The sequence below is a fragment of the Leptotrichia sp. SK-5 genome, from assembly GCF_055387215.1.
This window is the reverse complement of sequence record NZ_AP028931.1, coordinates 173,015-288,357: the sequence shown is the minus strand read 5'-3', so window position 1 is coordinate 288,357 and position 115,343 is coordinate 173,015. Positions and strand designations below refer to the sequence as shown.

105 protein-coding genes, 8 tRNA genes, 6 rRNA genes and 1 other RNA gene (2 of these 120 running past the window's edge) are annotated in these 115,343 nt (G+C 31.5%); 15 read left to right on the top strand and 105 right to left on the bottom strand.

What is annotated here, in order from left to right; genetic code table 11:
- The 5 genes from ACZ5B9_RS01435 to msrB all read right to left on the bottom strand — a co-directional run.
- Positions 1–1,057, bottom strand: partial view of a cache domain-containing sensor histidine kinase gene (locus tag ACZ5B9_RS01435; protein ID WP_464423056.1) — the 5' portion only. 614 nt of this gene lie to the left of the window's left edge; only the first 1,057 of its 1,671 coding nucleotides appear in the window; the start codon lies at positions 1,055–1,057; the stop codon falls past the left edge of the window.
- The gene (locus tag ACZ5B9_RS01430) at positions 1,054–1,836 is read right to left on the bottom strand and encodes a response regulator transcription factor (RefSeq protein ID WP_464423055.1); all 783 of its coding nucleotides are present in this window, start codon (positions 1,834–1,836) and stop codon (positions 1,054–1,056) included. The genes ACZ5B9_RS01435 and ACZ5B9_RS01430 overlap by 4 nt, the downstream gene beginning before the upstream one ends.
- Positions 1,837–2,307 (bottom strand): redoxin family protein, encoded by a 471-nt coding sequence (locus tag ACZ5B9_RS01425; RefSeq protein WP_464423054.1) that lies wholly within the window; start codon positions 2,305–2,307, stop codon positions 1,837–1,839.
- 126 nt (positions 2,308–2,433) lie between these two features.
- Positions 2,434–3,072: a cytochrome c biogenesis protein CcdA gene (locus tag ACZ5B9_RS01420; RefSeq protein ID WP_021746273.1), complete on the bottom strand. Its 639-nt coding sequence runs from the start codon at positions 3,070–3,072 to the stop codon at positions 2,434–2,436.
- Positions 3,073–3,096: 24 nt separating this feature from the next.
- Complete coding sequence (gene msrB / locus ACZ5B9_RS01415) at positions 3,097–4,176, bottom strand: peptide-methionine (R)-S-oxide reductase MsrB (protein ID WP_464423053.1); 1,080 nt, start codon at positions 4,174–4,176, stop codon at positions 3,097–3,099.
- Between the two features lie 322 nt (positions 4,177–4,498).
- On the opposite strand from msrB, the gene ACZ5B9_RS01410 reads away from it, so the two are divergent.
- Positions 4,499–5,248 (top strand): vWA domain-containing protein, encoded by a 750-nt coding sequence (locus ACZ5B9_RS01410; protein WP_021769270.1) that lies wholly within the window; start codon positions 4,499–4,501, stop codon positions 5,246–5,248.
- A gap of 403 nt (positions 5,249–5,651) precedes the next feature.
- Here the strand turns inward: ACZ5B9_RS01410 and ACZ5B9_RS01405 are convergent, their stop codons facing one another.
- Positions 5,652–7,319 carry a tetratricopeptide repeat protein gene (locus ACZ5B9_RS01405; protein WP_464423052.1) on the bottom strand — a complete coding sequence of 556 codons (1,668 nt, stop codon included), beginning with the start codon at positions 7,317–7,319 and terminating at the stop codon, positions 5,652–5,654.
- A gap of 337 nt (positions 7,320–7,656) precedes the next feature.
- On the opposite strand from ACZ5B9_RS01405, the gene ACZ5B9_RS01400 reads away from it, so the two are divergent.
- Positions 7,657–10,596: an autotransporter domain-containing protein gene (locus ACZ5B9_RS01400; protein WP_464423051.1), complete on the top strand. Its 2,940-nt coding sequence runs from the start codon at positions 7,657–7,659 to the stop codon at positions 10,594–10,596.
- Positions 10,597–10,900: 304 nt separating this feature from the next.
- On the opposite strand, the gene ACZ5B9_RS01395 is transcribed toward ACZ5B9_RS01400, so the two are convergent.
- From ACZ5B9_RS01395 to nagB, 5 genes are all read right to left on the bottom strand, one after another.
- The gene (locus ACZ5B9_RS01395) at positions 10,901–13,954 is read right to left on the bottom strand and encodes an alpha-amylase family glycosyl hydrolase (RefSeq protein ID WP_464423050.1); all 3,054 of its coding nucleotides are present in this window, start codon (positions 13,952–13,954) and stop codon (positions 10,901–10,903) included.
- Positions 13,955–13,983: 29 nt separating this feature from the next.
- On the bottom strand, positions 13,984–15,357 hold the full coding sequence (locus tag ACZ5B9_RS01390; protein ID WP_464423049.1) for an aminopeptidase: 1,374 nt from the start codon (positions 15,355–15,357) through the stop codon (positions 13,984–13,986).
- Between the two features lie 116 nt (positions 15,358–15,473).
- A complete protein-coding gene (locus tag ACZ5B9_RS01385) occupies positions 15,474–16,832 on the bottom strand; it encodes a glucose-6-phosphate isomerase (protein ID WP_464423048.1) in 1,359 nt (452 codons plus the stop codon).
- 447 nt (positions 16,833–17,279) lie between these two features.
- Positions 17,280–18,431, bottom strand: coding sequence for an N-acetylglucosamine-6-phosphate deacetylase (gene nagA / locus ACZ5B9_RS01380; RefSeq protein ID WP_464423047.1), 1,152 nt, complete (start codon positions 18,429–18,431; stop codon positions 17,280–17,282).
- 15 nt (positions 18,432–18,446) lie between these two features.
- On the bottom strand, positions 18,447–19,280 hold the full coding sequence (gene nagB / locus ACZ5B9_RS01375) for a glucosamine-6-phosphate deaminase (protein WP_464423046.1): 834 nt from the start codon (positions 19,278–19,280) through the stop codon (positions 18,447–18,449).
- A 215-nt stretch (positions 19,281–19,495) separates the two neighbouring features.
- Here nagB and ACZ5B9_RS01370 point away from each other — a divergent pair, with 215 nt between their 5' ends.
- Complete coding sequence (locus ACZ5B9_RS01370) at positions 19,496–20,701, top strand: dTDP-glucose 4,6-dehydratase (protein ID WP_464423045.1); 1,206 nt, start codon at positions 19,496–19,498, stop codon at positions 20,699–20,701.
- 30 nt (positions 20,702–20,731) lie between these two features.
- Entirely contained in the window at positions 20,732–21,304 is a 573-nt protein-coding gene (gene rfbC / locus ACZ5B9_RS01365; RefSeq protein WP_464423044.1) for a dTDP-4-dehydrorhamnose 3,5-epimerase, read from the top strand.
- 117 nt (positions 21,305–21,421) lie between these two features.
- Here rfbC and ACZ5B9_RS01360 read toward each other — a convergent pair whose 3' ends face one another.
- From ACZ5B9_RS01360 to ACZ5B9_RS01310, 11 genes are all read right to left on the bottom strand, one after another.
- Complete coding sequence (locus ACZ5B9_RS01360) at positions 21,422–21,583, bottom strand: hypothetical protein (protein ID WP_464423043.1); 162 nt, start codon at positions 21,581–21,583, stop codon at positions 21,422–21,424.
- A gap of 219 nt (positions 21,584–21,802) precedes the next feature.
- Positions 21,803–22,825 carry a glycoside hydrolase family 16 protein gene (locus tag ACZ5B9_RS01355; RefSeq protein WP_464423042.1) on the bottom strand — a complete coding sequence of 341 codons (1,023 nt, stop codon included), beginning with the start codon at positions 22,823–22,825 and terminating at the stop codon, positions 21,803–21,805.
- Between the two features lie 701 nt (positions 22,826–23,526).
- A tRNA-Asn gene (locus ACZ5B9_RS01350) sits at positions 23,527–23,603 on the bottom strand.
- A gap of 15 nt (positions 23,604–23,618) precedes the next feature.
- Positions 23,619–23,731, bottom strand: a 5S ribosomal RNA gene (gene rrf / locus ACZ5B9_RS01345).
- A 61-nt stretch (positions 23,732–23,792) separates the two neighbouring features.
- Positions 23,793–26,698: ribosomal RNA gene (locus ACZ5B9_RS01340) — 23S ribosomal RNA — on the bottom strand.
- A 75-nt stretch (positions 26,699–26,773) separates the two neighbouring features.
- Positions 26,774–26,849 (bottom strand) — tRNA-Ala (locus ACZ5B9_RS01335).
- An 11-nt stretch (positions 26,850–26,860) separates the two neighbouring features.
- Positions 26,861–26,937, bottom strand: a tRNA-Ile gene (locus ACZ5B9_RS01330).
- A gap of 42 nt (positions 26,938–26,979) precedes the next feature.
- A 16S ribosomal RNA gene (locus ACZ5B9_RS01325) occupies positions 26,980–28,491 on the bottom strand.
- Together the 16S, 23S and 5S rRNA genes with 3 tRNA genes alongside form the textbook arrangement of a ribosomal RNA operon.
- A 645-nt stretch (positions 28,492–29,136) precedes the next feature.
- A tRNA-Met gene (locus ACZ5B9_RS01320) sits at positions 29,137–29,213 on the bottom strand.
- 3 nt (positions 29,214–29,216) lie between these two features.
- A tRNA-Met gene (locus tag ACZ5B9_RS01315) sits at positions 29,217–29,293 on the bottom strand.
- Between the two features lie 25 nt (positions 29,294–29,318).
- Positions 29,319–29,406 (bottom strand) — tRNA-Leu (locus tag ACZ5B9_RS01310).
- A gap of 284 nt (positions 29,407–29,690) precedes the next feature.
- On the opposite strand from ACZ5B9_RS01310, the gene ACZ5B9_RS01305 reads away from it, so the two are divergent.
- The 5 genes from ACZ5B9_RS01305 (at position 29,691) to ACZ5B9_RS01285 (ending at position 34,766) form a co-directional block, all read left to right on the top strand.
- Complete coding sequence (locus ACZ5B9_RS01305; RefSeq protein ID WP_464423041.1) at positions 29,691–30,587, top strand: peptidyl-prolyl cis-trans isomerase; 897 nt, start codon at positions 29,691–29,693, stop codon at positions 30,585–30,587.
- Positions 30,588–30,758: 171 nt separating this feature from the next.
- Positions 30,759–32,264, top strand: a complete 1,506-nt coding sequence (locus ACZ5B9_RS01300; RefSeq protein WP_464423040.1) for a hypothetical protein — start codon at positions 30,759–30,761, stop codon at positions 32,262–32,264.
- Positions 32,265–32,370: 106 nt separating this feature from the next.
- Positions 32,371–33,120, top strand: coding sequence for a phosphonate ABC transporter ATP-binding protein (gene phnC, locus ACZ5B9_RS01295; protein ID WP_464423039.1), 750 nt, complete (start codon positions 32,371–32,373; stop codon positions 33,118–33,120).
- A 12-nt stretch (positions 33,121–33,132) separates the two neighbouring features.
- Positions 33,133–33,927, top strand: coding sequence for a PhnE/PtxC family ABC transporter permease (locus ACZ5B9_RS01290; RefSeq protein ID WP_006806068.1), 795 nt, complete (start codon positions 33,133–33,135; stop codon positions 33,925–33,927).
- A 32-nt stretch (positions 33,928–33,959) separates the two neighbouring features.
- The gene (locus ACZ5B9_RS01285) at positions 33,960–34,766 is read left to right on the top strand and encodes a PhnE/PtxC family ABC transporter permease (RefSeq protein WP_464423038.1); all 807 of its coding nucleotides are present in this window, start codon (positions 33,960–33,962) and stop codon (positions 34,764–34,766) included.
- 73 nt (positions 34,767–34,839) lie between these two features.
- Here ACZ5B9_RS01285 and ACZ5B9_RS01280 read toward each other — a convergent pair whose 3' ends face one another.
- From ACZ5B9_RS01280 to ACZ5B9_RS01140, 29 genes are all read right to left on the bottom strand, one after another.
- Entirely contained in the window at positions 34,840–35,556 is a 717-nt protein-coding gene (locus tag ACZ5B9_RS01280) for an outer membrane beta-barrel protein (RefSeq protein ID WP_464423037.1), read from the bottom strand.
- Positions 35,557–35,880: 324 nt separating this feature from the next.
- A complete protein-coding gene (gene secY / locus ACZ5B9_RS01275; RefSeq protein ID WP_464423036.1) occupies positions 35,881–37,188 on the bottom strand; it encodes a preprotein translocase subunit SecY in 1,308 nt (435 codons plus the stop codon).
- Between the two features lie 46 nt (positions 37,189–37,234).
- Entirely contained in the window at positions 37,235–37,849 is a 615-nt protein-coding gene (gene rplO, locus ACZ5B9_RS01270; RefSeq protein ID WP_021768820.1) for a 50S ribosomal protein L15, read from the bottom strand.
- Positions 37,850–37,854: 5 nt separating this feature from the next.
- Positions 37,855–38,034, bottom strand: a complete 180-nt coding sequence (gene rpmD, locus ACZ5B9_RS01265) for a 50S ribosomal protein L30 (protein ID WP_006806072.1) — start codon at positions 38,032–38,034, stop codon at positions 37,855–37,857.
- Positions 38,035–38,055: 21 nt separating this feature from the next.
- Positions 38,056–38,565, bottom strand: coding sequence for a 30S ribosomal protein S5 (rpsE, locus tag ACZ5B9_RS01260; protein ID WP_021744161.1), 510 nt, complete (start codon positions 38,563–38,565; stop codon positions 38,056–38,058).
- Positions 38,566–38,583: 18 nt separating this feature from the next.
- Positions 38,584–38,946: a 50S ribosomal protein L18 gene (rplR, locus tag ACZ5B9_RS01255; RefSeq protein WP_026745847.1), complete on the bottom strand. Its 363-nt coding sequence runs from the start codon at positions 38,944–38,946 to the stop codon at positions 38,584–38,586.
- 13 nt (positions 38,947–38,959) lie between these two features.
- On the bottom strand, positions 38,960–39,493 hold the full coding sequence (rplF, locus tag ACZ5B9_RS01250; protein WP_464423034.1) for a 50S ribosomal protein L6: 534 nt from the start codon (positions 39,491–39,493) through the stop codon (positions 38,960–38,962).
- A 32-nt stretch (positions 39,494–39,525) separates the two neighbouring features.
- Positions 39,526–39,921: a 30S ribosomal protein S8 gene (rpsH, locus tag ACZ5B9_RS01245; RefSeq protein WP_026748133.1), complete on the bottom strand. Its 396-nt coding sequence runs from the start codon at positions 39,919–39,921 to the stop codon at positions 39,526–39,528.
- Positions 39,922–39,942: 21 nt separating this feature from the next.
- Positions 39,943–40,230 carry a 30S ribosomal protein S14 gene (rpsN, locus tag ACZ5B9_RS01240; protein WP_006806077.1) on the bottom strand — a complete coding sequence of 96 codons (288 nt, stop codon included), beginning with the start codon at positions 40,228–40,230 and terminating at the stop codon, positions 39,943–39,945.
- A gap of 30 nt (positions 40,231–40,260) precedes the next feature.
- Entirely contained in the window at positions 40,261–40,815 is a 555-nt protein-coding gene (rplE, locus tag ACZ5B9_RS01235) for a 50S ribosomal protein L5 (protein ID WP_006806078.1), read from the bottom strand.
- A 25-nt stretch (positions 40,816–40,840) separates the two neighbouring features.
- Entirely contained in the window at positions 40,841–41,224 is a 384-nt protein-coding gene (gene rplX, locus ACZ5B9_RS01230; protein WP_369713011.1) for a 50S ribosomal protein L24, read from the bottom strand.
- Positions 41,225–41,239: 15 nt separating this feature from the next.
- A complete protein-coding gene (gene rplN / locus ACZ5B9_RS01225; protein WP_021744156.1) occupies positions 41,240–41,608 on the bottom strand; it encodes a 50S ribosomal protein L14 in 369 nt (122 codons plus the stop codon).
- Between the two features lie 95 nt (positions 41,609–41,703).
- Positions 41,704–41,907 (bottom strand): 30S ribosomal protein S17, encoded by a 204-nt coding sequence (gene rpsQ, locus ACZ5B9_RS01220; protein WP_051311990.1) that lies wholly within the window; start codon positions 41,905–41,907, stop codon positions 41,704–41,706.
- Between the two features lie 68 nt (positions 41,908–41,975).
- Entirely contained in the window at positions 41,976–42,167 is a 192-nt protein-coding gene (rpmC, locus tag ACZ5B9_RS01215; RefSeq protein WP_006806082.1) for a 50S ribosomal protein L29, read from the bottom strand.
- Positions 42,167–42,592: a 50S ribosomal protein L16 gene (rplP, locus tag ACZ5B9_RS01210; protein ID WP_018451265.1), complete on the bottom strand. Its 426-nt coding sequence runs from the start codon at positions 42,590–42,592 to the stop codon at positions 42,167–42,169. The genes rpmC and rplP overlap by 1 nt, the downstream gene beginning before the upstream one ends.
- A gap of 1 nt (position 42,593) precedes the next feature.
- Positions 42,594–43,250 carry a 30S ribosomal protein S3 gene (gene rpsC / locus ACZ5B9_RS01205; protein ID WP_006806084.1) on the bottom strand — a complete coding sequence of 219 codons (657 nt, stop codon included), beginning with the start codon at positions 43,248–43,250 and terminating at the stop codon, positions 42,594–42,596.
- Positions 43,251–43,275: 25 nt separating this feature from the next.
- Positions 43,276–43,614 (bottom strand): 50S ribosomal protein L22, encoded by a 339-nt coding sequence (rplV, locus tag ACZ5B9_RS01200; protein ID WP_006806085.1) that lies wholly within the window; start codon positions 43,612–43,614, stop codon positions 43,276–43,278.
- Positions 43,615–43,660: 46 nt separating this feature from the next.
- A complete protein-coding gene (gene rpsS / locus ACZ5B9_RS01195; protein WP_006806086.1) occupies positions 43,661–43,933 on the bottom strand; it encodes a 30S ribosomal protein S19 in 273 nt (90 codons plus the stop codon).
- A 225-nt stretch (positions 43,934–44,158) separates the two neighbouring features.
- Entirely contained in the window at positions 44,159–44,986 is an 828-nt protein-coding gene (gene rplB / locus ACZ5B9_RS01190) for a 50S ribosomal protein L2 (RefSeq protein ID WP_021768816.1), read from the bottom strand.
- Positions 44,987–45,195: 209 nt separating this feature from the next.
- Entirely contained in the window at positions 45,196–45,480 is a 285-nt protein-coding gene (rplW, locus tag ACZ5B9_RS01185; RefSeq protein WP_006806088.1) for a 50S ribosomal protein L23, read from the bottom strand.
- Positions 45,480–46,124: a 50S ribosomal protein L4 gene (gene rplD, locus ACZ5B9_RS01180; protein WP_464423033.1), complete on the bottom strand. Its 645-nt coding sequence runs from the start codon at positions 46,122–46,124 to the stop codon at positions 45,480–45,482. Before rplD ends, rplW begins: the two co-directional genes overlap by 1 nt.
- A gap of 21 nt (positions 46,125–46,145) precedes the next feature.
- Positions 46,146–46,772 carry a 50S ribosomal protein L3 gene (gene rplC, locus ACZ5B9_RS01175; protein WP_018451257.1) on the bottom strand — a complete coding sequence of 209 codons (627 nt, stop codon included), beginning with the start codon at positions 46,770–46,772 and terminating at the stop codon, positions 46,146–46,148.
- A gap of 67 nt (positions 46,773–46,839) precedes the next feature.
- A complete protein-coding gene (rpsJ, locus tag ACZ5B9_RS01170) occupies positions 46,840–47,145 on the bottom strand; it encodes a 30S ribosomal protein S10 (protein ID WP_012806349.1) in 306 nt (101 codons plus the stop codon).
- Between the two features lie 193 nt (positions 47,146–47,338).
- Positions 47,339–48,523, bottom strand: coding sequence for an elongation factor Tu (gene tuf / locus ACZ5B9_RS01165; RefSeq protein WP_464423032.1), 1,185 nt, complete (start codon positions 48,521–48,523; stop codon positions 47,339–47,341).
- 74 nt (positions 48,524–48,597) lie between these two features.
- A complete protein-coding gene (gene fusA / locus ACZ5B9_RS01160; RefSeq protein WP_314293482.1) occupies positions 48,598–50,682 on the bottom strand; it encodes an elongation factor G in 2,085 nt (694 codons plus the stop codon).
- 157 nt (positions 50,683–50,839) lie between these two features.
- Positions 50,840–51,310 (bottom strand): 30S ribosomal protein S7, encoded by a 471-nt coding sequence (rpsG, locus tag ACZ5B9_RS01155; protein WP_314293480.1) that lies wholly within the window; start codon positions 51,308–51,310, stop codon positions 50,840–50,842.
- A gap of 32 nt (positions 51,311–51,342) precedes the next feature.
- On the bottom strand, positions 51,343–51,711 hold the full coding sequence (gene rpsL, locus ACZ5B9_RS01150) for a 30S ribosomal protein S12 (protein WP_006806098.1): 369 nt from the start codon (positions 51,709–51,711) through the stop codon (positions 51,343–51,345).
- A gap of 352 nt (positions 51,712–52,063) precedes the next feature.
- The gene (locus ACZ5B9_RS01145) at positions 52,064–53,527 is read right to left on the bottom strand and encodes an ATP-binding protein (protein ID WP_464423031.1); all 1,464 of its coding nucleotides are present in this window, start codon (positions 53,525–53,527) and stop codon (positions 52,064–52,066) included.
- Between the two features lie 123 nt (positions 53,528–53,650).
- Positions 53,651–54,364, bottom strand: a complete 714-nt coding sequence (locus ACZ5B9_RS01140; RefSeq protein ID WP_464423030.1) for an N-acetylmuramoyl-L-alanine amidase family protein — start codon at positions 54,362–54,364, stop codon at positions 53,651–53,653.
- Positions 54,365–54,623: 259 nt separating this feature from the next.
- Here ACZ5B9_RS01140 and ACZ5B9_RS01135 point away from each other — a divergent pair, with 259 nt between their 5' ends.
- Both ACZ5B9_RS01135 and ACZ5B9_RS01130 read left to right on the top strand, forming a co-directional pair.
- Positions 54,624–56,099, top strand: coding sequence for a carbon starvation CstA family protein (locus ACZ5B9_RS01135; RefSeq protein WP_464423029.1), 1,476 nt, complete (start codon positions 54,624–54,626; stop codon positions 56,097–56,099).
- A 146-nt stretch (positions 56,100–56,245) separates the two neighbouring features.
- On the top strand, positions 56,246–56,797 hold the full coding sequence (locus tag ACZ5B9_RS01130) for a phosphatase PAP2 family protein (RefSeq protein WP_464423028.1): 552 nt from the start codon (positions 56,246–56,248) through the stop codon (positions 56,795–56,797).
- Here the strand turns inward: ACZ5B9_RS01130 and ACZ5B9_RS01125 are convergent.
- The 23 genes from ACZ5B9_RS01125 to ACZ5B9_RS01015 form a co-directional block, all read right to left on the bottom strand.
- Positions 56,766–58,235, bottom strand: a complete 1,470-nt coding sequence (locus ACZ5B9_RS01125; protein WP_464423027.1) for a tetratricopeptide repeat protein — start codon at positions 58,233–58,235, stop codon at positions 56,766–56,768. The genes ACZ5B9_RS01130 and ACZ5B9_RS01125 overlap by 32 nt on opposite strands.
- A gap of 62 nt (positions 58,236–58,297) precedes the next feature.
- Positions 58,298–58,921, bottom strand: coding sequence for a protein adenylyltransferase Fic (fic, locus tag ACZ5B9_RS01120; protein WP_464423026.1), 624 nt, complete (start codon positions 58,919–58,921; stop codon positions 58,298–58,300).
- A gap of 29 nt (positions 58,922–58,950) precedes the next feature.
- On the bottom strand, positions 58,951–59,853 hold the full coding sequence (locus ACZ5B9_RS01115) for a regulator (RefSeq protein WP_464423025.1): 903 nt from the start codon (positions 59,851–59,853) through the stop codon (positions 58,951–58,953).
- A gap of 85 nt (positions 59,854–59,938) precedes the next feature.
- The gene (locus ACZ5B9_RS01110; protein WP_464423024.1) at positions 59,939–61,870 is read right to left on the bottom strand and encodes an ABC-F family ATP-binding cassette domain-containing protein; all 1,932 of its coding nucleotides are present in this window, start codon (positions 61,868–61,870) and stop codon (positions 59,939–59,941) included.
- Positions 61,871–62,459: 589 nt separating this feature from the next.
- Positions 62,460–63,425, bottom strand: coding sequence for a transposase (locus ACZ5B9_RS01105; RefSeq protein ID WP_464423023.1), 966 nt, complete (start codon positions 63,423–63,425; stop codon positions 62,460–62,462).
- Between the two features lie 54 nt (positions 63,426–63,479).
- Positions 63,480–64,889, bottom strand: a complete 1,410-nt coding sequence (locus tag ACZ5B9_RS01100) for an MFS transporter (RefSeq protein WP_464423022.1) — start codon at positions 64,887–64,889, stop codon at positions 63,480–63,482.
- A 79-nt stretch (positions 64,890–64,968) separates the two neighbouring features.
- Positions 64,969–65,328 (bottom strand): fluoride efflux transporter CrcB, encoded by a 360-nt coding sequence (gene crcB / locus ACZ5B9_RS01095; RefSeq protein WP_464423021.1) that lies wholly within the window; start codon positions 65,326–65,328, stop codon positions 64,969–64,971.
- A 120-nt stretch (positions 65,329–65,448) separates the two neighbouring features.
- Positions 65,449–66,027, bottom strand: coding sequence for a DUF937 domain-containing protein (locus ACZ5B9_RS01090; RefSeq protein ID WP_464423020.1), 579 nt, complete (start codon positions 66,025–66,027; stop codon positions 65,449–65,451).
- A 30-nt stretch (positions 66,028–66,057) separates the two neighbouring features.
- Positions 66,058–66,714 carry a lipoprotein gene (locus ACZ5B9_RS01085; protein WP_464423019.1) on the bottom strand — a complete coding sequence of 219 codons (657 nt, stop codon included), beginning with the start codon at positions 66,712–66,714 and terminating at the stop codon, positions 66,058–66,060.
- 226 nt (positions 66,715–66,940) lie between these two features.
- Positions 66,941–67,180: a 30S ribosomal protein S18 gene (rpsR, locus tag ACZ5B9_RS01080; RefSeq protein WP_006806119.1), complete on the bottom strand. Its 240-nt coding sequence runs from the start codon at positions 67,178–67,180 to the stop codon at positions 66,941–66,943.
- Positions 67,181–67,237: 57 nt separating this feature from the next.
- Entirely contained in the window at positions 67,238–67,657 is a 420-nt protein-coding gene (locus ACZ5B9_RS01075; protein ID WP_464423017.1) for a single-stranded DNA-binding protein, read from the bottom strand.
- A gap of 103 nt (positions 67,658–67,760) precedes the next feature.
- Positions 67,761–68,045, bottom strand: coding sequence for a 30S ribosomal protein S6 (gene rpsF / locus ACZ5B9_RS01070; protein WP_036071314.1), 285 nt, complete (start codon positions 68,043–68,045; stop codon positions 67,761–67,763).
- Between the two features lie 222 nt (positions 68,046–68,267).
- On the bottom strand, positions 68,268–69,389 hold the full coding sequence (ftsZ, locus tag ACZ5B9_RS01065) for a cell division protein FtsZ (RefSeq protein ID WP_464423015.1): 1,122 nt from the start codon (positions 69,387–69,389) through the stop codon (positions 68,268–68,270).
- A 60-nt stretch (positions 69,390–69,449) separates the two neighbouring features.
- On the bottom strand, positions 69,450–70,118 hold the full coding sequence (locus tag ACZ5B9_RS01060; RefSeq protein ID WP_464423014.1) for a cell division protein FtsQ/DivIB: 669 nt from the start codon (positions 70,116–70,118) through the stop codon (positions 69,450–69,452).
- Positions 70,119–70,222: 104 nt separating this feature from the next.
- A complete protein-coding gene (gene murB, locus ACZ5B9_RS01055; RefSeq protein WP_464423013.1) occupies positions 70,223–71,077 on the bottom strand; it encodes a UDP-N-acetylmuramate dehydrogenase in 855 nt (284 codons plus the stop codon).
- A 37-nt stretch (positions 71,078–71,114) separates the two neighbouring features.
- Positions 71,115–72,470 carry a UDP-N-acetylmuramate--L-alanine ligase gene (gene murC / locus ACZ5B9_RS01050; protein ID WP_464423012.1) on the bottom strand — a complete coding sequence of 452 codons (1,356 nt, stop codon included), beginning with the start codon at positions 72,468–72,470 and terminating at the stop codon, positions 71,115–71,117.
- A gap of 33 nt (positions 72,471–72,503) precedes the next feature.
- The gene (murG, locus tag ACZ5B9_RS01045) at positions 72,504–73,553 is read right to left on the bottom strand and encodes an undecaprenyldiphospho-muramoylpentapeptide beta-N-acetylglucosaminyltransferase (RefSeq protein ID WP_464423010.1); all 1,050 of its coding nucleotides are present in this window, start codon (positions 73,551–73,553) and stop codon (positions 72,504–72,506) included.
- 43 nt (positions 73,554–73,596) lie between these two features.
- On the bottom strand, positions 73,597–74,721 hold the full coding sequence (locus tag ACZ5B9_RS01040) for an FtsW/RodA/SpoVE family cell cycle protein (protein ID WP_464423009.1): 1,125 nt from the start codon (positions 74,719–74,721) through the stop codon (positions 73,597–73,599).
- Between the two features lie 40 nt (positions 74,722–74,761).
- A complete protein-coding gene (gene murD, locus ACZ5B9_RS01035; protein ID WP_464423008.1) occupies positions 74,762–76,141 on the bottom strand; it encodes a UDP-N-acetylmuramoyl-L-alanine--D-glutamate ligase in 1,380 nt (459 codons plus the stop codon).
- 182 nt (positions 76,142–76,323) lie between these two features.
- Complete coding sequence (gene mraY, locus ACZ5B9_RS01030) at positions 76,324–77,412, bottom strand: phospho-N-acetylmuramoyl-pentapeptide-transferase (RefSeq protein WP_464423007.1); 1,089 nt, start codon at positions 77,410–77,412, stop codon at positions 76,324–76,326.
- 92 nt (positions 77,413–77,504) lie between these two features.
- Positions 77,505–78,899, bottom strand: coding sequence for a UDP-N-acetylmuramoyl-tripeptide--D-alanyl-D-alanine ligase (locus ACZ5B9_RS01025; protein WP_464423006.1), 1,395 nt, complete (start codon positions 78,897–78,899; stop codon positions 77,505–77,507).
- Between the two features lie 189 nt (positions 78,900–79,088).
- Positions 79,089–80,009 carry a DDE-type integrase/transposase/recombinase gene (locus ACZ5B9_RS01020; protein ID WP_464422627.1) on the bottom strand — a complete coding sequence of 307 codons (921 nt, stop codon included), beginning with the start codon at positions 80,007–80,009 and terminating at the stop codon, positions 79,089–79,091.
- A gap of 261 nt (positions 80,010–80,270) precedes the next feature.
- Positions 80,271–81,692, bottom strand: a complete 1,422-nt coding sequence (locus ACZ5B9_RS01015) for a glycoside hydrolase family 1 protein (protein ID WP_464423005.1) — start codon at positions 81,690–81,692, stop codon at positions 80,271–80,273.
- A 420-nt stretch (positions 81,693–82,112) separates the two neighbouring features.
- On the opposite strand from ACZ5B9_RS01015, the gene ACZ5B9_RS01010 reads away from it, so the two are divergent.
- From ACZ5B9_RS01010 to ACZ5B9_RS01000, 3 genes are all read left to right on the top strand, one after another.
- On the top strand, positions 82,113–83,585 hold the full coding sequence (locus ACZ5B9_RS01010) for a hypothetical protein (protein ID WP_464423004.1): 1,473 nt from the start codon (positions 82,113–82,115) through the stop codon (positions 83,583–83,585).
- 103 nt (positions 83,586–83,688) lie between these two features.
- Complete coding sequence (locus ACZ5B9_RS01005) at positions 83,689–84,165, top strand: phage head-tail adapter protein (RefSeq protein WP_464423003.1); 477 nt, start codon at positions 83,689–83,691, stop codon at positions 84,163–84,165.
- Positions 84,166–84,254: 89 nt separating this feature from the next.
- Positions 84,255–84,806 carry an ankyrin repeat domain-containing protein gene (locus tag ACZ5B9_RS01000; protein WP_464423002.1) on the top strand — a complete coding sequence of 184 codons (552 nt, stop codon included), beginning with the start codon at positions 84,255–84,257 and terminating at the stop codon, positions 84,804–84,806.
- A 691-nt stretch (positions 84,807–85,497) separates the two neighbouring features.
- Here ACZ5B9_RS01000 and ACZ5B9_RS00995 read toward each other — a convergent pair.
- From ACZ5B9_RS00995 to ACZ5B9_RS00905, 19 genes are all read right to left on the bottom strand, one after another.
- A complete protein-coding gene (locus ACZ5B9_RS00995; RefSeq protein WP_464423001.1) occupies positions 85,498–85,929 on the bottom strand; it encodes a DUF6314 family protein in 432 nt (143 codons plus the stop codon).
- A 297-nt stretch (positions 85,930–86,226) separates the two neighbouring features.
- Positions 86,227–86,303, bottom strand: a tRNA-Asn gene (locus ACZ5B9_RS00990).
- A gap of 15 nt (positions 86,304–86,318) precedes the next feature.
- Positions 86,319–86,431, bottom strand: a 5S ribosomal RNA gene (gene rrf / locus ACZ5B9_RS00985).
- A gap of 61 nt (positions 86,432–86,492) precedes the next feature.
- Positions 86,493–89,398, bottom strand: a 23S ribosomal RNA gene (locus tag ACZ5B9_RS00980).
- Positions 89,399–89,513: 115 nt separating this feature from the next.
- Positions 89,514–91,025: ribosomal RNA gene (locus tag ACZ5B9_RS00975) — 16S ribosomal RNA — on the bottom strand.
- Positions 91,026–91,242: 217 nt separating this feature from the next.
- Positions 91,243–91,965, bottom strand: a complete 723-nt coding sequence (rsmG, locus tag ACZ5B9_RS00970) for a 16S rRNA (guanine(527)-N(7))-methyltransferase RsmG (protein WP_464423000.1) — start codon at positions 91,963–91,965, stop codon at positions 91,243–91,245.
- Positions 91,966–92,030: 65 nt separating this feature from the next.
- Complete coding sequence (gene mnmG / locus ACZ5B9_RS00965; RefSeq protein ID WP_464422999.1) at positions 92,031–93,953, bottom strand: tRNA uridine-5-carboxymethylaminomethyl(34) synthesis enzyme MnmG; 1,923 nt, start codon at positions 93,951–93,953, stop codon at positions 92,031–92,033.
- Between the two features lie 200 nt (positions 93,954–94,153).
- Positions 94,154–94,492: a transfer-messenger RNA gene (gene ssrA / locus ACZ5B9_RS00960) on the bottom strand.
- 71 nt (positions 94,493–94,563) lie between these two features.
- A complete protein-coding gene (locus ACZ5B9_RS00955) occupies positions 94,564–95,079 on the bottom strand; it encodes a COG2426 family protein (protein WP_071124248.1) in 516 nt (171 codons plus the stop codon).
- A gap of 168 nt (positions 95,080–95,247) precedes the next feature.
- Entirely contained in the window at positions 95,248–95,970 is a 723-nt protein-coding gene (locus ACZ5B9_RS00950; protein WP_464422998.1) for a class I SAM-dependent methyltransferase, read from the bottom strand.
- Between the two features lie 149 nt (positions 95,971–96,119).
- Positions 96,120–96,794, bottom strand: coding sequence for a cupin domain-containing protein (locus ACZ5B9_RS00945; RefSeq protein ID WP_464422997.1), 675 nt, complete (start codon positions 96,792–96,794; stop codon positions 96,120–96,122).
- Between the two features lie 240 nt (positions 96,795–97,034).
- Positions 97,035–98,048 (bottom strand): type I glyceraldehyde-3-phosphate dehydrogenase, encoded by a 1,014-nt coding sequence (gene gap, locus ACZ5B9_RS00940; protein WP_464422996.1) that lies wholly within the window; start codon positions 98,046–98,048, stop codon positions 97,035–97,037.
- Between the two features lie 214 nt (positions 98,049–98,262).
- Positions 98,263–98,337 (bottom strand) — tRNA-Gln (locus ACZ5B9_RS00935).
- A gap of 228 nt (positions 98,338–98,565) precedes the next feature.
- Positions 98,566–99,261, bottom strand: coding sequence for a hypothetical protein (locus ACZ5B9_RS00930; protein ID WP_021768534.1), 696 nt, complete (start codon positions 99,259–99,261; stop codon positions 98,566–98,568).
- Between the two features lie 44 nt (positions 99,262–99,305).
- Positions 99,306–99,995 carry a hypothetical protein gene (locus ACZ5B9_RS00925; protein WP_464422995.1) on the bottom strand — a complete coding sequence of 230 codons (690 nt, stop codon included), beginning with the start codon at positions 99,993–99,995 and terminating at the stop codon, positions 99,306–99,308.
- 242 nt (positions 99,996–100,237) lie between these two features.
- Entirely contained in the window at positions 100,238–101,266 is a 1,029-nt protein-coding gene (locus ACZ5B9_RS00920) for a hypothetical protein (protein ID WP_464422994.1), read from the bottom strand.
- Positions 101,267–101,327: 61 nt separating this feature from the next.
- Entirely contained in the window at positions 101,328–101,801 is a 474-nt protein-coding gene (locus ACZ5B9_RS00915; protein WP_464422993.1) for a hypothetical protein, read from the bottom strand.
- A gap of 110 nt (positions 101,802–101,911) precedes the next feature.
- Positions 101,912–102,673, bottom strand: a complete 762-nt coding sequence (cobM, locus tag ACZ5B9_RS00910; RefSeq protein WP_464422992.1) for a precorrin-4 C(11)-methyltransferase — start codon at positions 102,671–102,673, stop codon at positions 101,912–101,914.
- Positions 102,674–102,724: 51 nt separating this feature from the next.
- Entirely contained in the window at positions 102,725–103,375 is a 651-nt protein-coding gene (locus tag ACZ5B9_RS00905; protein ID WP_464422991.1) for a hypothetical protein, read from the bottom strand.
- Between the two features lie 236 nt (positions 103,376–103,611).
- On the opposite strand from ACZ5B9_RS00905, the gene ACZ5B9_RS00900 reads away from it, so the two are divergent.
- Positions 103,612–104,025 carry a pyridoxamine 5'-phosphate oxidase family protein gene (locus tag ACZ5B9_RS00900; protein WP_464422990.1) on the top strand — a complete coding sequence of 138 codons (414 nt, stop codon included), beginning with the start codon at positions 103,612–103,614 and terminating at the stop codon, positions 104,023–104,025.
- A 20-nt stretch (positions 104,026–104,045) separates the two neighbouring features.
- On the opposite strand, the gene ACZ5B9_RS00895 is transcribed toward ACZ5B9_RS00900, so the two are convergent.
- From ACZ5B9_RS00895 to ACZ5B9_RS00840, 12 genes are all read right to left on the bottom strand, one after another.
- Positions 104,046–104,375 (bottom strand): winged helix-turn-helix transcriptional regulator, encoded by a 330-nt coding sequence (locus ACZ5B9_RS00895; RefSeq protein ID WP_464422989.1) that lies wholly within the window; start codon positions 104,373–104,375, stop codon positions 104,046–104,048.
- Complete coding sequence (locus tag ACZ5B9_RS00890) at positions 104,368–104,529, bottom strand: hypothetical protein (protein ID WP_464422988.1); 162 nt, start codon at positions 104,527–104,529, stop codon at positions 104,368–104,370. The genes ACZ5B9_RS00895 and ACZ5B9_RS00890 overlap by 8 nt, the downstream gene beginning before the upstream one ends.
- Positions 104,526–104,912, bottom strand: coding sequence for a DUF1016 N-terminal domain-containing protein (locus ACZ5B9_RS00885; protein ID WP_464422987.1), 387 nt, complete (start codon positions 104,910–104,912; stop codon positions 104,526–104,528). The genes ACZ5B9_RS00890 and ACZ5B9_RS00885 overlap by 4 nt, the downstream gene beginning before the upstream one ends.
- A 60-nt stretch (positions 104,913–104,972) precedes the next feature.
- Complete coding sequence (locus tag ACZ5B9_RS00880; RefSeq protein WP_297996042.1) at positions 104,973–105,656, bottom strand: hypothetical protein; 684 nt, start codon at positions 105,654–105,656, stop codon at positions 104,973–104,975.
- A 46-nt stretch (positions 105,657–105,702) separates the two neighbouring features.
- Positions 105,703–106,611: a hypothetical protein gene (locus ACZ5B9_RS00875; RefSeq protein ID WP_464422986.1), complete on the bottom strand. Its 909-nt coding sequence runs from the start codon at positions 106,609–106,611 to the stop codon at positions 105,703–105,705.
- On the bottom strand, positions 106,587–107,303 hold the full coding sequence (gene cobI / locus ACZ5B9_RS00870) for a precorrin-2 C(20)-methyltransferase (RefSeq protein ID WP_464422985.1): 717 nt from the start codon (positions 107,301–107,303) through the stop codon (positions 106,587–106,589). The genes ACZ5B9_RS00875 and cobI overlap by 25 nt, the downstream gene beginning before the upstream one ends.
- Positions 107,304–107,328: 25 nt before the next feature.
- Complete coding sequence (locus tag ACZ5B9_RS00865) at positions 107,329–109,620, bottom strand: DUF262 domain-containing protein (protein WP_464422984.1); 2,292 nt, start codon at positions 109,618–109,620, stop codon at positions 107,329–107,331.
- Between the two features lie 31 nt (positions 109,621–109,651).
- Positions 109,652–110,896, bottom strand: a complete 1,245-nt coding sequence (locus tag ACZ5B9_RS00860; RefSeq protein ID WP_464422983.1) for an ATP-binding protein — start codon at positions 110,894–110,896, stop codon at positions 109,652–109,654.
- 389 nt (positions 110,897–111,285) lie between these two features.
- A complete protein-coding gene (gene cbiD, locus ACZ5B9_RS00855; protein ID WP_464422982.1) occupies positions 111,286–112,410 on the bottom strand; it encodes a cobalt-precorrin-5B (C(1))-methyltransferase CbiD in 1,125 nt (374 codons plus the stop codon).
- Positions 112,411–112,441: 31 nt separating this feature from the next.
- The gene (locus tag ACZ5B9_RS00850; RefSeq protein ID WP_012806221.1) at positions 112,442–113,086 is read right to left on the bottom strand and encodes a precorrin-8X methylmutase; all 645 of its coding nucleotides are present in this window, start codon (positions 113,084–113,086) and stop codon (positions 112,442–112,444) included.
- A gap of 258 nt (positions 113,087–113,344) precedes the next feature.
- Entirely contained in the window at positions 113,345–114,688 is a 1,344-nt protein-coding gene (locus ACZ5B9_RS00845) for a cobyrinate a,c-diamide synthase (protein ID WP_021768518.1), read from the bottom strand.
- A protein-coding gene (locus ACZ5B9_RS00840) for an energy-coupling factor ABC transporter ATP-binding protein (protein ID WP_464422981.1) crosses the window boundary here: on the bottom strand, positions 114,685–115,343 show its 3' portion. It continues 148 nt past the right edge of the window; only the last 659 of its 807 coding nucleotides appear in the window; the start codon falls outside the window, past its right edge — the gene reads right to left on this strand; it ends in the stop codon at positions 114,685–114,687. The genes ACZ5B9_RS00845 and ACZ5B9_RS00840 overlap by 4 nt, the downstream gene beginning before the upstream one ends.

Sequence of the window (115,343 nt, the reverse complement as noted above, 5' to 3'; positions counted from 1 at the left end):
ATTTTATCTTTTCAACCATTACATTAAAATGTTCTACAAGGTTCTGAACTTCATAACCCGTTTTTTCACTTAAATGAAATTCCCGTAGATTATTTTCAAAGTTTTGCATATGATTTTCCAGTTTTATTAAAGGCCTTAGAATCTTTGTTATTACGATAAATGTAATAATGGAAGAAAAAGCTAATGAAACTAGGAAAATGATAATAACTATGTGGGAAAAATTTTTCTTTAAGGTAACTAAGTCATTTGTGTTTGCAAGGCTTCTTAAATTCCAGTTTGTATTTTCAATCTGTGTTTCGTATAAATATGTATCTTTATTTTTATTTTTTTCTGAAAATTTTGCAAGACACTTTTTATCAGCAAAGCATTTCACATCTTTGTAGTAAATAATATTGTTGTTTTTATCTATTATAATATTGTCGATTTGTTTTCCAAAAGAAATAGAATTTAAATATCTTTCAAGAATTTCATATTTAATGTCAAAAACAATAACACCAAGATTTTCTCCCTTTGAATTTTTTATGTCACGGCTGATTGAAAGAAACCAGAGAGCTGAGTTCATAGAGGAGGTGGAATTTTTTCTGCTGGGATTAAAAACGGGCATATCTGAATTGTTTATAGCATCGACATACCATTTTTCCTTCATCATATTTTCTGATATTTTCATATCATTATTTTTGTCACTAGATACAATGTTACCATTTTTTCCGATTACAGTAATATTTTTAATTCCTTTATTACTATCAAGAATCGAATAAATCATTTTTTCAATGCTCTTTTTTGAATCTTCATTTCCTGATATTAAAAAATTTCTAACATCGGCATCAACAGATAAGAGATTAATCATATTTTTCAATTTATCCGCATAAAGAGTAATATAACGGGATGTATTTATAACACTTTCGTTAGTATACTCAATTTCCTTGTTCATTATGATGTATTTTGAAGTATAGTAAAAAATACTGCTTAAAAAAAGTACAAATAGAAGATTTCCAATAATATAATAAAAAAACAGCTGAAGCAGCATCGAATTTTTCATAGTTCTTTTTAATTTCATAGTTTCTCCAGCACGCTTTTCTTAAATTCTTTCGGTGTCATTCCAAAAGTTTTTTTAAATTTTGAATTGAAATAATTAAAGTTTTCCATTCCTACAAGCTCTCCAATTTGATAATTTTTCAGATCTGTTGTCAAAAGCAGCAATTTTGCCTTTTCCATCCGTATATTATTCAAATAGTCCTGAAAAGGAATACCAAACAAATTTTTAAAAAGTGAACTCAAATATCCAGAAGACAAATTCATTTCGTCCGCTAAAGAATTTAAGTTAAAGGAAATATCACTGTATTTTTCTTCAATTTTTTTTGTTAAAATATCTTTATACTTGCTATGGGAAATATTTTTATCAGATTTCTCAGCTTGGCTAATTTTGTTAATAATTTTTCTTGCTTCGTTATATTTTTTATCTTCTTCCAGCTTATAGATAAGTTTTGAAATTATCTCATTTATATCTGTCTTTGAAACAGGTTTTAAAATATAGTCTTCAACTCCGATTTTTAAAGCCTTTTGAGCATATTCAAAATAGTCGTATCCAGAAATAATGGCTATCTTAACATCACTTTTCAGATATTTCATTTCCTCGGCAAGAGTCAGCCCATTTTTAAAGGGAATATTTATATCCAGCAAGACAAGGTCAGGCAAGACTTCTGAAAAAGTCTTAAAGGCAGAATTACCATCTTCTGCCTCATAAACATCACTTATCTTATATTTTTCAAAATCAATAAAGGTTTTAATACCTCTTCTTATAATCGGTTCATCATCAATTATTAAAATACTATACACTTATTTAACAGCTCCTTTGATTTGTGCAGCAGTCAGATGTCCCGGCAAAGTTTTAACAATATTCAAGTTCCCATCCAGTATAATGTTTGAAGGATATCCTAAAACTTTTGCCCTTTTTAGAACTTCCCCCTTTTCATCCAGCAAAACAGTAGTATTTTTGTAATTAAGTCCTTTATACCACTGAATAAATTTGGCTGTAGGTTTTTCTCCTTTTTGTCCTGGAGAAGCAATTGTTATAACTGTAAAATTCTTACTTTTATCTGCACTTAAAGAATTAATTTCGCTTAATCCTGAAAGACAGATAGGACACCATGAAGCCCACATTTTAATATATATTTTCTTACCTTTGTACTTGTTAAGGGAAACAGGTTTATTATTAATGTCCTTTAACTGAACTCCTTGTAGTGTATTTCCAAATGAAATCGCTCCAAAACTTAATAAAGTTGCAATTACTGCAATTAATTTTTTCATAAAAATTACTTCCTTTCTGTATTATAGCAAATTTAAAATATTTTTTGTAATTATTTTTTTAAGTTATTTTGATTACTGATTGTTTTATAAAATTTAAAAAATTATAATTTTTAAAAACTAAAATTACTAAAACTTATTCATTATTAGCAAAATTCCCATAAATATAATTAGAAATCCTCCAAAGATTTTAAAATAGTTTGTGTATTGATTTAAAGCTCGTACTTTTTTTAGTAATTCCTGAGAGAAAAAGGAAAACAGAACGAATGGAGTGGCAAGCCCTAAGACGTATATAAACATCATTAACCCTCCATAGACTGCAGATCCTTTTTCTCCTGCAAGAGTAAGCACTGAGGCAAGAATAGGGCCTACACATGGAGTCCATCCTAGACTAAATGTCAGTCCTAGCAAAAAAGCCTGTAATGAAGAATTTTTCCCAATTAAATTTAAATTTACAGATTTATTTTTTTCTAAAAAGTTAAATTTTAAGATACCTGTCTGGTGTAGTCCCAGTATTATTACAATTATTCCTGCCAAAACTTTTACAGTATCATTAAAGAAAATTCCCGTAAGAAAACTAAAACTAAAGCCTATGCTTACAAAAGTAAGCGAAAGTCCTAAAATAAATAAAAAAGTATTAAGTACAGTTTTTTTTCCTTTGCTTAAAATTCCCAAATATACAGGAACAATGGGAAGAATACATGGAGATAGAAAACTTGCTACCCCTCCTAAAAATACGCTTCCTACCAGTAATGGCTGATTAAACATAAATTATCTCCTATCCTGTTCATTTTATTGAACTAATTTTATTAAATATCCGTAATGCTCTTTTTCCATATCTTTTAATGGGATAAATTTAATTGAAGCACTGTTTATGCAATAACGAAGCCCGCCTTTGTCTTTAGGTCCATCATCAAAAACGTGTCCCAAGTGAGCCTTTCCACTTCGGCTAAGCACTTCTGTCCTTACCATATTAAAACTTGTATCATTTGCATAAGTTACAACATCTTTTGAAATAGGTTTTGTAAAACTTGGCCAGCCACAGCCAGAATCATATTTATCCTTTGAGGAAAATAATGGCTCTCCTGTCGTTATGTCCACATAAATTCCAGCTTCATGATTGTCCCAGTACTCATTTGAAAAAGAATGTTCAGTATTTTTTTTCTGTGTAACGCTGTATTGCAATGGAGTAAGCCGTTTTTTCAATTCTTCGTCACTCGGTTTTGGATAATCTTTTGGATCAATGATAACTTCATCTGCTTTAGTAATATCAATGTGGCAATATCCGTTAGGATTTTTTCTTAAATAGTCCTGATGGTATTCTTCTGCGAGAATATAATTTTTCAAAGGCTGAACTTCAACTTGAATTTTATCTGTATATTTTTTCTGCTCTTCTTCAATTTCCTGTAAAATAATTTCTTTATCTTTGGGGTTAGTATAATAAATTCCTGTCCTGTATTGTCTGCCTCTATCATTTCCCTGCTGATTAATGCTAGTAGGATCTACAACTTGAAAATAATATTTAAGCAGCTTGCTCAAAGAAATTTTGTTTGCGTCATATTTTACGTGAACTGTTTCTGCGTGATCCGTTGACGCGACAATATTGTAACTCGTTTTTTCAGTTTTACCGTTCGCATAGCCAACTGTAGCATCCTTTACCCCGTCGATTCTTTCCATATATGCCTCAAGTCCCCAGAAACAGCCACCAGCAAGATAGATTTCCCTGATGTTTTCGTTTCCTGTCTGAATCATATTTTCTTTTTTCGGTTTATTTTCACTTTTGTTCTTTCGATTTTTATTTTTATTTGATAATACTACTGAAAATAAAGCTAAAGATAGTATTAAAAATAATAGTAGACTTCTAGATTTCATAAAACCGCCTCCTGATTTATATTTAAATATTTTTGTATCTACAACAATAGTATAGTACAAAAATTTATAAAAAAAAAGGAAATATAGTAATATTTTTCTATAATTTTATCATATCTACAAAAATTTGATTATTTTCTTATAGTTTGAGAAAAAATTTGATACATCTCTATTATCTTTTTTTACCTTTTTTGTTAACTAAATCTTATTTTCTTAAATCTTTTTATTTTATATTGTAATAATATTTTATTGACTTTTTTGTTTAATTGGATATACTTTAATTGGAAACATTAATTTTATTAAAAAGATAAGGATGTGATTTTTTATGAAAAAAGTTTTTTACTTATATGTTTTTCTTTTATTAAGTTTAATTATTTTTCCAGCTTCAAAAACTAAAAAACCTCTTATTAAAAAAAATAAAAATTCAAACAAAATGGAACTGGTATTTATTTTAGATAGAAGCGGTTCAATGAGTGGACTGGAGTCTGATACTATCGGAGGTTTTAATTCTGTTCTGGAAAAACAAAGAAAAGACAAAAATCAAAATGGACAAATAAACGTAACAACTGCTTTATTTGACAACGAATATGAATTGCTGCACAACAAAATCCCAATACAAATGATAAAACCTTTGACTGAAAAAGAATACTTTGTAAGAGGTACTACAGCTCTTTTAGATGCAATTGGAAAAACTATTTCCCAAGTAAAATCTGAACAAAACAAATTGGATGCCAAGGAAAAATCTGGTAAAGTTCTATTTGTAATAATTACTGACGGAATGGAAAATGCAAGTAAAGAGTACACAGTAAATTCAGTAAAAAAACTAATTAGTGAACAAAAAGAAAAAGAAAATTGGGAATTCCTGTTTTTAGGAGCAAACATAGATGCAATAAAAACAGCTGGAAGTTTTGGAATAGACGAATCAAGAGCTGCCCAATATAAATCTGACAGTATTGGAACTCAACTAAACTATGATTCAATAAACAACGCAGTAAAAGAGTTTAGATCCAACAGTAAACTTAATGAAAACTGGAAAAAAGAAATAGAAAATGATGTGAAAAAAAGAGGAAAATAACATATACAAATATTCTTCTTAAAATTTGTATAAGTTAATCAAAAAATATTCTTTAAAAAATTAAAACAAAATACTACAACAAATTTGAACAAAAACAATCAACACAAGATTATTTTAACACATAAAAAAGATCCCATTCTTAGTTGAGTAGGATCTTTTTATTATAATATACTCAAATCCATTTAAAATTGAACTACTAAAAATTATATAAATTTAGGATTTAAGTAAAATAGTCATAGATTCCAAGTTCAATTTTAAAAATATATAAGTATTATCAAAAAATGCCAGATTATTTATACAAATTCAACTATATTCTAGGTAATAGTATTATTTATGAGTCATTAAAAATTTTTTACTAATTTTGAGAAATACATCAAGTAATTACAATATTTTTTATAAAAAATTATGACTTCATAATTTCTTCTGCATAATTTTGTATTTTATAATTTAGGTTCAATATTCCTTTTTCATTCAGTATCTTTCTAGCCCATTTCTTAACTTCTACTTCGTCATTCTTTTCATAATAGTAATACATTGCTTTAAACATTGAAATACTATCTTTCTGTTCAGCAGCTTTTTTAAACCATTCTAATCCTTCTTCCTTTTGATTATTTTCAGTTAGTATTTCACCGTAAAATTCCTGACATTCTAAATTTCCTTTTTCTGCACACATCTTTAATAATTTTTCTGCTTCTTTCTTGTTACCTTTATTATTTTCTAATATTGCAAGTGAATACGTAGCATGCGAAGAACCTTCAGCATGGCCTTTTCTGTATATTTCCATTGCCTTGTCTTCCTTGTTATAATATAGATAATACAAATCTCCTAAGTCATTGTATGCTCTTTTATTATATTTTATTGCTTCGTTGTATAATTTTTCTGCTTCTTTATATTTTCCCTCATCTTTCAAATAACCTGCTTCTAATAAAAGTTTTACATATTTCCTGTCATTTTCATTTCCCGTAGCATACAATACCATATCTCTTTCATTAACTGAAAGATTTCCTATCTGAGGCATGTCAAAAAGTTTTTCCTTCCATTTTTGCATTTCCGTTTCCTTATTTGTTTCAAAATACAACAAAATTAACTGATATATTGAACTTTTATCATCCTTCTCGGCTCCTTTAAGAATCAGTTTTTCTGCTTCATCCCACTTTTTTTCTTTTTTGTATAAAAAAGCCATCGAAAGCTGTGAAAAAATATCTTGTTTTTCAATTCCTTTTGCATACCATTCCTTCGCTTTATCTATGTTCCCTTTTTCTTCCTCAGCTCTTCCGAGCATACCAGCTGCTGAATAAGCACCTTTTTCATAGGCTTCCTTTAATTTCTCTATTCCTTTTTCCTTATCTCCGCTATCGTAATACATCGTACCTATAACCGCATAAATCTCTTTATTATATTCAGCAGCTTTTTGGTAATACTCCTCAGCTTTTTCATAATCTCCATTATTTTCGTATTCTTCAGCTTTTTCCATCCACTCTCCATATAAACTTGTTATGCTTTGACTAGCTATTTCCTGATTTGATGTATAAGATTTCCTATTTGCATTATCTATACTGTTACAAAAACGAAAAAGTGCAACAATAATTCCAAACACTACCCACCATGGAGATTTTTTTCTTTTGGGTTTTATCATCCAATCATTTACTTCTATTTTTTTTGATTGATTATATTGATTCTTCTTAATTTGATATTTTAACTTCTCCTTAGTTAAATTCGTATTGTTCACATTTTTCAAATTATTACTCGGATTATTTATCGTGTCATTTTGATTATAAAGATTATTTTCATCTTCATGATTAAAGTCATTCTTTTCGTATTTTTTATCATCATTCAATTTATCTTCAACATCTAAGTTATCGTATTGCTGTTCCTCATAGTTAGAATCCTTCACTTGATATCTCGTTTCATCATTTTTTCTATCAAAAAGTTCTTTCTCTTTCCTCTTTTGACTTTCCCACGAAAAATCATCAAACTCATCCTTTTCTTTTCTGTTTTTGAAAAAAATTACTATAGTAGCAATTATAACTGCCAGCATCATAATCCATGCAAACAAAAGTACACCTGACATTTTATTTTCCTCCTTTATATAATTATTTTTTTAATCATACTAAAAATCAAACTATTAAAAAATTATATTTATTTAGATAGTCATATATTTTATGTTTTATTTTAAGCAACTTTAATATAATTATACCTTAAAAAAACACAAAAATCGAATAATTTAAAAAAATAACTAGAACTAAATATAGTGTACTGATGAAAAATTTTTATTTTTTTAAAAAAATAACTTGATATTATTAAATATATGTTGTATAATTATAACAGAAATATAATTACTGTTAAAATATGCGAAAATTAAAAATATATAATAATTAGAACATGAAAATAAAAAGGAGAGATGAAAAATGAAAAAATTTGTATTTATTTTAGTTTCCTTGTTTGCACTTGTATCTTGTGGTGGCGGAGGCGGATCAGGTGGTGGAAGTTCTACGAATAATCCAACTCCTTCAACAACGCCATCCTATGACAACAGCAGCAGCAATAATAATAGTAGCAATAGAAATAATAACACTGGAAATAATGGTGGAACCAGTAATAACAGTTCTTCAGCTGTCGTTGGCTATAAAACTTATAATGGAGAAGTTATAGATGCTGAAAATTCCTACACTTATAACAAGCCTTATGTGAGAAATTTGACAAATGTAGATGGAGGAGAAGACTATAAGTTTGGATATGACGGAAATATTGAATGGCATGGAAATTTTTTCTATAATAGACACAATCCACAGAAAAATTCAGAAACTTATTATACTGGATACGGAGTAAAAGTTGGGGTTATTGATAGCGGTTTTAATGGGAACTACTACAATGATTTGTACAATGAAGTCAAAAATATAACACGGATTTACAGCCAAAGAGACCCACAAGATGAAGATCATGCTTATATGGTAACAAGTCTTATCGCTGGAAAAGAAGGTATTGCACGAGATGCCAATATGTATGTAATTGACGGGACACATCCATATTCAAGTGGATCAGTTAAAGATACTGTTGATTTATACGAAGCTCTTTATTCAAGAGGAGTAAGAATATTTAATCAATCTTTTGGATATACAATTGAAACTTATTCTAATAAATCCTATAATTTTTACAAAGATCAGCTCAATGATGGTGTAGAGGATTTTTATAAAAAGGCAGTACATAACGGAGCATTATTTGTATTTTCTGCTGGAAATAAAGAATATAGAACTTCTGGAGTTCTTGCAACACTTCCATACTGGGTTCCTGAACTAGAGGAGGGCTGGATTAATGTAAATGGTCTTACTTCTAAAAGCAGTAGTAAAAAAGGAGATTTAAGCTGGGATAATTTAAAACCCTTAGCAGGAGCAGGAGCAGCAAAAAACTGGACTGTAACTACAATTGCAGATTATCTTATAGAAGTGGATGGAGATAGAAGAGTTCATACCGGAACATCTTTTGCAGCACCACGTGTAACTGCAACAGCAGCCTTAATAAAAGAAAAGTATCCATTTATGACAGGAGATTTATTAAGACAAACGATTCTTTCAACTGCGACTGATATTGGAGATGAAGGAGTAGACGATGTTTATGGATGGGGACTTTTGAATATTGATAAAGCTTTGAAAGGACCTGCATTATTTGACAAGAGGCTTGCACTTGGTGATGATGTTTACATTACTCTTGACGGAAGTAATAAGACTTATCAATTTGACAATGATATTTCAGGAGATGCAGGACTTGTTCTTCGTGGCTCAGGAACACTGGTATTAAATGGAACTTCAACTTATACAGGTGAAACTAACGTAGGAAATAACGTTTATCTAAAAATGAAAAAAGTAATTTCTCCAAGTAAACTTTCTATTGGAAAATCTGCTATAGTGGAAGTATCTGATTCAAATATAAATAATATCCAAAATGATGGTACTTTCATAAATAATGGAAATTCTGCAGCAAACACAGTTATAATGTCGACTGACTCTCAAATGTATTCTGATATTAATGCTAACTTAAAGGTTGAAAATGCCGAAGTAAACGGTACAGTAACAATTACAAATAATAACGGAGAATATTTGACAAAAAATGGTAAAAATATTGATATAATTACTGGAAATGTTAAAGGAAATGCACAAATTAAGAGTGATAACGGACTGATGACTATCAATAAAACCGAAACTGGAAATTTATCAGCAAATGCTTCCAGAACTGATACAGTCGAATATGCCAAAACCTTAAATGCTGATACAGAACAACTAAATACCGCAACACAAATTGAAACAGCACTAGAAAATGTAGATGCAAATTATGAAGCTGGAAAAACTGAAGCTGGAAAACTTGGAGCAAAATTGCAATCTTTAAATTCCAACACTCTTGACAGTATGTCTGGACAAATTTATGCTTCTGCACAGGCTTTGACTTTTGAACAAAGTGAAACAGTTAATAAAAATTTATCAAATAGAATGACAATGTTAAGTAAAAGTTTAGAAAATGACAATACTTTTGGATTATGGACTGCTGGAATTTATTCAAAAGGAAAAATTGAAAAAGATGGTTTTGCAAAAGGTAAGACAAATGTAAAAGGCGGACAAGTTGGATTTGATATAAAAATAAATCAAAATGCAATTTTAGGTGTAGCTGCCGATTACAGTAAAGGAACAGTCAAATTTAACAGATATAACGGAATCTCAAAAGCTGATATGACAGGATTTTCTATTTATGGTAGACAAAATCTTGGAAATGGTTATTTATCAGGACGTGCAGGTATAGGATTTGTTGACAGTAAAGTTGAGCGTGATATAATCGTGAACAACAACTATATTGAACATTCAAAAGTGAATCACAGAGACAAAATATTTGCAGGTTATTTTGAAACAGGGTATGACATAAAAAACAAATCAGGTAATTTCGCAGTTACTCCATACGTTGCACTAGGTGTAGACCGTGTAACACGTGGTAAATTTTCTGAAGAAAATACAAACTTTGGAATGACTGCTAATAAAAAAACTTATAACATGCCATACACAACAGCAGGAATAAAAGCAGTTAAAACTGTTGGAAATACAGATATAACAGGGTATTTAGGATATACTCATGGATTAAATAAAAAAGACTTGACTTTTGATGCTTCATACAATTTTGCGCCAGATGCCAAATTTGAAGTAAAAGGTATAAATTATTCAAGAAATAAATTAACAGCAGGAATTGGAATAAACACAAAAGTTACTGAAAATATGAGCTGGTATACAAATTATGACTACAAACATTCAACTGATAATTCAAAAGGTAACAACAGCATAGTTACAACTGGAATTAGAATTGAATTTTAAAATAAAAAATTTATTTTTAAAGTATTGATTTTTCAAAAAAAGTTTGTTATAATTACACTGTTAATATTATTATTAATCTTTTCATATATCACAACCGAAGAAAAAATTGGTCATAAAAGGCAGTCCATATACCTCTTTCTCGTGGACTGTTTTTTATTTACTATTTTTCAAGTCATAGATTGTAAAATATATTGCGACAAACTAAAAAATTATTCAATTAAAATAATTTTATACAAAATAAAGAGCTAAATTTATTAGCTCCTTAATTTTTTATATATTTTTAATACATTATTTTACAAGGTTATTACTCATAATCTCCATCTATTCTAACTTTTCGCAAAACCATTCCTTCTTTAGCTTTTATATTTAGTTTAATCTTTCCGTTAGAACTTGTTCTGAATGTTCTTCCTTCTGTTACCAGATCTATAAATCTTTCATCTTGATAATGCGTTTCAAATTCCAAATTTTCCCAATCATTAAAAGAATTATTTATAACAACTATTATGGAATTATCTTCAATCACTCTTTCATAAACAATTAAATCTTTTTCATTATCTGCCATAATTTCTCTAAATTTACCATAGACAAACGTTTTATTTTCTAGTCTTATTCTGATTAATTTTTTATACCATTCAAATAAATCACTGTCAACTTTTTGCTGATAAACTTCATTTTGGTTAATGTGTGATGGATTTTTTTCATCATCGTACAAATATTCCTTCCATAACATCGGTTTTCGGCAATATGGATCGGTTGCTCCCCACATTCCTACTTCATCACCGTAAAATAACATTGGTGCTCCAATGTATGTCATTTGGAATACTGAGATTAATTTTAATATGTCTTTTGGTTTAATTTGGCTGTTTCGCCAGTCTATTGTTGTGTTTGGATGATAATTTGAAGCTAAATCCGGGCGAATTCCGTTATAACCTTTTTCCAGCTGTTTTCCTTCCTCCAGATTTCTTCCAAGCACATCATTTACAATTCTTGAATAAAGCCTGTCGGTATCATGCGAACCGTTTAAGTTCTGGCTTGCCTGCAATGCCTGATATGGATACCAAGTTCTTTTTTCCCTAAGCTCGTTGAAAAAGTCCTGTGCCTTCAATTTATATCTTACGCCACCTTCACGGCTTTGATTAATAAAAAAGCCAATAACTGTTTTTAACCATTCATAGTTCATCACAGTGTCAAATTTATTTCCACCGTTAATATCGCCTGCCGCATTTCCCCAAAGTTCAGCAGTTATGTATGAATCTTTCTTGCTGCCCTTTACGACCTCACGCCATTCATTCCAAAAATTCTGATTTTCAAGACAGTTTGGAACATCAAGACGCCATCCATCAATTCCATCATCTTCCATCCAGTTTTCACTTTCTTTTCCGTCAGGCCCATACATCCATTTTCTTGTAATATTAAAAATATATTCCTTATATTCCTGATTAAACGAGTTAAATTCAGGTAATGTATCAAATCCTCCCCAAGCATTGTAAATAGTTCTTTTTCTATTTGCAATAAGAGTTTCGTATGCCTGTTCCTCACTCATTTCATCCGTTATTGGAACGTGCTGTCCAAAATCTGTAAATTTGTACCAGTCCTTATATTTAGAATTTTCCCCATCAGCAAGAACCATATTGAATGTCCAATGTTCACTGATGCTATGATTGAAAACCCCGTCAAATATCACACGGATACCATTTTTATGAAATTCCTTTATCAAATCAACCATTATCAAGTCTGATTCTGTCCAGATCCATGTTGATGGATCTTCTGTTTCCCCATAGCCATTTTTCCCACGGTTTTTACCATTCAGATTTACTTCCAGAAGTTTTAGCTCACTGCTTGTTGAAGCTTTGTTGCCAAGTACATCCACATACGACTTATTTCCATATTTATTTTTTTTATTAATTTCCACGCCATAAGTTTTTCCACTTGTCTTTATTGTCCCAAAGTCTGGCGAAATATGTCTAAAGTCGTTTGCTCCGTATTTATGATTTTGGTATGAGAAAAATACTGGATTTAGCCACACTGCATTAATTCCCAATTCCTTCATGTACGGTATTTTTTCTTTTATTCCTTGTAAATCTCCACCATACATTCTGGCATATTTTAAGCTGTAGTCAATTTCACGCTCTCCCAGTTTTTCCCAAATTACCTGTTCCCTAAAATCAGCAGTCCAACGATTTCTATCAAACTGACTTATCACATTATTGCTTTTTTCCCATTTATAATCTTCGATAAAGTTCTGCTCATGAAGTCTGTTAGGCTTAAAAGCTTCAGGTCCAAATTCATTAAAAATAGGATCGTTATAGTGGTTTCCATTATAAAATCTGTCTGGAAAAATATTATACCAGATTGCCTCTTTTGCCCAGTTTGGTATATCAAATAGCTGTATATCCTTAGAAGTTGTGTTTACAATTAATCTTTTTGGCTTGCTGTAACTTAATGTTTTTCCATTAAAATAAGCTCTTGAACCGTTATCTTCAAGAATAAAATAATACAGAAGCTTTTTGGCTTCTTTACCAAAATTTATTATTCTTTCAAAATAATCAAATCCGTTTGTCTTATCTTGATACCTTTCCAGCTCATAAATCATTTCATAATTATCTTCTTCATGTAAAACAACACTAATATAGGCACGTTCTACATCATTCATCTGAGTTCTTATTTTAAATTCGTATTCATTATCTGAAAGTTTGTTAAAATATTGCAAGCTGTCATAATTATGTACGATAGCCTTCAAATTTGTATTTTTGTCAATGGCTTCATATACAAATTTTCCAGTTCCCAAATCTCCTTGTGGAAACAATGCTCCATTTTCTCCAATTATCAATTTTTTATTTTCATTTTCAGGATACCATTTCCCGTCAATCAGATATTTATATTCATAAACTCCCTCAGGTGAAGCCAATATTACTTCATAATTTGTTCCTTCAAAGTGATGAATAGGCTCAGTATCAGGCTTCCAGTTATTAAAGTTCCCTGCAATTTCAACTTTATCAGCCTTTTCCAATCCAAAATCAGCAATATCCAAGTTCATTCTGTAAAATTTCATTTTTGTGAATGAAATCGTCTTTTTAGAAGGATAATACTCTACATAAATATCTATTCCTTTTTGAAATCCTGTTATTGACTTTGGTGGCAAGTCTTCATCCACCACAGCCTCAAATCTTTTTGCAAATGGAGCTGTGTGATTATAAGTTACGCCACTTATAACATCTGTTTCCTCATTTTTTATTTCAAAAAAATAGCTTCCTGATTCGATATTTCCCCATTTATATATAAAATTTTCCCAATTTTGTTTCAAGTTCTCTTCTTTATAAAATTTATTATCCTTATAAATTATAATTTTATAACCCATTTTTATCTCCTAATTTATCTGCTCTTTCCTTAATCTAATTCAAAAAACACTTTATATGCTCTGTATGTTTCGTACAAATCTGCTTTTGATGAGATTTCAAATAAAGAGTGCATTGATAAAAGCGCAGGCCCTGCGTCTACCGTTCTGATTCCATAGTAAGCCAAGAACTTAGCAACAGTTCCTCCACCACCTTCATCTACTTTTCCAAAGCCACCCGACTGATATTTAATCTCATTTTTGTCAAATATTTGTCTTATTTCCTGAATAAATTCTGCATCGGCATCGTTTGCCATAACTTTTCCACGGCTTCCTGTATATTTTGCAAATGCCAGTCCATAAGATAATCTTGCCGCGTTTTCCACATCATGAACTGACTTAAATACAGGATTTAACGCAGCCGTAACATCTGAGGACAAGGCTTTTGAGTTCCACAAAGTTTCCCTCAATATCTGGTCATTATAATTTTTTTCTGTAAGTGAAAGCATTTTCCCAACAACATATTCAGGCAATGTTGACTTCAAGCTGGTAGAACCTTCACTTCCAATTTCTTCTTTATCTGTCAAATAAATCATAACAGTTTTCTCAGTTTCCTTAACATCAAGCAAGGCTCTTAGCGAAGTATATGCACAAATTCTGTCATCTTGACCATATCCTCCAATCATACTCTTATCAAGCCCCACATCCCGCAATTTTCCAGCAGGCACAACTTCCAGCTCTGCTGTAAAGAAATCATCTTCTTCTATTCCGTAATCTTTTTTCAATTTATCAAGTACAAACTGCTTTATTTTTTTATTTACATTCTCATCATTTAAAGGCATATTCCCAAATAATAATTTTAGTTCTTCACCTTTAATAACATCTCTTGCTTTTCTCTCATCCTGCACATTATAAGACAAATGTGGTAATATATCAGGCATACTGAATACAGGTTCATCATCTTTTTCTCCAATAGAAAGTGTCACTTTTTCTCCGTTTTTTAAGAAAACAACACCATGCAATGCAAGCGGAGCTGCAGCCCATTGATATTTTTTAATTCCACCATAATAATGCGTGTTTAATAGTGCGAATTCTTCTTCTTCCATTATCGGATTTGGCTTTAAATCCAGTCTTGGAGAATCTACGTGGGAAACAATCATATTAATTCCGCTTTTTATATCATTTCCGACAATTACTGCAATGATATTTTTATTTCTGTTGTTAAAATAAATTTTATCCCCTTTTTTCAATTCACTTTTTTCATTAATATTGACAAAACCATTTTTTTCAAGTTCCTTTTCTGTCAAATCCACAAATTCTCTCTCTGTTTTGGCAGAATCCAAATATTTTTTATAATCTTCAGCAAAGTCAAAAATCACTTTTTTTTGTTCATCTGTATAATTTTTCCACAAATTTTCCTTTGTCATTTTCTACATCCTTTCCAAAGTTCACAAAATACACAACAAAAGATGGCTACTTGAAAAAAATATCCCAAATCAGCCACCTTCTTTCCTAGTAAAATTAATTTTCCAGTTTACCTAAATTATTTAACTTCGTTCAATTTTTTTTCCAATTCTTTTCCAGCTTCTTCGTATCCAGGTTTTCCTAACAATGCGAACATATTTTTCTTGTATGCTTCCACTCCTGGTTGATCAAATGGATTTACACCTAAAAGGTATCCGCTTACTCCACATGCTTTTTCAAAGAAATAGAATGTATACCCTAAATGATAAGGAGTAGCTTCAGGAATGTTTACGCCTAAATTAGGTACATTTCCGTCAATATGTGCCAAAATTACTCCATCAGTTGCTTTTTTATTTACATAATCCAATGTTTTCCCAGCAATAAAGTTTAGTCCATCAAGGTTATCCTTGTCGCTTTCAATTATAAATTCCACTTCAGGTTTTCCAATAGAAACTACTGTTTCAAAGAATAATCTTTTTCCTTCTTGAATGTATTGTCCTAATGAATGCAAGTCTGCCGAAAAATCTGCTGAAGTTGGATACAATCCTTTTCCATCTTTCCCTTCAGATTCTCCAAACAATTGTTTCCACCATTCTGCCAAATAATGAACTCTTGGCTCATAATTTACCATTAATTCCAAGTCTTTTCCTTTTCTATGCAAGATATTTCTCACAGCTGCATATTGTAAAGCCTGATTTTCATCCATATTTTTGTTTGCAAAATCATTCATCGCATCTTTTGCTCCAGCCATCAATTCATCAATATTAATTCCAGCCGCAGCAATTGGTAAAAGTCCTACTGCAGTCAATACAGAAAATCTTCCTCCAACATTGTCAGGTACAACAAAAGTCTCATATCCTTCAGCTGTAGCAAGTGTTTTTAATGCCCCTTTTTCCTTATCTGTTGTAGCATATATTCTTTTTGCAGCTTCTTCTTTTCCATATTTTTCTTCTAGCATTTTTTTGAAGACTCTAAATGCAATCGCAGGTTCAGTCGTAGTTCCAGATTTTGAAATTACATTTACTGAAAAATCCCTATCTCCAACAACTTCTATTAAATGTTGCAAATAAACACCGCTCATATTTGTTCCTGCAAAATAAATTTCAGGAGTTTTTCTTTTATCTTTTGGCAAGTTATTGTAAAAGCTGTGTGATAAAAACTCTATTGCAGCTTTCGCCCCTAAATAAGATCCCCCAATTCCGATTACTATTAAAACTTCTGAATCATTTTTAATCTTTTCAGCAGCCTTTTTTATTCTGGCAAACTCATCCTTGTCGTAATTTTCAGGTAAGTCAACCCATCCTAAAAAATCATTTCCTGCTCCACTTTTTGAAGTCAATACTTCATTTGCTAATTCTACATACGGTTTAATCTGTCTTAATTCATTTTCGTTAAAAAAATTTTTTGCAAATTGATAATTAAAATTCAATTTTTCCATTTTTTTCTCCTTAATATAAATATTTTATTTTTCAGATTTTCTTAAAATCAAAAAATCCCTGTTATTTCACACATAGTAATCCAACTTTAAAATTAAATAATAATATAAATACTCTAAAAGACAAACTTCTAAAAATTATAGTCAATAATTATATCCCATTTTAAAGTAATTTTTTATTAAACTATTTTTTCAACTAAAGTATAACAAAAAAAGCACTTTTTTTCAAATTTTTCTAACATATTTTTAGATTTTTAAAAATTTTTTCTAAAAATTTTAAATTTTATCACATATTGTCCAAGTTTCTCAAAATAAAATTAATTTTAATTACATACATTCAGCCTTTTAGCTTGAGTTTTAAAACAGTTTTACTGTTATTCCCTTATACTGAATTAATCAAGATTAAACAAATTTAACATTCTAACAAAATATCATAATTTCAAATTTAACTTATTCGTATTTTGTTAAATTTCCCTTACTTACAGTCCCCTTAATATTAAACTTGTCATCAAAATATGTCAAATCTGCAACATACCCTTCCTTTATAAATCCATATTTTTCATCCACAGCTACAGCCTCTGCTGGATAAGAAGTTGCCATTCTAAGTGCTTCCTCAAGTGAAACATGCACCTTTTCCACAAGATTTTTCACTCCATCAATCATAACTAGGGCAGAACCTCCCAAAGTACCTTCCGGCGAAACACATTTACCATCCTTATACAAAACTCTATTTCCTTCAAACATAAATTCCGTCATATTATCAGTTCCAGCAGGACTAACAGCATCTGTCACAAGATAAAGCCGATCCTTCAATATTTTTTTAGCAATCTCCACAGAAGCAAAATCCATGTGAAGTCCATCAACTATTATCCCACAGTTTGTAGTGTCATTATTGAATAAAAATCCTACAACTCCTGGCTCTCTTGAATCCAATGCTCTCATGGCATTATACAAATGCGTAGCACAGTTAAAATAGTCTTTCTTTTCCATACATTCCTTATACGTTGCATTCGTATGTCCCACAGCAATATTAATCCCTGCTTTTTTCAATTTTTCAAGATGTTCAACTTTAGCCTTTTCAGGTGCAATTGTTATTATTTTTGTAGCTTCAGGTCCTGCATTCGCTATTTTTTCTACCATTTCATCAGATAAAACTCTTATGTATTCAGGACGATGAATTCCTTTTTTCTCAACACTTATATAAGGTCCTTCTATATGAAGCCCTAAAACTCCAATTTCCTCCTTATCTTTTATTTCCTTCATAAGATTCAGAGCTTTTTCTATTTTCTCATCTGGAGAAGTTATAAGCGTTGGCAAAAACGAAGTACATCCGTATCTCTTATTAGTTTCATTCATTATCTCAAGTGTCTTTTGCGAAATATCATCATTAAACAGTACTCCTCCACATCCATTAAGCTGTAAATCAATAAATCCTGGCGACAAAACCATTCCTTTGGCATCAACTACTTCCTGATTTTCTAATTCTTTTTCATCAATCAATGAAAAATTCGTTACTTTCTTTATAAATTTCCCTTCCAAAACAACGGCATCTTCCTCAATAAATTTTTCCCCATCAAATATCTTTGCATTCTTTATAATCATCTCAATAATTCCTCTCTATTTTGCTAATTCTATTAAATATTTTTTATATTCTTCCAAATCCAAATTTTTTGCCTCAATTTCCTTGAAATATCTATATGTCTTGACTTTTATATCTGAAGCCGCCATTTCATCAATTACCAGTACAGCCCTTCTATGCAGCTGCAAAGCCGAAATTGTCCAAAGATGATTTACTCCACCTTCTACTCCATGATAAACTGCACGAGCTTTTTTATAGCCATTTGCAAGAATCATAACTTCCTTTGACTCCATTAGTGTTCCTACACCTATTGTCAAAGCCAGTTTTGGCACTTTTTCAATGTCATTGTCAAAAAATCTAGAATTTGCCAAGATTGTATCATAAGTCAACTCTTTATCACGTGTATGTGAAGAAAGTGAGGATCCCGGCTCGTTAAAGGCTATATGTCCATCTTCTCCAACTCCACCTAAAAATAACTGTATTCCACCTGCTGCCTTTATTTTGTTCTCATAATCTTCGCATTCTTTTTCCAAATCTTCGGCACATCCATTCAGAATATTTATATTTTCTTTTTTTATATCAATATATTTAAAAAAGTTCTCATTCATAAAATAATGATAACTTTGTGGATCTTCTGGCTTTAATCCCACATATTCATCCATATTAAAAGTTACAATATTTTCAAACGACAATATTTTTTCGTTATATAAATTTATTAATTCCTTATAAGTTGCAAGCGGTGTAGAACCAGTAGGAAGTCCCAGTACAAAAGGTCTTTCCTTTGTAGGCTTAAATTTCAATATTTTTTTAGCTATTTGATATGCACTCCATTTTGCAACTTCATCAGCATTTTTAAGAATAATTACACGCATTTAATTCACTTCCTTTAACAATTTTAAAAAATTTAAATTTTCATTAAAATAATCTTTACTATTATTATATAACCTTTTTTCATTATGTCAAGCATATTTTTACTTTTTATAAAATCTTAGGAATTTCTATTGGAAAAAATTGAAAAAAATTGTATAATTTGGTTAGGATGATAAATAAAAAAACTATAATTATAGTGAATTAATTAGGAGAAAATATGAAAACATACTTAGTAACAGGTGCAGCTGGCTTTATCGGTTCCAACTATTTAAAATATATTTTAAATAAATACAAAAATAATGAAATTAAGGTAATTGTCGTAGACGTGCTAACTTATGCTGGAAATTTAGGTACAATTGCTGAAGAAATTAAAGATGAAAGAGTAAAATTTGAAAAAGTTGATATTCGTGACCAAAAGGAAATTGCGAGAATTTTTTCTGAAAATGAAATTGATTTTGTTGTAAACTTTGCAGCTGAATCACACGTTGACCGTTCTATTGAAAATCCGCAAATATTTTTAGAAGCAAACATTCTTGGTACACAAAATCTTTTGGAAAATGCTAAAAAAGCATGGACTGTTTCAAAAGATGAAAATGGATATCCAGTTTACAGAGAAGGTGTAAAATATTTACAAGTTTCCACAGATGAAGTTTATGGAAGTCTTTCAAAAGATTATGACACAGCGATTGACTTGATAATTGACGATGAAGAAGTGAAAAAAGTTGTAAAAAACAGAATAAATTTAAAAACTTACGGAAAAAATTTCTTCACAGAAAAAACTTCACTTGATCCAAGAAGCCCATATTCAGCTTCCAAAGCGAGTGCCGACCACATCGTAATTGCCTACGGTGAAACTTACAAAATGCCAATAAATATTACAAGATGTTCAAATAACTACGGACCTTACCATTTCCCAGAAAAATTAATACCACTTATGATTAAAAACGTACTGGAAGGTAAAAAGTTGCCAGTTTACGGAAAAGGGGACAATGTAAGGGATTGGCTTTACGTAGAAGATCACTGTAAAGGAATCGACTTAGTTTTAAGAAATGCCAATATTTACGAAATTTACAATATTGGTGGTTTTAACGAAGAACAAAATATTAATATTGTAAAACTGGTTATCGATATTTTAAAAGAAGAAATTGAAAATAATGACGAATATAAAAAAGTTCTAAAAACTGACTTGCAAAATATAAATTATGATTTGATTACTTATGTTCAAGATAGACTTGGACACGATATGAGATATGCTATTGACCCTTCGAAAATTGCAAGGGATTTAGGATGGTATCCAGAAACAGATTTTGAAACAGGTATCAGAAAGACTGTAAAATGGTACTTGGAACATCAGGACTGGGTAAATGAAGTAGTTTCAGGAGATTATCAAAAATATTACGAAGAAATGTACGGAAATAAATAATCAAATTTATACAAAAAAAGGAGCAAATCAATGAACAATTTTACAATAAAAGAAACCCCAATAAAAGATTTAGTAATAATCGAGCCAAAAGTTTTTGGAGATGAAAGAGGATTTTTCATGGAAACTTACAACCAAAAATCCTTTCAGGAATTAGGACTTACAATGAACTTCGTTCAAGACAACCACTCAAAATCCAAAAAAGGCGTTTTACGTGGACTTCACTTCCAGACAAAGCACACTCAAGGAAAATTAATCCATGTTATAAAAGGAAGTGTCTATGATGTAGCAGTTGATTTAAGAAAGGATAGCACAACTTTTGGAAAATGGTACTCAGTAAAACTATCTGTCAAAAACAAATTGATGCTCTACGTTCCAGAGGGCTTTGCACACGGCTTTTTGACACTCGAAGATGAAACAGAGTTTGTTTACAAATGTACTGATTTATACGCCCCAGAATACGACAGCGGACTTTTGTGGAACGACAAAACTCTAAATATCGACTGGAAATTTGAAGAATTTGGAATAAATCCCAATGAACTGACAATTTCCAAAAAAGACAAAGTTCAACAAAAATTTGATAAAAATAAAAATTATTTTGAATAATAAAAAAAATAATCTAAAATTAGCTATTTCTTATTGAGATAGCTTTTTTTACAAAAAAAAGACAGAAAAACTTCTTTTCAAAAGCCTTCCTGCCTAAATCACTTCTATTCTCCTACTTTAATAGTACACTCGCTCTGTTCTTGTACAGCTATACCCCCAAGGAGTTGGATAAGTACAATCTTTCAGAGCTTTTTTCCAGAATTGTCGATCAAAAAGTTCACAACCAGCAACACTCAATCCTAACAAAACCACTACCAGAATTCTAATTAAATTTTTCATAATACCTATTCTCCTTAAGATACCTTCTATTTTCTAGTATTATACCACACAATTATTTTAATTCAATTTCAAACACCTGTTTTTTTTTTTTTTTGATTAGAATTATATTATAAACCTAATTTTTTTAACCCAAAATAGTAAAATTAAATATTTCTAGTAATCCTTCATAAAATATTCATAACTTTTGTTTGATTTTAAAACCCTTTTACCACTCTAATTTTATTTTTTCTGATACACTCTTACATAATCAACTTTCATTTCTGTCGGGAAATCCACATCCCCATCTTCTCCAGTTTTCTTGCTCAAAGCTACATTAATCATAATATAATAAGGCTGTTTAAATGGATTTTGCAACCCTTTCTTGTCCAATTCCTTATAAGAGAATCTTTTATACACTTTGTTATTAAATAGCCATTTTATTTCCTTTTCGTCCCATTCCACTGCATAAGTGTTAAAATTAGTCAATTTTTCCCTAGGCCATTTACTTAGTTTATAATCATCTCCATCAAATGTCTCATAAGTATTATCACTTTTTAATACATGAAGCGTCCCTGTGGCACGATCCATTTCATCTCCATAAGTTTCTACTATGTCAATCTCCCCTACTGCTGGTTTTCCATCCATAAAAGAATACCCTTCAGGCCATAACCAAAATGCAGGCCAAGTCCCAATTCCTTTAGGCATAGCAGCTCTCATTTCAATTTTTCCATATTGTACATTGTAAAGGTTTCTTGTATGAATAGCTCCTGAACTATATAAAATCTTTCTATCTACACCATCTATTTTTACTTTTTTATCTGTTTCTTTCTTCAATGTTATAATCATGTTCCCATTTTCAATTTTAACATTATCTCTTAAATAAAAATGTTTCGCATCAAATCCATACTGATTAACCAAATTTCCATTTTCATCCAAATAATTTCCTGCATGCCAAGGATTTCCATTTTCCCAATAAGTCCATTTTGTAGTATCTAGCTGATTTCCATTAAACTCATCATTCCAAACCATTTTCCAGTTTTTCCCTGCTACTTTTGAAATAAATTTATTTAATTTACTTCTTTTGAAACTCTTTACTTCAACTTCAGCTTTACCCACTATTTCATTTTCAATCTTTTGTCGCACATCACTCGCCTTAACCTCTACGTTCTGAAAATTCTCTATTTTCTGATTCTCCGCTGCAGCAAAAATCATGTTCCCTGCCAACATAAACAAAATTACCCTTAAAAAAATCTTTTTTTTCATACTTTTCTTATTCTCCTTTTTTATTATTTTGATACTCACTTATAAAAGTCCAACATTTCTAATTTTTAGAGTTTTACTTTCTGTTATTTTTTCTAGTATTTTTATAATAAAAGCTCAATAGGATAACTAAAATCACTCTATTCATTAAGTTTCCTTTTACAATCACCTTATGTTTAAATCAAACTAAAAATGAAACAAAATTAAAGTTTAATAATCTAAATCGTTACTTTTTTAGTTTAACTCTAAACTAATTTTACCATATACTCAATTATTTTATACTAATTTTTGCATAAAATCAACTAAATTTTTTTTATTCAAAAAAATTTTAACCTATTTATATTGCGTCGTCAAATCAAACAAACACTAAGTTTAATTAATAAATTTATTAAAAACTCTTTTATTTAAAAATTAATGCTTAATATTTACAAACTAATTACATATAATCCTTACTTTTGAGGTTAACTAACATAAAAACTTTTAACTCAGATTATTAAAATATTAGTAAATTTAAGAAAGTTTCAAAATATTTTTACAAATAAAAAAGACAAGCACCTTTTTAAAGAAAGTTTTCTTGTCTAGTTAACAATATTCTTGCAATAATTTGCTATCTTGATATTTAGAACAGTCTCTTCATTAACATACTGTAGAATGCTTTATGTCTTTTTTGCTTTAAACTCTTATGAAATTCTGCAAAAAAAAAATGGCGTCCCCGGTTGGACTCGAACCAACGGCCCTCTGATTAACAGTCAGATGCTCTAACCGGCTGAGCTACGGAGACACACAAAAGAAAAAAGTTTGGCAACTGCCTATTTTCCCGGGACGAATCCAAGTATCGTAGGCGTAAACAGACTTAACTGCCGGGTTCGAAATGTAACCGGGTGTATCCCTGCTGCTAGCATCACCAAACTTTAAAAACTAAATTGTCAAGTTAAGACAATGAGAAATAAATAGTAGCAGTAAAAGATTAACTAAAAAGCAGATGTAATATTAGTACCAGTCAGCTGAATGCATTGCTGCACTTGCACCTCTGGCCTATCAACCATGTGTTCTCCATGGATACTGCGAATACTCATCTCAAAGTCGGCTTCTCGCTTAGATGCTTTCAGCGATTATCCGTTCCAGACGTGACTACCCAGCCATGCCACTGGCGTGACAACTGGTACATCAGAGGTCTGTCCAACCCGGTCCTCTCGTACTAAGGTCAGATCTTTTCAGTATTCAGGCGCCTGCAGTGGATAGGGACCGAACTGTCTCACGACGTTCTGAACCCAGCTCGCGTGCCTCTTTAATGGGCGAACAGCCCAACCCTTGGGACCTTCTCCAGCCCCAGGATGAGACGAGCCGACATCGAGGTGCCAAACACTTCCGTCGATATGGACTCTTGGGAAGTATCAGCCTGTTATCCCCGGGGTAGCTTTTATCCGTTGAGCGACGGTCCTTCCATACGGAACCGCCGGATCACTAACTCCTACTTTCGTACCTGCTCGACCCGTCAGTCTTGCAGTCAAGCTCCCTTATGCGTTTGCACTCTTAGGCTGATTTCCATCCAGCCTGAGGGAACCTTTGAACGCCTCCGTTACTCTTTGGGAGGCGACCGCCCCAGTCAAACTGCCCATCTAGCACTGTCTCCGTTACCAGATTAGAATTTCAACGGCATATGGTTGGTATTCCAACGGCGACTCTGTTAAAACTGACGCCTTAACTTCACAGTCTCCCAACTATCCTATACACACACAGCCAAAACCCAATGCCAGACTGCAGTAAAGCTCCACGGGGTCTTTCCGTCCTACTGCAGGTAGCCGGTATCTTCACCGGCATTACAACTTCACCAGGTCTCCAGCCAAGACAGCTCCCAAATCATTTCACCATTCGTGCAGGTCGGAACTTACCCGACAAGGAATTTCGCTACCTTAGGACCGTTATAGTTACGGCCGCCGTTCACCGGGGCTTCAATTCGAATCTCTCAATCCTCCTCTTAACCTTCCGGCACTGGGCAGGTGTCAGCCCATATACGTCGCCTTTCAGCTTAGCATAGACCTGTGTTTTTGGTAAACAGTTGCTTGGGACTCTTCACTGCGGCCTGTTTCCCCTTGAGGTGTTTCTCCTCTCAAGTATATCAGGCACCCCTTCTCCCGAAGTTACGGGGCTATTTTGCAGAGTTCCTTAGCTAGAGTTATCCTGTCGGCCTTAAGTTTCTCACTCTGTCCACCTGTGTCGGTTTACAGTACGGGCACTATTTCTCATCGATAGAAGTTTTTCCCGGCAGTGTAGGATCTGTGACTTATGCTGATGCACTTCCCCATCAGGTCTCACATTTAGACACGCGGATTTTCCTGCGTGTCCATGCTACGCCCTTAGAAAGACTATTCCGTCAGTCTTCTCACATACCTTCCTGCGTCACTCCGTCTCTCAAGCGATAATAGTGGTACAGGAATATTAACCTGTTTTCCATTCGCCATCACAATTTTGCTTATGCTTAGGTCCCGACTTCCCCAGGGCGGACAAACCTTCCCCTGGAAACCTTGGACTTCCGGCCGGCGGGATTCTCGCCCGCCTTCTCGCTACTCATTCCTGCATTCTCACTTCTGATACCTCCAGAACGGCCTTACGGCATTCCTTCAACGGCCTACAGAACGCTCTCCTACCAGGCGTGCAAACACGCCTCCGCAGCTTCGGTTTATGTCTTAGCCCCGTTACATCTTCGGCGCAGATACTCTCGACCAGTGAGCTATTACGCACTCTTTTAAGGTATGGCTGCTTCTAAGCCAACCTCCTGGTTGTCTGTGAATATCCACCTCCTTTCCCACTTAGACATAATTAGGGACCTTAGCTGGCGGTCTGGGCTGTTCCCCTCTCGTCCGCGGACCTTGTCATCCGCGGACTCACTCCTGACTATTAATATATGGTATTCGAAGTTTGCTTGATTTCGGTAAGCAGTACGCCCCCTAGACCATACAGAGCTCTACCCCCACATATCTTAACGTCAAGGCTGCACCTAAATGCATTTCGGAGAGAACGAGCTATCTCCTAGTTCGATTGGCTTTTCACCCCTAGACCTGCCTCATCTCCCAACTTTTCAACGGCGGTGAGTTCGACCCTCCACTGAGTCTTACCTCAGCTTCAGCCTGGACAGGCCTAGATCACTAGGTTTCGCGTCTATGACTAGCGACTTGACGCCCTGTTAAGACTCGGTTTCCCTTCGGCTCCGCTTTATTAACCTTGCCACTAATCATAACTCGCAGGATGATTAACCAAAATCCACGCAGTCACACATAAAGTGCTCCTACCGTTTGTAAGCACACGGTTTCAAATTCTATTTCACTCCCTTGCTCAGGGTTCTTTTCACCTTTCCCTCACGGTACTCTTCACTATCGGTCAACAGCAGTATTTAGCCTTGCGTGATATGGTCCACGCTGATTCACGCCAGATTCCTCGTGCCTGACGCTACTCGGGTGCTTCCAGTCACTATATGTATTTTATGTTCTACAGGACTATCACCTTCTTTGGTCCAGCTTCCCAGCTGATTCTACTTACATACATACAGTTTAAACATTATGACAATCCGTTAATGGAAGTCCCACAACCCCGTGCCAGCAACGCTGTCCGCTTGGCACTGGCACGGTTTAGGCTTTTCCCCGTTCGCTCGCCGCTACTTAGGGAATCGTTTTTACTTTCTTTTCCTCCCGCTACTTAGATGTTTCAGTTCACGGGCTTACCGTTTTCACGCATGTCCTCCAGACATGCAGGTTTTCCCATTCGGAAATCCGGGGATTAACGATTATGTGCATCTTCTCCCGGCTTATCGCAGCTTATCACGTCCTTCATCGGCTGTTGTTGCCTAGGCATCCTCCGTGTGCCCTTATTAGCTTTTTATCCAGAATAACTTTTACTCTAGTTTCATTGTAATCTTTTACCTACTATTCATTTCCCATTGTCCTAAATATTAATTGGTGGAGATAAGCGGGTTCGAACCGCTGACCTCTGCCTTGCAAGGGCAGCGCTCTCCCAACTGAGCTATATCCCCAAGACATAATATGGTGGGCATGGCTGGACTCGAACCAGCGACCCCTGCGTTATCAGCACAGTGCTCTAACCACCTGAGCTACACGCCCATAAGATATACGAAGAAGCAGTGTAATGAATTAACTCCTTAGAAAGGAGGTGATCCATCCGCACCTTCCGGTACGGATACCTTGTTACGACTTCACCCCAATCACTATCCACACCTTAGATGCCTTCCTCCTTACGGTTAGACCGGTAGCTTCAGGTGCAGACAACTCTCGTGGTGTGACGGGCGGTGTGTACAAGACCCGAGAACGTATTCACCGCAGCATTGCTGATCTGCGATTACTAGCGATTCCAGCTTCATGAAGTCGAGTTGCAGACTTCAATCCGAACTTGGACCGGCTTTAAAGATTCGCTTGGCGTTGCCGCTTTGCAGCTCTCTGTACCGGCCATTGTAGCACGTGTGTAGCCCAGATCATAAGGGGCATGATGACTTGACGTCATCCCCACCTTCCTCCTGCTCTTCGCAGGCAGTCTCGCCAGAGTCCCCAACTTAATGATGGCAACTAACGATAGGGGTTGCGCTCGTTGCGGAACTTAACCCAACATCTCACGACACGAGCTGTCGACAGCCATGCACCACCTGTCTCTACGTTCCCGAAGGCACTGCCTGTTCTCACAGGCATTCGTAGGATGTCAAGATCTGGTAAGGTTCCTCGCGTTGCGTCGAATTAAACCACATGCTCCACCGCTTGTGCGGGTCCCCGTCAATTCCTTTGAGTTTCAGCCTTGCGGCCGTACTCCCCAGGCGGATTACTTATCGCATTTGCTTCGGCACGGACACTCTTCATGCCCACACCCAGTAATCATCGTTTACGGCTGGGACTACCAGGGTATCTAATCCTGTTCGCTCCCCCAGCTTTCGCACTTCAGCGTCAGTTGCCGTCCAGTGAACTATCTTCATCATCGGCATTCCTGCACATATCTACGAATTTCACCTCTACTCGTGCAGTTCCGTCCACCTCTCCAGCACTCTAGCCAAACAGTTTCCAGGGCAGGCTTGCGGTTGAGCCGCAAGTTTTCACCCCAGACTTGTCTGGCCGCCTAGATGCCCTTTATGCCCAATAATTCCGGATAACGCTTGCGACATACGTATTACCGCGGCTGCTGGCACGTATTTAGCCGTCGCTTCTTCTGCAGGTACCGTCACTTTCTTCTTCCCTGCTGAAAGCACTTTACAATCCGAAAACCTTCTTCGTGCACACAGAATTGCTGGATCAGGGTTGCCCCCATTGTCCAATATTCCCCACTGCTGCCTCCCGTAGGAGTAAGGGCCGTATCTCAGTCCCCTTGTGGCCGTTCACCCTCTCAGGCCGGCTACCTATCATCGCCTTGGTGGGCCGTTACCCCGCCAACAAGCTAATAGGACGCAAAGCTCTCCCGCAGCATCTCTTTTCATTGCCAGGCACATGCGTGCCGGCAACTGTATCAGGTGTTGTCAGTCGTTTCCGTCTGTTATCCCTGTCTGCAGGGCAAGTTCTTTACGCGTTACTCACCCGTCCGCCTTGGCTAGCCTGCGCAAGCACAGATTCGCCAAAGACTTGCATGTGTTAAGCATTCTGTCAGCGTTCATCCTGAGCCAGGATCAAACTCTTCATTCAATATATTTTACATATATTTAAATTTCACCTTTGTCTTGACGAGAATCTTGTTTTTACAAACAAGAGCTCTTGACTATTATTTATCTTTTACACATTATTGCTTCTTCTATTCTTATCTTAATTGTCCTGCGACACGATTTCGTATCGACAGGATATATATTATCATAACTGAATTTATTTGTCAACTACTTTTTTTCAAAAAATTTGTGTTTTTTGTATAGGTGTATTGTATAATCAAGTACAATACTAAAATATATCATAAAATTACATACTAAATTTCTCTCTATTTAAAGTAAAGAAATTTCTTAACTACAAAACTTAGTTGATAGATAACTACACAAAAAATTAGAAAAAAGTGTCTAATATTTAATAATGATTTTTTTTATAACTTTAGTTAAGTTTTGTTGTACTCAGAAATCAATGAGTTTTATTTAATATCAAAATTTGAAGATAGGATGAAATGTAAGTTTATTTTTCTACTGGTAATATATTTTCTCAATATAATTTAATAGACTCATTTTAATTTATCAATTTTTCCCTTTAAAACTTAACTAAGAATATGAATCCTTGTTAATTTAATATGTATATTTTTCTTTATAAAAAAAAATACCTACAACAATTGCAAGTATAACTTGATTAATATAATGGTGCCTAGAAGAAGATTCGAACTTCCGACCCTACGGGTATGAACCGTATGCTCTAGCCAACTGAGCTATCTAGGCATTTGGTGGCGGGAGCTGGATTTGAACCAACGACCTTCGGGTTATGAGCCCGACGAGCTACCATGCTGCTCTATCCCGCGACAATTAATGTAGTTTATTATTAAGTGGTGCCTCGGGCCGGACTTGAACCGGCACGGGATAAATTCCCACAGGATTTTAAGTCCTGTGCGTCTACCGATTTCGCCACCAAGGCTTAACTTACTTAAAAAGTAAACTTACAGATAGTATTATATAGTATTTTTTTGCATTTGTCAACAATTTTTTTAACAGAATATAATAAAAAGTATTCTAAGATAATACATATGTGACAAGAGTATACAAAAAATAAAGGTTTTTTAGTTTTATCTTTTTTAATTTTGTTTGTTTGCACCTAAATTTTTACTCTGTCAAATAAATTAAAAGTTTGAAATGTTTGTAATGTTATGATATACTAAAAACATAAATTAAATCTAAAAATTAGTTTGGAGGACAACTATAATGAAAAATAAAATTAAAGTAGGCATTTTGACCTTATTATGTATATTTGCAATTGCTTGTGGAAATAATAGCGGACAAAGTGGGAAAGTTTTGTTTGAATCATCAGATAAAAAAATAAAGGTATATGAAAATGAAGTTAATAATGAACTGGAAAAGGGATTATTTTCTAATGGTCTAACTGCAAAAGATCTTAGTCCTGAACAAATTGCACAGATGAAGCAGTCTATTATAAAAAATATTGCTATAAATAGAGCAATTGCTTTGAAAGGAAAAGAGCAAAAACTTAATAATGATAAAAAATATACTGAAAGCCAAAATATTTTACAAGAGCAGTTATTAGCTAATCTAGCTATATTTAATGAACTTAATGAAAAAGCAAAAGTTAGTGATGAAGATGCAAAAAATATTTATGATGCAAATGCAGCTAATTTTACACGTCAGGAAGATACTGTGAGATTACAGCTCATTGTATTTAACACTTCTGATTCTGCAAAGGCAAATCAAGTATTAAAAGAAGCTGTTGCAAACCCTGCCAATTTTACTGCCTTTGCACAAAAATATAATGCAAGTATTCAAGGGGTCACTGAAAATGGTGAAACTCAAGAAATTCCATTGAGTCAATTGGAAAGCCGTTTTGGTCCTTTAAATGAAGCTATTAAAAATGTATCTGCTGGACAAATTGTAAATAACGTAGTTACTGTTGGAAATGATTTATACATTGTAAAAGTTTTAGAAAAAAATACCAAAGGATTGATTCCTTTTGAAAAAGTTAAGGAAGCTATAAAAAGTCAATTAAAAACTCAAAAAAGACAAGCTGAACAACAAAAATTTGTAAAATCTATAACTGACGAATATAAATTGTCAAATATTGATGAAGCAATAAAAAATATTAAATAACTTATTTGTATTTAAAATTAAACAAAAATTATATTTTAAAGTTTAAAATTCAATTTTGAATTATTTTGGATAAGTTTCAGAAAGGAGCTGTTTTAAATAGATATAAAATTTATAGCATCTATTTTTAACAGCTTATTTTAAAATAATAAATTCTTAAAAGGAGGTTATTTTGTGAAAATATTAAAATGGCTATTAAGCCTTGTTTTAATAGCTTTGTTCGTACTACTTTGTAGTGTAATGTTTTCCAGTAACATTGTTTCGTATATGACAAAAACTAAACATTCAGAATTTGAGAATGTAAAATTTTCTATAAAAAATAATGAGATGGTTTTTGATAATTTTGTTGTTAATGGAAAAAATTTGGGAAAAGGACGAGCTAATGTTGGAGTTGTCGGAACTGGGCTGTTTAAGCTTGTTCCAAAATTGACACTATCTAACTTAAAGCTGGAAGATGTGAATCTGGAGGGTATTTATAACGAAAAAAGTTCTCAGATTGATACTTTTACCGATAAAATAAATTCTCTTACTACTCAGGAAAAAGCTGATAAATCAACAGCTGACTTTATTAAAGAAACAACAACTAAAGTTACAACTTTGACAACTAATACTGATAATTTTATTAATAGTAAATTACGTGAAAATATTGAAAAAGTTAATGTGTTAAAACAGGATTATGTGGGACTTACAGATTTAAAAAGTAAAGCTCAAAAAATTATGGAACTAAATAATGAAATAAAACCTTTGGCAAAATCTATTAATATTGAAAAGGAAAATATTGAAAAAACTATAACTGAAATTGAATTGGAGCGAGATATTGCTCTTACAAATGTTTCTGACAACTTGACTAAACTAGAAAAAGAAATTTCATTAAATGATTTTAACAACATTAATTCCAACAATAGCGTTCAAAATATGAATCTATACATATTTTTGGATAAAGGAAAAGATTTAGAAACTTCATTAAACAATGCCTTAAAAGCAACTGCTCTTATAAAAGAAATAAAAGATTTAAATGTAAGAATAGCTGATATTGATATCAATGATAGAAAAATTGTTGCTAAAGGTCTAAATGGAGATAATACACAAATTAGTGGAGAAGTTGTGATGGAAAATGCAAAGGCATTTATAAAAGGACAAAATAATGGTTATGAAATTACGTATAACAAAGATAATTTTACTTCAAAAACAATGTTTTTTGCTAACAAAATCAGTACAATTATTGAATACTCAAAAAATGATTTACTCGAAGGAAAAATTATAAAATTAGCTTCAGAGCTTGTTCTTGAAAATAACAATTTTAAAAACTTGAATCACACTGTGCTAACTGACGAGGAAAAAACTTTATTGACTCAAAAAATTGAAAACTTGAGAAATAATAATTACCAACAAATTATGGCAAAATATGAAGAAGATAATAAAAATATTGAAACACTAATTGACAATGTGTATGTACAAAAAAACAAACTTGACAAACTTCAAAGAGATTTATTATCGCTAGGAACTATTATTACATTTGAACAGCCAACAACTAATACAGCTACAGAAAATACTAACCAAACCAATAAATCTTCGATTAATATTTTAAATAATTCAAGTAATAATAATGATATTACCAGCAATATTAAAAATACAAATGAAAATCAGAATCCAAATAAAATTAACATTGGAAATAGATAAATTTTTAGAAATTATAATAGGCATACTACAACTGATATGCCTTATTTTTTAAACTTTTATTTGTATAGTAAAACTACTTTAATAATCTTATAGAAAGGAAATATTTATGTTATTAAGTATAAAAAATGTTGAAAAAAAATATAACAATGGGACAAATGCCTTGAAAAATATTTCATTTGACGTAGAAAAAGGGGAATTTATCTCGATTATTGGTCCTTCAGGCTCAGGGAAATCAACATTACTTAGAAGTATAAACAAAATGATTGATATTTCACAAGGTTCAATTTTATTTGAAGATAAAAACATTGAGAACTTGAAAAAAACGGAAATAGAAATTGTAAGACGAGAAATTGGAATGATTTTTCAAAGTTATAATCTTGTGGAAAGGCTTACTGTTATTGAAAATGTTCTTCATGGAAGGCTTGGATATAAATCGGTAATTGCCGGAATATTAGGTATTTATTCAGAAGAGGAAAAAAAGGAGGCTTTTAACTTTCTGGAAAAAGTAAATATGACTAAGTACGCCTATCGAAAATGTAACGAATTATCCGGAGGTCAGAAACAACGTGTAGGGATTGCAAGGGCAATTATGCAAAAACCAAAATTATTACTTTGTGATGAGCCAATCGCATCTCTTGATCCCAAAACTGCTGAAAATATAATGGACTATTTAAAAAAAATTGTTTCCGAGCTAAAAATTACGTGCATTGTGAATCTTCATCAAGTTGATATTGCCAAAAAATATTCTGACAGGATTATTGCCTTAAATAAAGGTGAGAAAATTTTTGACGATAAAACAGAACGGCTTACAGATGATATGATCGAATTTATTTATAAAGATGAAGAAAATACTTAATAAGGAGGTTTTATGAAATTAAATGAAAAAGATGTTTTTAAGCAAAGATTTTACTCTAAAATTATATTTATATCAGCAATTATTCTAATTTATACAATATCCTCCATTATTGCAGGCTTCCAAAATGGGATGGCATTTTCCTCAATTCCAGCTGGAATCTTTTGGCTTTTACAAAAATTTATCCCTACACAAAATGCTTTGCAGTATTTTCCAGAAATTATGGATTCCGTAATAAAAACAGTTTTACTTGCCATAACTTCCACAACGATTTCCGCAACTTTTGCACTATTTCTTGCAATAATCGGATCTAATTCAACTGGAATAAATATTTTTACAAAAATTATAACAAAGATAATCGCTTCTTTTTTTAGAAATATTCCAATTGTAGCATGGGCGTTAATACTTGTATTTTCCTTTAAGCAAAGTCAATTTACAGGATTTCTTGCACTATTTCTGATAACATTTGGATATTTAACACGTGCCTTTTCCGAAACAATTGACGAGGTGGCAAGTGATGTAATTGAAGCACTAAAATCAGTAGGAGCTTCCTATTTTCAGATAATATTCTGCGGAGTTATCCCAAGCGTTTCCTCACAGCTCCTGTCTTGGCTTCTGTTCTTTATTGAAACTGGCGTGCGGGAATCTACACTGGTTGGTATTTTAACAGGGACTGGAATAGGATTCACATTTAACCTGTATTACAAAAGTTTTAGGTATGATGCCGCTGGACTCGTAATTTTAACAGTTACGGTTATTGTAATCGGAATAGAAATTCTGTCTAACAAACTTAGAAAAGAAATGATGTAAAACAAATTAACAGAAGGAAGGTGAATTTTCTTTTGGAAAAAATAAAGATAAGAAAACTTACAAAATCAAAAATTTATTTATATGCAACTTTATTCCTATTGTCAACTATTACAATTTATACATTGATTACAATGGATTTTGGCAATGTAAATATCGCTGAAGCTGCTGACCATTTTTTTAAAGATTTGAAAACGATGTTCTTTTCTCCAAAATTATCAGATAGATACACCTATAGCCAAGTTTTTCAAAGCCTTATGGTAACAATTGCTCTAGCAGCTTTAACAACAATTATAGGTTCTTTTATAGCTCTATTTCTATCTTTCTTTGCAGCGCAAAATTTATCAAGCAAATATGTTTCTAAAATTATAAAATTAGGCATAACATTTTTCCGTGCTATTCCAACAATATTATGGGTTATGGTATTTTCAGTCGTTGCAAATGTTGGTGTAGAAGCGGCAATTATAGGAATGACTTTTCACAGCGTTGCCTACCTTGTAAAAGCCTATTCTGAAAGCATAGAAGAAATTGACAACGGAATTATCGAAGCTCTTAGAGCAACAGGCGCTTCATTCTGGAAAGTTATTTTTCAGGCTGTATTGCCAAGTACAAGCACTTCTCTTCTATCATGGACATTCATCCGTTTTGAAATCAATTTTACAAATGCTGTTCTTGTTGGAGCCGCTGCAGGTGCAGGCGGAATTGGATACGATATGTTTATGTCGGGAAGCATGTATTTTGATATACGAGAAATTGGGATATTTGTATATCTGATATTTGGTGTTGCAATTATATTGGAACTTATTTCATATTTATTAAGAAAAAAATATTTGAAAAATTAAATTCATAATTAAGAATAGTAAATAAAAAATCTCTAAAATAGAAATTGTTCTAAATTAGAGATCTTTTTATTTATTAGAATCCGAAACTGTATCCAAAGCTTAATGTAACAAATTTGTTATTAACTTTCGTATTCCATTTATCATATTCATATGTTGTACCTCTAACACCATTAACATTTGTGTGGTAAACTGAACTCATATATGTATTTTCAACTTTACTTCTAATTACATTATAGGACAAATCAACAAAGAAATTTTTGTATTTTAATCCTGTACCAAGTCCATAATACAACCCATTTTTAAATTTATAACTTTCATCTATCCTTCCACCTGAATCAGGGTATTCTGTAGTATTCTGAGCATATTTTGATTCTAGCTTTCCTGAATTTATTGAATATCCTAAATTAGCTTTTACATAAGGAACTATATCTTCTGAAGGTGTAGCAAAATTATATCTTGCAGTTGCATAAATTGGAAGAGCATTGAATTTTTTACTTGTTATATTTAATTCTGAGCCATCTTCATCAAGAATTGGTTCACCTACTGCATTTTTCTTAAAGCTGTTTGCCTTATAAAATATACCTCCTCCAACTTCAAATCCTGTTCCTAGATTTCTTCTATATTCTGCACCAAGTTCAAAACCTCTTTTTAACAAATCAAAACTTACATCTTCATCCTTGATTTTTGCTTTTGAACTGAAATCAAATCCTGCTCTAACATCAACTGTATTTCCTTCAGCAAAAGAAGCTAATACTGTAATCATAAAAATCGATAAAATTAATTTTTTCATAATAATCCTCCTATTATTTTTTTATTTACTTCATTAGTATACCATATATAAATTAAAATTTCAAGAATATTTTTATATACAAATTTATTGTGGGTTTTTTGATAATTATTAACTATTTTAAAATATAATTTCAACTAATAGACAGAACTTTTATTTATTTAACTATAGATAACTATATATAGAGAGAGAGTTAGTCTGTTCTATGATAATTTTGTTACAAATTTGATTATCAAAAATAAATATTTACTGTAATAAATAATTCTTTAAAAAAATAAAAAAGTACACAATTAAGTGTACTTCAAAAATATTTTATTTATACTATTTTTAACGATTTCTTTTGTTTATAAAACCTTTCATTTGCTTAACTGCCAAGTAAGAATCTATTTGTAATAGTAATTCTACTGCAGTTCCAACTAAGATTAGTAAACTTGTTCCTCCTAGCATAACTGGAAGTTTTAAGATATACCCAAACCATATATTTGGCATAATTCCCAATAATGATAAAAATATCGCACTTCCAAATGTTACTCTTGTTGCAACTTTTTCCAAATAATCAGCAGTTTCTTTTCCAGCTCTTACTGTTGGAATTGTTCCACCACTTTGCTTTAAATCATCTGCTACTTTATCTGGATCAAAAGCAATAGTAAGTGTGTAGAAAAATGAAAATACCGTAATTAATATTGCAAATAATAATAAATATAAAACTCCTTTTGGCTCAAACTGAGCTGCTAAAAAGTTTTTTAAATCTCCAGTTTTCATCATTGAAACTAAAAACGGTGGGGCTGCCATTAATACTGATGCAAAGATTATTGGCATTACTCCAGACATATTTATTTTTAATGGTAAATACGTTCTTTTTCCAACTGTACTTTGTCCCCCGCCAAATCCAAGACTACCTTTTCCTGCATATTGAATAGGTATTCTTCTTTCAGCAAGCTGTACAATTACCATTAGTGCAATAAATACCACAAATGCTACAATTGACAATCCTAATAGAACTTTTCCCATTCCGCTAGGTAATCCAGTAAACATAGCACTAATAACAGACGGAAGTCCTGCAACAATATTTAAGAAAATCAACATTGATGTACCATTTCCAATACCTCTTATTGAAATTCTTTCAGAAATCCACATTAAGAATGAAGTTCCACCTGTAATTAGAACTACTGTACTAAGTATGAATTTTGGACCTGGTTCCAATACTAATCCTTGATTTTGCATTAAAACTGCAATTCCAAATGATTGAATTATTGCCAGTACAATTGTTACATATCTTGACCATTGAGTTATTTTATCTCTTTCTTTTCCACCTTCTTTTTGCATTTCATCTATTTTAGGGAAAATAACTCCTAATAATTGAAATACGATGGAAGCATTAATATATGGGACAATTCCCAACGCAAAAATTGAAGCTCTTTCAACAGCTCCACCCGAAAATAAATTTAAAAATTGAGCAATTGCATTTCCCTGCTGGAAATTTTTAAAAGCCTCTGTATTAATTCCCGGAACTGCTATATGAATTCCAACTCTTGCAACCATTATCATAAGTAATGTAAATGTTACTCTTTTTTCTAGTTCGGGTATATTAAAAATAGCTTTTACCCTGCTTGTTACTGCTTCAGCTAGAGTCAATTCTATCACTCCTTTAGTGTATGAAGAAAAAGCAAGATATTAAATCTTACTTATTCCCATCTTCTTTTTTATTATTTCCTGCTTTAGCTGAATATGATTTTACTTCTAATAATTCTACATTTCCTCCAGCTTTTTCAATTAATTCTTTAGCTGTTTTAGAAACTTTGTGTGCTTTTACAGTTAGTTTTTTATTAACTTCTGCATTCCCTATGATTTTTAACAAGCTTGTAAAATCTTTTTCTTTTACATATGATTCAATATTTACATTTAAATATTCTCTTACAGCTCTTCTACCTTTTGTATTTCTTAAAGCTTCATCCGAATATTTTGTTATAAATTTAGGGTTTTTAACTATTCCATTTTCAACTAATGTTTGTAAACTAACTACATCTCCATCATTAAATCTTTCAACAATGTCAGCCAATGTAATTACTATTATATCTTTTTTAAATGGTGCATTAGAAAATCCTCTTTTAGGAATTCTTCTAATAATAGGCATTTGTCCACCCTCAAATATAGGTGATACATATGAACCTGATCTTTGTTTTTGTCCATTGTGACCTTTACCAGCAGTTTTTCCCCAACCAGTTCCGTGTCCTCTCCCTACTCTTCTTCTTTCTCTTTTCGATCCAGCAGCAGGTCTTAATTCATTAAGATTCATCTATTCTAAACCTCCTCTACTTTAAGTAAATAAGAAACTAATTTAATTTTTCCTTCTATATCAGCAGTTTTGTTATGAACTGCGCTTTGACTGATTTTTCTTAATCCAAGTGATTTTACAGTCGCAACATGATTAGGTTTTCTTCCATTAATTCCTTTTACAAGCGTTACTTTTACTTTAGACATTAATTTTACCTCCTAACCTTATTATCCTAAAATTTCTTCAACTGATTTTCCTCTAAGTCTTGCTACATCTTCAAGAGAACGCAATTGTTTTAATCCTTCTAAAGTTGCTCTCGCAACATTATCTTTAGTTTTTGAACCTCTAATTTTTGTAAGTACATCTTTTACACCTGCTAGCTCTAATAATTCCCTAGTTGCTGAACCAGCGATAACTCCTGTCCCTTTTGAAGCTGGTTTCAATAATACAGAAGTTGCATTATATTTACCAATTTGCTCATGTGGTAATGTTCCACCTTTTAATGAAACATTTACTAAGTTTTTCTTAGCATTTGCGATGGCTTTTCTGATTGCATCAGGTACACCGTTAGCTTTTCCTAAACCGATACCTACTTTTCCTTTTTCATCTCCAACAGCTGCTAATACTGAGAACGAAATTCTTCTTCCTCCTTTAACAGTTTTAGAAACTCTGCTTATTCTTAAAAGTCTTTCTTTATATTCACTTTCTCTTTCTCTGTTATCTCTATCTCTAGCCAAAATAAATCCTCCTTATCTTTAGAATTTTAATCCTGCTTCTCTCGCAGCATCTGCCACAGCTTTAACTCTTCCTGTGTAAACGTATCCTCCTCTGTCGAATACAACAGCAGTAATCCCTTTATCTAATGCTTTTTTAGCAATTCTTTCTCCTATTTGTTTAGCTGCTTCGATATTTGAACCTTTTTCAATTTTTGCACCTTTTTCAATAGTTGATGCAGAAACTAAAGTATTTCCTGTTGTATCATCAATTACTTGAACGAAGATATTTTGTAAACTTCTATACACAGCAAGTCTAGGTCTTTCAGCAGTTCCAACGATTTTTTTTCTAATACTTCTATGTTTTTTTTGTCTTAATTTATTTCTATCAAGTTTTTTTACCATTAAAATCTACCTCCTATCCTTTCTTACCTTCTTTTCTTCTAATTACTTCATCAGCGTATTTAACACCTTTTCCTTTATATGGTTCAGGTGGACGTTTAGCTCTGATGTTTGCAGCAACTTGTCCAACTAATTGTTTGTCAATTCCTTCAACAGAAATTTTAGTATTTCCTTCAACTTTGAAAGTAATTCCTTCTACTGCTTCAACTTCAACTGGATGTGAATATCCTAAAGATAATGTTAATCCTTTTCCACTAGCTTGTACTCTATATCCTACTCCGACTAATTCTAATCCTCTAGTAAATCCTTCACTTACTCCAACAATCATATTGTTTAAGTTTGCTCTTGTAGTTCCATGAAGAGCTCTTATATTTGGTAAATCATTTGGTCTTTCAAATGTAATTTCATTACCATCAATATTTACTTTAATTTCACTGCTTAATTCTCTTACTAATTGCCCTTTTGGCCCTTTTACAGTAAAAGTATTTCCTTCCTGCTTGATTTCAACGCCTGCAGGTATAGTTATAGGTTTTTTACCTATTCTTGACATTGTTTATCCTCCTAATTTATAAAATGCGTAAATTACCACACGTAGCAAAGAACTTCTCCACCAACGTTATGCTTTCTGCATTCCTTGTCTGTAATAACACCTTGTGGTGTTGAGACAATGGCAATTCCTAATCCACCTAACACTTTAGGTAAACTTTCTACAGATGTGTAAACTCTTCTTCCAGGTTTTGATATTCTTTTTAATCCTTTAATTACAGCTTCTCCATCTACAGTTTTTAAAGAAACAACTATATTTTTTATAGCTCCTTCTTCTTTAATTTCGTAACCGTTTATATATCCTTCATTTTTTAATATATTTGCTATACTTTCTTTAATTCTTGAAAATGGTATTGCAACTTGTGCATGTTTAGCCATGTTTCCGTTTCTGATTCTAGTAAGCATATCAGCAATAGGATCTGTTAAATACATTAATTCTTCCTCCTCTCAAAATTACCAACTTGATTTTTTTACTCCAGGGATAACTCCCTCTCCTGCTAATTGTCTGAACATAACTCTTGAAATACCAAATTCTCTCATATATCCTCTTGGTCTTCCGTTAATTTGACATCTATTTCTAACTCTTGTAGGCGAAGCATTTCTTGGTAATTTAGATAATTCTAAAATTGCTTCTCTATCACCTTTTTTAGCTCTTGCTTTTAATTCAGCTCTTTTAGCCGCATATTTATCAACTGTTTTTTCTCTTTTTAAGTTTCTTTCAACCATTGCTTTTTTAGCCATTGATTAAATTACACCTCCTTCAAAATAATACTATTTTGCAAACGGCATTCCGAATGCTTTTAATAAAGCTCTTCCCTGCTCATCATTTTGTGCTGTAGATACAATCGTGATTCCTAATCCAAAGATTTTATCCACTTTATCAATTTCAATTTCAGGGAATACGATTTGTTCTCTTAATCCTAATGTATAGTTTCCTCTTCCATCAAATCCTTTAGGTGACACACCTTCAAAATCTCTTACCCTTGGTAATGTGATACTGATTAATCTGTCTAGGAATTCATACATTTTTTCTTTTCTTAATGTAACTTTTGCTCCGATTTTTTGTCCTTCTCTTAATTTAAATCCAGCTTCTGATTTTCTAGCAGCTCTTGCTACAGGCTGTTGTCCTGTAATTTGTGCTAATTCAGCAATAGCCGTATCTATTAATTTAGGATTGCTTACTGCTTCTCCAATCCCCATATTCACTACTATTTTATCAAGTTTTGGCACTTGCATAACATTAGATAAATTTAATTCTTTCAATAATGATGAAACTATTTCATCTTTGTATAATTTTTGTAATCTTGGAATATATTTTTCAGCCATTTATTACATCCTCCTCTCTAAAATATTATATTTCGTTACCAGATACAACTGATATTCTTACTTTTTTTCCATCTCTTATTTCTTTTCTTACTCTTGTAGGTTTTCCTGCTCCTTCATCCCAAAGCATTACTTTAGATGAGAAGATTGGCATTTCTCTTTCTACAACTTCGCCTTGTGGGTTCATTGCATTAGGTTTAATATGTCTTTTCTTGATATTTACACCCTCAACAATTATTTTTCCAGTCTTAGGGAATACTTTTAATACCTTTCCAATTTTTCCTTTATCTCCAGTTTGTTTACTATTTTCATTACGTAACAAATCTTTTGATCTACCGCTAATTACAATAACTGTATCTCCAGTTTTAACATGTAATCTTTTAGGTACTGATTTTAAATTTGGTTTAGCCACGTTTAACTCTCCTTCCTATAATACTTCTGGTGCTAGAGAAACTATTTTCATAAAGTTTTTCGCTCTTAATTCTCTTGCTACAGGTCCAAAAATTCTTGTCCCTCTTACTTCTAATGCAGTATTCAATATAACTGCCGCATTATCATCAAATTTTATATATGAACCATCTGCTCTTTTTAATTCTTTTCTAGTTCTAACGATTACAGCTTTTACTACATCACCTTTTTTAACGTTTCCATTTGGTATAGCTTCTTTTACACTTGCTACTACGATGTCTCCTATTTTACCGAATCTTCTTCTTGATCCACCTAATACTCTAATAACCATGATTTTTTTAGCTCCAGTGTTATCAGCAACATTAAGTATCGTTTGTTGTTGAACCATTTAAAATTTCCTCCTCTCAAATGTTAACTCACACTATTTTCTTCTGTTTTAATATTGAAAATAAAACATCAAGCAATTTTTTTAATAAGATTAAATTATTTAGCTCTTTCTAAGATTGTAACAACTCTCCATCTTTTGTCTTTACTTAATGGTCTAGTTTCCATAATTTGCACTTTATCTCCGATTCCACAATCGTTATTTTCATCATGTGCTTTATATTTTTTAGAAGTTTTTACTCTCTTTTTATAAAGTTTATGTAATTTCATTGTTTCTTCAAGAACAACTACAGTTTTATCCATTTTATTAGAAACAACTATTCCTTCTCTTACTTTTCTTTCGTTTCTTTTATTTTCCACTCTTGATCCTCCTATTTACCAGTTTTTTCAGTTACAACAGTTTTTAGTCTTGCTATTGTTCTTTTAACATCTCGTATTTTAGCAGTGTTTTGTAATTGTCCAAGAGTTTTTTGAAATTTTAAATTAAACAATTCTTGTTTCAATTCATTTACTTTAACTTCCAATTCTTCCAATGATAATTCTCTAATTTCGTTAATTGTCATTACTTATCACCACCTACTTCTTCTTTTCTTACAAATTTAACTTTTATAGGTAGTTTATGTCCAGCTTTTCTTAATGCTTCTTTGGCTTTCTCTTCTGATACTCCACCAACTTCAAACATTATTTTATTCTTTTTAACTACTGCTACCCAACCTTCTGCATTACCTTTACCTTTACCCATTCTTGTTCCTTCAGGTCTTTTTGTATAAGGTTTATCAGGGAATATTCTAATCCAAATTTTACCTTCTCTTTTAAACGTTCTGTTGATTGTTACCCTACAAGCTTCTATTTGTCTTGAAGTAATCCAACCAAATTCTCTAGCGGCAAGCCCAAATTCACCAAAATCAACTTTATTTCCTTTAGTTGCTACGCCACCCATTTTTCCTCTGAACTGTTTTCTATATTTCGTTCTTTTAGGTATTAACATATTATTCGTTTTCTCCTTCCTTTGTAGTAGAAAGAACTTCACCATTAAATATCCATACTTTTAATCCTAAAGCACCGTATGTAGTGTGTGCAGTAGCTGTTGCATAATCAACATCTGCTCTTAAAGTATGTAGTGGTACTCTTCCTGAAAGTGTCCATTCACTTCTTGCAATTTCGGCACCATTCAATCTTCCCGATACCATAACTTTAATTCCTTTAATCCCAGCTTTTTCTGCTCTTTGAATAGCTTGTTGAACTGCTCTTTTATAAGCAACCCTTTTTTCAATTGCAGTTGCAATACTTTCTGCTACTAATTGAGCATCTTTATTAGGATTCTTGATTTCTTGTACTTTAATTTGTACTCTTTTACCAGTTAATTTTTCCAATTTTACTTTTAAAGCTTCTATTTCTTGACCTTTTCTTCCGATTAAGATTCCAGCTTTTCCAGTTTCAATAATAACTGCTACTTCTGTAGGTGATGTTCTTTCTATTTGAATAGAAGAAATCCCTGCGTGGTAATAGTTTTTCTTAACATATTCTTTTATTTTTAAATCTTCGTGAAAGTTGTTTACGTATTCTTTTCCCTCAGCGAACCATTTTGAATCCCAAGTTCTTGTGATTCCTAATCTTATCCCCCTAGGATCTACTTTTTGTCCCACAGACTTACCTCCTTATTTGTCTAAATTAATCTTCTCTTTCATCAACTTCTACTGTGATATGAGCTGTTGGTTTTCTAATAACATCAGCTCTTCCCATTGCTCTTGGGCTGATTCTTTTTAGTACAGGTCCTTTATCAATTAATATTTTTGAAATAAATAATTTATCAGGATCCATGTTGTTATTATGTTCAGCGTTTGCAATTGCTGATCTTAATGTTTTTTCTATGTATAATGCTGCTTTTTTATTTGTAAATTTTAAAATGTTCAATGCTTGCAATGCATTTTTCCCTCTTACAATATCAGCAACTAATCTTGCTTTTTGAGGGCTTAATCTTTGGTATTTCAATTTAGCTACTACTGCCATTCAAAGTCCTCTCCTTTCATCAATGTATGTATATCGGTTATTTTAATTATTTTTTACCTTTTTTAGCGTCTTTTCCATGTCCATAGAAAGTTCTAGTTGGTGCAAATTCACCTAATTTATGTCCAACCATTTCCTCAGTTACATATACAGGTATATGTTTTTTACCGTTATATACAGCAAAAGTATGTCCAATAAATTGAGGGAATATAGTTGATCTTCTAGACCATGTTTTAATAACTTGTTTTTTACCTCCCAATGCTTCTATTTTTTCTAATAAATATGCATCAACAAAAGGTCCTTTTTTTAATGAACGAGCCATTCTTTCCTCCTTATTTCATTTTTTAAATCGAGAAATGTTACTCAATACATCTTTTAATTATTTATTTTCTAAATACTTAATTCAATGTATCAAGCAATATTTTTACATTCAGCCAAACTGTTATTTAGATGTGTTATCTGTCTGCTTGACTGGCACAGTCCATTTCTGCGTTTTTCATCTAAAAATCGTATTGTCAGTATTGACATTGACTTTATTTTTAAACTACTATTTTTTTCTTCCTCTAACGATGAATTTATCACTAAGTTTTTTACCTCTAGTTTTCTTACCAAGTGTAGGTTTACCCCAAGGTGTAACTGGTGATTTTCTACCAATTGGAGATCTTCCTTCTCCTCCTCCGTGTGGGTGATCCACAGGGTTCATTACAGATCCTCTAACATGAGGTTTTCTTCCTAAGTGTCTATTTCTTCCAGCTTTTCCTAATGATACTAATGAATGTTCAGAATTTCCTACTGATCCGATTGTAGCCATACATTCTTTATGAATAAGTCTTAATTCTCCAGATGGTAATTCCACGTGGCAGTAAGTTCCTTCTTTTGCAACAAGTCTTGCAGCTGTTCCTGCCGATCTTGCTAACTGTCCACCTTTACCAGGCATTAATTCAACATTGTGAATAACTGTCCCTACTGGCAGGTCTTTTAATTTTAACGCATTTCCAGGTTTGATATCTGCACCTTCTCCTGCTAATACGATGTCACCTTTTTTAAGTCCATTTGGAGCTAAGATATATCTTTTTTCTCCATCAACATAGTGCAGCAATGCGATGTTTGCCGTTCTATTTGGATCATACTCAAGAGTTGCAACTTTTGCAGGCACTCCAATTTTATTTCTTTTCCAGTCGATTACTCTATATAATCTTTTGTGTCCTTTATGTCTGTTTCTACCTGTTCTGTGTCCATAGTTGTCAATTCCATAAGACGAATTTAATGGTTCAACTAAAGATTTCTCAGGTCTTACTTTATCTAAGTCCTTATTAACTAATATCGACATATGCCGTGTCCCACTAGTCATCGGTTTTAATTTTTTTATTGGCATAACTTATGTTCCCTCTCTTCCTATTTCTCTTTTTATTTGTATAATTATTCGAAAAATTTCAAATAATTTCTATAATTTTACATAACTTATCTATTATAGCATTTTTAATAAATAATTTCCACAAAAAAATATAGTTATTTTTACTTTTTCTAAAAATTATTTTTCGGGGAAATCCCCGAGAAATAGATGTTATGATTTTATAATTTGTCTTATCCTTCGTAAGCTGCTATAGATTCTCCGTCTTTCAACTTAACAATTGCTTTTTTGATAGCAGCTGTTTTATACATTGACATTCTAAATCTTTTGTTTTTTGGTTTAATGTTTAAAGTATTTACACCTTGAACTTTTACATTGAACAGTTTTTCAACTGCATCTTTAATTTGAAGTTTGTTTGCTCTTCTATCTACTATGAAAACATATTCATTGTTTTCCAATAAATTTCTTGCTTTTTCTGTATTAATTACAGGTTTTTTGATAATATCAGTAATATGCATTATGCTAGCACCTCCTCGATAGTTGCAAGAGCTTCTTTAGTTAAGATTACTTTGTCTTGTTTGATTAACCAGTAGATGCTTAAATCTCTTGTATTAATTGCTGCAACTTTTTCAATATTTCTAGTTGATAAATATAAGAAATAATCTCTATCAATAGTATCAGTATCATCATTTGTTATATATAATTGTTTTACACCATCAAAGTTTAATGCTTTTGCAAAATCAATGAATGTTTTTGTTTTTGGTGTTTCCAATGTGAAGTCATCTAATACGATTACATTTCCTTCACTAATTTTTGTTGCTAAAGCTGATTTTAAAGCTAATTTTCTAACTTTTTTATTTACTTTTTTAGCATAGTTTCTTGGTTTTGGTCCGTGAACTACTCCTCCACCTACCATGTGTGGTGCTCTTGTAGATCCTTGTCTAGCTCTTCCTGTTCCTTTTTGTCTAAAAGGTTTTCTTCCTCCACCTCTTACTTCTGCTCTTGTTTTTGTTGAGGCAGATCCTTGTCTAGCTTCAGCTAATTCTGCTACTAAAACTTCGTGCATTACGTGTTTATTTGGTTCGATTCCAAATATGTCGTTATTTACTTCAATAGTTCCTGCTTGTGAACCGTCTAATTTATATATATTTAAAACTGGCATGTTATCCTCCTCTCTTTCCTATTAATATTTCTTTACCGATTTTTTGATAACTAAGTAACCGTTTTTTGGTCCTGGAACAGCACCTTTTACTAATAAAAGACTGTTTTCTACATCGTATTTGATAACTTGTAAGTTTTGAACTGTTACTTTTTCAGCTCCCAATCTTCCAGCCATTTTTTTACCTTTTGGCACATTACTGTTTGATGCGGCTCCTCCTGCGTTAGAACCTCCAAGTCTGTGGTTTCTTGAAACCCCGTGTGAAGCTCTGTTTCCACCAAAGTTATGTCTTTTCATAACTCCTGCAGTTCCTTTACCTTTTGAAGTCCCAGAAATATCAACGAATTCGATACCTTCTAATACATCTACTTTAATTTCTTGTCCCAATGTAAAGTCAGCTGGATTAGCTACTTTAAATTCTTTAAGAAATCTTTTTGGAGTAACTCCTGCTTTTTTAAATACACCTAATAATGGTTTAGTAGTGTTTTTTTCTTTTTTATCTCCATAAGCTAATGTGATAGCGTTATATCCTTCTTTTTCTTCAGTTTTAATTTGTGTAATGAAGTTAGTCCCTGCTTCAATTACTGTAACTGGAATTAATTTTTCGTCTTCGAAAATTTGAGTCATTCCGATTTTTTTACCTAATATCATTTTTTATTTTTCCTCCTTAATATATTGGTTGACAATTTTCTGTGAAATAGCCAACTTGTACTAAGCCTTATGATTGCTTAATTTCAACTCCCACACCTGATGGTAAGTTTAATGATGCTAATGCATTTACGATTTGTTGATTTGAATTTTTGATTTCTACAAATCTTCTGTGAATTCTCATTTCAAATTGTTCTCTTGAATCTTTATTTACGTGAACTGATCTTAAAACTGTATATTTTTTAGTTTTTGTAGGTAATGGAAGTGGTCCTGCTAATTCTGAACCATTTTTCTTAGCTACTTCTGCAATTTTTTTAGCAGATTGATCCAACAGTTTGTGATCATAAGATTGTAAATATATTCTTATTTTATCCAAAGTATTTCCTCCTGTTTTATTTTTTCTCTTTGTTTTAGCAATTAGAGAAATTAGATTATAAAACCTAATTTCTCTTTTTATTCAGCATTTGCGAACTATTTTCTATTACATTTCTAAATATTATAACAAATATTTTCATTATCTGCAATATTTATTTTTATTTTATTTCTTAAAGAAAGTCCTTTAAAGAAAACTATTTAGTAATAGTTGCTACTACTCCTGAAGCTACTGTTCTTCCACCTTCTCTTATCGCAAATCTTAATCCTTCTTCCATTGCGATTGGGTGAATCAATTCCACTGTCATTTCAATGTTGTCTCCAGGCATTACCATTTCTACTCCTTCTGGTAAGTTTACTTCTCCTGTAATGTCTGTCGTTCTGAAGTAAAATTGTGGTTTGTATCCTGTGAAGAATGGTGTATGTCTTCCTCCTTCATCTTTTGTCAATACGTATACTTCTGACTTGAATCCTGTATGTGGATTGATTGTTCCTGGTTTAGCAAGTACTTGTCCTCTTTCCACTTCTTCTTTCTTAGTTCCTCTTAATAATGCTCCTATATTATCTCCAGCTTGTCCTGAATCTAATAATTTTCTGAACATTTCTACTCCTGTTACAGTAGTTTTTGTTGTTGGCTTGATTCCTACGATTTCTACTTCTTCACCAACTTTGATTACTCCTCTTTCTACTCTTCCTGTTACAACTGTTCCTCTTCCTGTGATTGTGAACACATCTTCAATTGGCATTAGGAATGCTTGGTCTACTGGTCTTTCTGGTGTTGGAATGTAGTCATCAACCGCATCCATTAATTCCATGATTCTGTCTACCCATTGAGCTTCTCCATTTAATGCTCCTAATGAAGATCCTTTGATTACTGGTACATCGTCTCCAGGGAATCCGTATTCTGCAAGTAATTCTCTTACTTCCATTTCTACTAGTTCTAATAATTCTTCGTCATCTACCATGTCAACTTTGTTCAAGTAAACTACGATGTAAGGTACTCCAACCTGTCTTGCAAGTAGGATATGCTCTCTTGTTTGAGGCATAGGACCGTCAGCTGCTGATACTACTAAGATAGCACCATCCATTTGAGCCGCTCCTGTAATCATATTTTTTACGTAGTCCGCATGCCCTGGACAGTCAACGTGGGCATAGTGTCTTTTTTCTGTTTCATACTCAATGTGAGCTGTGTTGATTGTAATCCCTCTTTCTCTTTCTTCAGGCGCTTGGTCAATGTTTTCAAAGTCAACTTTTTCAGCTAGCCCTTTTTCAGCCAATACTTTTGAAATTGCTGCTGTTGTTGTTGTTTTCCCGTGGTCAACGTGACCTATTGTTCCTACGTTTACGTGTGGTTTGCTTCTCTCGAATTTAGCTTTTGCCATTGTTATAATTCCTCCGTTATTTTTAGTTTTTTTAAGTTCTCTAATTATTTTTCTAAATTTCTTTTAAATTTTTATTATTTTCCTTGTCTTTCATCAATTACTTGTTGAGCAATATTTTTTGGAACTTCTACATATTTTTCAAATTCCATTGAGTAAGATGCTCTTCCTTGTGTTTTCGATCTCAAGTCAGTTGCGTATCCAAACATTTGTGATAAAGGTACTTCTGCGTTAATAATTTTTGCATTATTTCTGTCAGTCATCCCTGAAACTTGTCCACGTCTTGAGTTCAAATCTCCAATTACGTCTCCCATGTATTCTTCTGGAGTAGTAACTTCTACTTTAAAGATTGGTTCCAATAATACTGGATTAGCGGCTCTAAGTCCTTTTTTAACTGCCATTGAACCTGCTATTTTAAATGCCATTTCTGATGAATCGACTTCATGGTAAGATCCATCATACAATGTAACTTTTATATCTTGAACAGGGTATCCTGCAACAACCCCTGCTTCTAAAGCTTCTTGAATTCCTTTATCTACTGCTGGGATATATTCTCTTGGAATAGCTCCTCCAGTAATTTCATTAACAAATTCGTAACCTTTTCCGTGATTAGCTTCAACTTTCATCTTAACATGTCCGTATTGTCCACGTCCTCCAGATTGTTTTGCATATTTTTCTTCAACATCTGTTGCCCCATTGATTGTTTCTCTATAAGCAACTTGCGGTTTACCAACATTTGCTTCCACTTTGAATTCACGTTTCATTCTATCTACGATGATTTCCAAGTGCAATTCTCCCATTCCTGAAATCAATGTTTGTCCAGTTTCCTGGTTAGTTGACACTTTAAATGTAGGATCTTCTTCTGCAAGTTTTGCAAGAGCTGTTCCCATTTTTTCCTGATCGGCTTTAGTTTTTGGTTCAACTGCAATTTGGATAACTGTATCAGGGAATTCCATTTTTTCTAAGATAATCGGAGCATTTTCAGCACTCAATGTATCTCCTGTTGTAGTATCTTTTAGTCCAACTGCCGCAGCTATATCTCCAGAGTAAACTACATCAAGTTCTTCTCTCTTATTAGCGTGCATTTGAAGTAATCTTCCCATTCTTTCTTTTTTACCTTTAGTTGAGTTTAATACATAAGATCCTTTTTCTAGTACTCCTGAATAAACTCTAAAGAACGATAATCTTCCAACAAATGGATCTGTAATGATTTTAAACGCCAATGCTGAGAATGGAGCATCATCTCCCATTTCTCTTTGAATAGGCTCTTCAGTTTTAGGGTCAGTTCCATTAATTTTTCCACCGTTAATATCTAGTGGTGATGGCATGTAGGCAACTACTGCATCAAGTAATGGTTGAATCCCTTTATTTTTAAACGCTGTTCCACACAATACAGGTACAACAGTTCCTTCGATTGTTGCAGCTCTTAATGCTTTTTTGATTTCTTCTTCAGAGATTTCTTCTCCTCCAAAGTATTTTTCCATCAATTCATCATCAGTTTCAACTACAGATTCAATCATGTGTTCTCTTGCTGCTTGAGCATCATCTAACAACTCTGCCCTAATATCAACAACTTCATAATCTGCTCCCATAGTTTCATCTTTAAACAAATATTCTTTCATTGTTACTAAGTCGATAATTCCTTCAAAATTATCTTCTGCACCAATTGGCAATTGGATTGGTACACCATTTCCACCTAATTTTTCTTTGATGTCGTTTACACACATGTTAAAGTCTGCTCCGACTCTATCCATTTTGTTAAAGAAAGCCATTCTTGGTACGTTATATTTGTCAGCTTGTCTCCAAACTGTTTCTGATTGAGGTTGCACTCCGTCAACTGCTGAGAATACTGCAACCGCCCCATCTAATACTCTTAGTGATCTTTCTACCTCAACTGTAAAGTCAACGTGGCCTGGTGTATCTATTATATTAATTCTATGTCCATTCCAGAATGCTGTTGTCGCAGCTGATGTAATTGTGATTCCTCTTTCTTGTTCTTGTTCCATATAGTCCATCGTAGCAGCTCCTTCGTGAACTTCTCCGATTTTATGGTTTACTCCTGTATAAAATAAAATTCTTTCAGTCGTAGTTGTTTTTCCGGCGTCTATATGTGCCATGATACCAATGTTTCTAGTATCTTTTAAAGCAACTTTTCTTGCCATTTAATTTTTCCTCCTTGTTTTTGTAAGCTACTTCTTTATCTATGAAGTATATTTAAAATTTGAAATGATATTTTTATAAATCCAATTCTGAAAAAATGAATTTTGTAAAAATACAAACATTTTTGAATGCTTAATAATCTTTTTTAAACAAATAAAATTACCATTTGTAATGTGCGAACGCTCTATTTGCTTCAGCCATTTTATATGTATCTTCTTTTTTCTTAATTGATCCACCTTCATTGTTAGCAGCTGCAATTAATTCTTTTTTCAATTTGTTTACCATTCCGTATTCTTTTCTTTCTCTCGTATATCTAACTAACCATCTGATTGCTAGAGTTTGTTGTCTTTCTTTTCTTACTTCAACTGGTACTTGGTAAGTTGCCCCTCCAATTCTTCTAGATCTTACTTCTAATTGAGGTCTTACATTTTCCATTGCTCTTCTGAATACTTCAATTCCTTCTTCTTGAGTTTCTTCAGTTATTTGTTTCAATGCTGAATAAAAAATATGCTCAGCTAATGATTTTTTTCCATCTTTCATTAATCCGTTAATGAATTTAGTTACTACTTTATCGTTAAATTGAGAATCTGGTAATACATCTCTTCTTTCCGCTCTTCTTCTTCTTGACACTTAATTGTCCTCCTTACTTTTTTAAAAATTAATTACCCTTTTTTAGCTCCGTATCTTGATCTACCTTGTTTTCTGTTTACAACTCCTGCTGTATCCAATGCTCCTCTGATTATTTTATATCTAACCCCCGGCAAATCTTTTGTTCTTCCCCCTCTTAAAAGAACGATACTATGTTCTTGCAAGTTGTGTCCGATTCCTGGAATATAAGCAGTAACTTCGATTCCATTTACTAATTTAACCCTTGCTACCTTTCTTAAGGCTGAGTTAGGTTTTTTAGGTGTAGTTGTATATACTCTTACACAAACCCCTCTTTTTTGTGGATTACCTTTCAATGCAGGTGATTTTTTCTTTTTCTCAGTTGTACTTCTACCAAATCTTACTAATTGATTAATAGTAGGCATCTGTTTTCCTCCTCTCAAATTTCTTTGATTTATATATTTATTCTCGCGTTATATTTCAAAACTAAAACTTTTTATAAAGCTCATTTCTTCAATCTACATTTGATAAAGCTGCATTTGACAAAGTTTTAATTATTTTTGCTTTTCTTGCAAATTTACTTTATCAAACATAACTGCATACTTATTTTAAGTATGTCGATTTACTCTAAAATTCACTTCAAAACATATTATTTTATAAATAATATATTTTTTTAAAATTTAGTTATGAGTTCTAACCTAACTATTTTATACTATAAAAGCCCTTTTGTCAAGGGCTATAAAAGATTTTTTATTCAATAATTTTTCAAAGAAGTTTTTATTTTAAAAAATATTTTAAATTTTCTTCCTGAATTTCCCATTTTCCATTCTGGCTTGTTCCTTCATACTTTAAAATATTCTTTTGCTTAAATTTTTTCATGTAATATTTTACTTTATTTACTGTCCAGTTTAGATTATCAGCTATCTGTTTTTGAGACATTTCAGGATTATTTATTATTGTGTTTATTATAGTTTTATCTGTTTCTGTAAGATTTTTTACATCTAATTTTTCTTTTTTGGAAATATCTTGGGTAGTGTTGATTCTATTTTGGGTACTACCTTGGGTACTTTGGGTAGTATTATAGTTTTTTCTGTAAATATTAACTCTAAAATCATTTTCAAAAATGATAAATTCAGGCTCTTGCAATCCATATTCCCTTATTTCATTCATAATTCTAGGAATACCGCTTCCCCATTTCTCAATAATATTTACATAAGCAAAAACTGAGGCGATTGCACGGTTACGAAGTTTGGAATACCCCTCTTTCATTCTTTTTACATTTACCCCTGAAAGCAGCATTCCTGGTGAAGTAATTTCTAACCTGTTATCATAAAGTGCAACTTGAATATCGTTTGGCTCAAGATAGCTTCGATGAATTACAGCATTTGCAATTACCTCTCTTATTGATTTAGGCGGGATTTCATATTTATCAACTCTGTAAATTCCAACAATATCTGAAGCCAAATTTATTTTTTCAAGCACATATTGGTATGCTTTTTCCAGTTGCATAATAATTGAGCCTTCAAATTCCTTCTTATCAACAAATATGCTTCTAGTTTCTCCTTTAAACACACCACATTGTATCTTTCGCAAAACTTCCCAATTTTCCTTGCCAGATAATAAAATATAGGCATTTGTCGGAAAAATTCTGCCATTTTTTTCTTCCAGAACTTTCCAGCTTAACAAAGTATTTCTAGTAATTTTTCTTATTTCTGTATCATTTTGAGAATTTTTCCTTGCCAATTTCTCCAGCCATTCACAAAACTTTTCAATTTCTTCATCGCTAACACTTTCTCCATGGCAAACTTGCTGATCAAAATATTTATTTTCCCCTTCTAAAACTAATTCCTTCAAAACATAATCTTCTTCGATAATTCTAGTTGTAGCGCCACTTCTAATATAAGTTCCTTTCTGCATGCCTTTTGACTTCAAATAATAGGGTTTTTTCTTACCTCCTTCAATTTCCACAAGAACAACTGTCTTATTTTCCAGCGTATGCAAACTTATATCTGGCACAATCATTGGATAACAGCTATCTGATATCGCATTAATTATTCCATCCATAACTTCAAACTCATTTTCAACTCCAACAATTTCTTTATTATCTTTTACTCCAAAAACTATTTTTCCACCATTTCCATTTGCGAATGCTACAACTGTTTTTATATAGGTATTAGTTTTAGCATTTTCCTTAAATTCAATCTTTTCGCTTTCCCCTTTCAATATTTCCTCAATTAACATCTGAAGTCCCTCCTTTAATTTTTTATTTTTGTTCTATTATACAATATAAATTTATCCTTTTCAATTAAAAAAAATAAAGCACCTATTCAAATTTCTTCAAAGCACTTTATTTAAAATTTTAAATTATTTTTCTCTTAAATATTTTTCAATACCATTTACCATTCCCATTACCATTTTTTCCTGATATTCTGGTGTTGACATTTTTCTGTCTTCTTCTGGATTTGACATAAATCCAAATTCAATCAGCGTATTTGTAACTTTGGACCAGTTTGTTCCTGTTAAGTCGTCACGATAGGATACTCCACGATTTTTGGCTCCTGTCGCTTTTACGTATTCTGATAATATGTCACGTGAAAATTTGTCGCTGGATTTTTGGACACTTTTTGTATATGGATTTTTTGGTGAAGAAGTCAAAACTGAAGCTCCCTGTGTTGAGGAATTATTAATTCCATCAGCATGAAGTCTTATGTATAATGAACATCCTGCGTTGTTTGTCTTGATTGCACGTTCTTTATTACTAATATCTACATCGTTTGTTTCACGCACCATAAACACTTTATACCCTTTATTTTTTAAAGCATCTCTTAATTTTAACCCAACTTCCAGCGTAAGCTGATATTCGTATTTTTTAGTTGCCACTCCTCTTGTTCCCGATGAAACTTTTGGCTTTCTTGTAGATGAGCCTGGCGCAATTTCTTCCAAAGCTGAATTTCCTCTAACCTGATGTCCTGGATCAATACAAATTAGCTCATTATTATTCCCGGCCGCATTTAATGGAGCCACCATCATTAAACCTGCTGTCGTCACATATAACATTTTTTTTATTCCTTTTATCATTTTTCCTCCTGAAATTTTTTATTTAACACCAGTATCTCTAAAATTCTCCTTTTTAATTTTAATTTCAACATACTGTCATCATTTCAGTTTAGCACATAATTAGAAAATTAACAACAACTTTTTTTAAATTTATGTTAAATATTTTCAAAATTACACTTGTTTTTTCTAAAAATCAAGCTATTATATTATTAGTAGAATGATTTTAAAAATTTTTATATAGTAAATAAATAAATATTTAAAATTATAGGAGGTTTTTATTATGATTTCTTTTATTTTATCGATTGTCGCACTTATTTTAGGCTACGCATTTTACAGCAAGTTTGTAGAAAAAGTTTTTGGAATAGAACCTGATAGAGTGCCACCTTCAATCGAATATTACGATGGTGTAGACTATGTGGAAGTTAGCACTCCAAAAGCGTTTTTGATTCAATTTCTGAATATTGCAGGAACAGGTCCAATCTTTGGAGCTATTGCAGGGGCTTTATGGGGTCCAGCCGCATTTTTATGGATTGTCTTTGGATGTATTTTTGGAGGAGCTGTTCATGATTTTTTGATTGGTATGCTTTCGCTTAGGGATAAAGGAAGCAGTATTGGTGAACTTGTGGGACAAAATTTAGGTGTTGTTATGCAGCAGATTATGAGAGTTTTCTCAATTGTTTTGCTTCTTTTAGTTGGAGTAGTGTTTATAAAATCACCTGCTGATATCCTTCATAATCTGATTCCAGGCGTGAGTGCCATGACTTTTACAATCGTTATCATTGCTTATTATATCTTGGCTACAATTCTTCCGCTTGATAAAATTATTGCCAAAATTTATCCAATTTTTGGTTTTGCGTTACTATTTATGGCGATTGGAATTGGAGGAATGTTAATTTATGGACAATTTACAGGAGCTTTTGCAATTCCTGAAATTACTGAAATTTTTAAAGGAAATCCACATCCTAAAGGAACTTCAATGTTTCCTTACTTATTTATTTCAATTGCCTGTGGTGCAGTAAGTGGTTTCCATGCTACTCAATCTCCAATGGTTGCACGTTGTATAAAAAACGAAACTGAAGGAAGAAAAGTATTTTATGGTGCCATGATTGCAGAAGGTGTTGTTGCATTAGTTTGGGCTGCCGCTGCAATGACAGTATTTGGTGGAATTAAAGAACTTGCTGCTGCTGGAACTCCTGCAGTTGTTGTAAATAAGGCATCCGTTCAATTACTTGGTGTATTTGGAGCATTTCTGGCTGTGCTTGGTGTTGTTGCCTGCCCAATTACGTCAGGAGATACTGCCTTCAGAGGTTCAAGATTAATTATTGCTGATATTTTCAAAATTAAGCAGGCTCCAATAAAAAATAGATTTTTAATTGCAATACCTTTATTTATTGTTGGTATTTACTTAACAACTATTGATTTTAACATTATCTGGAGATACTTCGCATGGGCAAATCAAACTTTGGCGGCAGTTTCATTATGGACTGCAACAGTATGGCTTGTTAAGAAAGAAAAACCATTCTTATTCGCATTAATTCCTTCAATGTTTATGACAATGGTTGTTACAACTTACATTATAATCGCTCCAGAAGGATTTGTAAGATTTTTCAAGAACGTTCCTGTTCACACTATTGAATTTTACGGAATATTAATCGCAAGTGTAGTTACAATTATCTGTACAGCATTGTTATTTAACTATAAACATCATTTGCATGGAAAATCTCATCACGCTGGACATTTACACATTGCAAAATAAAATAATTAAATAAACAAAAAAATACAGTCAAACAAGGTTTTATTCAGAATTCTTTGCTTGACTGTTTTATTTATTTTATTTTTCTCTTTATTTTTTAAATTTTTTCATATATAATATCCCTAAAAATAAATTATTTAGGAGAAAAAATGTTAAACTTTATACAAAATATTGATATTTTTATTATTAAGCAATTTTACAATTTTCAGCACAGCTTAAATTCTAAGTTACTAAGCAGCATATTGATATTTTTTACCAACTTAGGAAATCACGGATTAATCTGGATTACAGTGACATTATTCTTGCTTTCTATCAAAAAATATCGAAAAATCGGATATTTAGCGATAATTTCATTGATTATAAATGCAATTATTGTAAATGTAATTTTGAAAAACCTCACACATAGAGCAAGACCCTTTACAGAAATATCTGACATTATCCTTTTAATCAAAGCCCCAAAGGATTTTTCATTTCCTTCGGGACATACCTCAGCATCTTTTACAATGGTATATGTTTTTTACAAACATTTAAAAAAATATTTTCCAGCTGTGTTGATAGCAAGTATTATTATTGCTTTTTCAAGACTATACTTAACTGTACATTTTCCAAGTGATGTTTTGGCTGGATTGCTTATTGGATTGTTTGCTGGGTTTTTGGGGGAGAAAGTTTTTAATAAGAAAAATAATTTGATGAAAAGTTAGGATTTCCTAGCTTTTTTTGTATAAAATATATCAAATCTTCATCATATTCAATTTTGTAATCTTTTGTTAAAATTTTATTGTCAAGATTTTCTCCTAATTCTTCCAACAAATCTTGTACATTTTTTATTATAATTTCTTCAAGTTCAATCAAACCTGATTCATTTAATATTTTAAATGCCCATTCTTTTGATTTTTCTTCATCTTTCTCTCTATTATTATACATCATTTCTTCCATTCCAAATGCATATTTTATATCAGCTGAAGCTTCATATAATTTGTTTACTTCTTCTCTATCTTGTTTAACAAAGTTAATATTACATTCATAAAGCATTCCAAGAGCATAAATCGCTCTGGCATCTCCCATTTCTTTTCCAATTTTATACCATTTTTCAGCTTCTTTTTCGTTTTTTTCGACTGTATCTAGATATTTTCCAATTTCGTAAGCTGCCTCTTTTACTCCCAGTTCATACGCCTTTTCAAATGTTTCCTTAGTCTTTTCTCCATTTCCTTCTAGATAATACGATTTTGCAAGTGCTAAATACCCTCTTTCATTATAATTTGTCGATTCAACAAATAATTTTCGAGCATTTTTATAATCTCTTTTTTTCACAAATTCATTTCCTTGATTAATCAGTTCCGCATATTTTTTGTCTTTTTCATTTCCAAGCATAAACTCAATATTTTTAATTATTTCAAAAGTTAATCCTGTAATTTGTTTTTCGTTCAGCAATTTTTTCTGCCATTCAACAACTTTTTCTTTCCTGTTCTGTTTAAAGTACAAATTAACGAGATTATATACTATCCTAGCATCTTTTGTATCAATTGTCTTTAAATAAAGTTCTTCTGCTTTTTCATAATCTTTATTTTCTTCAGCAATTTTACCTAGTCTGATTGTTGAATTAATATCCCCTTTTTTCATTCCCTCATTATACCAATCCAACGCAAGCTGAGTATTCCCCTCTATCTCCTCAATCATCCCCAGATAATAAGCCGCTTCTTTCACTCCATCATTATATGCAAAACTAAACATACTAACTGCATTCTGTCTATCTTTTTTACAATAGTAATAAAATTTCCCCAGTTCATAATTCCCTTTTATGCTCAAGCCCGATGCTCTTTCCAATTTTTCCTTTGCCCTTTTAAAATCTCCAAAAAACATATCTTCGTATGCATAGAAAATAATTTTCTGATATTCTTCATTTCTTGCTTCATCATTTTCATGATAATTGTTTGAATAATCAATTTCAACAATATCATCTATTGAAACAACTCTATGTCCAAATCTATCCACATTATCCGTTTCCTGATCGTTTTTCTTATTTTTATTTTCTCTTTCTCTAGAAAAATTATCATATTCATCCATTTTTTTACGATTTCTAAAATTCATCATTATAAAAACTATAGCTATCCCAATTATTATTGCTATTACTATTTCCATCCCCACGCTCCTTACTCTTTTGAAACTTCTCCTGTAAACTAGCCCAATTCTAAATATTTACTTTATATGTTTAACACATCATATTTCCTCATATTTTCATATTCATAAGACTGATTAATCCCATTCATAAATACATCTCCATTCTCAATATCGACTGTCAAATTCTCCTTCAAAAGAAACTTCAATTCCAAATCATTAACTACACTTCTTTTCATCGCCGATAAATAATCATTTCTACTGATATTTTGCCAATTTACACACATTCCAAGCCTTTTTATCAACATCTGATCCAGCCAAATCCTAGTAGCTCTCCCATTTCCCTCATAAAATGGATGCATTATATTCATCTCAACATATTTTTCAATTATTTCTTCAAAAGTATTTTCAGGCATTTTAGAAACTGTCTTTAAATTATCTTCAAGATACATCGCACGACAAAACACAGTATCGCCTTTCCGAATATCATGTTCCCGTATTTTTCCTGCAGTTCCATAACATTCCTGAAACAAATATCTATGTATTTCCTTCAAGCCTTCAAAGGTTCCCACTTGAATATTTTTTAATATTCCATCGTCAAATAATTCTTTTGCCCGTTTTTTACTCAAAAATTCTTCATCATCCTGTGAAACTAATCTTTTTAAGATTTTGTCACTTTCGTTTTCCCAGCTGTATTTATTATTTGCCATTTGTTTTTCCTGCTTTCATAAAATTATTCTTATTTTTGAAAAACCATTGAATTATACAATGCCTCAAATAAAGGAAGTTTTACTACCGCTGTTGCCCTTTCAGAAAAAATTATTTCATCTTCTCTTGTTTTTATTTCTAACATTCCTCCAAAATTTCTAGAAACTTTTATTGGCTGTAGCCTATTCCACGGATAAATTGCACCATCCACAACTAATCCTTCTTTTTTTATTATTAACTTATTATTTGGCTTTTCAAAAACTTTACTAGCCTCATTTTGAAGTCTGTCAAGAGGCACAACTTTATCTCTCATAGCTCGATAAACTCTATCTCTACGCTTTCCAAGAAAATCTCTTTTACGGTAATCGGCTTTTATGTCTTCTTCTGAACGCACACCAAAAACTTCTTCCCCACCTGAATTTATAATTTCTTTGGAAACAGGGATTCTGTCAAGCAGATGATTTTTTAGAAGACTTTGTATAGTTTGTGATGGAAAAGCTATTTCAGATATTGTTCTCCAGTAATTCTTATTATTTCTATAAGCCAGGAAATCCCCTGAATATGTTGTTATTATAAAATATTCCAAAGATTTATAATCTATATCTTCATTTTCAACATTTGTAACAAAAGTATTTTCCTTCAATTCCACAGTTCTTATCCCATTAAACAATATCGTCATCAATATCGAAAAACAGCAAAATACCGAAACTATCACACCAAGCATCGCCACTTGAAAAAAAGGCATCAAAATCCCAGAAATTCCACCAATAATAACCCATTTTATTAAATTTCTATACGTAACTGTGCTAAATTTTATAAACACTTTCTGATTGTCTGAAATATCCACACAGTTTACTATTTTTTCTTCTTTCCTCACTAATTCTGATTGCTCTCTCATTCTTTCCGTTTCTACGTAGCTTTTTTCATTTTGCATAATTTTTATCCTCCTAAGTTTTTTGTATTTTTATTTAAAAATTATTTTTCATTCCTTTTAAATTTTTTCCAAATGAAATTAAATCCTATTCCAAACTCTCCAACTCCCCACTCTTCACATCCCACTCTTCCATTTTCTCCATCTCTTCTTCTTCCAGCCTGTCGAGCTTTTCCTGCACTTCCATAAGTTTTTCCATATTATTTTCTTTTCCAGCTTTTTCGTATTCAGCATTCAAGTTTTCTCTCATTTCTGTGATTTTTTCCATTTCCTTTTCCAGTTTTTCAATATCACGTTTCAATTTTGCGATTTTTCTTGACTGCTCCTTCTGCTCCTGATATGAAAGTTTTTTCTCTTCCTTCGTTTCGATGTCTGTTCCTTGAGAAGCTGATTTTGCTGTTTTTAGGCTTTCTTTGTAATCTTCGTAATTTCCTTTGAATTTTGTCAGTCCGTTTTCATCAAGGCAGTAAATTGTATTGCAAACTGTGTCTAAAAAGTGTCTGTTGTGGGAAACAACTAACATTGTTCCGTCAAAATCCTCCAAAGCGTCCTCCAGCACTTCGATGGAATAAACATCCAGATGGTTTGTCGGCTCGTCTAAAATCAAAAAGTTGGCTTTTTCCATATAAAGTTTTAGAAATGCCACACGGACTCTTTCCCCACCGCTTAGCATTCTGATTTTTTTCTGTACATCGTCGCCTGAAAATAAAAATCCACCTGCAAGTGTTCGCAAGTATTCTTCTGTTAAGTCAAGCGAATTGTTTATTTCCTGTAAAATTGTGCTTTCTTGTGAAAATTCCTGATGATTCTGATCATAATATCCGATTTTTAACCTTGTTCCAAACTCAATTTCCCCTGTATCCTTCGGCAACTTATCCAAAAGTATTTTTAGAAGTGTAGATTTTCCAATCCCATTTTTTCCAATAATTCCAACTCTTTCTCGACGGAAAAGCTCAAAATTTATATTATTCAAAACTTTTTTCCCATCAAAGCTTTTAGACAAATTTCTAACTTTTAGCACATTTTCTCCGCTCATTTTAGCCGCTTCAAATTTTAGCCTCATTCTTTGCGGATTAAATACAGGATCTTCCATTCTCTCGATTCTATCCAGTATTTTTTGCCGTCCTTTCGCCTGTCTTGCCTTTATTCCAGCCCGAAATCTGTCAATGTATTCCTCCATTTTCTTAATTTTTTCCTGCTCTTTCTCATACCGCTTGATTTCCCCCTTCAAAATCATCTCCTTTTGAAGAATAAACGATGAAAAGTTACCATCATACTTATGAAGTTTTTTATTTTCCAACTCAAATATTTTCGTACAGACATTATCCAAAAATATTCTATCATGAGAAACAAGCAAAAACGCCTTATTATACTTTTTCAAATAATCCTCAAGCCACTCAATCGAAATCAAGTCCAAATGGTTTGTCGGCTCGTCCAGAATCAGCAAGTCAGGTTCAGACAAAAGCAGTTTTGCAAGTGAAACACGTGTTCTTTCCCCACCGCTCAAATCCTGCAATAGCAAATTCTCATATTCTCCAGTAAGTTCAAGCCCTGTAAGCACCTGCTTAATCTTGTATTCAATCTCATAGCCATTTTTTGCCTCGTAAATAGAAGAAAGTTCAGCAGATTTGCTAATCAGCTTTTCCATTTCATCTTCGTTCGCTGTTCCCATAAGCATATTAACTTTCTGAATCTCGTCCCAAATTTTTCTTTCTCCCTCAAAAATAGTCATCATTTCCTCATAAATCGTATTTTTTTCATCTGAAAACTCTGTATTCTGTGACAAATACCCAATTTTTGTAGCCCCACTTTTCACAATTTCCCCAAACTCATTAAGATTATTCTCATTACCATCAATCCGCTCTTCCCCCAAAAGTATTCTGATAATCGTAGACTTCCCAGCCCCATTTACCCCTACAAGCCCAATTTTATCTCTTTCTTCAATCGTAAAATTAACATCTCTCAAAATATATTCCCCTGCAAATTGCTTATATACCTTGTTAAACTGAACTAAACTCATTAAATTTCCTTTCCTTTTCTTTTTTATTTATCAAATTATTTTTTATTTAAATTTATTTTTTAAATTATATCATTTTTGATATTTGTTTACAATGTTTATGAAATTTTTGAAATCATATAAAACTAAACCTCATTTAAACAACGAATTTTTTTAGCAAAGAATAAAAGCCTAATATTACTAAATAATTAAAACTTTTTGTCCTTAACATAGTTTCTATTTTCTAATGGGATACAGTTTTTACTATTTTTATTATGTTTTTTCTTTATTTATTTTCGCAGGATTGCTCATTGCCGCAAATCCTGCACCTATGGCTAGACTACGACTTTTATTTGCCCAACTCCGAAACTCCTCCTTCCAGTCGTCAAACAATCGTAGCTGGACAAATAAAAGCTCCGTCGGTTTACCAAAACAAAAAAATTATATTTTAATTATTTTGAAATACTAGATTTTTATCTTTTGCTAGAAAAGTTTGTAATAAATTCGTTATTTAAATGGGGTTTAGTATTAAAGCAGTTTTACTATAGTATAAAATACAACAAAAATCAAAAAAGACTCCATTCAATAAAGAACAAAGCCTTTTTTTAAAATTTCAAATTCCTAAAACTTTACAATTTCTCACAAATAAAAACGAAATATCCTCAATTATTATCTCAGATTTAGCAACAAAAATTCCAGACATTTTGTCTATTTCTTTTAAAATTATTTTCTTGTTATCAAATCTTTCAATTATCCCAAATTTTTCAGAATATGATTTCTCATACTCAAAATGCACTAATATTTTATTCTCAAAGCATTTTTTCAAAACTTCTTCTATTTTCATTTTTACAATATTTGGAAAAATTTCTTCTAAATTTATATCTTTTGTTTCTATTAAATTCATTCTATCATTAATTTCTTCAATATCAGACATTTGTAATATTGTAAATTTACAATCGCCAAAAAACAAATCTTTCTCATAAATTAAAATATGATTATCATCTTGAAAAATAATATCACCTAAAACATCGTCCAAATCATAAACTTTTATTAATTTATTTTTTTTAATTTCATCGTCTTCTACAATAATATCTTTTATAACATTTTTTCCTGCTCTTATAATTTTTACTCCGTATTTTCTTATAATTTCTTCTTCGTTTTCATCTTCTTCATCACAAAAATGAAACCAAAAAAACTCATCTGAATTTTTAATTAAATAGCCATTGTTATTCCAATCTCTGTCATAAGAAATTTGCAATCTTATTTTATTTTTTACAAAATATTCAAATAAATATTCAAAAAAATTATCTTTTCTTAAAATAAGAGTTTTTCCCTCATTAGAAAGTCTCTCTTTTATATTTTCCTTCATTAATTCTAAATACCACTTTTTTCTTCCTAATTTCTTTAATTCTTCATCTTTTAAAAATTTGTATCCTTCATACTTTCCGTAAGGGTTAATTGATGTGAAAATATGAAATTTACTATTATTTCCAATATAATTCCCAACAGAAAATCTATCTCCTAAACGTGAATACTCCAGCAACTCATCTTTCCCAATTTTTTCTAAAATCTTTTTCATAAAATTCTCCCATCATCAATCAACAAAGTTTCCAAAATAAATATTTCTCTAAATTTATTTCAATTCATCTTTATTTTCATCTGCTTTATCATCAACATTCTTTTCCTTATCTACATTTTGTTCATCAAAATCCTCGTTTTTTCCTTTATTAGAATGAATAACGTATCTTGAGCCTGAAAACATTATTTTTGAAAACATGCTTTTTATTCGGCTGCTTCCGCCAGGATACACAAATGTTTTTTCAAATGAATAAACTCTCGTTAATTCCAGCAATGAAAATAATCTTAAAATAAATCCTATAACAAAGGCAAATCTTATTGTGTAAAATTGTTCCCCAAAAATATAAATTACTCCGTTATTTATAAATTTTCCCAGTATTCCACCAAATAATCCAGCCAATATTGCTGAAAGCCCTGAAACCATCGCATAAGCTCCCACATACGCATCAGCAGGCTCGCCTGAAACTTCCATCATAAGATTCAGCAAACTTAATGTTATCGCTGTAAATCCTATTGCGTCAATTACTGCAGCTGCAAAAAGCATTGACATCTTATTGTCCTGAGTCATTGAAAAATAGGTAAGCACATAATATGTTGTAAAAAATATTCCCATTCTAAGCATTGTCTTGTTTCCGTATTTATCAGACAATTTTCCATAAACTAGATAAAGTATGCTTGACAATACCGCTGTTAGGACTCCCATTTGGGAAATAAACATTGTATTTACACCAAGCACTTTTATTCTGTAATATTCTGTCATTGGCTTTAGAAATTCCCATGTAAACAGCCATACAGAAGCAAATTTTAGATAAACGACAAAATTTTTATTTTTAAATGCTGTCTTTATGCTCACTTTTTTCATATCGCTTTCTGAATCAGGCACATAATGAAGACACATAAATATTGCTGAACCTATTGCCGAAAGCGACATTGCCGTTGTCAAGATGAGCATTGCAGTTTTCCTGTCTGGCATTGACAAGACATATCCATAAAGCAAAGTATAAACCACAGTAGACAACGATGAAAACAAATTACGTTTCCCAAAATATTTCCCTCTTTCCCTTTTATTAATAATCTTTGTCATCACAGCTGTCCAGACGTTATTTGAAAAAGGTGAAACAACAGCATAAATAAACATTACCGCAAAATAGACTTCCTGCCTTCTTATATCAAAAAAAACAGCAAAAGGCATAACACAAATAACCAGCCTTGAAACAGTCGCCGCTATCACCATCGTCCTTTTCCTGCTCCCAAGCAGAAGATTTACCCGCTTAGTAAATATCTGCAGCAAATATCCTGCTGTTGGCAATGATGATACAATTGATATAAAAAAAGAACTCATATTAAAATAAATCGCCAAGCTCAAAAGCACAAAACTCTGCATTCCCACTGAATACCCATTAAAGAACATAACCTCCAGTATCGCATATTTTTTCGTATTTTCTATTGAATGTTCCTTATCCATATTAACTCCTTCACTAAATATTCAAGTTTTTTCATACCAAAAATTAATAAAAATATTCCAATTTTTTACATTACACTTTTTATGCCGCTCTAACAATCCCTCTTCCAATAAAAACTCCCACAACCGACAGCATAACGCTCAAAACCGCATATCCCAATGCAATCCAAGTGTTCCCCTTCTCAATCAAGTTATACGTTTCCAGCGAAAATGTAGAAAATGTCGTAAATCCTCCACAAATTCCCACTCTCCAGAATAAACTCCAATTCTGTGAAACCTGCTTCCCAGCCACCACCTCAACAACAACCCCAATCAATATTGCTCCCAAAACATTTGTAACAAAAGTCTGCACGGGAAAACTCACTTTCATAGGCACAGCACTAATCAAATACCGAAGAATCGCCCCAATTCCCCCACCAATTCCAATCATCAAAAATTTCATTATTTACCATCCTTGATACTAAAAATTTATCTAAAAAACAAAAAAATTAGGCTTTTATGAGATAACTTTAAAAATAAAATAGTCCCTTTGCCTAATTAAATAAATTTATTTCACAATATTTTATTTTTTACCGCCAAAAAATTTCCCAACTAATCCCATTACATCATCCATAACATTTCCATCTTTATTTGAATCTAAAAGATTTGTAACCATACTCATAATTCCACCTTCTCCTGCGAAATTTGCCGCAAGGTTTGATGTCAAATTTCCGATTCCTTGTGCATCCAGATTATTTTCCTTTTTTTGCTGTCCCAATGCGCCCAATACAAGGGGGGCTAAAGTTTGTAATATTTTCATGCTTCCTTGAGTATCAAGCCCGCTTGATTGTGAAACGGCATTTGCTACATTTTGAGTATTATTCCCAAATAAATGTCCCAAAATTCCTGCTCCATCCTTTAAATCAGGATTTTGTAAATAATTACCCAGATTGTTTAATACTGAACCATCATGCTGATTCAATGCGTTATTCAATCCTTCCGCTTTTTCACTGCTATTTGCATTTTTATTAACTGCCGCCAATATAGCTGGTAATGCTGCCGCAACACCATTTTTAACTTCTGCACTGTTTCCTCCAACCTGTTCAGCCAGTTTTCCTAAATCCTGTCCTTGTAATAATCCTAATAATGCTTCTAAATTCATTTTCCCTCCTATATTTTATCTCTTAAATTATTATTTTTGTTTCAAATTTACTGCCACTTTATTAACTTTTTCATCCTTATTTTTAAAATTTAAATTTTGAATGCTAGTTACAGCATTTTCAGTTTCTGATTCCCTTGCATAAAATATAAATTCACTTGTTACAGAGTCAATTCTTATGCCATAAGTTATTCCATTTGTATATGTCAACAAACTTGACAATTCCTTATCTCCCAAAGTAGCTAATATTTTTGTATAAATCAATCTAGCTTCAGACTCCTTGATATTTTCGTCAGACACTTGTATCAAATTAATTACCATATTTTCAATTATCGCAAGATTAGCCCCGTCAACTTTTCCTACCTTTAAAAATATACTGGTAGCACTTATCCCACTATAATCAAGTGCATAAACAGCATCTCCCTTTGAATGTATTTTAGCATAATAGTAGTTTTTGTTTTCATACACCAATTTTTCAAAATCTCCAATGCTTATTTTATTATCCTTGGACTTTGTAGAAAAAGTTTCAATTATTTTTTCAATCGAATTATTTGAAAAAATGTTTTCTTTTGTAGTTTTATTTTGTACATTTTCTGAATTTTTCTTTTTTTCCTCATTCTCCTTTTTTCCACAACCCACCATAAAAACAAATAAAAAAAGCAAAATTACTACTCTACTTTTATTCAACATTTTACTACCGCCTAATTTTGATATACTAAAATTTCTTCAAAAATGAATTAGTAAGACTTATCTTGATAATCAATTCTTTATTTATAAGAATCCAATTTTGAAGTAATTTTATACATTATACAATATAAATCTTTATTTTTCCATATTTTTTCACAAAAAAAGACTATCTAAAAATAAGTTATCCTCATTTTAAATAGTCTTAAAAATTTATAAAAACAAAAACTTATTATTTTTCAATTTTTGTATAAGGCATTAAAGCGATTTGTCTAGCTCTTTTAATTGCTTTAGCAATTTTTCTTTGAACTTTAGCTTCTAATCCTGTTACTCTCGCTGGAGAGATTTTTCCTTTATCGTTCATAAAGTTTTTTAACAATTCAACATTTTTATAATTAATATCTTCTACTTTAAATTTAACTTTTGGACGTCTTTTTCTTCTTTTAAATTCTGTAACTGGTTTAGCTCTCATTAATTTACACCTCCTAAAACTTTTATGGCAAAAAATCATAAATTTGCCTAGCCATTATTAAAATGGAAACTCTTCATCGTCATCCATATCATCATTATCAAAATCATCATTTTGCACTGGTTTATTATTGCTATTATTAAAAGATTGTTGTTGTTGATATCCACTGTTATTTCCTAAATTTCCTGCACTCTCGACAAATTCAAAGCTGTTTACAACAACTCTTGTCATTCTTCTTTTTTCACCGTTTTGTTCATAACTACTTACGCTTAAACGACCTTGTACAAGAATTCTATTACCTTTTCTAAAATATTCAGCAATTGTTTCAGCTGTTTTTTCCCAAACAGTACAGTCAATAAACTCCACTTCATCTTTTGTTTTTTGTACAGCTAACGAAAAATTTGCAAATGCCTTTCCTCCTGAAGTAAATTTCAACTCAGGATCTCTTGTCATTCTTCCCATTAGTATTACTACGTTCATAAATTTCCCCCTAATTTTTATATTTAATTTTATAATTTAAAATAACCAAACCTCAAATTTAATTTATAAGCATTAACCCTCTTATAATTTAAGTTATTTCAAATTAGTCATTTTTAACAATCATATATTTCAAAAGTGATTCGTTAATGTTTAATTTTGCTTCAATTTCAGTAAATTGAGTTCCATCAGCTTGGAATGTTGTTAAAACATAATATCCATTTTCTTTTTTCTTAATTGGGTAAGCTAATTTTCTATCTCCCCAGATTTCTGTTTTAACTTCAGTTGCTCCACCAGCTGTCAATGTTTTTTCTACAAATGCAACTCCAGCTTGTTTTTCTTCATCTGTCAATTGTGTAGACAAAATAAACATAATTTCGTAATTTCTCATTTCTTTCTCCTTTCCTATGGCTTTTTAGCCCTACTTCCATAAATAGAGCAGGTTCTATAATTATATCAAAAAAAAATAGCAAAATCAAGTCATTTTCAACAAAATTATTTAATTAACATATTTTAAAAAAATTAATAAACAAAAATAAAACTATTTAAAATCTTTTTATTAAATAGTTTGTATTTTTATAATATTCTTAAACTTAATAAATTTATTTATGAATTACTCTTCAAAAAATGGTGGTAATACAAAATCATTTACATCTTCCATTTTTTCTTCCTCATAATTGTTTTCTTCATTTTGATAGTTATTTTCTTTATCAACTTGTTCTGTTTTGCTTTCTGCTTCCACTTTTTCTTCTGATGGTGCAAATCTAATTGTTTTTGAAGCTTGTATATCCGTTGTCAAAAATTCTTCTTCAAAATCTGTTGCGACTAAAGAGACACTTATTGTTCCTTCTAATTCAGGTTCCATAATATAACCCCATAATAAATTAGCCTTGGATTGTCCTGCTTGTTTTGAAACAGTTTCGGCGATTTCTTGTATTTCTTGTAAACCTATATCTGATCCTGCTGTAATATTTAATAATATTTTTCTTGCTCCCTCAATAGATTTTTCTAGTAATGGACTGCTTAATGCTTGAGTTGTTGCACTCTTAGCTTTTTCATCCCCATTTGCCTCTCCAAATCCTAACATTGCAATTCCTGAATTTTGCATAATAGATTTTACATCTGCAAAATCTAAATTTACAATTCCTTGCTTTGTAATTAAGTCAGAAATTCCTTTTATTCCCATTTTTAGAACTCCGTTTGCTTCCTTAAAAGCATTCATCAACGAAATATTCATTCCAGGTATTTCAAATAACCTATCATTAGGAATAGCAATTAAAGTATCCACATTTTCTTGCAAATTATCAATACCTATCGCAGCATTACTTTTTTTTAATGGTCCTTCAAAACTAAAAGGCTTTGTAACAATAGCTACAGTTAAAATTCCCATCGCTTTTGCAACTTCAGCAATAACTGGAGATGCTCCTGTACCTGTTCCTCCACCCATTCCAGCAGTTATGAACAGCATGTCTGTTCCTTCTAACACGTCTTTTATTTTTTCTTCCGATTCTTTTGCTGCAATCCTCCCTTTTTCAGGATCTGCTCCGGCTCCCATTCCACGACCCAAAAGAACTTTTATAGGTGCTTTTGATCTATCTAAATCCTGCTGATCTGTATTTATTGCTATAAAATCAACAGTTGTTATATTACTCTCTATCATATCATTTATTGCATTTCCACCAGCTCCACCTACTCCTACTACTTTCAGTTTCGCTGCATTACTAAAGTTATCCATTTTTTCTTTGCTACTTAGATTATCATAACTTATTTAAAGTAGCTTCTCCTTTCCCTTTTTTTACGATTTCACAACAATATCTATAAATCTTAAATCCATAGAAGTTACGGGTTTTTCTTTTTTTATTCTCTCGTATAGCTTGTATGCATCATTATATTTTTTTTCTGTTACTAAAGTATCTGTTATAATTTTTACATTATTAATCAGTACTATTTCATAATTTTTTTCAGATTGTCTTATTTCTGAAATCATAGCATAAAAATCTTTATTTTTTATTTTAGAAAGTATTGTCTTTATTTGAGCCAAACTTTCATCACTTGTGTACTCTATTACAGGAATATTTTTTGAAGGATCTTCCAAAATATCACCGTATATATTCAAATCTTTATCTGCTAAAAGTGTTTTATCTCCTTTTTTCACGTATGCATAAGGTTTTCTTTCTTCTAAAATTACCTCAATTTTACTTGGAAAAAGTTTTCTTACCGATACTTTTTTTACTCTCACATCGGTTTTTATAAGATTTTCAATTTCATTGGTATTTAGATACACAATATTTTTACCTTTCATATGCTCTAGCTGAGTAGCTATATCTTGTTTTAATAATTTTGATTGCCCTTCAATCAGAACTTCCTGAATTTTAAAATAATCTGTATCAATAAATCTTTTACCAAAAAACATCATTCCTGCCAATAAAAATAATAAAATTAATACTTTAACTGACTTTTTCATATTTAAAACTCCGTTTTTTCTATTATTATACACTTTTTTTTGATTTTATTCAATATATTAAATAAATTTATTTAAATTTATTTCAAAATTAAAATTATTTATCATTATTTTTTTAAAATTATTATTTCTGTTTCCAATTTTACTCCAAATTTTTCAAATACTACTTCCTTTACATGTTCAATAGCTGAAATAATATCGTTAAAAGTAGCATTGCCTAAATTTGTTACAAAATTTGGATGTTTTGGGGAAATTTCTACATCTCCAAGTCTATATCCCTTTAAACCGGCATCTGAAATTAGTTTTGCCGCAAATGTGCCTTCCGGATTTTTGAATGTGCTTCCTAAATTTGGCAAATCCAATGGATGTTTTGTTTTTCTTTGATTCCTTTTGTCCTCTGAAGCAGCCTTATCAAATCCAAAACCAAATTTAAACAAGGCAGAAACTACAATCCATTTGTTTTCTTTTATCTCGGTAGTTCTATATTTAAAATTCAAATCTGTTGTCTTAATTTTTATAATCTCTCCATCGTTCTTACAAACTTCCACTTCTTCAATGCAGTCAAAAATTTCTGTTCCATAAGCTCCACCATTCATATTTACAAGCCCACCAACAGATCCCGGAATACCAGTAATATTTTCTAGCCCTGAATAATTATTTTTTTCCATAAAATCTATCAAATCATCCAAGTCCAGCCCAGCTTCCACTCTTACCAGATTGTAGTCGCCTTTTTTTTCTTCAACTGTTATATTCTTCAATCTTTTTAATGATAAAAAACTTATATCTAAATTTCCATCATTAATAAGAGTGTTTGTCCCATTTCCTAAAAGAAAAATATTACTTCTAGTTTGCAAAATTTCCTTTAATTCTTTTTTATCATCTATGAAAATAAGCTCTTTTGCAGTTCCGCCAACTTTCATATTTGAATATTCCTTCATCTTGGCATTTTTTATTATTTCCATTTTTTATTTTATTCTCTCCCTCTTTGGATTTTATTTCTTATTTTTCCATCTTTCTCAAATCATTCGCAATCTCATGAGCCACCTTTGATACACTTCCAGCTCCCATAAACACATAGGTATTCCCACTATTTGTATCATTTTTTATTATTTCTTCTATTTCTTCCTGAGTTTGCACTCTGACATTTCCTCCGATTTTTTCTGCAAGTAATTCTGAACTTACTCCATAAGTATTGTCTTCGCTTGCCGCATAAATTGGAAGCAAGATCAAGTCGTCAGCATCTTTTAATGAATTTACAAAATCATCAAAGAAAAATTTTGTACGGCTGTATCGGTGAGGCTGGAAAATTACAGTCACTTTTCCTTTTTCAGTATTGTGTGCCGCATTGATTGTTACTTTTACTTCTGTCGGATGATGAGCATAATCATCAATCAATCTCAGATTGTTGTCATAAATAACTTGATATCTTCTGTTTGCACCTTTAAACTTCAAGATTCTTTCTTTTACTTTTTTCATATTACATTTAAACTCGTGTGCAAAATAAATTACTGGAAGTGAATTTGAAACATTGTGGTCTCCAGGGATGCTTAGGCTGAATGTTCCTAAATCTTCACCTTTTTTTACAACTTCAAAATTTGTTATTCCATTTTCTACTCTTATATTTTTCGCATAAATATCAGCAATTTCATCTTTTATGCTATACCAAACTACATTTTTATTTTTTATATTAAGTCCAACTTTTTCTACCGTATCTTTACAAAGTATCGCTATTTTTTCTGTACTGTCTATAAACTGCTCAAATGATTTTTTTATATTTTCAAAAGTCCCGTGATGATCCAAGTGATCAGCTTCAATATTTGTTACAACTGAATATTTGGGTTTAATGTATAAAAATGAATTATCACTTTCATCAGCTTCAGCAATAAAATATTCTGAATTACCGATCTGGCTGTTACTTCTTATTTCTGGAATAATTCCCCCAACTACTATAAATGGCTCCTTTTCCAAAAGTGCTACGCTCATCATTGAACTTGTTGTAGTTTTTCCGTGAGTCCCTGCCACAGCGATTCCATCAAATCTGTTCATTATTTCAGCAAGCAGTTCCCCTCTTTTTATTTTTTTTATATTATTATCTACAATGTATTTGTACTCAGGGTTTGTTTCCTTAATTGCAGTTGAATATACAAATAAATCTATTCCTTTGTCTTTTACATTTTCCTCAACTTGTCCTATATAAACCTTTATTCCCATTTCTTCCATATCTTCTGTTACAGGCTTTCTTTCAAGATCTGAACCTGCCACGTTAAATCCGTCTGCTGCCAGAATTTTTGCAAGTCCGCTCATTCCAATTCCGTTTATTCCGCTAAAATATACGTTATTTATTTTTGTTAGCATTTTTCCTCCAAATTTTTTTCCTAATTTTTGTTCTTAAAGTCCCATTTCTCCAACAATTGTTTCTGCTGAATTTCCTTTTTTCAAGGTTTTTACATTTTCACTCATAAATTCCAGCATTGATGCCTGTCGAACGATTGACAAGGCTTCATCTATCGCTTCTTCCACTGTTTCATTTGTAAAAATTTTTGCGCCATTTGCATATTCCAGCACATCTGCATTTTCCTTCTGTCCAACAAAATCGTATGGAATCAGTACCGATGGTTTTTCAAGCTGGATAAGTTCAGAAATAGTCGAAGCTCCTGCACGGCAGATTACAATGTCAGAAGCTGCCATTAATTCTGGAACATTTTCAAAATATGGTTCAACTACTGCTGTTCCAAAATCTCTTATTTTGCAAGTTGATGCTTCATAATTATCTTTTCCAGTTGCCCAGAATAAGCGTATTCTATCATCTTCTGTTATTGTCTTCCACTTTTTCAAAATTGCTTCATTTATGTTTTTTGCACCAAGACTTCCACCTATAATAAGGATCATTCTTTCATTATCTTTTATTCCAAGTTTTTGCCTTTCCTCCTGCTTATTTTTCCCATAAAATTCTTCCCGCAACGGATTTCCCGTTACAACAAATTTGCTTTTATATTTTTCCTTGATACTTTCAAGTGTATTTTCAAAGGCAATAAATACCTTTTTTGCACCTTTGTAGAACCATTTGTTAGCCTGACCCATTGTATGATTCTGCTCTTGCAAATAATATGGTATTCGTAACACATTAGCCGCTATTAGCACTGGTATTGTTATATAATTTCCAAATGCCACAATTTTTGAAGGCTTTTCTTTTTTTAGCAGTTTTATTGCACTTGCCGTTGCCGTTATCATTTTAAATCCTGATTTTATACTTCTTAAAGGCAATATATCCAGCCCAATAAATCTAAAATTTTCATTCGGAACAATATCCTTTTCCATTCTATGCTTTGTTCCAATAAACAATGTATCTATGCCTTTTTCTCTAACTTTTTTCGCAATTGACAAGGCTGGATAGATATGTCCACCTGTTCCTCCTGTAGTAAATACTACTTTTTCCATTTTTATTTCCCTCTCGTTTTTATTTATTAGTCAAAATTCAGTTCTACATGAAATAATCCATTTCCCTTAGTTTATCAAGGTTTTTCCCCATTTCCTGCTTATATAATGCCCGCAGTATATTATAAACAATTCCTAGAGTCAACATAACCACTATCATTGTACTCCCACCATAGCTCATCATTGGAAGAGGTATTCCAGTTGATGGTATTAACTGACTTGCGACCGCTATATTTCCAATTATCTGAGTGGTAAGCATTATGAAAATACCACTTAAAAGATATTTTGCATACAAATCCTTTATTTTTCTCAAGGCAATTCCTATTATGATTAGCAAAGCTGCGTACAATCCTAATAAAAATAAAACTCCTAAAAATCCATTTTCTTCAGCAAATCCTGAAAAAATATAATCTGTATGTATTTCTGGCAAAAAATTATATTTTTGTAAACCATTCCCATAAAATCTTCCACTAAGTTTACCATTTGCAATGGCAATAAGTGATTCAGCAGTTTGTCCTCCGCCATCTTTAGATTTATATTCAATAAGTCTGTTTACTCTATACCCAGTTGTTGTTATTGCAAGCCATCCACCAATTCCTATTATTGCAGCATAAGTAGAAATTATTGAAAATTTTATTTCTGAAATAAATAAATAAGTCAACGCTATTATTGTAACTTGTGCTGTGCTACTAAAAGACTTTTCCAATAAAATAAGACTCATGTATATGAATGCAACAAACATCATAATTCCACTTGATATTTTAGGAAATTTCTTTATTTTATTTTGAGTTTTATACTTGTACGCAAGTGTGGATAACATAATAATTAAAAATAATTTTGAAAATTCTGAAGGCTGTATAGAAAGCCATCCGATTTCAAGCCAACGTGTCGCTCCATTTTTTGCTTTTCCTGCAATCAGAACCAACACAAGACCAAAAAGCCCTATAACATATAAATATCTAGCTATACCCTTATATTTTTTATAATTTAAATTAGCTGTAATCCAAAATGATATCCAACCTAAAAACAGCCACAATCCCTGTTTTATTAATTGATAATAACCTTCTTTCCCTTTTGGAAAACTAAGACTTGCTATGGTTATAAGGCTCAATGCTGAAAATATTATAATAATAATTACAAAACTTGTTCCCAATATTTTTTTACTATTCACTTTTTTCTCCTAAATTACATTTTTTTCTAAAAAATAAAAATTATTTCCCTAAAATTTTTTGTGTCAATTCCTTAAAGACTTTTCCTCTATGTTCAAAGCTTTTAAATTGGCAAAAGCTCGATGTTGCAGGTGAAAATAGTACTGTCTGATTTTGTGAAAAATCCACATTTTCCTTCAAGTAATTTAGTACATTTTCAACTGTTTCCAAATTTTTATAATTTTTATATCCAATTTTTTCCATACCGTCAATCAAAATCTGAGCGTTATCTCCAATTAAATAAACAAAATCAACTTTCTCCTTAACTCTTTCAATCAAAGGCATATTATCAATTTTCTTATCATCTCCACCAAGAATCATAATAATCGAATTATTAAATGAATCAATTGCTTTTAATGTTGATTCTACATTTGTTCCCTTAGAATCATTAATAAATGTAGTATTTTCTTTTACAAAAAAATTTTCTAGCCTATGCTCCAATGCATTTGTCGATTTTAAAAATTCTGCTATCTTTTTATTTTCTACATTTAATATTTTTGCTGAACTTATCAAAAATAACATATTTTCCAAATTATGTCTACCCTTTAATGACAATTCTTCAGTTTTTAACAAAATTTCTGAAATTTCATCAATTTTTTTACCAAAATTCTGAAATTCATCAACCCGTTTACTCAAATCCTTCATTATACGAATATTATTTTCATAAACAAAAACTGTCCCTTTTGCCTCTTTACTTAAATAAACTTTTTGAGCCTTTATTTTCTCCTTTATCTCACTTCTTTCATACAGTTCTGCAAAAACTTCATCATCCAGATTAATCAATGCAAAGTCATCATCTGTCTGCTTATCAAAAATCGCAAACTTTGTAATATAATAATCTTCTACCGAATTATATCGTGTCAAATGATCTGGAGTTAAATTGATTATTCCAGCGATATTTGAATGAATTTGCGGATTATTTTCCAGTTGGTAGCTGCTAAGCTCCAGCACAATATAATCCAGCTCTTCTTCATCAGCCACCAGTTTTGCAAATGAAAAACCTGCATTCCCGGCAAGTTTTGCGCGAAATCCAACAAAGTTAAGTAATTCTGCCATTTTAGTAGATGTCGTAGTTTTTCCATTTGTTCCAGTAAACGAAATAATTTTTATATTTTTATCCACATATTTATAAGCCAGATCAATTTCTGAAATAATCTTAACACCTTTTTCCTTGGCAACTTTCAAAAGTTCTGCCTTCCACGGAATCCCAGGACTTTTTACTATAAATTCAACCTTTTCCTCATTCAAAAGCCTAATTCCCTCTGCCGATGGCATTGCAGCCTTATCATCTATCAAATATACTTCATATCCATTTTTTTCTAGCAATTCTTTAGCACCAAGCCCACTTAACCCAGCACCAAATACAATTCCCTTTTTATCCATGTGATTTTTTCCTCTTTCTATTATTTATTTTATATTTCTAAATTCCAAATTCTTAAGTACTCAACTAAATTAGTTTTTATAAAAATAAATTTATTATATTCTTATTTACAATTTCATTTTTTATGAAACAATAAATAAAAACATAATTTAATTAGTTTGCAGGGGAAAATCCCCCGCTTTATTTATCTTAATTTCAAAATTACAAATGTTAATAGACATGTCATTATTGAAACAATCCAGAATCTTATTGTAACTTTTGTTTCAGGTAATCCCAGTAGTTCAAAGTGATGGTGAATTGGTGCCATTTTGAATACTCTTTTTCCGAAAGTTTTAAAATGCCAGACTTGAATCATAACTGACAAAGCTTCTATAATAAATATAAATCCAGCAATTGGTAATAACAGCTCTTGCTTTATAAAAATAACAATAATTCCTAAAATTCCACCTAATGTTAAAGAACCTGTATCTCCCATAAACATTTGTGCTGGATAAAAATTGTACCACAAAAATCCAATTAAAGCTCCAATTACTGACGCTAAGTAAACTATCATTTCAGCTGCCTGTGGAACGTAATAAAGATTTAGATATTTTGCATATTTTACGTTTCCAGTTAAATAAGTAATAATTAAAAGCGTGATACTTACCACAATTGTAGGTCCGCTCACAAGTCCATCCAGTCCATCTGTCAAATTTACCGCATTTGACGAGCCGATTATTACAAATGCCACAAAAATAAAGAACAGAATTGGAGTTATGTATAAATATGAATTTTTAATTAATGGATTTATTATTGAAAAATCAATTGTTTTGCTTACAAGTCCAAATTTATATACAAATCCAAATGTTAATGCTGTAATTATCAATTGTCCCAGTATTTTTTTCTTTCCAGAAAGCCCTTTCTTGTGCTTTGTCAATTTTAAATAATCATCATAAAATCCAATTGTTGTAAATAAAATTGTAATTATAAACAAAAATACAATAAATTTATTCGTAAAATTACCAGCGATAGCAGTTGCAAATAAAATTGCGCCAATTATTAAAAGTCCTCCCATTGTAGGCGTTCCCGACTTGTCAAAATGTGACTTAGGCCCTTCCTCTCTTGCTGTATCTCCGTATTTTTTCTTTTTAAGCCAAGCAATGAAAGGTTTCCCACAAATTAACATAAATAAAAATGCAATCATAAACGCCACAGACGCTCTCAACATTATTGATTTAAAAATACGTAAAACTCTCCAGTTATTTATAAATAACTCTTGCAGTAAATATAACATTCTTTATTATAGAATTTTTTTACTCAATAATCCATACTCAAATAAATTATGCAACAATAAAAAAACTCTTCTCCTTTCTCATTTTTTAATATCTATTTTTCTATAATTTCTTCTAATCTCATTCCACGTGATGCTTTTAGCAGCACTGCCTTTTCTTCCGAAATCTGTCTTATTTTTTCTTTTATTTCTTCCTTTTGGTCAAAATGTCCAAATTCCCTGTTTTTCAAATTTTCATTTTCTAAATTCCCATTGTCCACATTTTCCTTTATTTTTTCAAATAGGCTTTTCATCCTTTCTCCAAATAAATAAAGTTTGTCAAATTTTGTAGTTTTTATTGTATTAAAAAGGTTGCTATGAAGTTCAAGTTCATTTTCTCCCAGTTCCAGCATATCCCCTAGAACCACAACTTTTAACCTGTCGTTATATATTTGGGAAAATGTTTCAAGTGATTTCTCCATAGACATTGGACTTGCATTATAGGCATCATTGATATATGTTGTATTCCCGTTTTCAATTATTTGAAACCGCATTCCAGTCAAGCCAATATTTTTCACAGCTTCACTGATTATTTTATCTTCCATTCCGAATTGTTTAGCCACAGCAATTGCCATAACTAAGTTTAATACATTATGTTCTCCCAGAACATTCGTCTTATAATTTCTCTCAACTGTGCTTTGACAAATTTTTCCAAAATATTTCAGAAAAAAATCAGTTCCATTTTCGTTAAAATGAACGTCCCCATAATAAAAATCAGACGTCTTCTCTCTAAACTCATTATTTCCTAGATTCAAAGCCTTTACAACTTCAATATTTTCAGCTTTTACATTTTTTAAATAATCATCATCTCCATTGATTACAAGTGTATTTTTAATATATGGGATAATTTCCGTTTTCGCCAAAAATACATTTTCCTTTGTTTTCAAAAATTCCAGATGTGATTCCCCAATGTTGGTAATTACATTAATATCAGGCAATGCAATCTGCCCAAGAAGATCAATTTCTCCAAAGCCGCTCATTCCCATTTCCAAAATAATAAATTTGTCATCTTCTTCAGCACGCAACAAAGTGAAGGGCAATCCAATATGATTATTGTAATTCCCTTCAGTCTTTTTTCCTTTATATTTTTGTGAAAGTAAATGGTAAATCATATCCTTTACAGTGGTTTTTCCATTACTTCCCGTAATTCCAATTACTTTTATATCTAAATTTTTTCGCCATTCCCTAGCAAAATTTTGTAAAAATTCAACACTATCATTTACAAAAAATGCACGATCGGCATATTTTTCATCTATTTTTAAAGTTTTACTGTCATAAACAGCAAAAGCACCTTTTTCCAACGCTTCATTAACAAAATTGTTCCCACCTCTGATAGCAACAAAAATATCATTTTTACCAAGTTCTTTCGAGTTAATCGAAATATTATTTATCTCTAAATCTGATATTTCTACTTTATTAAAGAAACTTTGAAACACTTCAGCTTTATTCATAAAATTTCTCCAGATTCCTATCTAATTTAATACTTTTTTCACAATTATTCGTATTATAAAATTATATCATTTGAAGAGCATTTTTTCAATATATTTTTATTTTTTTTTCAAATTTTTCTTGTATAGATGTCAAACATTTGTTACAAAAATATATTAAAAAAAATATTTCTTTCCTAATATATCTTTAACCTACTGATTTTCCTTGTACTCTTTTAATACTTCATTTGGACTCTTAAAGCCTAGTACTTTTCTTGATATGTTGTTGTATCTTGTATTGTATTTCCTTATTGCCCTTAACAGTTCTTCCTTGCTTTTAAATTTCTTGTCCCCATAGTACTTGCTGTCAAGCCTGTGGCTTCTTTCCACTTTTCCATTCTCCCATGGCGAATATGGACGGGTTGTCACGTACTCTATCCCCTTCTCCTCCAGTTTCAGCTCAAACAGTGTTTTCTTATCACTTTCAGAATTTGTGAACTCTTTCCCGTTGTCTGTCTGAACTTTCTTTATGTCAAATCCCAGCTCCTTTTCCAAGTTCTCTAGAAACTTTGCAGTCTGATAGGTACTTTTTTCATCTGCTATTCTTAACACTCTTTTTCTTGTATATTCATCTAATGCCGTTATTTGATAATACTTCTGGTCACGTGTACCAAACTGTATGCATTCTTCCGGAACATATTTTATGTCTATCTGTACTCTTTCCCCAGGGTACTTAGCCTGTTCAACCTTCTTTTTTCTTTTATGTAGCTTTTTAAGCTTTTCTTTGGCATTACCCTTCATTTTCCTTATTATCTTGCACATTGAATCGTATGTACGGCCGTAGCCTTCATTTCTTGCTTTGACATAAACTTCTGCCAGCCCTTCATAGCCAAATTTCCTGTATTTTTTCATAACCAGTTCTATTTCTTCTTGCGTGTGCTGGTTTGGGTGGCTTTTAGGTCTTCTGCTTTTTGGTAGAAGAGATTGGACTGTGCCGTCGTATCTGTCTCTCCAACGTTTTATCTGCTGACGTGATGTCTTATACTTCACTGCTGCCTTTGAATTATTATTATGTTTTATTGCATACTCAATTGCCCGTTGACGAACACGGTATATTTCTGATATACTACTCATATGAAAGGTTTCTCCTTAATGTGGTTTGGTAGATTTACATTAATATCAGAAACCTTTCTTTTTTTGTATATTCTTGTCACATATGTATTATCTCACAACATTTTTATTTTTTTTTCAAATTTTTCTAAAAGAATTTATCTTATGTACAAATCCGCTTAGAGTCAAGCTGGAAAAATTATATAAACCTAAAATTTCAGCAAAATAACCTCAATTTTTAAGTATATTTTTAAAGTAATTTTACCATAAGTATCTAAATATTTATTAATTTTTTTTAATATCCCAACCATCAATTTCGTTAGTTTCAGAAACTTTCTTTATCCAGTATCCTGATTTTTTTATCGTTTTTATTTGTGTTGGCAAATCTACCGAGATAAATCCGTATCTATTCTTGTAGGCATTTGTCCAAGACCAGCAGTCTATCGGTGTCCAAGTGTGATAGCCAAAACAGTTTGAGCCTCCTTCTATTGCTCTATGAAGATGTGTCAGATGTTCCCTAAAAAAATCTATTCTGTAGTAATCTTCAATTATCCCCTGTTCATTCTTAAATTTTTCTTCTCCTTCAACTCCCATTCCATTTTCTGAAATAAACCATTTTATATTTTTATAGTTATCCTGAATATTTTTAGCAATATCATAAATCGCCTGCGGATAAATTTCCCATCCTCTGTAAATATTCATTCTTTTCCCTGGCATGTCATAATTTTCAAAATATTTATCAGGCAGCCAGCCATTTTTAGAAATATCAAATTCCGTTTTTCGAGCCTTTATTCTTCTTGGCTGATAATAATTCACTCCTAGAAAGTCAACTGTATTTTCTGCAATAACTTTTAGTTCCTCTTCTGTACTTTCCCACAAGACTCCGTCCTTTTCCAGTATTTCTATCAGTAATTCAGGAAATTTGCCATAAATCGCAGGATCTAAAAATGAATTATTAAAAAACACATCTGATATTTTCGCAGCCTTTACATCCTCTTCATTTTCACTCCTTGGATATGATGGGGTTAAATTCAAAATTATTCCTATTTCCCCATCTTTTTTCAGCGGCTCTGTTTTTCTAAATTCCTCAATTGCCTTTGCTGAAGCGAGTGCTGTATTATATAAAACCTGCATAGCCTTTTTCCCATCCACAATAAGCGGATAATGGAACTGATACATGTACTGTGCTTCCACAGGCACTATTGGCTCATTAAATGTTGTCCAGTATTTCACCTTATCCCCAAACAGTTCAAATGATTTTCTGGCATATTTTACAAACAATTCAACCACATGCTTTGATTCCCAGCCACCATATTTTTCCTGCAATTCTATTGGCATATCAAAATGGAACAAGTTCATCACAAGAGTAATACCATTTTTCTCAAATTCCTCTATAACCTCTGTATAAAATCTCACTCCATCCTCATCAACTTCCCCAGTTTCAAAATCCTTTATTAGCCGTGTCCATTGAATCGATGTTCTTAGTGAATTAAGCCCTATTTCCTTATACAACTTTATATCTTCCCTAAAGCTATTATAAAAATTTGAAGCCACATTTGGTCCTACACCATCAAAAAATGCCTTCTTATCTGTATCAAACCAGTAATCAAATATATTTCTGTTCTTTTTATTAAATCTTCCCTCACTCTGTGGTCCAGAAGTAGCCGATCCCCACCAAAAATTATCTGGAAATTTCAATTTTGCCATACAATATTCCTCCATTTATTTCATATTTCTATTTTCCTTCAATATGTACTTCCACCCTCATAAAATCCACTGATAAAATTTTACAATTTCTAAAACCTAAATAATACTTAAAGTGTTATTACTGTTATTATATTCCATTTTTATAAAAAATCAAATCTTTTATAATCAAAAAGTTCACATCTGATCACTCTCATTCCAAGTAAAATCAAAACTAAAATTCCAATCAACTTTTTTATAATATTTCCTTCTCTCATCTTATACTTTTATCATTTTACCTAATTTTTTTGATAATTCTCTTTCGTTTACGTTTTCATTACAATTCTTTTATTTTAAAAATTTTCTCTATAATGAATATATAGAAAATATAATACAATAATGCTATAATAACAAAACAAAATTTAATAGCAGGAGAGGTAACTTATGAAAGAACTATTTAAAAGTAAAATAGAAATTATCGAATTTTTCAAAAAATTTTTTATACAAAAAAGAAAAAAAGAACTGGAAAATGAACCAAAATTATTAAATGAACTAAATAAAAAATCAACCTTGCTAAATAATCAGCTAAAATTAAAAAATACAAATAAAACTAAAATAAATAAGCAATTGGAAAAAATTCAAAATATAAAAAATGGCAAAATACAAATTATAAATGTAAATAGATATGTTTTAAGGTTTCTGCTAATAGTCCTATTTTATATTTCATTTTTAAATCTTGCGTTAAATCTAAAAGGCTACAATTACTTTATATATGCTTCAGCTGTTATTATAATAATACTGTCGTTTTTGTCAATGCTTATAACTTTTATTATTAAAAAGAAAATTTTTACTGCCTATTTTTACGACTATAGTATTAAAAAAATTTTTCTAATGGCTGTAATTTTCTTTGGAGTAGGCTACTTCCTTAATTCTTACAAAAACGAACTTGAAATATTAAATAAAAAATCCATTCTAATAAAAAACGCAGAAATAAATTCAATAGACGAGTTAAAAAACAGCACTCTCGAAATTGTAAACAAAGATGGAAAAACAAAATGGAAAGTAGATAAAAATTTAAAAATTCTTACTTACGAAAACTCTCAAAAGGGAAATATAAATATCACAGATACGGTAATTGACGACAATAACAATGTAAATTTATCTTTTATAAATGAAAAAAATGAAACAATATGGCTAAAAGGAAAGATAATTTATTTCAACTGGGATACCGTAAAAATAAAACTAAAAAATAAAAAAATTATTGAAGGAGAAGTATATGGAAAAATAATTAAGCTGGAAACTGGTGAAACTTTAATATTAAACAATAATTTTGAATTACGGGATGAAAGTAAAAAAATTAGTGATTTTGGTGTGATGGGAACTAGCTTAAATATCAAAAAAATTATAAATAATTTTTTGTTTACATTTTTAATAATTTTTATTTTGATAGAATACGAATACTACAATTTTCCATTTGAAGAAAAAGAAAAAATAGTATCCAAATTAATGCTAAATGAAAAAAATACTCTAACAATAAAAAAATCTGTTTTTTCAATCCTCAGAACAATAAAACTGCTAATGTTTCCAATAGCCTTGATTCAAACGCTACTAATAAGAGATTTTATCTTTAGTCTGTTTTTTGACAAAAATCTAAAAAAAGGCTACGACATAATAAACGTTCTCGTATCCTATTTTTCAAAATCATACTTGCTAATTTTTATAATACTCCTGCTCCCAATACTCACAGAGTTATTTAACATTCTAAAATTAATTAAACGCTACATAATATTAAACAAGATAGACAGATTTTCTAACATAAAGAAAAAAAGAAATTATTCTCGAATAATGATTTATAGCAGAAAAAAAAATAACCGCTATCTAAATTCTTTTATAAAAAGAACTTCTAAAAAAGAGTAATTTTACTAAAAATTTTCCTGTATTAAAATCTAAACTAGATTATATAAATAATATAGAAAATATAATTTGAAAATACGAATAAAGTAAAGAAAGGAGATCAACTATGAATAAGTTTTTTAAATTATTATTGTTATTTACTTTTATAATTGCTATTGGTCTATTTTATAAAAATCATTTAAATAAAGCAAGAATAAATGTATCGAATTGTCCAAATAATCGCTATATGGCAAACAGAAAAGAATACTATGAAAAAAATTATAAGATTTTTAAAGAAAGGCAAATAAAATTTTATATAGATGACAAAAATGGAAAAATGCGAGAAATTGCTAATCAAGATGAATTTTTTGCTTCATTAAGAGAAGCGAAAGACTATGCTTATGAAATAGTTGGAAAAAAATGGTTCTATACAAAAAGAAAGTTATTTGGAATAGCATTTGGAATTGATAAGGAAGCAAAAATAAAATATATTTCAGTACCAGAAAAAGAAAAGAAAAATATATTAAAAAATATAGACAAATATCCTGAAAAGAATATAAACAATAGATGTGTGCTAGTAGAAGTCCTGAAAGGCAATTATTAAGAATACTAGAACAAAAATAAAAACAACTTTAAATTTTAAATATTTTTAAAAACAAAAATGAAGCATTAAAATTAAAAAAGGAGATAAAAATGTCAAAATATAAAACAATATGGGCAGCAGTAAGATTTGGAACATTAAAAGATGTTATAGAAATATTCAAAAAAGGAGATGAAAAAATTGGAGATGCATCGGGAGATAGTATCTTATTTGATGCATTAGCAAATAATGATAGTACTGCACGTTATGAAATTACTAATTTTTTAATAAATAAAGGGGCAGATGTTAAGATAGTAAGAGAAGACGGGATGAGTTTGTTCTTTCCATTATTTTATCATGGACGACAAGATATAATAAAAATGACAATATTGTGTAAAACATTATTGGAAAAAGGGGCAGATATAACAACAATTTATAAGAAAGAGAAAACGGTTTCATTCAAAGGATTATTTAATATCGGCACTCCTGAAATAGAAATGTTACCGTTATACCAACTGATATTTTCTCAACCAGGACTTCCTCTTTTATTAAAAGATAAATGGGGACTAACAGTAATTGAATTTGCGAGAAGGTTTAATAGGCCAATAGCAGTACAAATGATGGAAGACTATGTAAAAAAATATAATTTGAAAGAAAATAGTTAAAATTTTTAAATAATCGTTGTTGTAAAAGACAGCGGTTATTTTTTTAGTAATTTTTTTAGAATTAAGTTACTTTATTTCAATATTTTAAATTTTTTTCCTTCAATTTCAAGTGAATTGAATAAATCCATATAATTTCCAAACAAGTCTAATATTTAAAAATAGGCTGTGTTTAAAAACTCAAAATCTATGTTATTTTTAATTTTTTTTGTTTTATAAATTGTACAAAGCACAATTTTGATTTTAGAAAATTTGTTAAAAATTCATCATTTTGAAAATTTTCAGATATTCCTTAATATAAATTCTAGATTTTAACTCTATAATCAATTTAACAAGCAAAAACTGCATTTTAATTTCTTGCTAAAAATATTTTTAATAGACTCGTTAGGCAACTTTATATTTTTTATCTCTAATAAGATGTCTCGCTCCCTTCAGAGTAATATTTATCTCATTACATTTTCAAATTCAACATAGTTATCGAACAGGTTTAATAAATTCATTATTTAAACAACGTTTAGTATCAAGTATACTAGATGTATTCTCTAACCTAAGTTTTTTCATTTCCACAAAGGGCAACACCCCTGCTTCAGAATATTTATTTTATTAAATTCTAAATACATATAGTTATCAAACAAGCCTACACTAAACACACTCTACTTCAACACTTTTCAAAAGTCCTGAATTGACTAAATTTCTATGTTAAGTACGTGTATTCTAAAACTTCATTCTTCTTTTCCCCCTTTACTTTTATAAGCAAACAAATTCTATTATCCAAAATTTTCATTTCTCCATAATATAAATCAGGACTGCACAAATATTCTTTCTTCATCATAAATTCCCCATCACAAAATAAAAACTCAAATATCTTCTCATAATCACCATTTCTAAACCTATAAAATCCAATATAATTTTCCTTAAACTCCCATAATTTTCTATCACTATACCGAATATCATTATCCAGAATAATTTCTTCAATAAAATACAACCTATCTCCTTCTTCTCTAATCACAACATTCCCTTTACCAACATAATTCCAACCTGTCGAAGACCCTTCCAAACTCTCTGCCTTAAAAGAAATCCTTCTAACATTTCTCATCATTTCATAAATATCCATAATCCTATCCATACTATTTCTCCCGTAATTTCAAACATCTTCCAATATATTTATTACAGTATATCAAAAATAAAGTACAAAATAAAGAAAACAAATACTATTTATCCATTTTTATAACAAAAGTTATCACCCTATAAACAAAAAAAGACAAAATACTTTTTTCAGAAAGTATCCTGTCCAAGTCATCTATATTTTTCATAATGCTATATTATCTTCATCTTTACAAAACCATTTATTAATATATGCACATCCTCTATTTCTTTTTATTTTAAAATTTATCTACTTTTTGAATATTTTTAACAAAAAAAATGGCGTCCCCGGTTGGACTCGAACCAACGACCCTCTGATTAACAGTCAGATGCTCTAACCGGCTGAGCTACGGAGACACACAAAAGAAAAAAGTTTGGCAACTACCTATTTTCCCGGGACGAATCCAAGTATCGTAGGCGTAAACAGACTTAACTGCCGGGTTCGAAATGTAACCGGGTGTATCCCTGCTGCTAACATCACCAAACTTTAAAAACTAAATTGTCAAGTTAAGACAATGAGAAATAAATAGTAGTAGTAAAAGATTAATTAAAAAGCAGATGTAATATTAGTACCAGTCAGCTGAATGCATTGCTGCACTTACACCCCTGGCCTATCAACCATGTGTTCTCCATGGATACTGCAAATACTCATCTCAAAGTCGGCTTCTCGCTTAGATGCTTTCAGCGATTATCCGTTCCAGACGTGACTACCCAGCCATGCCACTGGCGTGACAACTGGTACATCAGAGGTCTGTCCAACCCGGTCCTCTCGTACTAAGGTCAGATCTTTTCAGTATTCAGGCGCCTGCAGTGGATAGGGACCGAACTGTCTCACGACGTTCTGAACCCAGCTCGCGTGCCTCTTTAATGGGCGAACAGCCCAACCCTTGGGACCTTCTCCAGCCCCAGGATGAGACGAGCCGACATCGAGGTGCCAAACACTTCCGTCGATATGGACTCTTGGGAAGTATCAGCCTGTTATCCCCGGGGTAGCTTTTATCCGTTGAGCGACGGTCCTTCCATACGGAACCGCCGGATCACTAACTCCCACTTTCGTGCCTGCTCGACCCGTCAGTCTTGCAGTCAAGCTCCCTTATGCGTTTGCACTCTTAGGCTGATTTCCATCCAGCCTGAGGGAACCTTTGAACGCCTCCGTTACTCTTTGGGAGGCGACCGCCCCAGTCAAACTGCCCATCTAGCACTGTCTCCGTTACCGGATTAGAATTTCAACGGCATATGGTTGGTATTCCAACGGCGACTCGGCTGAAACTGACGCCTCAGCTTCACAGTCTCCCAACTATCCTATACACACACAGCCAAAACCCAATGCCAAACTACAGTAAAGCTCCACGGGGTCTTTCCGTCCTACTGCAGGTAGCCGGTATCTTCACCGGCATTACAACTTCACCAGGTCTCCAGCCAAGACAGCTCCCAAATCATTTCACCATTCGTGCAGGTCGGAACTTACCCGACAAGGAATTTCGCTACCTTAGGACCGTTATAGTTACGGCCGCCGTTCACCGGGGCTTCAATTCGGAGCTCTCACTCCTCCTCTTAACCTTCCGGCACTGGGCAGGTGTCAGCCCATATACGTCGCCTTTCAGCTTAGCATAGACCTGTGTTTTTGGTAAACAGTTGCTTGGGACTCTTCACTGCGACCTGTTTCCCCTTGAGGCGTTTCTCCTCTCAGGTATATCAGGCACCCCTTCTCCCGAAGTTACGGGGCTATTTTGCAGAGTTCCTTAGCTAGAGTTATCCTGTCGGCCTTAAGTTTCTCACTCTGTCCACCTGTGTCGGTTTACAGTACGGGCACTACTTCTCATCGATAGAAGTTTTTCCCGGCAGTGTAGGATCTGTGACTTATGCCAATGCACTTCCCCGTCAGGTCTCACATTTAGACACGCGGATTTTCCTGCGTGTCCATGCTACGCCCTTAGAAAGACTATTCCGTCAGTCTTCTCACATACCTTCCTGCGTCACTCCGTCTCTCAAGCGATAATAGTGGTACAGGAATATTAACCTGTTTTCCATTCGCCATCACAATTTTGCTTATGCTTAGGTCCCGACTTCCCCAGGGCGGACAAACCTTCCCCTGGAAACCTTGGACTTCCGGCCGGCGGGATTCTCGCCCGCCTTCTCGCTACTCATTCCTGCATTCTCACTTCTGATACCTCCAGAATGGCCTTGCGGCATTCCTTCAACGGCCTACAGAACGCTCTCCTACCAGGCGTGCAGGCACGCCTCCGCAGCTTCGGTTTATGTCTTAGCCCCGTTACATCTTCGGCGCAGATACTCTCGACCAGTGAGCTATTACGCACTCTTTTAAGGCATGGCTGCTTCTAAGCCAACCTCCTGGTTGTCTGTGAATATCCACCTCCTTTCCCACTTAGACATAATTAGGGACCTTAGCTGGCGGTCTGGGCTGTTCCCCTCTCGTCCGCGGACCTTGTCATCCGCGGACTCACTCCTGACTATTAATATATGGTATTCGAAGTTTGCTTGATTTCGGTAAGCAGTACGCCCCCTAGACCATACAGAGCTCTACCCCCACATATCTTAACGTCAAGGCTGCACCTAAATGCATTTCGGAGAGAACGAGCTATCTCCTAGTTCGATTGGCTTTTCACCCCTAGACCTGCCTCATCTCCCAACTTTTCAACGGCGGTGAGTTCGGCCCTCCACTGAGTCTTACCTCAGCTTCAGCCTGGACAGGCCTAGATCACTAGGTTTCGCGTCTATGACTAGCGACTTGACGCCCTGTTAAGACTCGGTTTCCCTTCGGCTCCGCTTTATTAACCTTGCCACTAATCATAACTCGCAGGATGATTAACCAAAATCCACGCAGTCACACATAAAGTGCTCCTACCGTTTGTAAGCACACGGTTTCAAATTCTATTTCACTCCCTTGCTCAGGGTTCTTTTCACCTTTCCCTCACGGTACTCTTCACTATCGGTCAACAGCAGTATTTAGCCTTGCGTGATATGGTCCACGCTGATTCACGCCAGATTCCTCGTGCCTGACGCTACTCGGGTGCTTCCAGTCACTATATGTATTTTATGTTCTACAGGACTATCACCTTCTTTGGTTCAGCTTCCCAGCTGATTCTACTTACATACATACAGCTTAAACATTATGACAATCCGTTGATGGAAGTCCCACAACCCCGTGCCAGCAATGCTGTCCGCTTGGCACTGGCACGGTTTAGGCTTTTCCCCGTTCGCTCGCCGCTACTTAGGGAATCGTTTTTACTTTCTTTTCCTCCCGTTACTTAGATGTTTCAGTTCACGGGCTTACCGTTTTCACGCATGCCCTCCAGGCATGCAGGTTTTCCCATTCGGAAATCCGGGGATTAACGATTATGTGCATCTTCTCCCGGCTTATCGCAGCTTATCACGTCCTTCATCGGCTGTTGTTGCCTAGGCATCCTCCGTGTGCCCTTGTTAGCTTTTTATCCAGAATAACTTTTACTCCAGTTTCATTGTAATCTTTTACCTACTATTCATTTCCCATTGTCCTAAAGACTATAAAGATATACGAAGAAGCAGTGTAATGAATTAACTCCTTAGAAAGGAGGTGATCCATCCGCACCTTCCGGTACGGATACCTTGTTACGACTTCACCCCAATCACTGTCCACACCTTAGATGCCTTCCTCCTTGCGGTTAGACCGGCAGCTTCAGGTGCAGACAACTCTCGTGGTGTGACGGGCGGTGTGTACAAGACCCGAGAACGTATTCACCGCAGCATTGCTGATCTGCGATTACTAGCGATTCCAGCTTCATGAAGTCGAGTTGCAGACTTCAATCCGAACTTGGACCGGCTTTAAAGATTCGCTTGGCGTTGCCGCCTTGCAGCTCTCTGTACCGGCCATTGTAGCACGTGTGTAGCCCAGATCATAAGGGGCATGATGACTTGACGTCATCCCCACCTTCCTCCTGCTCTTCGCAGGCAGTCTCGCCAGAGTCCCCAACTTAATGATGGCAACTAACGATAGGGGTTGCGCTCGTTGCGGGACTTAACCCAACATCTCACGACACGAGCTGTCGACAGCCATGCACCACCTGTCTCTACGTTCCCGAAGGCACTGCCTGTTCTCACAGGCATCCGTAGGATGTCAAGATCTGGTAAGGTTCCTCGCGTTGCGTCGAATTAAACCACATGCTCCACCGCTTGTGCGGGTCCCCGTCAATTCCTTTGAGTTTCAGCCTTGCGGCCGTACTCCCCAGGCGGATTACTTATCGCATTTGCTTCGGCACGGACACTCTTCATGCCCACACCCAGTAATCATCGTTTACGGCTGGGACTACCAGGGTATCTAATCCTGTTCGCTCCCCCAGCTTTCGCACTTCAGCGTCAGTTGCCGTCCAGTGAACTATCTTCATCATCGGCATTCCTGCACATATCTACGAATTTCACCTCTACTCGTGCAGTTCCGTCCACCTCTCCAGCACTCTAGCCAAACAGTTTCCAGGGCAGGCTTGCGGTTGAGCCGCAAGTTTTCACCCCAGACTTGTCTGGCCGCCTAGATGCCCTTTATGCCCAATAATTCCGGATAACGCTTGCGACATACGTATTACCGCGGCTGCTGGCACGTATTTAGCCGTCGCTTCTTCTGCAGGTACCGTCACTTTCTTCTTCCCTGCTGAAAGCACTTTACAATCCGAAAACCTTCTTCGTGCACACAGAATTGCTGGATCAGGGTTGCCCCCATTGTCCAATATTCCCCACTGCTGCCTCCCGTAGGAGTAAGGGCCGTATCTCAGTCCCCTTGTGGCCGTTCACCCTCTCAGGCCGGCTACCTATCATCGCCTTGGTGAGCCGTCACCTCACCAACAAGCTAATAGGACGCAAAGCTCTCCCGCAGCATCTCTTTTCATTGCCAGGCACATGCGTGCCGGCAACTGTATCAGGTGTTATCAGTCGTTTCCGTCTGTTATCCCTGTCTGCAGGGCAAGTTCTTTACGCGTTACTCACCCGTCCGCCTTGGCTAGCCTGTGCAAGCACAGATTTGCCAAAGACTTGCATGTGTTAAGCATTCTGTCAGCGTTCATCCTGAGCCAGGATCAAACTCTTCATTCAATATATTTTACATATATTTAAGTTTCACCTTTATCTTGACGAGAATCTTGTTTTACAACAAGAGCTCTTGACTGTTATTTATCTTTTACACATTATTGCTTCTTCTATTCCTATCTCAATTGTCCTGCGACACGATTTCGTATCGACAGGATATATATTATCATAACTGAATTTATTTGTCAACTACTTTTTTTCAAAAAATTTGCATTTTTTGTAGTTATAAAGGTTTCTTTACTGGTATTCCTACTTTTCTAGGATATTTTATATTTGTTTTTTGAAGTTTTATAATCTCCAATATTATTCTTGTATCTTTGCTTTCTGGAAGATTAAATTCAAAAGTTTTGTTTATTTTTGCATTTAAAATCTTTAGAGCATTTTTCGATTCTTCTATTTCGTTTAGGTTTAATTTTTGTGGTAAAAATCGTCCATTTACTTTTATGAATGGAATCATATACTCCAGTATTATTCTTAAATTGGCTACTCCTCGACAAAGAGCAACATCAAAATTTTCTCTTCTATCTTTTATTAATTCTTCTGCACGTTCAAAACTTGTGGTTATATTCTGTAAATTTAATTCTTTTATTACTTCATTTATGAATTCTATTTTTTTTCTTACTGAATCTACTAACAAAAACTTTTTCTCTGGATAATAAATGGCAAGTACAAGCCCAGGAAATCCAGCACCTGTTCCCACATCTATAAAAGATTTTTCGTCATCATTTATAACTTTTGTTAAAAGCAAGGAATCTATAAAATGTTTTTCCAGCATTCCTTTTTTCTCACGAATTGCTGTTAAATTCATAATTTGATTTTTATTATATAAAAGTTCCAAAAATTTCAGCATTTGTGTAATTTTTTTATCTGGTACTTTAATTTCTGATTTTGAAAGCAAGTTTAAGAAATATTCTCTTAAATTGGCTTCTTCGTTTATATTTTCCACTTTTTCTCCTTACATCCCATTAATATATAAAAGCTTTCTTTAGTTTGATTTTAAAATAGCCAGATTTATTTTAAAACTCCATCTAAATACATTAGCAGCACAGAAATATCTGCTGGCGTTACTCCAGACATTCTGGATGCCTGTCCTACATTATATGGTCTATTTTCTTTTAATCTTTGTTTTGCTTCTCTTGTAATTCCCTTCATACTGTCATAGTCAAAATTTTTAGGAATTTTTTTATCATCCAATTTTTGCTGTTTTTCCATAATTTGGATAGCTTTGGCGATGTAGCCTTCATATTTTGTCTGAACTTCAATTTGATATTCAGTTTCAGCGTCAAAATTTAGATTTGGTACATTTTCAATGATTTCAGCAATATATTTTATATCCTGATATGTAACTTTTGGACGGCGTAAAATTTCCTTTAAAGTCGTTCCACTTTTTAGACTTTCATTGTATTTATCAAGAATTTTCATAAGCCTTTGGTTACTGCTTCCAAGTTTTATATTCTCAAGGTTTTCTATTGTTTTCTTAACATTTTTTTTCTTTTCCTGTACAATATCATAATATTTTTTATCAAGAAGTCCAATTTTATAAGCCTTTTCAGAAAGTCTTATATCAGCGTTGTCTTCACGTAAAACAAGGCGAAACTCAGATCTTGCTGTAAACATTCTATATGGCTCAAACAATTCCTTATTTATTAAATCGTCTATCATTGTCCCAATATATGAACTCTCCCTATCCAAAATAAACGGCTCTTCTCCTTTAATCTTTAAAGCTGCATTAATTCCTGCAATAATTCCCTGTGCGGCTGCCTCTTCATAACCACTTGTACCATTTAGCTGCCCAGCTAAATAAAGTCCTTTTACTTTACGCGTTTCAAGAGTGTAGTCAAGTTCGCTAGGGTCTACAATATCATATTCCACAGCATACCCGTATCGCATTATATGTGCATTTTCGAGCCCATCAATTGTATTTACTATCTTTTGTTGTAGACTAGCGGGATAACTTGTGGAAAGTCCACTTATGTAGACTTCTGCTGTGTCAAATCCTTCTGGCTCCAAAAACAGATGATGGCTGTCTTTATCATTAAATTTTACAACTTTATCTTCAATCGACGGGCAATATCTTGGCCCTGTGCTGCTTATACTTCCATTATACATTGGCGCTTTGTCCAAATTATCAAGTATTATTTTATGCGTTGTTTCATTTGTCCGTGTTAAATAGCAGGATAATTGAGGTTTTTCTAAAACTTCACTATTTGGAGTTCTCATTGAAAATTTTAATGGAATACCTGTTATTCCCGGCTGTTCTTCCAACTTTTCCAGATTTAATGTTCTAATATCAAGTCTAGGAGGTGTCCCTGTCTTGAATCTGTCCATTTTAAATCCTAAAGATTTTAAGGAATCTGTAAGCTCATCTGCCGATAACTCTCCCATTCTTCCACCTTTCACCCTTTTATCTCCAATGTATAAAAGCCCTCTTAAGAATGTTCCTGTTGCAAGTACAACCGCTTTTGCAAAAAACTCCATTCCTGTCTTAGTTCTTATCCCTTTTATAACTTTTTCAATTCTTTTAGAATTACCTTCAAAAATTCCAACTTCTTCTACAATTAATTCTGTGACAATATCTTGAACAGTATCTAAATTTTGCTGATTTTCTATTGTTTTTTTCATTTCCCTTGCGTAAATTTTTCTATCTGCCTGAGCCCTTAACGAACGAACTGCTGGTCCTTTTTTTGTATTCAGAATTCTCATTTGTACAAAACTTTTATCCATATTTCGTCCAATTTCTCCACCTAATGCGTCAACTTCCTTAGCCAGATGGCTTTTTGCAGGCCCTCCAACTGATGGGTTACAAGACATAACACCTATATTATCTAATGTTATTGTAAAAATTGCTGTATTCAACCCTAATCTAGCTGATGCCAATGCCGCTTCAATTCCCGCGTGTCCAGCACCAACTACAATTACATCATAATTTCTCATTTTATTTATAAATTGTAATTTTTATTCTCAAAATAACACTTTGACCTAAAATTACACTCTCCTTTCAATTCCAAATCTTTTTATAAATCCATTATATATTAATATTTTGTTTTTTTCAATAAAGTATTTTTAAAAAAAGAAAAAACGAGTTGTTCAACCCGTTCTCAGCTATTTAATAATTATATTTTTATGTTCTGTTTTGGTGGAAATGACGGGAATCGAACCCGTGTCCAAAATAAAAAGTTCTTACTATCTTCTACAAGTTTAGTCTATTTAACGCTTTAACCGTTAGATATTAAACAGACAAAAGTCTAAAGGCGAGATTATAAGATTTCCCCAAATGACATAATCATACATTTGAGTAAGCCATTAAAAATGACATCATCTAATGGAAAAATGGCGTTCCCAAAAGAGATGAGCCGCTATCTTAGGCAGCTAATGCGTAATTATCGTTTCCGATTATTTTTAAGTTGGATTTTAAAGCTCCCGCTTACTTGCCAATAATAATCTTTTTATCCTGTCGAAACCAAAACATTCCCTTAACTATTTTTAACTCTTAAGTAATTCTATCACAAAAACATTTATTTTTCAACAGCCGTTTTAATTTTTTTTAATGTTTCGGTGCAAAAAGACTTATTACACCGTAAGACGCTAAAGTCATTATTGCTGCAGCTATTACGACTCCTAATCCAATGTAAAAAAATGATCTTTTTCTATTAAATTGAAGCAACGCCGCAATTAATGCGCCTGTCCAAGCACCTGTCCCTGGAAACGGAATTGCTACAAACAGCATTAAACCAATAAATTCTCCTGTTGCAAGCCCTTCACTCCGTTTTTTCGCACGATTTTCTATTTTTTCAATAAATTTTACCATAATATTATGTTTTTTCATAAATTCAAAGGCTTTTACTGAAAACAGCAGAATAAATGGTACAGGAAGCATATTTCCAACAATCGAAACAATCATATTTAAGTACCAGGGCAATCCAATAGCCGCTCCAATCGGTATTGCACCACGAAGCTCAATTATAGGCAGCATTGATATAAGAAATATTCCAATCATTTTGTTTAAAAGTGGAGCTCCTATCAAAGTTACCTTTATAAAATTTTTAAAAGATTCCATCATTTTTATTTTTTACTTTATAATAATTACATTCATTAATTATTACAAATTTCTCCTTTATTATTTATTTACGTTGTTTCAAGAGAACGTATACTCTATTTTTTTATTTAAAATTCTATTTAATTTTTACAAAAATCCATACATTTACAACATATTTCTAACTAAATTTAATTATTTTTTTGTAATCACAAATATTAAAGGCTGTGATTTTTCCAAGATAAACTCAGACTCATTAAATCCGCCAAATACTTTTACATTGCTTATGCCTAACTGTTCAAAAAATTTCATAAAATCAAAATAATTGACATTTGTTAAAACTTCCTTATTTTCAAACTTATCATCCAAAATAGTTTTGAAAATCACATTATTATCAGAATTTTTGTAATAATAACGTTCAAATTTGACATTTTCATTTTGAATTAATGGTAAATTCCCCAAATAATCAGATTCAGATTTTTGATTTTCAAAAAATTTATAAAAATTTATTAGCTGGATAATCAGTTTTCCATTATTTTCAAGCTGTGAATAAGCCTTTTGTAAAAATAAAAAAATCTCACCTTTGCTATTCAAATGCGGTAATGTATTTCCAACATTTATTATCGTGTTGAATTTCTCCAATTCATCAATTCTCATCATATCCAAATTTTTTACATCAACATTTTTTTCTCTAGCCTGCTCAATCAATTTTTCATTTATATCAATCGAAATTACATCATATCCTTCATTTTTCAGAAATTTTGATAAATTACCTGTTGCAGCTCCCACATCAAGCACTTTTTTACCTGTAACATATTTTTGAAAAAAATTCTTCTGAACATCTGAAAGTGAAAAAATAAAATCATATTTTTCTGCGATTGTATCGTAAAACTTTTTCATGTTTTTTTTATTTTCCATATTTTCTCCAAATTTTAAAATTTTTGAATTTAACAGCAAAGTTATAATTTTAGATTATTATATCACAAATTTTATAAAATAAGAATTAAATTTGTCCAAACTTTTGGGGTCAATACGTCTAATTTATATATTTTTTTTTGATAAAATTCTTATTCTTTAACAAGTATTAATAACATTTTGAAATTTTCTGTTTCGGCTTCCACAGCATGAGGTATATTTGCAGGAAGAACAGCACTTTCACCTTTTTTTACAACAAATGGTTTTCCATCAACGTAATATTTTCCTTCCCCATCAAGCACATTAACCAAAGCATCTCCAGGTGCTTTATGTGGATCAAGGCTCTCACCTTTCCAAAAAGACATAATTGTCATTACTAAGTTTGGTTTTGCTACCAAATTTTTGCTTACAATTTTTCCTTCCTGATATTCAACAACTTCAGCAAGATTAAAAGCACTTGCACTTTCCAGCATTTTTAATGTCTTATTTTCCATATTTCCTTCTCCTATCTTTTCTCCAATTTCAATTAACTTCAAATTATCTCTTGCTTCGATAGAGTAATTATGATTTGCTGTGATTTCAAGAAAGTCTCCATTGGAAATTACTTTCTTATTATTTTCAATAAAAATCTCTCCATTACCGTTAAAGCAGTAATAATAACGATTTCCGAGCATAGCTTCTGCAGTTATTTTCTCATCTTTTGCTAAAGAGAATAAAGAAATATAGCTATTTGACTGATTTAAGATTCTCATACTTACAACTTCGGCTTCCTTAGATGTGATAAGTTCATTAAAATTTATCGGTTTTGCTACTTCTATTTTAACCATAAAATATCTCCTTGTTATCTATAGTAACTTTTTTGAAATAATTTTATATAGTATAACATATATTTTATAAAATATACAGTCAATTCACTTAAAATTCGCAACAAATGCACGAAATTATTATGAGTTTTATTTTATTTTAAATTTGCTGCATTTTATTATACAATCCATTATAAAAAAAGAAAACCGACTATTTCTAGCCGATCTTCAAAGTTAATTTTTAAGATTTCAGTTTAAAATCAATTATTTAGCAATTTTGCTTGCGAAGTATCCTAAAGTTCTGATTAATTGAGCTGTATAAGACATTTCGTTGTCATACCAAGATACTGTTTTAACTAATTGAGTATCTCCGTTTTGAACGATTTTTGTTTGTGTTGCATCAAATAATGATCCGAAGTGGATTCCAACTATGTCAGAAGATACTAATTGTTCTTCAGTGTATCCGAATGATTCAGTTGCTGCTGCTTTCATAGCTGCATTTACTTCTTCTACAGTTACTTTTTTCTCTAAGATAGATACTAATTCAGTTAATGAACCAGTTGGAACAGGTACTCTTTGAGCAGCTCCGTCTAATTTTCCGTTTAATTCAGGTACTACTAATCCGATTGCTTTTGCAGCTCCTGTAGAGTTAGGAACGATATTTACAGCTGCAGCTCTTGCTCTTCTTAAGTCACCTTTTCTGTGAGGCGCATCCAAAGTGTTTTGGTCTCCAGTGTAAGCATGGATAGTTGTCATTGTACCAGTTACAATACCAAAGTTATCATTTAATGCTTTAGCCATTGGCGCTAAACAGTTAGTTGTACAAGAAGCTCCTGAAATAACTGTTTCAGATCCATCTAAAATTTCGTGGTTTACATTGTAAACTACAGTTTTAACATCATTTCCACCAGGTGCAGTAATAACTACTTTTTTAGCTCCTGCTTTTACGTGTTTTTCAGCTTTTTCTTTAGTTGCAAAGAAACCTGTTGCTTCTAATACTACGTCTACTCCTAATTCTCCCCAAGGTAATTTTTCAGGATCAGCTTCTGCAAAAACTTTAATTTCGTTTCCATTTACTACGAAAGCTCCTTCTTTAACTTCGATAGTTCCGTTGAATCTTCCTTGAGATGAATCATATTTGAATAAGTGTGCTAACATTTTAGCGTCTGTCAAATCATTAATTGCCACCACTTCAAATTTGTCTGTTTGTTCAGCTAATAATCTTAATGCTAATCTTCCGATTCTTCCAAATCCATTAATTGCTACTTTAACTGCCATTTTAATAATACCTCCTAAAAATTTTAATATATTAAAAAATATATTATTCTATACAATTTGAGTATACCATATTTTTGTTTAATTTTCAACAGTCAGAAATTAATAAAATTTTATACTAGAATTACTAAAAATTATATAATTTTTTCGTTTTTTTATAATAAAAAAAACCACTATAAAAATTAGTAGTTATACATCACATATTTTATAATTAAAATGGCTGGGCTGAATGGATTCGAACCATTGCATGCTGGAGTCAAAGTCCAGTGCCTTACCGCTTGGCGACAGCCCAACAATTATTTCCTAAGACAAGAACCATTATACAAAAAAATTTCCATTTTGTCAACACTTTATTTTATAATTTTAAAAATTATTTTTTAAATTATATAAAAAATTGTTTAATAAAGTAATCTTTGGTTTATTGTATTTAGTTTAACTTTTCTTCTTATTAATTATTTTAGAAAGAAAAAACTACACTTGTTATCTTGTTTCCAAAATTTTAAGTGTAGTTCACATTTCTTTATTTAGCACCTTTCAATTTTTTTTCTAAACTATCAACTTGCCATTTTCCATTTATTTTTTTCAATGTTGCTGGTGCATTTTCAACTAAAATTTCTTCTTCAGTTATTTTTTTTACTTCTGCTTCAAACATTTTTATTCTTTTAGTTATTGCAATACTGTAGTAATTTCGTTTTATTGGTTCATTCCCCTTATTTTTCATAATTTGTTCCAATTCACTTACACTACTAATTTTAGCTTTTTCCATAATTTGTCTTTCTGTTTCTTCATCCAAATCCAACATATCCGAAACATTTTTCAAATTTTTAGATTTTATATCATAAACTACTTCCACTTCATCATCTGAAAGATATTCTATTTGTTTTATGTCAAATCTTAATGGGGTTTCTCTCGCTGTAATTCTTGAAATTGTTCTTATATATTTGTCTACAATTTCATATTTTAATGCATTACTTATGATATAGTCTTTTTTAAATAATCTATTATAAGCTTCTTTTTCGAGTCTTTTCTCATTATCTTGTATTCCAGCATTTACAATTGTGAAAAAAAACGATTGTAATCTACTTGAAAGTACTCTTTTTATTTCCATATCTTCATTTTCTACTGTTTTTACTGGTACATTTTGTTGCACTTGATTATTTTCTGCAAAAGTGTTTCCCATAACTATTAACATAATCAAAAATAATATTTTTTTCATCTTTACTCTCCTTATTTTTTAATTTATTTTTATTAAACTTATTTCTAATTATTTGTATCTTGAACTTGCCATTTCCCATTTATTTTTTTAACCGTAACTGACATATCGTCTATCCAGATTTCTTCCTCTTTTGTCTTTTTTATTTCTTCATTAACAAAATTTACCATTTCATCTAGCATTACATAATAATATTTTTTCTTTAATTCATCATTTCCTTTATTTTTCATAATTTTTTCTGCTTCGTCTATACTTTTGACTCCTATTTTTGTTAAAAATTGTTTTTCCATTTGTTCATCAAAATCTAGTAAATCCCAAACTTTATCTAAATTTTTGACTTTCATCTCATAATTTACTTGAACTTCATTTTGAGAAACATAGTTAATCTTTTTTACAACAATTTTTGGTTTCATACCATTTATTACAACTTTTATTATTTCATCTGTATATTTTTTCCCAATTTCCTTTTTCAAAGCACTACTCATGACATAATCTTTTGGAAATAAACTGTCTATTGGAATTTTTGAAGACTGTTTATTAATTTCAGTCTCTACAGTATTTTTAACTATATTTATAAACGGCTGCATTGCCATTTCGACAGTATTTTCAATTTCTTTTCTATCATTTTCTGATATTCTGCTTGTTGTTATTCTAGTATTTTTAGTTTTTTGTGATTTTGGTGCTGTGAACGTATTTCCTATTACTGTTAACATTAACACAAATAATATTTTTTTCATAAACTCTCCTCGTTTTAACTTTTATCTTTCTTATAAAAGTATAACATATTTTTTAAAAATATTAAAATTAAAAATTATTTTAAAACACAAAAACTTACGAAAAAATAATTTATGTGATACAATACAAAGAACTTATAATACAGAAAGAGTAATATTAATACATAAAAAAATAAAAAACATGATTATCAAACTATTGTCCAGTTTTTTTAATCATGTTATTTTTTTACTATTTTACATATTTTTCAACTCTTATTTTTTAAATCACATCTTTTCCCAAAATCATCATATTCTTCTCTTGTTACAATCTTATTATTTTTATCAAAAAAAATCCAGTTATAAAACTTTCTCCCATCTCGTATAACACCTTCTATAACTGTCTTTTCTCTCAAATTATTATCTTTTCCCTTACTAAACCATTTATTAAAATAACGAAAAAAATTATTTTTTATTTCCACAAAATCTGTAACTTCTATTTTTGCATTTATTTTTCTCCCATTTAACCTGTAAATCGAAACATCTTTTTCAAAATCTTTTTCTTCAATTTCAATAATATTATTTTCTACTTCCAATTTTTTCCATTTCTTGAGATTATTCCATTCTTCCAAAGTCATTTTTATCATATCAAAATCTTTAATTGGCTTAAAATCACGAAATTCTACAATTATATATTCTCTAATAAATTTTTCCATTTCTTTCTTTTCCAAAAATTCGCCATTCTCAAAGACAATACTATTCACATTATTTTCTTCAATAAATTTCATTATCTTCTCAAAACCAATTTCCCGTGTTACAATATCATCAGAAATTTCTATTTTTTCTTTCCAAATTGATTTATACAGTCCAACTTTTTTCAGTTCTATCCGAAATTCCTTCTTGTTTATTTTTTCTCCCGCTTTTATTTTCTCAAGAAGTTCAATTAATTTTTTTGAAAAATCAACCTTATTTTTATGAATTATTTCTTTCAAATATCTAATTGTGCTGTTTCTCAAAATATCATAATTTCCTAAAATTTCATTTTTCAATTTTTCATCATTCGTAACTTCATTTTCGTAACATTTCCACGAATAATCCTGCCCATCAAAACAATGAAATATTTTGTCTCCCTTTTCTTTCTCAAAATCATAATAAGAACAGCTATACAGCGGATCATCTTCCCTTCTCAGATCAAATGCCACATAATTTTTATCTTCTTCTGCTTCTCCAATATGCAAAAAACATTCTGCTTCAAAAAAAGAATCATTTTTCTGATTTTCAAGTTTTATAATTTCCATATTTTTTAAAATCCTCACGTAATAAATAATATTTTATTACTTCATTTTATTTAACATTTGCTCATATTCCTTTGATTTCCCAACCATTCTTAACTTTTTCTAAGTTAATATCTCCTTCAATAACTCTATAAGATGGGTTTTCTTTAAATTCTTTTTTTATAAAATCTGCCATTAAAATTCCAAGTTTCGATAACGTTTTTAAATCATTTGTATTTTCAAATTCCTTTAAATTATATTTTTTTATAAATTTTTTTTCTAGTTCACCTTCATTTAGATTATCAAAACTATCAGATGAAGGCATTGTTATTTTAGATTTTACAACTGCTTTAGTATTTGATAAATACTTTATATTTTTTATTTTTATTTTAGTATTTTCAACTATAAAATTAGAAAGCTGTGAGAAAAGTTCCAACAAAATATAATAACCCTCTTCTGGTATATCCTTAATAACTTTTTTAAATTCAGAAATCAGACTCTCTTTCAAGTCTTTCTTTGCGTAATTATTCAATCTTTCTTCAATTTTTTTATTCTCCACTTCAATCTGCTCTTTTGACAAGGTAACATTTTTCTGCTTAGTTACTTGATATTACCCTGCAAAAATTTGAAGAGAAAATATAAATAGAATTATTGTTATTAGCTTTTTCATTATTCCTCAATCCCTTTCCTAAACTCATGCGTAAATGCTTTGTCGTAAAGTTTAGACTTAGAATATTCATTTCCCATAAAGTTTCCTACAAGAATTTGTGCCGTTTTTGTAATTTTTTCCTTTTTCACAAGTTCAACAATTGTTTCTAATGTTCCCATAACAATTTTCTGATCTTCCCAAGTTGCTCTTTGAACAATTGCAATTGGTGTTGTTTTATCGTAATGTTTTAATAATCTTTTTACAACTTCATCTATCATTTGCACAGATAGGAATATTGCCATCGAACATTTATGTGAAGCAAGGCTTTCAAGACTTTCTGATTCAGGGACAGGCGTTCTTCCTTCCAGTCTTGTACAAATTATTGTCTGACTCACATCAGGCAGGGTAAATTCTTTTTTTATTGCAGCAGCAGCAGCTACAAATGAACTCACTCCTGGAATTACTTCATATTCAATCCCATATTCATCCAGAATATCCATTTGTTCCCTTATTGCACCATAAATGCTCGGATCCCCAGTATGCACCCTTGCTACCAGTTTTCCTTTTTTATGTGCCTTTATCGTAACTTCCATCACTTCATCCAAGTTCATTGAAGCAGAATTATAAATTTCAGCTCCATCCTTATGGCAATCAATAACCTCTTTTGGAACCAAGGACCCCGCATAAATTATTACATCTGCTTCCTTTACAATTTTTTTCCCTTTTACTGTAATCAATTCAGGATCTCCCGGTCCTGCTCCTATGAAGTATACTTTTTTCATAAAATTACCTCTTTCTTTTTTAATTTTTTGTTTTTATAATATTTCATTTATTTAAAAACTTACTGATATTTCTGCATTCAAATATATTTTTTTATCTTTCTTAAAAAACGTTTCCCAGATTTTCCCATTTTCAAGATAAACGGATATTTTATCAAGTTTTTCAACTTCTTCAACATTTATTTTTTCTATTTTTTTGTTTTTTATTTCAAAAATCTTTTCAAATTTTCCTGAAATATCATTATTAATTATCTCGTTATCTACAAAATAAATTTCATTAACCAATTTTTTCTGATAATCTTCAAAACTATTGCAAAATTCTCTAAACTGACTATTACATGCCCATTCACACAAAATATCCTTTATTGTCAATTTCTTGATTTTACTAATTTCTTCCTTATTCTCTAAAATTTCTTTTATCTCATTTTCCAAAAATTCCAACGGCGAATATCCATATATCTTCTCATTACAAAAATTATACTTCGGAATAAAATAAATTTTATCTTCCCATTTTTTCAAATAAATTTTAAAAAATTTATAATATTCTATATTTCCATAATTTAAATAAAATACATAATTTCCATTTTTATATTTTGGAAAATCAAAACTTTCACCATAATGAATTTCTTTTCCGTCTTTTAAAACTTGAATATATTCTTCATACCAACCCTTATCATCATAGACTTTTCTTTTTATTTCTAACATTTTTTCTCTTTTCCTATTATTTGCTTTTCAAATATCAAATATTTACTTCCTGCATATTTCATAAGATACAACATTGTTATTTGATAAATAAAATTTAATATAACATTTTCCCCTTCTTAAAGTTACCATCTTGTTACCTTGTAATAAAATTGTGCCTTCTTTACAATTTTTCTATTTTAAATTATAATTAACACAGTTAGCTAACTCGAAATAAATTATATTTGGAGGAAATTGAGATGATTGATTATAATAAAATATTAAAAGAAAACTCTTACGGAATTTTAGCTACACTCGATGATAGCAAACCTAAAACAAGAATTTTTCAGTATCTGTTTTCTGAAAAAAACAAAGTATATCTTGCAACTACAAATAATAAAAACGTTTATAAACAGTTAAAAAAATGTCCTTACGTTTCTTTTCTCTCTCATTTAAAAGATTATTTATCATTTATATCCATAAATGGAAATATTCATTTTACTGATGATATTAATCTTAGAACAAGAGTTTTAAACGAATATCCAGCAATAAAAGAACTTTTTAAAACTCCTGACAATCCTATTTTTGAACTTTTTTATATTGATGTAGAAGAAATCAGGACTTTTGATTTAAAAACTTATACCAATGAAAATTTTAAAATAGAAAAACCATAATTACTTTGATACAATTTCAGTTATTCGTATTTTGTTTTTTCTTGATAATTTACACCCCATTTGTCCATACTTTCCAGTATTGGCTTTAAACTGTAACCTGTTTCAGTAAGAAAATATTCAACTTTTGGAGGAACTTCAGGATAAATCTTTCTTATAAGAAGATTGTCCTCCTCCATTTCTCTTAAATTGTATGTCAAAACTTTATTAGAAATTCCGTTTATAGATTTTCTCAACTCTCCAAACCTTTTTGTTCCATCGAGTAAATCTCTTATTATAAGTATTTTCCATTTATTAGAAATTAAAGAAAGTGTTATTTCAACAGAACACTTTGGTAATTCTTTTTTATTCATAATTATCATTCTCTATTCCTTTTAATTTTATTTTCTTATCATACTCCCTCAAAACTTTTTCCACCTCATTTTCAAACACTTCCTTATTAGGAATATACAACGTGTATTTTGAGGCAAAAATCTGATTAGAAAGCCCACCTAGTGCGTATTTCATTCTCTTTCATAAAATGCTCTTTCTTTATCATCAGATATACTCAAAATCTCACAATAATGAGACCAGCTTAATTTGCCAGACAGTGTCTGGCAAATTGGATACTTCAAATAAAATTGCCTCATATTTTGTAAATTAGATCTCGAAAAGCCCTTTCCATATTCTTTTGTCAATTTTTTTGATAATTCTTTTAAAAGTTTTTTCCCGTATTCTGCTCTCTCACTATTTCCCTGCTCATCTTCTATAATAATTTTCCCAATTTTCCAATAAGTCTGCACAAGAATATTATTAATCTTTACAGATACCTGTTTTCTCGCATTTTCCATCAATTCTTTGATTTGCAAATAAACCATATTACTCTCAATTCCTTTTTCAATTTTACCCATTTTAACCCTCTATTTATATTAAATTCTAAAAATAATTTATAACTTATCAAACATATTTAACTAATAACTAATTTTTTGTTCAACATTCGGATTTTGAACGGCTTTCTCATACAATCCCTTTAATTCTTCAAAATGATTTCCATTTTTTTCTCTATATTCTTTTTCCTTTTCTGTCAATTCCCTATTATACGGATTATCTCCCAAACTGCTGTGAAGTGCAACTCCAAATTGTGTTATGATATCAAATTTCATGATTTCCTGCGACAAACTTTTATCTGTATAAAATTTATAACCATCGTAATTTGAACCTCTTCCCGCATCATAGTAAATATCGTTATTGTATTTTACTTTTACAATATTTTTTATTTCTTTTTTTGTTTTTCTTTCATAAATAACTGCTTTGTTGTTTTCCACCAATTCAGCAATATAATTACGAACATAATCCAATTTTTTATCCTTATCCGAAATATTATTTTTTATATTATTTTCTTTTTTATCCCTATTTTTATTGTATAATTCCAATAGATCACTTTTTCTCACTAAAATATCATAATTTTCAGTTTTATACGTTACTATATTCTTTTTATCATTTGGCAATACATAACTCAAATTTATTTCTTTTTCAAAAATTTGACTTAATTCTATGTATCTTTTTTTCTTCGTATCATAAGTTCCTTTTACAATTGTTTCTGCTAGTCCTTGAATTGCTACTCCAAGTAACAAAATAAATAATATTTTTTTCATAATAATTCCTTCTTTCTTTTAGTTCTTAAATTTTAACTACTTCTTATTAAATATCCCCATCAATCTTGTTTTCAACACAATTTTTCCTTTTATTTTTATTATTTATTTTCAAAGTTCCCAAATAAAATCCCATATTAACAATCATCGCATAAACAAAGTACCTCGACTCTAATGTCTTTACAATCCCAAATTTTTCGACACTATTCTCCCCTTCTTCTAAATACATCAAAACTTTATACGGAAAAGTATAAATTATTGCGTGGTAATCTTCTTTGTACCAGTTAAAGCCCATAAAAATAAATATTCCCATAATTATTAGACAGCCTGCTATTGTCAATATTCTTACAACTTCAATTTCTTCTTTATCAAAATATTTTTTTATAAAAAGTCCGAAAAATACATTGACAAGAAAAAATGGAACTAAAATTCTATATTGACCAAAACTTCCCCCAATTTTCAAAATACTTTCTATTATTAAAAAAAAGATTGCAAAGAAAATTGAAAAAATAATTGAAAGAATAGGAATTAAAAAATACATTACAATAAACCACAATATAATTTTAGAAACTTTAGACAAATAACTTCTAATCTTTATTTCACTTCTAAATATTCCTAAAATGAATAATCCGTTGTAAAAACATAATTTTATAACTCCAATAATATCTATTCTAAACAATAATATTATTGATAAAATTATAAAAAATATCGGTAATTTCAAAATTTTATCATTTTCATATTCGGTTTTTTTCCCCATGAAATAAAACATTAAGCCAAAAATTATTCCCGTTATTATTGAAAACATTCCTCCAAAAAATAATCGAAATGGCAAATCAAAACCATAATCCCAATCATATTTTCCAATCCAAAAATAATACATAAATAATAAAATTTGTAAAACTATAAATATGATTATTTTAGGTTTTAACTTTTTTACGCTTTTAAAAATCTCTTCCATTCTTCTATTCCCTGTTTTTTTAGAATTAATGTAGAAAAATAATGTACACTTTCAACATTTTCAATGTCTGTAATAATTTCTTCATTTTCTTTTCCACAGTTTGAAACAATAACTATATTTTCTTTATTTCCTGTTTCAATAATTGCTTTTTTTATTCTCTCAAAATCTCGGCTAATTTTCATTAACACTAGATTTTCGTTATTTTCAATTTCTTTATGAACATCAGTCTTTCTGCTAACAGACACTATTTTTAAATCTTCATCTCCAACCATAAGCGGTATATTAAGTCTTGCCGCAATGCTGTTAAATGAAGTTATTCCCGCAATAGTTTCAACTTCCACATCATCTGAAATATGTTCCAATACATAAGTATAAGTGCTATAAGTCATTGGATCACCTATTGTTAAAAACGCTACATTTTTACCTTTTTCCAATTCAGCACTTATTACATCCGCATTATTTTTTCTAAAAACTTTTCTCGCTTCCACATCCTTTATCATAGGAAACTCCAGAAATAATTGCTCTACTTCTGGTTTTACATATTCTTTTACAATATTAAAGGCTGTACTTCCTTCTCCGCTTTTTGCCTCAGGCAGTACTATCACATCTACTTCATGCAGTCTTTTTGCTGCTTTAACTGTTATATTTTCAGGATCTCCTACTCCTACTCCTATTCCATAAAATTTCTTCATTATATATTCACTTCCTTTAATTTTATTATTTATCTCTTAAAATTATTTCTATATTCTGTAAATTCAGTTCATCTTTTAAAGCGAATATAATTTTTATAATCTGCTCAGATGAAAAATTAGTTTCATAAAATACTGTTTCTTCTATATTTTTCATTTTACTTTTTATCATAGATTTATCCATAGATATATATGTTTTTTTAGCTCTAGGAAGTTTAAAATTATTTTGAGCTAGCCTTAAAAACTTATCTCTCTCATTATCATAAAGATTTTGATAAAATTCTACAAGTAAATTTGCATAAGTAAATTCATTAAGAGTTATCGTACTATCAAAAATTCCTAAAGATGTAGGTTCTAAATTTTTATAATCACAACTTTCCTCATAAAATTTCAATGTAACTTCATCTTTTATTGTTTCATGAATATCAATATTATCCATACTCAAAAGTACATTTTTATCTAAAATTCTCTTTATAAGTTCTTCTTCTCTTTTTTTAATTTGTTTATATGTATTAATTTTTTCTTCATCTTCTCTGAAAGAAATATTATTTTGATAAAGTACTGCATTTGACTTATTATTATTTTCCTTTGCCCATATCAATCTTAAATTCCCTATCCGATTTAAATATTCTTTATAAAAATCATCTTTTAATAAAGATAACTCTTTTTTATTTTCAATAAAATCCTGAAATTTTTTAAAAATTACATTATCATTTTCAATATAGTAAGAAAAATTATCATTATCCTTTTTAGGATTTTGTGGTAATATATGGTCTAACTGCAAACTTTCAATAGAATTTAAAAGCGTATAAAATTTATCATAATCAATACCTTTTTCTCCATATGTTTCTAAATAAGCCAGTATGATTTTTATTACTTTTGGATATTTATGATAAGTTGCAGATGCTTTTATACTTTTGGATAAACTTTCATTGTCTATTAGCTGTTTATTGATTTCTCTATAAAAAATATTTTTTATTTCTATCTCTATATTTTTTTGAAAATTATCGTCATTTAGAAAATTATAAATTTTATTTTGAACATCAGCGAAAACTCCTATTGTTCTTTTGCTTTCACGACTTCCTATACTTTGATAAGTGAGAATGAATTTGAATGCAACTTCAACAATATTAAAAAATTCCTCCTCTGATATTTTCTTTTCTTTGTACAAAGTTAATAATTTGAAATACAATGCTTTTGTATGAGAATATTCCATTATTCTATTCATTTCATAAAAAACTAATACTTTTTTAGATATTTTCTCTAAAATTTCCCGAGAAAGTGTTTTATCATGTAAAACTCTATAATAAACTGAATATTTACTCAATTCATCTATAAATTTTTTTATTGTTTCATCATTTTGAGTTGTTTTATAATAATTTTTAGCATCTTCTTCAATTATTTTTTTAAAATTTTCGAGTTTTATTTTATTTCTATAGTATGACATATTCGCACGTACATAAACAATTATATAATCCATTAAGTTATCTGAAGTTTCTATTATTAACTTACCCCATTTTTCTAAATATTCTTTGTAATCTTCTTCTTTTATATTCTGGAATATATAATTTTTAATTAGATCTACTTCTTCAAGTTTTTTACCTTTTGCATTTATAGATTCAAATATACTGAAAAGTTTCATTAAATTAACATTTACTTTAATAGCTATAAATCTTATATTCGTTTCAAAAAAATCAAAAAAATCAAGATATTTTTCTGAACTATCTTCTGAAGAATATTTTTCTTTAAAAAAGTTATCAATGAACACTATGTTTTTCAAAAGATTTTTAGTTATCTCATCAATTTCAAAATTATTTTGCCTATCTTCTATAAATTCCATAAGATTCTTTTTATCATATAGCTGATTAAATAACTCATTTAATATTTTTTGTTCGACACTTCCTAATGTCAAAACTCTTTTTTCTTTATCCCTTTTTCTGCTATCGTCTTTCTTCCAAAAGAAATTTTCTATTTTTCTTATTTCGTCAGCTTCTATTCCTTCTTGATAAAAATAATTTAATAAAACCATTAGTATAAGTGTAAAAGTTGTTATCCTTTGTTGTCCGTCAACAATTTCATATTCAGTATATTTATTCCCAATGTTTTTCCCTACTCTAAGAAATAAGGTTCCCATAAATAAAATCAGCTCTTCATTTTGTAAATTATCTTTATTATCAAAAATTAAAAAGATATCATCTAATAATTTTTTTATCTCTTTTTCACTCCAACTATAAGGTCTTTGATACACAGGAACACTATATTTAGCATTATCAAATAAATTGACAAGATTAAAACTCTCTGGTTCTAAAAATTCATTCATTTTTTAACTTCTCCTTTTATAATTTCAATATTTATTCTTCAAAAAATAACAACCACTCCAGAGCATTTACAACCTTTATTCCGTCATAGTCAGTATTCACCATTACATCATCTAAAGTTATAAGATACTTTGGATAATTATCCTTAATATTTTTAAAGGCATCCAGTTCCCTTTTTAAAGTATTTTCATCTAAGACAGTCAAAGCGACCTGATAATACTCAATTTCATTTGAATTGACAATAACAAAATCAATTTCATTTTTATCAAACTGCCCGACATATACATTGCCTTTTCTTCTAATCAGTTCAAGATAAATTACATTTTCCAATATATGCCCCATATCTATATTTCTGTTACCTAGAATCATCTGTCTGAGTCCTAAATCAGTAACATAATATTTTGATAATGTGGACAGGAATTCTTTCCCTTTTATATTGTATCTGCTAACTTCATATACAAGTAAACTGTCAGTAAGCCCTCTAATATACTTTTCAATGGTTTTTGCATCCGTTTTTCTTCCCATTGAAGTTAAGGTATTCGCTATTTTTGAAAGCGATGTCAAATTACCGATATTATCAAATATATATTTAACAACACTTTCAAGTCTCATTACATCTGAAATTTTCAATCTTGCGACTATATCTTTCAAAAGCACTGAATTATATATTCCACTTAAATATTCATGTATATTTTTTAAATCACTGTCTAACTGTAAAGTATAAGGAAATGAACTGTTTACTATATATTCATTATAATATTGTATAAGTGTTTTTAACGTCCTATTTTCCTTTTGCTCCATTTTTTCATATTCTAATTTAGCCTGATAATACTCCTTAAATGATAAAGGCAACATTTTCAGTTCTATATAACGCCCACTTAAAAGGGTTGCCAGCTCGCTTGACATAAAATAGGCATTAGAGCCTGTTATGTATAAATCTGTATTTTCTTTTATAAAAAGGCTGTCTACAACTTTTTCAAATTTATCCACATGCTGAATTTCATCTAAAAATATGTAATTTTTTTTATCTCCAATCATTTTAGATTTTATATATTCATAAAGTTTTTTATAATCTGTAAACTCTTCATAATCCATATCTTCAAAATTTATAGATATAATCTGATTTTTTTCAACTCCATTTTCAAGTAGAAAATCTTTATATATCTCAAAAAGAGTGGATTTTCCACATCTTCTTACACCAGACACAACCTTTATTATTTGTCTGTCTTTTGATTTTACTAAAAAATCTAAATATTCTTTTCTATCTATCCTTATCATTTTAACACCTCATTTCCTTTTAAATTATACCCCTTTTTTATTTTAAAATCAAATTTTATGGAATATAATCCTATTTTTTATGAATTGACAAAATTTACGGAATATATTCCTTAAATTTTGGAATTTTTAATTTTTTAAGGAATGTAATCCTATAATTTAAAATTATCAATGAGGTTTTACCAGCTTTTATTTATTCATAAATTTAATTAAACTTGCATTTAGAATTTGATAAAACAAATATTCTGAAACAAGGGGTATTAAACCCCTTGTGAAAATAAAAAACTTAGGCTGTCTAACAGGTCTATTATACAAATAGCATTTTTCCAAATATCATAGTATAGTCTGATTTTTTCAATCTGCTAACAACAACCGTAACAACTTCTATATCCTTAAAGCCCTTTTCTTTTAAAATTATCAAAAAAGTTCTTACTGCTTCCCAGCTCTTTTCTTTCAGCAGAAATAATAAGTGTTTCCACTTCCAGATCCCAACCGTTTCTTCGGCAATATTCTTCACATTTCTGTTTGGCTTTTTTTGCCAGAAGATCGTAAACTTCTGTTTTTTCAATGTATTTTGCAGCTTCTTCGGTTGTGTTGGAAGCCATTATCTTTTTCAGGTTTTCCATGCTTTCGCCTACAAGCAATGCATTTGCAGCGAGTATTTCCATTTTTGCGTCAGAAACTCTGCTGTGTGTATGAAATATCCCTCCTGCAACTTTCACAAATTTTCCAAGTTCACCAATAAAGTAAATTTTTCTTGCCTCAAATTCGCAAGCCCTGTCAAACATATAGCCCACAAAATTACTTATTACAACAGATAATGAAGTATTATCCTCAAAATTGTCAGTTAAATATTTTTTCCCCCTGTTTCCAAATAGAAATATTGCCTCGCCATTTTCGGCATTTTCGAGAGCCATCTTCAATTCAATGGCAAGCGATGCTTTCCATGCGTCTTCCGACATCGGCTTTACTATTCCCGTTGTACCAAGAATTGAAATTCCACCAATAATTCCAAGTTTTGCATTCAATGTTTTTTTTGCAGTTTCTTCGCCTTTTGGCACAAAAATTTCTATATCTGCACCTTTTCCAGTTGGAAGAACACTTTCCACCGCCGCTCTTATCATTTTTAAAGGAGTAGGATTTATTGCAGAATTTCCAGGAGAGATGGGAAGACCCTTTTTGGTAACTTTCCCTACTCCTATCCCACCAAAAATATTTATTTTTGCATCATCACGCAAACTTACCTTTGAAAAAATCTGAAGTCCGTGAGTAACGTCAGGATCATCTCCCCCATCCTTTAAAACCGATGCAAGTGCATAGTTATCTGCTTTTTTTAATGAATCTACTTTTATTGTTATAGATTTTCCTGAGGGAAGTCCGATAGTTACTTCTGGTATATCCTGTTCTCCGTCTTGCAGAAGATACATAAGTGCAGCTTTCGTGGCTGCCGTTGCAGAACTTCCCGTTGTATAGCCATATCTTAGTTTTCTACCGTTAAAATATACGTATTCTTCCATTTTTACTTCCTTCCCTTTGTTAGTAGTTTTTTTAATATCTGTCTCTTTCAAACATTTGATACAGTATTCCATGTAATACTGCCACAGCTACTGTACTTCCACCTTTTGTACCGTTAGTTCTTATAAATGGCACATCATAATCTGAAAGTGCAGCTTTTGATTCAGGACATCCTACAAATCCTACTGGTACTCCTGCAATAAGTTTAGGCTTTTCTGCCCCTTCCTTGCTTATTTCTTCAAGCAGTTTAAATAAGGCTGTTGGAGCATTTCCAATCAAAAATATTTTTGTATCCTTATCTTTCACTGCTCTTTCAATTCCAACCATCGATCTTGTAATTCCTCTTTCCTTAGCTTCTTTTGCCACTTCTTCATCATTTACAAGACAATACGCTGAACATCCAAATTTCGCAAGACCTATTTTATTTAATCCAGTAACAATCATATTTGTATCACAATATATCTTGCACCCTGATTTTATAGCTTCCATAGCCGAATTTACCGCATCATTATGAAACTCTGTAATATCTGCATAACCAAAATCTCCAGTAGTGTGCACCAGTCTTTTCACAATTGGCTTCTCATTTTCAGCAAAGTGGTCTACCTTGTTCCCTAATCCTTCCGTAATCATTTCAAAACTTCTTACTTCTATCCCTTTCGGATCCTTAATATACGACATAAATTGATTCCCTCCAATATTTTTTTATGTTTTTAAACTAAAAAAAATCAAACAATATTTTAAGTTTAAATTTCAAATACAGCAATTCCAGTTTAAAACTAGAATAAATCTTTATGCTGTATCTATAGCCAATCCATTGCTTTTTTAACAGTTTTACAACAATTTTCAAGTGGATTGACTATAACTTTGATTAGTTCGATTTTTAAATAGTTTTACTATACAATTATATATTATTTTTTAAATTTTAGATAGCTTTTTTTACAATTTTTCAATTAAATATTTGAAAAATTTTATATTTGAATAAAAAGAAATGTGTGGATAACCCGCTAGAAGGCTATTTTTCCTATACCCACAAGTCCAATTTCTTCCATCATTTTTTTCTATTTTATAAAATTTTCCCTTTTCATTATCCACAGAAATTTCTGAATAATGAAATTCGTGTCCTTTTGTGTGAATTCCATTTTCAGTTTTTATATTTATATAGCCAAATCTTCCGATATTCAGCCTATTTTTCATAGAAATTTCCACATCTATCAGTCCACAGAAATCTCCGCTATTTCCATCTAGCAAATTCAGTTTATTTGTTAAGTAGATAAATCCGCCACATTCTCCATAGATTTTTACTCCATTTTCATAAGCCTGTCTTATGCTTTCCTTCATGGAAACATTTTCAGACAATTCTTTCCAGTAAAGTTCGGGATAACCTCCGCCAAGATAAATCATATCGAGATTTTCTGGTATTTTTTCATCTTTTACAGGGCTAAATTCTACTATTTCCAAGCCTGAAAATTTCATTAGTTCCAGATTTGACTCGTAATAAAATGAAAATGCACCATCTTTAGCGACTCCGACACGTTTTCCTTTATATTTATTCTTTAAGTCCATTATTGGCTCAAAACTGTCCATACTGCTTTTTGTTTCAAATTCTTCTGCTATTTCGTAAATTTTTTCTAAATCTAAACAATTTTGTGCAATTTCCTTAAACAGCTGTTTCTTTTCCTCAAGTTCTTTTGAGCCTTTCAATTCAAAAGCCTGTTTTAATCCCAAATGTCTGCTTTCCACCGATAATTTCTCATTTTTCGGCAAATATCCTACGCATTCTATTCCCGTAAATCTTTCTACCGCTTCCTTCAAGTTCAAGTATAGTTTTTCAGAAGAAACATTATTTAAAATAATGCCCTTTATTTTAACATTTTTATCAAACAGCTTGAAACCCAAAACTTCGGCAGCTATGCTTGTGGAGATTCCTTTTGCGTTAACTACAAGAATTACTGGTATATCAAGTATTCTTGATACATGAGCTGTACTAAAATTATCCTTTTCATGCCCAATTCCATCATAAAGCCCCATAACTCCCTCAACTATAGCGATATTGCTTCCTTTCGCTCCTGTTTCAAATATATGCCTTAACGTACTTTCATCAAACATAAAAGCATCTAAATTACGAGATTTATTTCCCGTGAACAACTCATGATAGCCAGGGTCGATGTAGTCTGGACCAACTTTAAAAGGTGCCACATTTTCAAAAGCTGACATCAATATGCTGCTTACTGTAGTCTTTCCACCACCACTCATTGCTCCCGATATAAGTATTTTTTTCATAGCAAGTTTTTTTCCTCCAAAAATTTATAATAATCATTTTCATCAAGATTTTTATACTTGAGATAACTTTTTATTTTCAGTACATTTGGAATATTCAAATTTAATTTCTTCAAAAATTCAAAATCCTCAAAAACCTCGTCCCTGCTCCCTTGCCGTACAATTCTCCCTTTTTCAAGGACATAGATATAGTCAGCAAATTCATAGGCAAAATCTGTATCGTGCGTTGATACTACCATTGTTTTTCCTGCTTTGGAAAAATTATCTAGAATTTCTGATACTCTTTTTGTATTTTTAGAATCAAGCCATGCAGTTGGCTCATCTAGAATAAGAAGTTCTGGCTCCATTGCCGTAATTGCAGCTATTGATACCCTCTTTTTCTGTCCATAGCTCAGATGATGACAAGGTCTATCTTTTAAATCTGTTATATTGATTTCTTCCATTGCCCTGTTTACATTTTTTTCTACTTCGTCTTTAGAATATCCAAGATTTTCAGGTCCGTAAGCTACTTCCTGAAATACTAAAGGTGCAAAAATCTGTATTTCAGGATCCTGAAAAATTATTCCGACTTTTTTTCTCAATTCTTCGAGATTTTTCTTTTTATGCTCTATTTTTTTCTCTTCAAAATAAATATTTCCCTTTTGTGCTTTCAAAAGTC

Excerpts from the sequence above, each read along its gene's own strand:
- ACZ5B9_RS01425 (WP_464423054.1), bottom strand. The coding sequence starts at position 2,307 with ATGAAAAAATTAATTGCAGTAATTGCAACTTTATTAAGTTTTGGAGCG.
- ACZ5B9_RS01420 (WP_021746273.1), bottom strand. The coding sequence starts at position 3,072 with ATGTTTAATCAGCCATTACTGGTAGGAAGCGTATTTTTAGGAGGGGTA.
- msrB (WP_464423053.1), bottom strand. The coding sequence starts at position 4,176 with ATGAAATCTAGAAGTCTACTATTATTTTTAATACTATCTTTAGCTTTA.
- ACZ5B9_RS01410 (WP_021769270.1), top strand. The coding sequence starts at position 4,499 with ATGAAAAAAGTTTTTTACTTATATGTTTTTCTTTTATTAAGTTTAATT.
- ACZ5B9_RS01405 (WP_464423052.1), bottom strand. The coding sequence starts at position 7,319 with ATGTCAGGTGTACTTTTGTTTGCATGGATTATGATGCTGGCAGTTATA.
- ACZ5B9_RS01400 (WP_464423051.1), top strand. The coding sequence starts at position 7,657 with ATGAAAAAATTTGTATTTATTTTAGTTTCCTTGTTTGCACTTGTATCT.
- ACZ5B9_RS01395 (WP_464423050.1), bottom strand. The coding sequence starts at position 13,954 with ATGGGTTATAAAATTATAATTTATAAGGATAATAAATTTTATAAAGAA.
- ACZ5B9_RS01390 (WP_464423049.1), bottom strand. The coding sequence starts at position 15,357 with ATGACAAAGGAAAATTTGTGGAAAAATTATACAGATGAACAAAAAAAA.
- ACZ5B9_RS01385 (WP_464423048.1), bottom strand. The coding sequence starts at position 16,832 with ATGGAAAAATTGAATTTTAATTATCAATTTGCAAAAAATTTTTTTAAC.
- nagA (WP_464423047.1), bottom strand. The coding sequence starts at position 18,431 with ATGATTATAAAGAATGCAAAGATATTTGATGGGGAAAAATTTATTGAG.
- nagB (WP_464423046.1), bottom strand. The coding sequence starts at position 19,280 with ATGCGTGTAATTATTCTTAAAAATGCTGATGAAGTTGCAAAATGGAGT.
- ACZ5B9_RS01370 (WP_464423045.1), top strand. The coding sequence starts at position 19,496 with ATGAAAACATACTTAGTAACAGGTGCAGCTGGCTTTATCGGTTCCAAC.
- rfbC (WP_464423044.1), top strand. The coding sequence starts at position 20,732 with ATGAACAATTTTACAATAAAAGAAACCCCAATAAAAGATTTAGTAATA.
- ACZ5B9_RS01360 (WP_464423043.1), bottom strand. The coding sequence starts at position 21,583 with ATGAAAAATTTAATTAGAATTCTGGTAGTGGTTTTGTTAGGATTGAGT.
- ACZ5B9_RS01355 (WP_464423042.1), bottom strand. The coding sequence starts at position 22,825 with ATGAAAAAAAAGATTTTTTTAAGGGTAATTTTGTTTATGTTGGCAGGG.
- ACZ5B9_RS01305 (WP_464423041.1), top strand. The coding sequence starts at position 29,691 with ATGAAAAATAAAATTAAAGTAGGCATTTTGACCTTATTATGTATATTT.
- phnC (WP_464423039.1), top strand. The coding sequence starts at position 32,371 with ATGTTATTAAGTATAAAAAATGTTGAAAAAAAATATAACAATGGGACA.
- ACZ5B9_RS01290 (WP_006806068.1), top strand. The coding sequence starts at position 33,133 with ATGAAATTAAATGAAAAAGATGTTTTTAAGCAAAGATTTTACTCTAAA.
- ACZ5B9_RS01280 (WP_464423037.1), bottom strand. The coding sequence starts at position 35,556 with ATGAAAAAATTAATTTTATCGATTTTTATGATTACAGTATTAGCTTCT.
- rplO (WP_021768820.1), bottom strand. The coding sequence starts at position 37,849 with ATGAATCTTAATGAATTAAGACCTGCTGCTGGATCGAAAAGAGAAAGA.
- rpmD (WP_006806072.1), bottom strand. The coding sequence starts at position 38,034 with ATGTCTAAAGTAAAAGTAACGCTTGTAAAAGGAATTAATGGAAGAAAA.
- rplR (WP_026745847.1), bottom strand. The coding sequence starts at position 38,946 with ATGGTAAAAAAACTTGATAGAAATAAATTAAGACAAAAAAAACATAGA.
- rplF (WP_464423034.1), bottom strand. The coding sequence starts at position 39,493 with ATGTCAAGAATAGGTAAAAAACCTATAACTATACCTGCAGGCGTTGAA.
- rpsH (WP_026748133.1), bottom strand. The coding sequence starts at position 39,921 with ATGTATTTAACAGATCCTATTGCTGATATGCTTACTAGAATCAGAAAC.
- rpsN (WP_006806077.1), bottom strand. The coding sequence starts at position 40,230 with ATGGCTAAAAAAGCAATGGTTGAAAGAAACTTAAAAAGAGAAAAAACA.
- rplE (WP_006806078.1), bottom strand. The coding sequence starts at position 40,815 with ATGGCTGAAAAATATATTCCAAGATTACAAAAATTATACAAAGATGAA.
- rplN (WP_021744156.1), bottom strand. The coding sequence starts at position 41,608 with ATGGTTCAACAACAAACGATACTTAATGTTGCTGATAACACTGGAGCT.
- rpsQ (WP_051311990.1), bottom strand. The coding sequence starts at position 41,907 with ATGGATAAAACTGTAGTTGTTCTTGAAGAAACAATGAAATTACATAAA.
- rpmC (WP_006806082.1), bottom strand. The coding sequence starts at position 42,167 with ATGACAATTAACGAAATTAGAGAATTATCATTGGAAGAATTGGAAGTT.
- rplP (WP_018451265.1), bottom strand. The coding sequence starts at position 42,592 with ATGTTAATACCTAAAAGAACGAAATATAGAAAACAGTTCAGAGGAAAA.
- rplV (WP_006806085.1), bottom strand. The coding sequence starts at position 43,614 with ATGGCAGTAGTAGCTAAATTGAAATACCAAAGATTAAGCCCTCAAAAA.
- rpsS (WP_006806086.1), bottom strand. The coding sequence starts at position 43,933 with ATGGCTCGTTCATTAAAAAAAGGACCTTTTGTTGATGCATATTTATTA.
- rplB (WP_021768816.1), bottom strand. The coding sequence starts at position 44,986 with ATGCCAATAAAAAAATTAAAACCGATGACTAGTGGGACACGGCATATG.
- rplW (WP_006806088.1), bottom strand. The coding sequence starts at position 45,480 with ATGCATATTACTGATATTATCAAAAAACCTGTAATTAATACAGAAAAA.
- rplD (WP_464423033.1), bottom strand. The coding sequence starts at position 46,124 with ATGCCAGTTTTAAATATATATAAATTAGACGGTTCACAAGCAGGAACT.
- rplC (WP_018451257.1), bottom strand. The coding sequence starts at position 46,772 with ATGATATTAGGTAAAAAAATCGGAATGACTCAAATTTTCGAAGACGAA.
- tuf (WP_464423032.1), bottom strand. The coding sequence starts at position 48,523 with ATGGCAAAAGCTAAATTCGAGAGAAGCAAACCACACGTAAACGTAGGA.
- fusA (WP_314293482.1), bottom strand. The coding sequence starts at position 50,682 with ATGGCAAGAAAAGTTGCTTTAAAAGATACTAGAAACATTGGTATCATG.
- rpsL (WP_006806098.1), bottom strand. The coding sequence starts at position 51,711 with ATGCCTACTATTAATCAATTAGTAAGATTTGGTAGAAGTACAACTGAG.
- ACZ5B9_RS01145 (WP_464423031.1), bottom strand. The coding sequence starts at position 53,527 with ATGTTAATTGAGGAAATATTGAAAGGGGAAAGCGAAAAGATTGAATTT.
- ACZ5B9_RS01140 (WP_464423030.1), bottom strand. The coding sequence starts at position 54,364 with ATGATAAAAGGAATAAAAAAAATGTTATATGTGACGACAGCAGGTTTA.
- ACZ5B9_RS01135 (WP_464423029.1), top strand. The coding sequence starts at position 54,624 with ATGATTTCTTTTATTTTATCGATTGTCGCACTTATTTTAGGCTACGCA.
- ACZ5B9_RS01130 (WP_464423028.1), top strand. The coding sequence starts at position 56,246 with ATGTTAAACTTTATACAAAATATTGATATTTTTATTATTAAGCAATTT.
- ACZ5B9_RS01125 (WP_464423027.1), bottom strand. The coding sequence starts at position 58,235 with ATGGAAATAGTAATAGCAATAATAATTGGGATAGCTATAGTTTTTATA.
- fic (WP_464423026.1), bottom strand. The coding sequence starts at position 58,921 with ATGGCAAATAATAAATACAGCTGGGAAAACGAAAGTGACAAAATCTTA.
- ACZ5B9_RS01115 (WP_464423025.1), bottom strand. The coding sequence starts at position 59,853 with ATGCAAAATGAAAAAAGCTACGTAGAAACGGAAAGAATGAGAGAGCAA.
- ACZ5B9_RS01110 (WP_464423024.1), bottom strand. The coding sequence starts at position 61,870 with ATGAGTTTAGTTCAGTTTAACAAGGTATATAAGCAATTTGCAGGGGAA.
- ACZ5B9_RS01105 (WP_464423023.1), bottom strand. The coding sequence starts at position 63,425 with ATGAAAAAGATTTTAGAAAAAATTGGGAAAGATGAGTTGCTGGAGTAT.
- ACZ5B9_RS01100 (WP_464423022.1), bottom strand. The coding sequence starts at position 64,889 with ATGGATAAGGAACATTCAATAGAAAATACGAAAAAATATGCGATACTG.
- crcB (WP_464423021.1), bottom strand. The coding sequence starts at position 65,328 with ATGAAATTTTTGATGATTGGAATTGGTGGGGGAATTGGGGCGATTCTT.
- ACZ5B9_RS01090 (WP_464423020.1), bottom strand. The coding sequence starts at position 66,027 with ATGAATTTAGAAGCATTATTAGGATTATTACAAGGACAGGATTTAGGA.
- ACZ5B9_RS01085 (WP_464423019.1), bottom strand. The coding sequence starts at position 66,714 with ATGTTGAATAAAAGTAGAGTAGTAATTTTGCTTTTTTTATTTGTTTTT.
- rpsR (WP_006806119.1), bottom strand. The coding sequence starts at position 67,180 with ATGAGAGCTAAACCAGTTACAGAATTTAAAAGAAGAAAAAGACGTCCA.
- ACZ5B9_RS01075 (WP_464423017.1), bottom strand. The coding sequence starts at position 67,657 with ATGAACGTAGTAATACTAATGGGAAGAATGACAAGAGATCCTGAGTTG.
- rpsF (WP_036071314.1), bottom strand. The coding sequence starts at position 68,045 with ATGAGAAATTACGAAATTATGTTTATTTTGTCTACACAATTGACAGAT.
- ftsZ (WP_464423015.1), bottom strand. The coding sequence starts at position 69,389 with ATGGATAACTTTAGTAATGCAGCGAAACTGAAAGTAGTAGGAGTAGGT.
- ACZ5B9_RS01060 (WP_464423014.1), bottom strand. The coding sequence starts at position 70,118 with ATGAAAAAGTCAGTTAAAGTATTAATTTTATTATTTTTATTGGCAGGA.
- murB (WP_464423013.1), bottom strand. The coding sequence starts at position 71,077 with ATGGAAATAATAAAAAATGCCAAGATGAAGGAATATTCAAATATGAAA.
- murC (WP_464423012.1), bottom strand. The coding sequence starts at position 72,470 with ATGCTAACAAAAATAAATAACGTATATTTTAGCGGAATAAACGGAATT.
- murG (WP_464423010.1), bottom strand. The coding sequence starts at position 73,553 with ATGGAAAAAGTAGTATTTACTACAGGAGGAACAGGTGGACATATCTAT.
- murD (WP_464423008.1), bottom strand. The coding sequence starts at position 76,141 with ATGGATAAAAAGGGAATTGTATTTGGTGCTGGGTTAAGTGGGCTTGGT.
- mraY (WP_464423007.1), bottom strand. The coding sequence starts at position 77,412 with ATGTTATATTTACTGCAAGAGTTATTTATAAATAACTGGAGAGTTTTA.
- ACZ5B9_RS01025 (WP_464423006.1), bottom strand. The coding sequence starts at position 78,899 with ATGAATAAAGCTGAAGTGTTTCAAAGTTTCTTTAATAAAGTAGAAATA.
- ACZ5B9_RS01020 (WP_464422627.1), bottom strand. The coding sequence starts at position 80,009 with ATGAGTAGTATATCAGAAATATACCGTGTTCGTCAACGGGCAATTGAG.
- ACZ5B9_RS01015 (WP_464423005.1), bottom strand. The coding sequence starts at position 81,692 with ATGGCAAAATTGAAATTTCCAGATAATTTTTGGTGGGGATCGGCTACT.
- ACZ5B9_RS01010 (WP_464423004.1), top strand. The coding sequence starts at position 82,113 with ATGAAAGAACTATTTAAAAGTAAAATAGAAATTATCGAATTTTTCAAA.
- ACZ5B9_RS01005 (WP_464423003.1), top strand. The coding sequence starts at position 83,689 with ATGAATAAGTTTTTTAAATTATTATTGTTATTTACTTTTATAATTGCT.
- ACZ5B9_RS01000 (WP_464423002.1), top strand. The coding sequence starts at position 84,255 with ATGTCAAAATATAAAACAATATGGGCAGCAGTAAGATTTGGAACATTA.
- ACZ5B9_RS00995 (WP_464423001.1), bottom strand. The coding sequence starts at position 85,929 with ATGGATAGGATTATGGATATTTATGAAATGATGAGAAATGTTAGAAGG.
- mnmG (WP_464422999.1), bottom strand. The coding sequence starts at position 93,953 with ATGAGAAATTATGATGTAATTGTAGTTGGTGCTGGACACGCGGGAATT.
- ACZ5B9_RS00955 (WP_071124248.1), bottom strand. The coding sequence starts at position 95,079 with ATGATGGAATCTTTTAAAAATTTTATAAAGGTAACTTTGATAGGAGCT.
- ACZ5B9_RS00950 (WP_464422998.1), bottom strand. The coding sequence starts at position 95,970 with ATGGAAAATAAAAAAAACATGAAAAAGTTTTACGATACAATCGCAGAA.
- ACZ5B9_RS00945 (WP_464422997.1), bottom strand. The coding sequence starts at position 96,794 with ATGGTTAAAATAGAAGTAGCAAAACCGATAAATTTTAATGAACTTATC.
- gap (WP_464422996.1), bottom strand. The coding sequence starts at position 98,048 with ATGGCAGTTAAAGTAGCAATTAATGGATTTGGAAGAATCGGAAGATTA.
- ACZ5B9_RS00930 (WP_021768534.1), bottom strand. The coding sequence starts at position 99,261 with ATGAAAAAAATATTATTTTTGATTATGTTAATAGTTATGGGAAACACT.
- ACZ5B9_RS00925 (WP_464422995.1), bottom strand. The coding sequence starts at position 99,995 with ATGAAAAAAATATTATTTGTGTTAATGTTAACAGTAATAGGAAATACG.
- ACZ5B9_RS00920 (WP_464422994.1), bottom strand. The coding sequence starts at position 101,266 with ATGGAAATTATAAAACTTGAAAATCAGAAAAATGATTCTTTTTTTGAA.
- cobM (WP_464422992.1), bottom strand. The coding sequence starts at position 102,673 with ATGAAAAAAGTATACTTCATAGGAGCAGGACCGGGAGATCCTGAATTG.
- ACZ5B9_RS00905 (WP_464422991.1), bottom strand. The coding sequence starts at position 103,375 with ATGTTAGAAATAAAAAGAAAAGTCTATGATGATAAGGGTTGGTATGAA.
- ACZ5B9_RS00900 (WP_464422990.1), top strand. The coding sequence starts at position 103,612 with ATGATTGATTATAATAAAATATTAAAAGAAAACTCTTACGGAATTTTA.
- ACZ5B9_RS00895 (WP_464422989.1), bottom strand. The coding sequence starts at position 104,375 with ATGAATAAAAAAGAATTACCAAAGTGTTCTGTTGAAATAACACTTTCT.
- ACZ5B9_RS00890 (WP_464422988.1), bottom strand. The coding sequence starts at position 104,529 with ATGAAATACGCACTAGGTGGGCTTTCTAATCAGATTTTTGCCTCAAAA.
- ACZ5B9_RS00885 (WP_464422987.1), bottom strand. The coding sequence starts at position 104,912 with ATGGGTAAAATTGAAAAAGGAATTGAGAGTAATATGGTTTATTTGCAA.
- ACZ5B9_RS00880 (WP_297996042.1), bottom strand. The coding sequence starts at position 105,656 with ATGAAAAAAATATTATTTATTTTGTTACTTGGAGTAGCAATTCAAGGA.
- ACZ5B9_RS00875 (WP_464422986.1), bottom strand. The coding sequence starts at position 106,611 with ATGGAAGAGATTTTTAAAAGCGTAAAAAAGTTAAAACCTAAAATAATC.
- cobI (WP_464422985.1), bottom strand. The coding sequence starts at position 107,303 with ATGAAGAAATTTTATGGAATAGGAGTAGGAGTAGGAGATCCTGAAAAT.
- ACZ5B9_RS00865 (WP_464422984.1), bottom strand. The coding sequence starts at position 109,620 with ATGAATGAATTTTTAGAACCAGAGAGTTTTAATCTTGTCAATTTATTT.
- ACZ5B9_RS00860 (WP_464422983.1), bottom strand. The coding sequence starts at position 110,896 with ATGATAAGGATAGATAGAAAAGAATATTTAGATTTTTTAGTAAAATCA.
- cbiD (WP_464422982.1), bottom strand. The coding sequence starts at position 112,410 with ATGGAAGAATACGTATATTTTAACGGTAGAAAACTAAGATATGGCTAT.
- ACZ5B9_RS00850 (WP_012806221.1), bottom strand. The coding sequence starts at position 113,086 with ATGTCGTATATTAAGGATCCGAAAGGGATAGAAGTAAGAAGTTTTGAA.
- ACZ5B9_RS00845 (WP_021768518.1), bottom strand. The coding sequence starts at position 114,688 with ATGAAAAAAATACTTATATCGGGAGCAATGAGTGGTGGTGGAAAGACT.